The organism is Shewanella hafniensis, from assembly GCF_019655335.1.
GTDB lineage: Bacteria > Pseudomonadota > Gammaproteobacteria > Enterobacterales > Shewanellaceae > Shewanella > Shewanella hafniensis.
The window spans coordinates 1-115,343 of sequence record NZ_BPFD01000001.1; the positions used below are offsets into that span (position 1 = coordinate 1).

98 protein-coding genes and 4 pseudogenes are annotated in these 115,343 nt (G+C 46.3%); 26 read left to right on the forward strand and 76 right to left on the reverse strand.

What is annotated here, in order from left to right:
• The 3 genes and pseudogenes from K5Q99_RS00005 to K5Q99_RS00015 all read right to left on the reverse strand — a co-directional run.
• Positions 1–258: pseudogene (locus K5Q99_RS00005) on the reverse strand (cell division protein ZapE); the annotation flags it as partial.
• 258 nt (positions 259–516) lie between these two features.
• Positions 517–1,494: a transposase gene (locus tag K5Q99_RS00010; protein WP_220775695.1), complete on the reverse strand. Its 978-nt coding sequence runs from the start codon at positions 1,492–1,494 to the stop codon at positions 517–519.
• Positions 1,495–1,572: 78 nt separating this feature from the next.
• Complete coding sequence (locus K5Q99_RS00015) at positions 1,573–1,725, reverse strand: transposase (protein WP_220775696.1); 153 nt, start codon at positions 1,723–1,725, stop codon at positions 1,573–1,575.
• 330 nt (positions 1,726–2,055) lie between these two features.
• On the opposite strand from K5Q99_RS00015, the gene K5Q99_RS00020 reads away from it, so the two are divergent.
• From K5Q99_RS00020 to K5Q99_RS00030, 3 genes are all read left to right on the forward strand, one after another.
• Positions 2,056–3,180, forward strand: coding sequence for a UDP-2,3-diacylglucosamine diphosphatase (locus tag K5Q99_RS00020; RefSeq protein ID WP_220775697.1), 1,125 nt, complete (start codon positions 2,056–2,058; stop codon positions 3,178–3,180).
• Between the two features lie 127 nt (positions 3,181–3,307).
• Positions 3,308–5,074 carry a bifunctional ornithine lipid synthase OlsF gene (gene olsF / locus K5Q99_RS00025; protein WP_487250757.1) on the forward strand — a complete coding sequence of 589 codons (1,767 nt, stop codon included), beginning with the start codon at positions 3,308–3,310 and terminating at the stop codon, positions 5,072–5,074.
• 124 nt (positions 5,075–5,198) lie between these two features.
• Positions 5,199–5,630, forward strand: coding sequence for a CBS domain-containing protein (locus K5Q99_RS00030; protein ID WP_106651287.1), 432 nt, complete (start codon positions 5,199–5,201; stop codon positions 5,628–5,630).
• Between the two features lie 62 nt (positions 5,631–5,692).
• Here the strand turns inward: K5Q99_RS00030 and K5Q99_RS00035 are convergent, their stop codons facing one another.
• On the reverse strand, positions 5,693–7,045 hold the full coding sequence (locus K5Q99_RS00035; protein ID WP_220775699.1) for an NCS2 family permease: 1,353 nt from the start codon (positions 7,043–7,045) through the stop codon (positions 5,693–5,695).
• A gap of 525 nt (positions 7,046–7,570) precedes the next feature.
• Between K5Q99_RS00035 and torE the strand changes: the two genes are divergently transcribed.
• From torE to torD, 4 genes are all read left to right on the forward strand, one after another.
• Positions 7,571–7,747, forward strand: coding sequence for a trimethylamine N-oxide reductase system protein TorE (gene torE / locus K5Q99_RS00040; RefSeq protein ID WP_006082688.1), 177 nt, complete (start codon positions 7,571–7,573; stop codon positions 7,745–7,747).
• A 43-nt stretch (positions 7,748–7,790) separates the two neighbouring features.
• Entirely contained in the window at positions 7,791–8,969 is a 1,179-nt protein-coding gene (gene torC / locus K5Q99_RS00045) for a pentaheme c-type cytochrome TorC (RefSeq protein ID WP_006086919.1), read from the forward strand.
• Between the two features lie 15 nt (positions 8,970–8,984).
• Positions 8,985–11,474 (forward strand): trimethylamine-N-oxide reductase TorA, encoded by a 2,490-nt coding sequence (torA, locus tag K5Q99_RS00050; protein ID WP_220775700.1) that lies wholly within the window; start codon positions 8,985–8,987, stop codon positions 11,472–11,474.
• 90 nt (positions 11,475–11,564) lie between these two features.
• A complete protein-coding gene (torD, locus tag K5Q99_RS00055; RefSeq protein ID WP_220775701.1) occupies positions 11,565–12,194 on the forward strand; it encodes a molecular chaperone TorD in 630 nt (209 codons plus the stop codon).
• Positions 12,195–12,271: 77 nt separating this feature from the next.
• Here the strand turns inward: torD and torS are convergent, their stop codons facing one another.
• Positions 12,272–15,364, reverse strand: a complete 3,093-nt coding sequence (gene torS / locus K5Q99_RS00060; protein WP_220775702.1) for a TMAO reductase system sensor histidine kinase/response regulator TorS — start codon at positions 15,362–15,364, stop codon at positions 12,272–12,274.
• A gap of 58 nt (positions 15,365–15,422) precedes the next feature.
• On the opposite strand from torS, the gene torT reads away from it, so the two are divergent.
• A complete protein-coding gene (gene torT / locus K5Q99_RS00065; protein WP_220775703.1) occupies positions 15,423–16,529 on the forward strand; it encodes a TMAO reductase system periplasmic protein TorT in 1,107 nt (368 codons plus the stop codon).
• Here torT and torR read toward each other — a convergent pair.
• The gene (torR, locus tag K5Q99_RS00070) at positions 16,513–17,223 is read right to left on the reverse strand and encodes a two-component system response regulator TorR (RefSeq protein WP_012587046.1); all 711 of its coding nucleotides are present in this window, start codon (positions 17,221–17,223) and stop codon (positions 16,513–16,515) included. The genes torT and torR overlap by 17 nt on opposite strands.
• Positions 17,224–17,422: 199 nt before the next feature.
• On the opposite strand from torR, the gene K5Q99_RS00075 reads away from it, so the two are divergent.
• Positions 17,423–17,794, forward strand: coding sequence for a PilZ domain-containing protein (locus tag K5Q99_RS00075; RefSeq protein ID WP_006082695.1), 372 nt, complete (start codon positions 17,423–17,425; stop codon positions 17,792–17,794).
• Positions 17,795–17,875: 81 nt separating this feature from the next.
• On the opposite strand, the gene radA is transcribed toward K5Q99_RS00075, so the two are convergent.
• A complete protein-coding gene (gene radA / locus K5Q99_RS00080) occupies positions 17,876–19,240 on the reverse strand; it encodes a DNA repair protein RadA (RefSeq protein WP_006082696.1) in 1,365 nt (454 codons plus the stop codon).
• Between the two features lie 103 nt (positions 19,241–19,343).
• On the opposite strand from radA, the gene K5Q99_RS00085 reads away from it, so the two are divergent.
• A complete protein-coding gene (locus tag K5Q99_RS00085; protein WP_220775704.1) occupies positions 19,344–21,725 on the forward strand; it encodes a PilZ domain-containing protein in 2,382 nt (793 codons plus the stop codon).
• Here K5Q99_RS00085 and K5Q99_RS00090 read toward each other — a convergent pair.
• Together K5Q99_RS00090 and serB are read right to left on the reverse strand one after the other, a co-directional pair.
• Positions 21,722–22,717, reverse strand: a complete 996-nt coding sequence (locus K5Q99_RS00090; RefSeq protein ID WP_220775705.1) for an alpha/beta fold hydrolase — start codon at positions 22,715–22,717, stop codon at positions 21,722–21,724. The two genes, K5Q99_RS00085 and K5Q99_RS00090, sit on opposite strands and share 4 nt — an antisense overlap.
• A 128-nt stretch (positions 22,718–22,845) precedes the next feature.
• Positions 22,846–23,826 (reverse strand): phosphoserine phosphatase SerB, encoded by a 981-nt coding sequence (gene serB / locus K5Q99_RS00095; protein ID WP_220775706.1) that lies wholly within the window; start codon positions 23,824–23,826, stop codon positions 22,846–22,848.
• Between the two features lie 79 nt (positions 23,827–23,905).
• Here serB and K5Q99_RS00100 point away from each other — a divergent pair, with 79 nt between their 5' ends.
• Complete coding sequence (locus tag K5Q99_RS00100) at positions 23,906–24,940, forward strand: YtjB family periplasmic protein (RefSeq protein WP_220775744.1); 1,035 nt, start codon at positions 23,906–23,908, stop codon at positions 24,938–24,940.
• 95 nt (positions 24,941–25,035) lie between these two features.
• Here the strand turns inward: K5Q99_RS00100 and deoD are convergent, their stop codons facing one another.
• The 10 genes and pseudogenes from deoD to K5Q99_RS00150 form a co-directional block, all read right to left on the reverse strand.
• Positions 25,036–25,746, reverse strand: coding sequence for a purine-nucleoside phosphorylase (gene deoD, locus K5Q99_RS00105; RefSeq protein WP_006082701.1), 711 nt, complete (start codon positions 25,744–25,746; stop codon positions 25,036–25,038).
• Positions 25,747–25,837: 91 nt separating this feature from the next.
• Positions 25,838–27,052: a phosphopentomutase gene (locus tag K5Q99_RS00110; RefSeq protein WP_220775707.1), complete on the reverse strand. Its 1,215-nt coding sequence runs from the start codon at positions 27,050–27,052 to the stop codon at positions 25,838–25,840.
• 9 nt (positions 27,053–27,061) lie between these two features.
• Positions 27,062–28,393, reverse strand: a complete 1,332-nt coding sequence (gene deoA, locus K5Q99_RS00115; protein ID WP_220775708.1) for a thymidine phosphorylase — start codon at positions 28,391–28,393, stop codon at positions 27,062–27,064.
• A 184-nt stretch (positions 28,394–28,577) separates the two neighbouring features.
• Positions 28,578–29,348: a deoxyribose-phosphate aldolase gene (gene deoC / locus K5Q99_RS00120; protein WP_006086931.1), complete on the reverse strand. Its 771-nt coding sequence runs from the start codon at positions 29,346–29,348 to the stop codon at positions 28,578–28,580.
• 424 nt (positions 29,349–29,772) lie between these two features.
• A complete protein-coding gene (locus tag K5Q99_RS00125) occupies positions 29,773–30,588 on the reverse strand; it encodes a nucleoside-specific channel-forming Tsx family protein (RefSeq protein ID WP_220775709.1) in 816 nt (271 codons plus the stop codon).
• Between the two features lie 361 nt (positions 30,589–30,949).
• Positions 30,950–32,209 (reverse strand): annotated as a pseudogene (locus K5Q99_RS00130) (NupC/NupG family nucleoside CNT transporter).
• A gap of 176 nt (positions 32,210–32,385) precedes the next feature.
• A complete protein-coding gene (locus tag K5Q99_RS00135) occupies positions 32,386–33,150 on the reverse strand; it encodes a TatD family hydrolase (RefSeq protein WP_220775745.1) in 765 nt (254 codons plus the stop codon).
• Between the two features lie 10 nt (positions 33,151–33,160).
• Positions 33,161–33,352 (reverse strand): DUF5363 family protein, encoded by a 192-nt coding sequence (locus K5Q99_RS00140; protein ID WP_106651303.1) that lies wholly within the window; start codon positions 33,350–33,352, stop codon positions 33,161–33,163.
• Between the two features lie 90 nt (positions 33,353–33,442).
• Positions 33,443–35,029, reverse strand: a complete 1,587-nt coding sequence (prfC, locus tag K5Q99_RS00145; RefSeq protein WP_106651304.1) for a peptide chain release factor 3 — start codon at positions 35,027–35,029, stop codon at positions 33,443–33,445.
• Between the two features lie 256 nt (positions 35,030–35,285).
• A complete protein-coding gene (locus tag K5Q99_RS00150; RefSeq protein WP_054103860.1) occupies positions 35,286–35,933 on the reverse strand; it encodes a LexA family protein in 648 nt (215 codons plus the stop codon).
• A 117-nt stretch (positions 35,934–36,050) separates the two neighbouring features.
• Between K5Q99_RS00150 and K5Q99_RS00155 the strand changes: the two genes are divergently transcribed.
• The 7 genes from K5Q99_RS00155 to eexR are packed head-to-tail and all read left to right on the forward strand — an operon-like array spanning position 36,051 to position 39,723.
• Entirely contained in the window at positions 36,051–36,302 is a 252-nt protein-coding gene (locus K5Q99_RS00155) for a helix-turn-helix domain-containing protein (protein ID WP_000451746.1), read from the forward strand.
• Positions 36,303–36,357: 55 nt separating this feature from the next.
• Complete coding sequence (locus K5Q99_RS00160; RefSeq protein WP_054103861.1) at positions 36,358–37,227, forward strand: hypothetical protein; 870 nt, start codon at positions 36,358–36,360, stop codon at positions 37,225–37,227.
• Entirely contained in the window at positions 37,214–37,876 is a 663-nt protein-coding gene (locus K5Q99_RS00165) for a DUF6475 domain-containing protein (RefSeq protein ID WP_084998224.1), read from the forward strand. Before K5Q99_RS00160 ends, K5Q99_RS00165 begins: the two co-directional genes overlap by 14 nt.
• Positions 37,863–38,411: a lytic transglycosylase domain-containing protein gene (locus K5Q99_RS00170; RefSeq protein WP_054103863.1), complete on the forward strand. Its 549-nt coding sequence runs from the start codon at positions 37,863–37,865 to the stop codon at positions 38,409–38,411. Before K5Q99_RS00165 ends, K5Q99_RS00170 begins: the two co-directional genes overlap by 14 nt.
• Positions 38,408–38,707 (forward strand): flagellar transcriptional regulator FlhD, encoded by a 300-nt coding sequence (locus K5Q99_RS00175; protein ID WP_000210563.1) that lies wholly within the window; start codon positions 38,408–38,410, stop codon positions 38,705–38,707. Before K5Q99_RS00170 ends, K5Q99_RS00175 begins: the two co-directional genes overlap by 4 nt.
• Positions 38,704–39,237: a FlhC family transcriptional regulator gene (locus K5Q99_RS00180; RefSeq protein ID WP_000566752.1), complete on the forward strand. Its 534-nt coding sequence runs from the start codon at positions 38,704–38,706 to the stop codon at positions 39,235–39,237. The genes K5Q99_RS00175 and K5Q99_RS00180 overlap by 4 nt, the downstream gene beginning before the upstream one ends.
• A 54-nt stretch (positions 39,238–39,291) precedes the next feature.
• The gene (gene eexR, locus K5Q99_RS00185) at positions 39,292–39,723 is read left to right on the forward strand and encodes an entry exclusion protein EexR (RefSeq protein WP_106651305.1); all 432 of its coding nucleotides are present in this window, start codon (positions 39,292–39,294) and stop codon (positions 39,721–39,723) included.
• A 32-nt stretch (positions 39,724–39,755) separates the two neighbouring features.
• On the opposite strand, the gene K5Q99_RS00190 is transcribed toward eexR, so the two are convergent.
• The 4 genes from K5Q99_RS00190 to K5Q99_RS00205 all read right to left on the reverse strand — a co-directional run bounded on the left by K5Q99_RS00190 (position 39,756) and on the right by K5Q99_RS00205 (position 46,568).
• The gene (locus tag K5Q99_RS00190) at positions 39,756–43,325 is read right to left on the reverse strand and encodes a conjugal transfer protein TraG N-terminal domain-containing protein (RefSeq protein ID WP_106651306.1); all 3,570 of its coding nucleotides are present in this window, start codon (positions 43,323–43,325) and stop codon (positions 39,756–39,758) included.
• A gap of 3 nt (positions 43,326–43,328) precedes the next feature.
• Positions 43,329–44,717 (reverse strand): conjugal transfer protein TraH, encoded by a 1,389-nt coding sequence (locus K5Q99_RS00195; protein ID WP_106651307.1) that lies wholly within the window; start codon positions 44,715–44,717, stop codon positions 43,329–43,331.
• Between the two features lie 2 nt (positions 44,718–44,719).
• Positions 44,720–45,664 (reverse strand): thioredoxin family protein, encoded by a 945-nt coding sequence (locus tag K5Q99_RS00200; protein ID WP_001260106.1) that lies wholly within the window; start codon positions 45,662–45,664, stop codon positions 44,720–44,722.
• Between the two features lie 310 nt (positions 45,665–45,974).
• Complete coding sequence (locus K5Q99_RS00205) at positions 45,975–46,568, reverse strand: methyl-accepting chemotaxis protein (protein WP_198555518.1); 594 nt, start codon at positions 46,566–46,568, stop codon at positions 45,975–45,977.
• Between K5Q99_RS00205 and istA the strand changes: the two genes are divergently transcribed.
• The 4 genes from istA (at position 46,551) to K5Q99_RS22690 (ending at position 52,759) form a co-directional block, all read left to right on the forward strand.
• A complete protein-coding gene (istA, locus tag K5Q99_RS00210) occupies positions 46,551–47,954 on the forward strand; it encodes an IS21 family transposase (RefSeq protein ID WP_157825787.1) in 1,404 nt (467 codons plus the stop codon). The genes K5Q99_RS00205 and istA overlap by 18 nt on opposite strands.
• A gap of 10 nt (positions 47,955–47,964) precedes the next feature.
• The gene (gene istB / locus K5Q99_RS00215; protein WP_106651310.1) at positions 47,965–48,711 is read left to right on the forward strand and encodes an IS21-like element helper ATPase IstB; all 747 of its coding nucleotides are present in this window, start codon (positions 47,965–47,967) and stop codon (positions 48,709–48,711) included.
• A 134-nt stretch (positions 48,712–48,845) separates the two neighbouring features.
• On the forward strand, positions 48,846–51,389 hold the full coding sequence (locus tag K5Q99_RS00220; protein WP_106651311.1) for an EAL domain-containing protein: 2,544 nt from the start codon (positions 48,846–48,848) through the stop codon (positions 51,387–51,389).
• A gap of 50 nt (positions 51,390–51,439) precedes the next feature.
• Positions 51,440–52,759, forward strand: a complete 1,320-nt coding sequence (locus K5Q99_RS22690) for a methyl-accepting chemotaxis protein (protein ID WP_106651312.1) — start codon at positions 51,440–51,442, stop codon at positions 52,757–52,759.
• Positions 52,760–54,083: 1,324 nt separating this feature from the next.
• On the opposite strand, the gene K5Q99_RS00230 is transcribed toward K5Q99_RS22690, so the two are convergent.
• The 20 genes and pseudogenes from K5Q99_RS00230 to K5Q99_RS00325 form a co-directional block, all read right to left on the reverse strand.
• Positions 54,084–54,662: a biliverdin-producing heme oxygenase gene (locus K5Q99_RS00230; RefSeq protein ID WP_106651313.1), complete on the reverse strand. Its 579-nt coding sequence runs from the start codon at positions 54,660–54,662 to the stop codon at positions 54,084–54,086.
• Positions 54,655–56,103 (reverse strand): GAF domain-containing protein, encoded by a 1,449-nt coding sequence (locus K5Q99_RS00235; RefSeq protein ID WP_220775710.1) that lies wholly within the window; start codon positions 56,101–56,103, stop codon positions 54,655–54,657. Before K5Q99_RS00235 ends, K5Q99_RS00230 begins: the two co-directional genes overlap by 8 nt.
• A gap of 1 nt (position 56,104) precedes the next feature.
• Positions 56,105–60,649, reverse strand: coding sequence for an EAL domain-containing protein (locus K5Q99_RS00240; RefSeq protein ID WP_106651315.1), 4,545 nt, complete (start codon positions 60,647–60,649; stop codon positions 56,105–56,107).
• Between the two features lie 69 nt (positions 60,650–60,718).
• Positions 60,719–60,880, reverse strand: a pseudogene (locus K5Q99_RS00245) (integrase core domain-containing protein); the annotation flags it as partial.
• A gap of 75 nt (positions 60,881–60,955) precedes the next feature.
• Positions 60,956–61,113 (reverse strand): annotated as a pseudogene (locus tag K5Q99_RS23000) (HTH-like domain-containing protein); the annotation flags it as partial.
• A 99-nt stretch (positions 61,114–61,212) separates the two neighbouring features.
• Positions 61,213–62,058: an IS4 family transposase gene (locus K5Q99_RS00255; protein ID WP_106651316.1), complete on the reverse strand. Its 846-nt coding sequence runs from the start codon at positions 62,056–62,058 to the stop codon at positions 61,213–61,215.
• A gap of 153 nt (positions 62,059–62,211) precedes the next feature.
• Positions 62,212–62,919 (reverse strand): hypothetical protein, encoded by a 708-nt coding sequence (locus tag K5Q99_RS00260; protein ID WP_055647252.1) that lies wholly within the window; start codon positions 62,917–62,919, stop codon positions 62,212–62,214.
• 89 nt (positions 62,920–63,008) lie between these two features.
• On the reverse strand, positions 63,009–64,082 hold the full coding sequence (locus K5Q99_RS00265; protein ID WP_055647251.1) for a DUF7146 domain-containing protein: 1,074 nt from the start codon (positions 64,080–64,082) through the stop codon (positions 63,009–63,011).
• Between the two features lie 90 nt (positions 64,083–64,172).
• Positions 64,173–64,514 (reverse strand): hypothetical protein, encoded by a 342-nt coding sequence (locus K5Q99_RS00270; protein WP_032482365.1) that lies wholly within the window; start codon positions 64,512–64,514, stop codon positions 64,173–64,175.
• Entirely contained in the window at positions 64,514–65,011 is a 498-nt protein-coding gene (gene radC, locus K5Q99_RS00275; RefSeq protein ID WP_032482366.1) for a RadC family protein, read from the reverse strand. The genes K5Q99_RS00270 and radC overlap by 1 nt, the downstream gene beginning before the upstream one ends.
• 81 nt (positions 65,012–65,092) lie before the next feature.
• Positions 65,093–66,748, reverse strand: a complete 1,656-nt coding sequence (locus K5Q99_RS00280) for a VWA domain-containing protein (RefSeq protein WP_106651317.1) — start codon at positions 66,746–66,748, stop codon at positions 65,093–65,095.
• A 69-nt stretch (positions 66,749–66,817) separates the two neighbouring features.
• Positions 66,818–67,258 carry a hypothetical protein gene (locus K5Q99_RS00285; RefSeq protein WP_106651318.1) on the reverse strand — a complete coding sequence of 147 codons (441 nt, stop codon included), beginning with the start codon at positions 67,256–67,258 and terminating at the stop codon, positions 66,818–66,820.
• Positions 67,259–67,319: 61 nt separating this feature from the next.
• Positions 67,320–68,273 carry a DUF3150 domain-containing protein gene (locus tag K5Q99_RS00290; protein WP_011788514.1) on the reverse strand — a complete coding sequence of 318 codons (954 nt, stop codon included), beginning with the start codon at positions 68,271–68,273 and terminating at the stop codon, positions 67,320–67,322.
• 98 nt (positions 68,274–68,371) lie between these two features.
• The gene (locus tag K5Q99_RS00295) at positions 68,372–69,136 is read right to left on the reverse strand and encodes a hypothetical protein (protein ID WP_001883780.1); all 765 of its coding nucleotides are present in this window, start codon (positions 69,134–69,136) and stop codon (positions 68,372–68,374) included.
• A 2-nt stretch (positions 69,137–69,138) separates the two neighbouring features.
• Positions 69,139–70,098: an AAA family ATPase gene (locus tag K5Q99_RS00300; protein ID WP_106651319.1), complete on the reverse strand. Its 960-nt coding sequence runs from the start codon at positions 70,096–70,098 to the stop codon at positions 69,139–69,141.
• 209 nt (positions 70,099–70,307) lie between these two features.
• Entirely contained in the window at positions 70,308–71,324 is a 1,017-nt protein-coding gene (locus K5Q99_RS00305; protein ID WP_106651320.1) for a YqaJ viral recombinase family nuclease, read from the reverse strand.
• 61 nt (positions 71,325–71,385) lie between these two features.
• Positions 71,386–71,529 carry a hypothetical protein gene (locus tag K5Q99_RS00310; RefSeq protein WP_000167275.1) on the reverse strand — a complete coding sequence of 48 codons (144 nt, stop codon included), beginning with the start codon at positions 71,527–71,529 and terminating at the stop codon, positions 71,386–71,388.
• Between the two features lie 82 nt (positions 71,530–71,611).
• Complete coding sequence (bet, locus tag K5Q99_RS00315; RefSeq protein WP_000414662.1) at positions 71,612–72,430, reverse strand: phage recombination protein Bet; 819 nt, start codon at positions 72,428–72,430, stop codon at positions 71,612–71,614.
• Between the two features lie 79 nt (positions 72,431–72,509).
• On the reverse strand, positions 72,510–72,929 hold the full coding sequence (locus tag K5Q99_RS00320; RefSeq protein ID WP_040132793.1) for a single-stranded DNA-binding protein: 420 nt from the start codon (positions 72,927–72,929) through the stop codon (positions 72,510–72,512).
• Between the two features lie 15 nt (positions 72,930–72,944).
• Complete coding sequence (locus K5Q99_RS00325; protein ID WP_100267452.1) at positions 72,945–73,271, reverse strand: plasmid-related protein; 327 nt, start codon at positions 73,269–73,271, stop codon at positions 72,945–72,947.
• A 367-nt stretch (positions 73,272–73,638) separates the two neighbouring features.
• Between K5Q99_RS00325 and K5Q99_RS00330 the strand changes: the two genes are divergently transcribed.
• Positions 73,639–74,241 carry a hypothetical protein gene (locus K5Q99_RS00330; protein WP_106651321.1) on the forward strand — a complete coding sequence of 201 codons (603 nt, stop codon included), beginning with the start codon at positions 73,639–73,641 and terminating at the stop codon, positions 74,239–74,241.
• 100 nt (positions 74,242–74,341) lie between these two features.
• Here the strand turns inward: K5Q99_RS00330 and K5Q99_RS00335 are convergent, their stop codons facing one another.
• From K5Q99_RS00335 to K5Q99_RS00400, 14 genes are all read right to left on the reverse strand, one after another.
• Positions 74,342–75,952 (reverse strand): BCCT family transporter, encoded by a 1,611-nt coding sequence (locus K5Q99_RS00335; RefSeq protein WP_428848595.1) that lies wholly within the window; start codon positions 75,950–75,952, stop codon positions 74,342–74,344.
• A gap of 214 nt (positions 75,953–76,166) precedes the next feature.
• Complete coding sequence (locus K5Q99_RS00340; RefSeq protein WP_001963920.1) at positions 76,167–76,913, reverse strand: 3'-5' exonuclease; 747 nt, start codon at positions 76,911–76,913, stop codon at positions 76,167–76,169.
• Entirely contained in the window at positions 76,913–78,793 is a 1,881-nt protein-coding gene (locus K5Q99_RS00345) for a DUF294 nucleotidyltransferase-like domain-containing protein (protein ID WP_096070649.1), read from the reverse strand. The genes K5Q99_RS00340 and K5Q99_RS00345 overlap by 1 nt, the downstream gene beginning before the upstream one ends.
• 87 nt (positions 78,794–78,880) lie before the next feature.
• Positions 78,881–80,485, reverse strand: a complete 1,605-nt coding sequence (locus K5Q99_RS00350; protein ID WP_172782670.1) for a putative bifunctional diguanylate cyclase/phosphodiesterase — start codon at positions 80,483–80,485, stop codon at positions 78,881–78,883.
• A 34-nt stretch (positions 80,486–80,519) separates the two neighbouring features.
• A complete protein-coding gene (locus tag K5Q99_RS00355) occupies positions 80,520–81,428 on the reverse strand; it encodes a GGDEF domain-containing protein (protein ID WP_106651323.1) in 909 nt (302 codons plus the stop codon).
• Between the two features lie 78 nt (positions 81,429–81,506).
• Positions 81,507–82,049 carry an oxidoreductase dimerization domain-containing protein gene (locus K5Q99_RS00360; RefSeq protein WP_100267449.1) on the reverse strand — a complete coding sequence of 181 codons (543 nt, stop codon included), beginning with the start codon at positions 82,047–82,049 and terminating at the stop codon, positions 81,507–81,509.
• A complete protein-coding gene (locus K5Q99_RS00365; protein ID WP_001963909.1) occupies positions 82,007–82,345 on the reverse strand; it encodes a sll1863 family stress response protein in 339 nt (112 codons plus the stop codon). The genes K5Q99_RS00360 and K5Q99_RS00365 overlap by 43 nt, the downstream gene beginning before the upstream one ends.
• A 159-nt stretch (positions 82,346–82,504) precedes the next feature.
• A complete protein-coding gene (traN, locus tag K5Q99_RS00370) occupies positions 82,505–86,197 on the reverse strand; it encodes a conjugal transfer protein TraN (RefSeq protein ID WP_172782669.1) in 3,693 nt (1,230 codons plus the stop codon).
• A 2-nt stretch (positions 86,198–86,199) separates the two neighbouring features.
• Complete coding sequence (locus tag K5Q99_RS00375; RefSeq protein WP_428848593.1) at positions 86,200–87,180, reverse strand: TraU family protein; 981 nt, start codon at positions 87,178–87,180, stop codon at positions 86,200–86,202.
• Between the two features lie 31 nt (positions 87,181–87,211).
• Positions 87,212–88,339: a TrbC family F-type conjugative pilus assembly protein gene (locus tag K5Q99_RS00380; protein WP_428848592.1), complete on the reverse strand. Its 1,128-nt coding sequence runs from the start codon at positions 88,337–88,339 to the stop codon at positions 87,212–87,214.
• 7 nt (positions 88,340–88,346) lie between these two features.
• The gene (locus tag K5Q99_RS00385) at positions 88,347–88,859 is read right to left on the reverse strand and encodes a S26 family signal peptidase (RefSeq protein ID WP_198555520.1); all 513 of its coding nucleotides are present in this window, start codon (positions 88,857–88,859) and stop codon (positions 88,347–88,349) included.
• Positions 88,843–89,190: a hypothetical protein gene (locus K5Q99_RS00390; RefSeq protein WP_004249366.1), complete on the reverse strand. Its 348-nt coding sequence runs from the start codon at positions 89,188–89,190 to the stop codon at positions 88,843–88,845. The genes K5Q99_RS00385 and K5Q99_RS00390 overlap by 17 nt, the downstream gene beginning before the upstream one ends.
• Positions 89,183–91,582, reverse strand: a complete 2,400-nt coding sequence (gene traC / locus K5Q99_RS00395; RefSeq protein ID WP_106651326.1) for a type IV secretion system protein TraC — start codon at positions 91,580–91,582, stop codon at positions 89,183–89,185. The genes K5Q99_RS00390 and traC overlap by 8 nt, the downstream gene beginning before the upstream one ends.
• Entirely contained in the window at positions 91,582–92,274 is a 693-nt protein-coding gene (locus K5Q99_RS00400; protein ID WP_031500474.1) for a DsbC family protein, read from the reverse strand. Before K5Q99_RS00400 ends, traC begins: the two co-directional genes overlap by 1 nt.
• A 414-nt stretch (positions 92,275–92,688) precedes the next feature.
• Between K5Q99_RS00400 and K5Q99_RS00405 the strand changes: the two genes are divergently transcribed.
• Positions 92,689–92,955 (forward strand): type II toxin-antitoxin system TacA family antitoxin, encoded by a 267-nt coding sequence (locus K5Q99_RS00405; RefSeq protein ID WP_001963895.1) that lies wholly within the window; start codon positions 92,689–92,691, stop codon positions 92,953–92,955.
• Positions 92,946–93,452, forward strand: a complete 507-nt coding sequence (locus K5Q99_RS00410; RefSeq protein ID WP_001963894.1) for a GNAT family N-acetyltransferase — start codon at positions 92,946–92,948, stop codon at positions 93,450–93,452. The genes K5Q99_RS00405 and K5Q99_RS00410 overlap by 10 nt, the downstream gene beginning before the upstream one ends.
• A 40-nt stretch (positions 93,453–93,492) precedes the next feature.
• Here K5Q99_RS00410 and traA read toward each other — a convergent pair whose 3' ends face one another.
• From traA to traL, 6 genes are all read right to left on the reverse strand, one after another.
• The gene (gene traA, locus K5Q99_RS00415) at positions 93,493–93,879 is read right to left on the reverse strand and encodes a TraA family conjugative transfer protein (RefSeq protein WP_000180225.1); all 387 of its coding nucleotides are present in this window, start codon (positions 93,877–93,879) and stop codon (positions 93,493–93,495) included.
• Positions 93,876–94,448, reverse strand: a complete 573-nt coding sequence (gene traV, locus K5Q99_RS00420; RefSeq protein WP_148039504.1) for a type IV conjugative transfer system lipoprotein TraV — start codon at positions 94,446–94,448, stop codon at positions 93,876–93,878. Before traV ends, traA begins: the two co-directional genes overlap by 4 nt.
• A gap of 74 nt (positions 94,449–94,522) precedes the next feature.
• A complete protein-coding gene (locus K5Q99_RS00425; protein ID WP_008844783.1) occupies positions 94,523–95,812 on the reverse strand; it encodes a TraB/VirB10 family protein in 1,290 nt (429 codons plus the stop codon).
• A 2-nt stretch (positions 95,813–95,814) separates the two neighbouring features.
• Complete coding sequence (locus K5Q99_RS00430) at positions 95,815–96,711, reverse strand: TraK domain-containing protein (protein WP_106651876.1); 897 nt, start codon at positions 96,709–96,711, stop codon at positions 95,815–95,817.
• Positions 96,695–97,321 carry a TraE/TraK family type IV conjugative transfer system protein gene (locus tag K5Q99_RS00435; RefSeq protein WP_023266689.1) on the reverse strand — a complete coding sequence of 209 codons (627 nt, stop codon included), beginning with the start codon at positions 97,319–97,321 and terminating at the stop codon, positions 96,695–96,697. The genes K5Q99_RS00430 and K5Q99_RS00435 overlap by 17 nt, the downstream gene beginning before the upstream one ends.
• Positions 97,318–97,599 carry a type IV conjugative transfer system protein TraL gene (traL, locus tag K5Q99_RS00440; RefSeq protein ID WP_000433891.1) on the reverse strand — a complete coding sequence of 94 codons (282 nt, stop codon included), beginning with the start codon at positions 97,597–97,599 and terminating at the stop codon, positions 97,318–97,320. The genes K5Q99_RS00435 and traL overlap by 4 nt, the downstream gene beginning before the upstream one ends.
• A 288-nt stretch (positions 97,600–97,887) precedes the next feature.
• Between traL and K5Q99_RS00445 the strand changes: the two genes are divergently transcribed.
• Positions 97,888–98,475 (forward strand): hypothetical protein, encoded by a 588-nt coding sequence (locus K5Q99_RS00445; RefSeq protein WP_023266690.1) that lies wholly within the window; start codon positions 97,888–97,890, stop codon positions 98,473–98,475.
• Between the two features lie 26 nt (positions 98,476–98,501).
• Here K5Q99_RS00445 and K5Q99_RS00450 read toward each other — a convergent pair whose 3' ends face one another.
• From K5Q99_RS00450 to K5Q99_RS00510, 13 genes are all read right to left on the reverse strand, one after another.
• Entirely contained in the window at positions 98,502–99,137 is a 636-nt protein-coding gene (locus K5Q99_RS00450) for an IncC plasmid conjugative DNA transfer DtrJ family protein (RefSeq protein WP_220775711.1), read from the reverse strand.
• Positions 99,124–99,684 carry a conjugative transfer protein gene (locus tag K5Q99_RS00455; RefSeq protein ID WP_220775712.1) on the reverse strand — a complete coding sequence of 187 codons (561 nt, stop codon included), beginning with the start codon at positions 99,682–99,684 and terminating at the stop codon, positions 99,124–99,126. Before K5Q99_RS00455 ends, K5Q99_RS00450 begins: the two co-directional genes overlap by 14 nt.
• A 9-nt stretch (positions 99,685–99,693) precedes the next feature.
• Positions 99,694–101,514, reverse strand: coding sequence for a conjugative transfer system coupling protein TraD (gene traD, locus K5Q99_RS00460; RefSeq protein ID WP_106651328.1), 1,821 nt, complete (start codon positions 101,512–101,514; stop codon positions 99,694–99,696).
• Positions 101,515–101,562: 48 nt separating this feature from the next.
• Entirely contained in the window at positions 101,563–103,713 is a 2,151-nt protein-coding gene (mobH, locus tag K5Q99_RS00465; protein ID WP_220775713.1) for a MobH family relaxase, read from the reverse strand.
• 119 nt (positions 103,714–103,832) lie between these two features.
• Complete coding sequence (locus K5Q99_RS00470; protein WP_025611291.1) at positions 103,833–104,306, reverse strand: hypothetical protein; 474 nt, start codon at positions 104,304–104,306, stop codon at positions 103,833–103,835.
• Positions 104,306–104,587, reverse strand: coding sequence for an ECs_2282 family putative zinc-binding protein (locus tag K5Q99_RS22375; protein ID WP_025611290.1), 282 nt, complete (start codon positions 104,585–104,587; stop codon positions 104,306–104,308). Before K5Q99_RS22375 ends, K5Q99_RS00470 begins: the two co-directional genes overlap by 1 nt.
• 93 nt (positions 104,588–104,680) lie before the next feature.
• A complete protein-coding gene (locus tag K5Q99_RS00480) occupies positions 104,681–105,535 on the reverse strand; it encodes a restriction endonuclease (protein WP_220775714.1) in 855 nt (284 codons plus the stop codon).
• A gap of 108 nt (positions 105,536–105,643) precedes the next feature.
• The gene (locus tag K5Q99_RS00485) at positions 105,644–108,874 is read right to left on the reverse strand and encodes a DEAD/DEAH box helicase family protein (protein ID WP_220775715.1); all 3,231 of its coding nucleotides are present in this window, start codon (positions 108,872–108,874) and stop codon (positions 105,644–105,646) included.
• The gene (locus K5Q99_RS00490; RefSeq protein ID WP_220775716.1) at positions 108,871–110,217 is read right to left on the reverse strand and encodes a restriction endonuclease subunit S; all 1,347 of its coding nucleotides are present in this window, start codon (positions 110,215–110,217) and stop codon (positions 108,871–108,873) included. The genes K5Q99_RS00485 and K5Q99_RS00490 overlap by 4 nt, the downstream gene beginning before the upstream one ends.
• Positions 110,214–112,292 (reverse strand): HsdM family class I SAM-dependent methyltransferase, encoded by a 2,079-nt coding sequence (locus K5Q99_RS00495; protein ID WP_220775717.1) that lies wholly within the window; start codon positions 112,290–112,292, stop codon positions 110,214–110,216. Before K5Q99_RS00495 ends, K5Q99_RS00490 begins: the two co-directional genes overlap by 4 nt.
• Positions 112,293–112,300: 8 nt before the next feature.
• Positions 112,301–113,248, reverse strand: a complete 948-nt coding sequence (locus K5Q99_RS00500; protein ID WP_220775718.1) for a WYL domain-containing protein — start codon at positions 113,246–113,248, stop codon at positions 112,301–112,303.
• A gap of 318 nt (positions 113,249–113,566) precedes the next feature.
• On the reverse strand, positions 113,567–113,866 hold the full coding sequence (locus K5Q99_RS00505; protein ID WP_106651336.1) for a hypothetical protein: 300 nt from the start codon (positions 113,864–113,866) through the stop codon (positions 113,567–113,569).
• A 73-nt stretch (positions 113,867–113,939) separates the two neighbouring features.
• Entirely contained in the window at positions 113,940–114,848 is a 909-nt protein-coding gene (locus K5Q99_RS00510; RefSeq protein ID WP_220775719.1) for a 3'-5' exonuclease, read from the reverse strand.
• Positions 114,849–115,343 lie beyond the last annotated feature (495 nt).

Consider the following 115,343-nt stretch of genomic DNA (forward strand, 5'->3'; position numbering starts at 1 on the left):
CTTTCCACCCATTTCTACCAACCGAGACGCGGCTCGTCGAAAGGAAAAGGCGAGATCATTGGCGGCCGATAATTGTGCCAGTGACACGCCACTTCGACCCGTCGCCGACCACTCAAATTGTTCACCCGCTTTGGTGCGAATCATGGTCGTCGCAAAGGAACTCGAGTTTCCCCCCTTCTCACTGACAAACAACTCTTCATTTCCATCACTGCTTTCAACTTGCGCTTCAAACTCGACTAAAAAAATCTGGCCATCCATTTTAGATCAACAACATAATGCACTTTTGGTTTATCTAAAAATCTGGCCATCCATTTTAGATCAGCAACATAATGCACTTTTGGTTTATCTACAACTTGTACGAGCTAAAATTGCTTAAATGAGAGTCATCAAAAGTTGAAGGGCTCAAGCTAAGGCATAAAAATGAGCTAACTCATTAAAAAATGGTGTATTTATGACATACTAACCCACCCAATAAAACAAATGGGCAGTGATTGGTTTGGTTAAGCAGTATTACAGTTAGTTGCTGTGAAAGTGCTGACAGCTTGCGGCAAAGTGCCGTCGTCGCTTTTCTAGATGTTCACAGTAATCAGTGAGTGCTTGCAGCGTACCCACCGGACCATGAAATAGCTTGCCAAACTCAGTGGTAAGCTTGAGCCAATTGTCATGTGGGATATTTAATCTTGCCAGTAACTTAGCGCTATTTACACTGATAGTCCCACGTTTATCATTGCGGATGAATCGGCCTGTATCATCCACTAATTCGAGATAATCCGTTAAGGAAAACGCAATGCCTTTGGGCTGGTTCTCGCGCTCATTACCGATAAAAGGCAGTAGATTTTTAGGTTGCTCACCTTTTAATGCGGCCCGAATGCGCAGCTGAATACTGGTATGGTCGGATTGTTCTGGCGTATCCGCTATTTGGGCTCTAATCGGATTCAAATCAACGTAGGCCATACAGGTTAACACAGCGGCTTCATCGAGTAAGGCTTGGGCTTTAAAGCGTCCTTCCCAAAAACGACCAGTACAGTTATCTTCTTGATTTGCTTGTCTTGCTATCGGTTCATTAAGGCAGCGCATAAACCATGAAATATCGCATAATCGGCTGCGGTAAATTGCGATTGAATGCCTTAATCGGTTGACCTCGTGAGCTTCAACTAACTCACCTTTGGCGAATTTTTGCGTTAACTCATCACCTTTAAACAGCTTATGCCATTGCTCAAGTACTTCGCGGTCAGTCCAACAATTTGCACTGTCGATATCGACCCGCAGGACCACATGCAGATGATTCGACATCACCGCAAAGGCTGCCACATCAATGGCAAAAACGGCTTCAAGTTCAAACAGTAGTGACTCAACCCAACCACGGCGATGGTCATAGTTTTTTCCAGAATAGGTATCATCGCCACACAAAAACGCACGCCGAACAACGCGGCTACAGCAATGGTAATAGGGCGTATCTTCAAGACTAATTTGAGTTCTGCGAGGGCGCGGCATACAAACCTCCTTGTTTAATGCTTAACCCAAGCATAGTCGGAGGTTAACAACTGCGCTATTTAGGCTGGGTGTCCATTTTTATTGCAATTCTACCCAAGCGCGGCGATGGTCATAATTTTTTCCCGAATAGGCATCATCACCACACAAAAACGCACGCCGCACAACGCGACTACAGCAATGGTAATAAGGCGTGTCTTCAACACTTATCTGAGTTCTGCGAGGGCGCGGCATACAAACCTCCTTGTTTAATGCTTAACCCAAGCATAGTCGGAGGTTAACAACTGCGCTATTTAGGCTGGGTGTCCATTTTTATTTAGGGTGTCCATTTTTATTGCAGGGACGCTTGTTGTTAAATGCAAGGGCGGCGAGTCACAGGGGAAACAATGACAATTCATGCTGCAAACTAACTGTCGGTTCTAATTACATCCTGATGTGAATCTTGCAGGTTCAGTCTAGGCTAATCCACCTTGTTGTCATCTGCATGTCATCTAAACTTCATCATTCAGTCAAAGCCCCTCACTAAGCTCATATTCGTTAACAGCCTAATAGGGTGAATACGAGATGACAGGATTTAATTTCAAGGAATTTGAAACAACAGCGCAGGGACAGATAAATGACCCTAGCCTTTCACCTCCTATCTTTAACCGCTCGACGCAAACACCTACATCAGCTCCGACATCACCACCAACACCCTCAAATCGTTTCAATTCAGCTTCTTTTACCCCATCCGCATTAACTTCAAACCAGACGGCATCACCCCAGACACCAAGCATCACAGTTAACGCCCTCTGGCTATCGGATATCCATTTAGGTTGTAAAGATTGCAAGGCCGACTACCTGCTCAGTTTGCTTGAAACCGTGCGTTGCCAGCACTTGTATTTGGTCGGCGATATTGTCGATTTATGGGCGCTGAAACGTAAACTGCATTGGCCCGATAGCCACAATAAGGTGCTACAAAAATTTATAGAGCTGGCACAAAACGGCACCCAAGTGATCTATCTGCCGGGCAACCACGACGAACTGATTAAACCCTATGCCGAGCTAAGCCTGTGGAATATCAAAATTGCCCGCCAACATATTCACCACGGAATTGGCGGCCATAAATTGTTGATGCTCCACGGGGATCAGTTTGATGCCGATGTGTGTGTCGGTCGCTTCTACGCCATATTGGGCGACCATTTATATGACTTATTGCTGTTCCTTAATCGCAATCTCCACAGCTTACGGGAACGTTTAGGTTATCCCTATTGGTCACTGGCAAGTTACATCAAATCCAAAGTGGGTAAGGCTCAAGCCGCTATCGGACATTATCGCCAAGCGGTGCTCAACTATGCCCAGCATTTCGATGTTGACGGCGTGATCTGCGGCCATATCCATCAGCCGGAACTCTCAACTCACCCAAGGGCAGCACAATACTGCACGCCCCAAAGTACGCCTGAGCAACGGCAGATCATCTACGCCAACGACGGTGACTGGGTCGAAAACTGCAGCTTAATCACAGAAACCTTAAGCGGTGAATTACAGCTGTGCCGCTGGAATGAACAGATACTCAATCTCGATATTCTCAGCAGCATAGCGTTAGTGCAACAGCCGCATGAGACGCACAAAAGCCAACAACAAAAAACGGTAGCGCAGCCAATGCCAAACACAAATACCGGCGAAACTCGCCCAAGGGATGTTGCCTAATACTATGAACAAAATAAATAATATTAATCAATCAGATAACACTGTGACACACAATGAACAGTCACTAAACAGCGGCCTTAGCCATAACAATCATGCTATGCAGAGTGCTGCGATAAAGGCGAATCGTATGATTTTTACCGTTGATAATGTGGTTGAACAGAATCTGCCGTCGATCAACGACAAACCTTGGCTCGCTCAACCCGCCAAGGCCATGCTGCGTTACCTGCTCAATGAAAAACAATGCAACGATATCGCCAATCAATATGCCTATTTACAGGGCGTGGACTTTGTCGAGCAAGTGCTGGCGAGTTTCGACTTTAGCTTTACTGTGCCCGCCAACGAGATTGAAAACATTCCCTGCGAAGGCCGAGTGGTGATATTCGCCAACCATCCCATAGGTTCCCTCGATGCCTTAGCGCTGATCAAACTTATCAGCGAAATTCGCCCCGATATCAAAGTGGTCGCCAACGAACTATTAATGGCGCTGGAACCGCTGCACTCAATCTTACTGCCAGTGCGCAATATGACGGGCGGCACACCGAAACAGCATTTAGAAAAAATCCACCAGCACCTGCGTAACGAAGGTGCTGTGCTGATTTTCCCGTCGGGCGAAGTTTCGCGATTACGTCCTAACGGCGTGCGTGATACTCAGTGGCACTCTGGCTTTTTAAAGATGGCGATTTCCTGTAATGCCCCCTTACTGCCGATATTTTTAGATGCCAAAAACTCTGCCACCTTCTACGGCGCATCTATGATTTACAAGCCACTTGCTACACTGCTGCTGGTGAAGGAAATGTTCAAGCAGGCAAAACGCAATATGCCGATCCGTATCGGCGAGCTAATTCCCAATGAAGCCGTGCGCTCGATGGACTTTCCGCTCAAGACCAAGATAAAGCTGCTTAAAAATCACTTGTATCGTATCGGAAAAGATAAAGATCCACTGTTTATCACCCAGAACGCTATCGCCCATCCTGAATCGCGCCGTGAACTGCAAGCGGCGCTGCAGCAATGCGAACTGCTCGGGGAAACGCAAGATAACAAGTTGATTTATCTATACCAGCACCACGACAGTAATCCCATCATGCGGGAAATTGGCCGCCTGCGGGAAATCGCCTTTCGCGCCGTGGGTGAGGGTTCGGGCAAACGCCGCGATATCGACAAATACGACTCCTACTACCAGCACTTAGTACTGTGGGATAAAGAGCAGTTTGAAATTGTCGGCGCCTACCGTTTTGCCAGTGGCGACAAAGTCTTAGAAAAATACGGCGAAAACGCCCTCTACAGCCAATCGCTGTTTCAATACGCCGACAGCTTTATGCCCTTCGTGAAGCAAGGTTTAGAGCTTGGCCGTAGTTTTGTGCAGCCTAAATATTGGGGCAAACGCAGCTTAGATTATCTATGGTTTGGCATAGGCGCTTATCTCGCCAAACACCCTGAATATCGCTACCTATTTGGCCCAGTGTCTATCAGTAATCAACTGCCCGGCAGCGCCAGAGAAATGCTCGTGCACTTTTACTCGCGAGAATTTGCGCCAGCGCAGCAGATGGCGGTTTCCATGTCGCCCTTTGGTTTATCCAAATCCCAAAAAGCCAAGTTAGATGATTTGTATTTCTCCGAAGATTATCAGAGTAATTTCAAACAACTCAAACAAGTGCTCGCGAGTATGGGCGCTGCAGTGCCTACTCTCTATAAGCAATATGGTGAGCTGTGTAAGGCTGATGGGGTTAAGTTTCTCGCCTTTGGTATCGACGCTGACTTTGGCGATTGTATCGATGGCTTAGTGCTGGTGGACACCCACAAACTAAAAGGCAAAAAGTATCAACGCTACATAGGCGCGCACTTGCCCGAATCGGAGCGGTTGCCAATCACAGCCGATGATGAGCCAGAGGCCTAAGATCTTTGCGTTAAAACTTTGTAATGGGTGTTGGCTAAACTTGCACCACTCTGTTATAAGTAACTGTAATGCAGCGCATTAACAGAGCGCATCTTAGGATGCGCAAGCTTATCAGGGGATCATCATGCCGATCATTATCGCCGATATTATGAGTACCCGAGTCGTCACGGTTGAAATGGACGACCGATTAACTGTGGCGAAGGAAATCTTCGACCAAGCGAACTTTCATCACTTGTTGGTCGTCGATGAGTATCAACTTGAAGGCGTGTTATCGGAGCGGGATCTGCTGCGTGCCATTAGCCCGAATTTGGGCAGTAGCGCCGAAACCGCAAGAGACTTAGAAACCCTGCAAAAACGTGTGCATCAAGTGATGACTCGTAATCCGCTGACCGTTGCGCCCCACATCAATTTAGACACGGCAACCCGTATTTTGTTAGACAACGACATAGGCTGCCTGCCCGTGTTAGAGGACGGTAAATTGGTTGGGATTGTCACTTGGAAAGACTTACTGCGGGCCTATTGTGAGTACAGAACACAAAATCAAAGCGAGTGCTAATCCTAGGACTGCACTCGCTTTTGTTTACAATAACTCAGTTAAAATCACTCAGTTTGCCTAGCTTAAATCGCCCAACCACCCATATAGAACACCACTAAACCTAAGGTAATGGAGAGCACGCCTACTTTCAGTTTGCGCCATTCACCGCTACAGATACGGCCTACCACCAGTGTCACAAAACCTAGCATAATACCGGTAACGATATTACAACTTAAGATGATAAACACTGCGCAAGTTAAGCCCGACATGGCATCAACTTTATCGTCAAAGTCGAGTTTCGCCACATTACTCAGCATCAACAAACCCACATACATTAAAGCAGGCGCTGTTGCATAGGCAGGCACTAAGTAGCTTAATGGCGCTAAAAACATCATCAATAAAAACAGTACGCCAACGATAGTCGCCGTTAAACCTGTCTTACCGCCCGCCGCCGTACCCGCCGCCGACTCGATATACACTGCCGCTGGTGCGCCGCCCACTAAACCCGCCACCATACTGCTGACTGAGTCTGAAGTTAAGGCTTTACCGCCGCCGACAATATTGTCGTCTTTATCGAGTAAATTCGCTTGCCCAGCCACAGCACGGATAGTGCCAGTCGCATCGAAAATCGCCGTCATCACTAACGCTAATACGATAGGCAAGACCACAGGATTAAAGGCGCCCATAATATCGAGTTGGCCTATGAGCGAATGCTCAGAGGTGAAATCGGGGAAGGCGAATAAGCCTTGGTATTTCACGCTCGGATCGAATATTAAACCAAATACAGATAACGCGATAATCACCAACAGAATACCGCCAGGTACACCGCGGCGCTCTAAACCGATAGTTGCCGCTAAACCTATAACGGTCGCAATAACAGGCAAGCTGTTAATATCGCCCAACTTCACCGGTAAGCCTGCGCTATTGGCCACAATCAACTGCACACTGTTAGTCGCAATCAAAAGTAAAAACAAGCCGATACCTATGCCTGTACCGTGGGCTATGCCCTTAGGTAAATTAGCCAATACCCACTGACGAACACCTGTCACGCTCACAAGTGTAAACGTCACGCCCATTAGGAAAATCGCGCCTAAGGTGACCGGAATCGACATGCCCTGACCTAGCACTAAGCTAAAGGCCGTAAAGGCTGTGAGCGAAATCGCGCAGCCAATCGCCATAGGTAAGTTTGCCCATAAACCCATGAGCAAAGAACCAAATGATGCAATTAAACAGGTGGCGATAAACACGGCGCCGGGATCAAATCCCGCTTGGCCTAACATGTTAGGCACCACAATCACTGAGTAGACCATAGCGAGGAAAGTCGTTAATCCCGCAATCACTTCTTGGCGAACTGTGCTGCCACGTTGTTGAACACAAAAATAACGGTCCAGAAACGAACCAGAGGGTACGGCTGTTGAACTCAATTGCTCAGACATAATGTTGTTATACCTTGTGATCTCTTAAAATGGGGTCGGTACCAATTACCTAAAACGCAATTGGCGACGCTGGCTGCGGCAGATTAGAGCCCCAAATCCATCAGACTTGGGTGAGAGATCCACATCATTTTCCTACTGTGGGAAAAATCCATGATCTGCAAGCAGTGATGCTTCGCGATGATTAACAAGCCATTAATCATGTAGACGCAGCCGTTGTTGGCCGCGGATGATACTGGAATCTCCCAAAGATAGCTAAGACATCCCCTACACTTCGATAAAAAATTAGCGACAAAAGCCGAAATCAGTTGTTCAAAAAAACATCCTAAGCGATGACATCACGGCCTATTGAACTCACATTAATCACCGCCGAATTGTGCCAGAGCAGGGCTTAACTTACGCCCACAATAAAGTTTTCATAATCTTTCATATATTGTCAAACCCCATTCATCACAGCGAGCAAGTCCATTCACATCTCCCCTTTATAGTGCTCATATCAAAAATCGCTTTCGATCGGAGTCGACCCCAATGACAAAGCCAAACATACAAACACCTACATCAGAGAAATCCACGCGCAAAAATGAATTAAAAGCGCTCGGGTTCATCATCTTTTTACTCTTCCCCGCGCTCACTATCGCAGGGATCAGTATTTACGGCTTCATCATTTGGATGATCCAAGCCTTCGGCGGCGTTGTCGGCCACTAATTTATATCTATTTAACATATAGTTACTTTTTGAGGACGCGATTATGAAGTGGTTAACCAACCTCTGGCGCACACTGAACAAACCCACCAAAGCGCTGACCTTAGGCGCCGTCAGTATCAGCGCTTTTATCATGGGTATCATCTTCTGGGGCGGATTTAACACTGCACTCGAAGCCACCAATACCGAAGCTTTTTGTATTAGCTGCCACAGTATGGAAAGCAAACCCTACCAAGAGCTGCAGGAAACTGTGCATTGGTCGAATCACTCTGGCGTTCGCGCCACCTGCCCCGATTGCCACGTGCCCCATAATTGGAGCCGTAAAATCGCCCGTAAGATGGAAGCCTCGCACGATGTCTGGGGCTGGTTATTTAACACAGTCAACACCCCTGAAAAATTCGAAGCCAAACGCTTAGAAATGGCGAGCCGTGAATGGAAACGTTTCGACCGCGACAACTCCTTAGCCTGCAAAAACTGCCACAACTACAACTCGATGAAATGGGAAGCCATGTCACCGCTGGCACAAAAACAGATGAAACGCGCCGCAGAAATCGACCAAAGCTGTATCGATTGCCATAAAGGTATTGCTCACCATTTACCGGAAATGGGCACTGCCCGCGCACCAGAACTGATTGCAGAAGTCGGATCGGGTGTTAGCTCAGTTGAAACGAATCAAACTTACTATAGCGCCCTGACTAAACCCTTATTCTTCACTGATAAAGGCGATGTGGAAGCAGGCACGCTCAACGTAGCAACGAAAGTCAAAGTGCTCGAAACCCAAGGCAAACGCATCAAGATCGGCATCGATGGCTGGCGTAAAAAGATTGGTGCTGGCCGCGTGATCTACATGGACTTTGGTGTGAACATTCTGTCGGCACAGTTAACCAAAGACGCAGCCGAAACCGAAGGTGTTATACAAACCTTTGAAGAAAAAGAAGATCCTATGACAGGCCTTAAATGGCAGCGTATCGAAGCGCAAATCTGGACCGATAAGGATTATCTGCTGACCGAGCTGCAACCACTTTGGGGTTATGCCCGCGATACCTTCCGCTCCAGCTGCAGTGTTTGCCATACCCAACCCGATGAGGCGCACTTTGACGCCAATACTTGGCCGGGAATGTTCCAAGGCATGTTGGCCTTCGTGAATATGGACCAAGACACCCAAGCACTAGTGCAGAAATATCTGCAGGAACATTCGTCAACTTTTGTGAAAAAAGAGCACTAATTCGGGAGTAATACCATGAACAGAAGAGACTTTTTAAAGGGTATCGCCTCATCCTCTTTCGTTGTCTTAGGTGGCAGCTCTGTGTTAGCGCCCTTAAATGCCTTAGCCAAAGCGGGCATCAATGAAGACGAATGGCTAACCACAGGTTCACACTTCGGCGCCTTTAAAATGAAGCGCAAAAACGGCGTCATTGCCGAAGTGAAACCCTTCGACTTAGATAAGTATCCAACGGATATGATTAACGGCATCCGCGGCATGGTCTACAATCCATCGCGTGTACGTTACCCTATGGTGCGCTTAGATTTTTTACTCAAAGGTCATAAGAGTAATACCCATCAACGAGGTGATTTCCGCTTTGTTCGTGTAACGTGGGACAAGGCATTAACACTGTTTAAGCATTCATTGGATGAGGTCCAAACCCAATACGGTCCATCGGGTCTGCATGCGGGGCAAACCGGTTGGCGCGCCACGGGTCAACTGCATTCCAGCACGAGTCATATGCAACGCGCGGTGGGGATGCACGGCAACTATGTGAAGAAAATCGGCGACTACTCCACAGGTGCAGGCCAAACGATTCTGCCCTATGTGTTAGGTTCAACCGAAGTGTATGCCCAAGGCACTTCATGGCCGCTGATCTTAGAACACAGCGACACTATCGTGCTGTGGTCGAACGATCCGTACAAGAACCTGCAAGTGGGTTGGAATGCGGAAACCCATGAATCTTTTGCTTATCTTGCGCAGTTAAAAGAGAAAGTGAAGCAAGGCAAGATCCGCGTCATCAGTATCGACCCTGTGGTGACTAAGACCCAAGCCTATTTGGGCTGTGAGCAACTCTACGTTAACCCACAGACAGACGTGACTTTAATGCTGGCCATCGCCCACGAGATGATCAGCAAAAAGCTCTACGACGATAAATTTATCCAAGGCTACAGCTTAGGTTTTGAAGAGTTTGTGCCCTATGTGATGGGTACTAAAGATGGCGTAGCCAAAACCCCAGAATGGGCCGCGCCTATCTGTGGTGTTGAAGCCCATGTTATCCGCGATTTAGCCAAAACCTTAGTCAAGGGCCGCACTCAGTTCATGATGGGTTGGTGCATCCAGCGCCAGCAACACGGCGAACAACCCTATTGGATGGCGGCGGTACTGGCGACCATGATCGGCCAAATCGGTCTACCCGGTGGTGGCATCAGCTATGGTCATCACTACTCGAGTATCGGGGTGCCTTCATCGGGTGCCGCGGCGCCAGGTGCTTTCCCCCGTAACTTGGACGAAAATCAAAAGCCACTCTTTGATAGCTCAGACTTCAAGGGCGCGAGCAGCACGATTCCGGTTGCCCGCTGGATTGATGCGATTCTTGAACCCGGCAAAACCATTGATGCTAACGGCTCGAAAGTGGTTTACCCCGATATCAAGATGATGATTTTCTCGGGTAATAATCCTTGGAACCATCACCAAGACAGAAACCGTATGAAGCAAGCCTTCCATAAGCTTGAGTGTGTGGTCACTGTCGATGTGAACTGGACGGCAACTTGCCGCTTCTCGGATATCGTACTACCCGCTTGTACTACCTATGAGCGCAACGATATCGACGTGTACGGCGCCTATGCTAACCGCGGTATTTTAGCCATGCAAAAGATGGTTGAGCCACTGTTTGATAGCTTGTCGGATTTTGAAATCTTCACTCGCTTTGCCGCCGTACTTGGTAAAGAGAAGGAATACACCCGTAACATGGGCGAAATGGAGTGGTTAGAAACCCTCTATAACGAATGTAAAGCCGCCAACGCGGGCAAGTTTGAGATGCCTGACTTTGCGACTTTCTGGAAACAAGGTTATGTGCATTTTGGTGACGGTGAAGTCTGGACGCGCCATGCAGACTTTAGAAACGATCCTGAAATCAATCCACTAGGCACGCCTTCAGGTTTGATTGAAATCTTTAGCCGTAAGATTGATCAATTCGGTTACGATGACTGTAAAGGTCACCCAACTTGGATGGAGAAAACCGAGCGTAGCCATGGCGGCCCTGGCTCTGACAAGCATCCGATTTGGTTGCAGTCATGCCACCCAGACAAACGCTTACACTCGCAAATGTGTGAGTCGCGAGAATACCGCGAGACCTACGCAGTCAATGGCCGTGAGCCTGTGTATATCAGCCCTGTCGACGCAAAAGCGCGCGGCATAAAAGATGGCGATATAGTGCGAGTCTTTAACGACCGTGGCCAACTGTTGGCGGGTGCAGTGGTATCGGACAACTTCCCTACTGGTATTGTGCGGATTCACGAAGGCGCATGGTATGGGCCTGTGGGCAAAGATGGCAGCGTTGAAGGGGGATCTGAAGTCGGCGCCCTGTGTAGTTATGGCGATCCTAACACTCTCACTTTAGACATAGGCACCTCTAAACTTGCCCAAGCTTGCTCAGCCTATACTTGCTTAGTCGAGTTTGAAAAATACCAAGGCAAAGTACCTAAGGTCAGCTCCTTCGATGGCCCGATCGAAGTCGAAATCTAACCTTAAAACCGAAACGCTGGATGCGCCAAACGCGGCGCGTCTCAGCATCCAATCTTAGCGCCAAAACTAGGGCGTGTTGAGGAATATACTATGAGTCAAGTCGATATCAACCACGCCAGAGCCTTGGTTTATCAGCTGTTATCATCACTGTTCGCCCGCGAAGTTGACGAGCAAAGACTTAAAGAACTCACCAGCGAAGCGGCGCAGCAATTCTGGGAACAGCTTAGCCTAGAGGCTAATTTCACTCAGTCAGTGGATAAAATTCGCAGCACGCTCAATGGGATAAAAGATGATGAGACGTTACTCGAACTCGCGGCGGATTACTGCGGCTTATTTCTCGTTGGCACCAAACACAGCGCTTCACCCTACGCTAGCCTGTATTTAAGTGGTGAAGATGAACCGCTGCTATTTGGTCAGCAACATCAGCAAATGAGTGAATTTTTACACCAGAGCAAACTGCAGGTGCAGAGTCATTTCCCAGAGCCCGCCGACCATTTGGCCGTGATGCTCGCCTATATGGCGCACTTATGTTGTTACAGTGAAGACAGTGTCCAATTAAGCTTTTTGCAAACCTGCATCGACTCTTGGTTAGCAAAATTTATTAACCAACTCACTCAATGCGACAAAAACGGTTTTTATAGTGCCGTTGCCACACTCACCTTAGCGTGGGTGAAGCAAGATATCGCACAGCTTGAACCCGCTGTGGCGGTGATTAGCTAAACGTTCTAGAGCGACTTATCTTTAGACTAATGCTATCCAATAGGTTGATGAGCAGGTGGGTTTATGAGCAGGCAAGTTCAGTCGTTTTGTGCAGCTAACCATTGGCTCAAGGCGGCAATGGATGCCTGCCAGCAAGACTCAAGGCGTTGAAATTCACTAAGCTCCAACGCGTTATTTGCACTGGCTTTATCTACACTGTCTTTATTTGCACTGGCTTTTAGCGCCAGCTCTAACTCCTTACATAATTTAGCTAACGCTATCAATCCCATACTGGCACTGCTGCCCTTAAGCCCGTGCAGCAATTTGGCTACCTCTTCCTTGGGATTAGCTAGAGACAGTTTGGCAAGCTGCTCACGACTCGAATCACTAAAAAGATCGAGCATAGACATCATAGCTTCGCTGCCGAGTACGTCCTTATCCTGCGCTAACTGCTTGAGATCTAATAACGGCTCATCATCGACATCCGCTATTGTCGTTGCAATCTTAGCTTCCGTTGTGACTTGAGGCGGCGCAGACAACAGGTCATTCACGGTCGATGATGAAATGGATGCCGACAAGGGAGAAACCGCAACGCCAAGCCATTCTGTAAGGGTTTGTAGACTTAGAGGCTTAGCCAATACAGCATCAAATCCTACCTCGCGGTAATGCTGTAAATCCTCGCTCTGCATTTGGGCGGTAAAGGCGGCAAACTTCACATTAGGGTTGGCGATCAACATTTTTAACTGCGGCAATAAATCAATTCCAGAGCCATCACTGAGCTGAATATCCAGCATCACAGCATCGAAAGCCACGCCGCTAGACTCAACAAATTCAAGCGCCTGCTGGCAACTGACAGCAAGCACTGACTTGTGACCTAAGTGCGCTAAAAATCCCTGCGCCACCATAGCATTCACTTTATTGTCTTCTACCACCATCACTTGGCGAGCAGGCACTAACACCCTCTCTTTTACCGCTTGGGTATTGGTCATATCGCATTCATTAAAGGCGAGTTCAAAACCAAACTCACTGCCTTTTCCTGGCTGACTTTTAACCCAAATCCCGCGGCCGCTAGCATCCATTAACTCAACCAATTGCTTACAAATAGCGAGCCCTAAACCCGTGCCGCGACTGCGACCTTGATTAGGTAAAGCACTGTAGGGCACAAAAAGTTTATCAAGTGCCGCAGGCACAATACCAACGCCCGTGTCCTGTACGACAAAGGACAATTGGGTGCCTTGCAGACTAACAGTTAGCGTCACGCAGCCCTCTTGCGTAAATTTAATGCCATTGCCGATTAGGTTGAACAATACTTGGCGCAACTTAGGCCCATCGATATTGATGCAGTTTGGTAGCTTAGGCTTGTTCATTTTGAGGCTGAGCCCAGCTAAATTTGCACCCGCAACCATGATTGCCAGCACTTCATCGAGCAAGGTATTGATATCGGTTGGCCTTGGCTCGTGGCTGAGTTTCCCTTGTTCAAGACGCGAAAAATCCAAAATGTCGTTCAACACGGTTTGTAATAAAGTGCCGCTATATTGCGATAGCGCTAACATTTGCTGCTGCGCTGGCGGTAGTTCACTGTGACCGAGCAAAGTTAATGTACCGAGTAAACCATTGAGAGGCGTACGAATTTCGTGGCTCATGGTCGCAAGGAATTGGGATTTTGCCTGACTCGCCTCTTCAGCTATTTGCCTTGCTTTAGCATGGCCCTTGGCTTCGGCATCGAGGCGATTATTGGTATCGGCCAGCTCCTGCGTACGGGCAGCAACCGTTTGCTCCAACGCCTTTTTATGCTCGGTCAACTCATCTGCCACCTGACGTAAATCAGCCTGTAATTTAAGATTATGGGCAGTTTTACGCTTGAAGGCTTCGATAGCATTTGCCATCGCAGTCAGTTCATCATCCCCGTGGGCCTCTAAACTCACGTCCGTGTCACCTAAACTCAAGCGGGACATGGCTTCGGTCGCCTGATTTAACCTAAGGGCGATACCGCGATAAATCACTCGATAGATCACAAAGCCAATCACCACAAACATCAAGGCACCTGTGCCCCAAAGCCCAAGCCTAGCAAGGGACAATTGGTGTAGATAATCACTACGTGCTAATTCAGCCTGTTGTTGCTGTTGATTTAGAGCTCTATCCACCAGCGTATTAAGTCCATAGAGTTTTTCGGCTAACTCTTGCTGCTGACGCTGTTGCTGCTGCAGTGTTTGGCTTAATTCCCGCTGTAATTTAATGATTTGTGGTGTGTGCGCTAACACTGCTAATTCGGTTTTTAACGCCTGCAAACGCCCCGGATCGCGAATTATCTCGGGCACATTTTCGAGTGCCATCAAATCGATATTGATTTCACTCGAAGCAGGCGCTGAATCCGTCTTATGGGCAAGCGCCCTGTCCATTGCTGTGGCAGTCTCAGGATCAGGAAGCGTAAAACTCGGGGAAGGATTCGTGCTTGCAAACGTCGCCAGTAAATTCGGCACACTTAATTGTAATTCTGACTGCAATTCGGAGGATTCAAATAACTGACTTAACAAGGCAATTTGATGAACTAACTTAAGCGCACGATTGAGCTGCTCTTGAATATCAAGTTCGCCCTCAATCACATCGTCGAGCAATCGGCCGCTGCGCTTCGCCCCTGCCATATCAGGATAGGCCTGACTCAACTTCGCCAAGATGGCAGAATTCACGACGGCGAGCTCAGATTGAAGTAATTCGGAGGCATGTCCTGCGGCGATGGACAAATCATGGGCCTTAAGCTGCAGTTCATCGCCCATGGTCAAACGCCTACCCACACTTTTGCCAAGTGAGGTTAATTGGCTGATGATTTGTTCGGCCAGCTGGTTAAGATTTTGGCCTTCGTTAACATCCAATGTGGTTAAGGTTTTGATGCCATTAAACATATTGACACTTTCAAGGCTCAGTTTACGACCAATAAACTCCCGTTGACGCTCATCTTCTACCCGCCCTAACTGCTGCACACCATCGGACAAGGCATTAGAAGCTTGCACTAGCTGCCTCGCCGCTTGGGATGCGGGGAGTGACTCTTCGTACAAGTAACTATCGGCCTGTTTTAGCCAATGTAGACTCAAGCTACCTAAGCTAACAAGCAGCATCAGCAATACGCCTAACACACTGAAGGCGAGCATTAATCGACCGGTTAAACTGGTTCGCGATAAAGATAAAGGAGCCACACATCTTCCTTAAACTGTTACAATGCCATCCAAGATTATGCTTAGCGGATAATACGGGATGATGCGAAAATATTGGCAACAATTGCTCTCACTCGCCATGTTCACACTCGCCACATTTGGCCTCGTGTTTTCAGGCTATGCGACAAGTGAAACCCTCACTTGGCCATTAGAGCAGCGCACGCCATTCAATGTCAAAATCCAGCAATCCCAAACATTAAACTACTTACCGCTGACAAAAGCTCAAAAGCCTTGGCGGATCTGCGCCCTAGTTCCACACCTTAAAGATGCCTACTGGATTGGCATTGATTATGGACTGATCCAACATGCCAAAACCCTTGGCGTCTCACTCGATCTCTTCGAAGCAGGCAGTTATTACCATAAAGATAAACAACTGGCCCAGCTCCAAAGCTGTATGCAAGGCGACTATGATGCCATCTTGCTTGGCTCAGTAAGCCCAGATTTACTCGCCCAATTTACAACACAGCTCACTAAACCCGTGTTAGCTCTAGTCAATAAACTCAATAGCGACCGAGTCCAAACCCATATTGGCGTGAACTGGTATCAAATGGGGTTACTGGCGGGTAACTTCATCAAAGCCGATGCAGCATCACAACATCCGCATCAAACGGCAAATTTGGCACTCTTGGCCGGACCAGAAAACGTAGGTGGCACAGATTTAGTTGAGCAAGGTATACGTCAGGCGCTTGAAGGGAGCCAAGTCAAGATTAGTGCCATTCAGCACGCCGATAATAATCGCAATTTGTATCGTGACCAGTTGCAGATACTGCTTAAAGCTCAGCAGCCAGATTATATTCTCGGCAGCGCAGTGGCGATTGAAGCCGCCATTAGTACTTTGAAACAAAAGGGATTAAGTAACAGAGTCAAGCTAGTGAGCAGTTACTTGTCCCCCGCCATTTTGCGTGGGCTAAAACGGGAAAAAGTCATCTACAGCAATGATGATTTAGTCGTGTTACAGGGAAAACTCGCCATTGATGTAACAGTGAAACAACTCGAAGGCGCTAAGGCATTTGGCGATATAGGCCCAGCGATCATCAAGCGAACATCATCCTCTAACACTTTGTCCCAATTAGATTTCAGCCTAGCTGAAGCCGACTTTTACCCTCTGTACCAAGTGCGACCTAACTCCATTAATCGTCCACTTTAGCGGCAAATAAATAGCCTTCACCATGAATAGTGACAAACAATTCAGTGTCGAGTTTATTGCGAAGACGGCGAATGATCACATCGATCGTTCTGTCATTGACATCCAGATTACGGTGGCTGGTTTGCTGCATTAAACGCTCGCGGGATAAGACTTGCTGCGGATGCAGGGCAAATGCTGCCAGTAGCTCGAATTCCGCTTTGGTGAGTTTGATCAACGCATCGCCATGGCGTAATTTGCGACTGTTAAGTTCGAGTTGATAACCTTCGAAACTGATCACATCGTCCGGTTGAGATAATTCTTCGGCGACCGCCAACTCAGCTTGCTTCACAAGGGAAATCCGCCACAGAAGGTTTTTTACCCTAACCAGCAACTCCCTCAGTTCGAAAGGTTTAGTCACATAATCATCGGCGCCCATTTCGAGACCAACGATTTTGTCGATAGATTCATCCCGCCCAGACACCAGAATGATGCCCACATGGGAGCGACTGCGCAGCTCACGGGTCAGGCTCAAACCATCGACACCGGGCAAATTGATATCTAGCATGATCAAATCGATATGTTGGCGATTAAATTCGTACCACATTTGCTCGCCATCGGCAGCTTCAACGACGCGATAACCTTCCTTTTCAAAATATCCCTTCAATCGCGCACGAATAACCGCTTCATCATCGACAACGAGCACACTATAAGTCATTTTCAATTTCTCTTATTTTACTTACGTGAATTATTCATACTTTTTCATATTTGCATATGCGTGAAAGGTTAAATATGCGATCTCGGTAGCTTTATTGAACAAAAAATTGCTCTGCTTTTACAGTCACATCAATATGACATATGCTTAGGGACACTGATGGGACTACACTTAGCTGACTATGAAAGAAAAAGGATTGGGTATGGACGAAAGGCGCAAGTTTTCGCGGATTCTATTTGCCACGAATGCACATCTACAACAAGGTGTTGCACAGTGGGAGACGACCATTCTCGATTTGAGTCTAAATGGCGCTTTGGTCGAAGAGCCGCAAAATTTTATCCACTCGGGTGATGCAATTACCCTCAGTTTTATCTTGCCTGAATCTGACATCGAGATCCGTATGGAAACTGAGTTGGTCCATCAAAAAAATGCCCAATTAGGCTTGAAGTGTAACTTTATCGACGTCGACAGTATCAGCCACCTAAAACGTATGGTGGAGCTTAACTTAGGCGATGCTTCCTTGCTGAATCGCGAACTCATGTTGTTTATCGAAAAACACAATATCACAGATTAAAACACTCGCTCATAAACACAAACAGCGCCTAATGGCGCTGTTTTGCTTGCTGGCATTAATCTCACTCGCGAGCATTTGATGCTAAATCGCTTCTAGCGCTTCGGATAACTTAGACACACCCACGACTTCCATTCCCGCAGGAGGCTTTTTCGGCACATTGGCCTTAGGCACAATGGCGCGCTTAAAACCATGCTTAGCGGCTTCGATTAATCGCTCTTGGCCATTGGGTACAGGCCGAATTTCACCCGATAGCCCCACTTCACCAAAGGCCACTAAATCGCTCGGCAAAATATCACCGCGAAAACTCGATACCATAGCCAAGAGTAACGTTAAGTCGGCACTGGTTTCTGTCACTTTCACGCCGCCCACCACGTTCACAAACACATCCTGATCCGACATCTGTAAACCGCCGTGGCGGTGCATCACAGCAAGCAACATAGCTAAACGGTTAGCATCCATCCCCACAGCTACGCGGCGCGGGTTAGACATGGCCGAGTTATCCACCAACACTTGCAGTTCCACCAGTAGCGGCCGCGTGCCTTCCCAGACCACCATAACAAGCGAGCCAGAAGATTCCTCTTCACCACGGGAAAGGAAAATTGCCGAAGGATTGGCGACTTCTTTTAAGCCGCGCTCTGTCATGGCAAATACGCCTAACTCGTTGATCGCACCGAAACGGTTTTTGTGGGAACGCAAGGTGCGGTAGCGGCTATCGCTATCGCCTTCGAACATCACAGAGCAGTCAATACAATGCTCCAATACCTTAGGCCCTGCCAGACTACCATCTTTAGTCACATGGCCGACCATGATCACGGCAATACCATTTTCCTTCGCAAAACGCGTTAAGTAAGAGGCGGATTCACGTACTTGCGACACACTGCCTGGGCTCGATGCCACATCGCTCATGTGCATCACTTGAATCGAATCAACCACTATGACCTTTGGTAATTCTTTGAGGGCCACTTCGCAAATTTGTTCAACGCTGGTTTCAGACAACATCCGCAGTTTATTAGTTGGTAAACCAAGACGATGGGCGCGCATCGCCACTTGCTGCAAGGATTCTTCACCTGTGACATAGAGTGCAGGCATTTGCTCGGCCAGATGACACAAGGTTTGCAATAAAAGCGTACTCTTACCCGCGCCTGGATGACCGCCGATCAAAATGGCAGAACCTGGCACGATTCCGCCACCGAGCACTCGGTCTAACTCCCCGAAATGACTCAATATTCGCGGCAGAGCATTGAGATCGATTTGATCTAATGTCTTCACTTCATTGCTGCTCGCACCAGCGTAACCGACAAACTTAGTGCTGCGCCCAGGAGAAGCCGCACCAAGCCTGACCTCAGTAATCGTATTCCATTCCTGACAAGCACTACATTGACCTTGCCAACGGGGAAAGTCTTGTCCACACTCATTACATACGTACGCTGTTTTATTCTTTGCCATAACTTATTAAAATCTGTATAAAATCAATTTAAGTAACGATGAATACTGCCGACATAAGACTAACACAGCACGGCATAAAATCAGCATTAGAAAAGAACCCTACATGAGTTTAGATAACCACAGTGCACTCATCGAACAGCTCAAGCCATTGCTCATGGAACCTAACTTCCAAGAGATTTTTCAGCAGCTGACGATAGATGAAACCAATTCGACCCGTTTTCTTGTGAAAATGGAATTGAGTCGTTTGGCTTCGCCTTGCACCCGAATTATCGATCTCAGGGATAAATCAGAGCTTCCTTGTACTGAAGTCATGTTAGGTCAACAGCGACATTTTTTAGATGAGCCAGCCAAAAGCAGTATGCATGAGGCCATGTCACTGTTTCGCAACCAATATACCTTAGGTGTGTATGAATATGTGCTCAATGCCCATCAACAGCGTCGGGTAAAATTACGCCAAGGTGTGACTCAGGTTGAAGCCGCCGAGCCAGAACCTTTTATGGTGCCAGGCGTAGTATTGGGCAGTTATTTCAACCGCGCTGAGGAGCGGATGAATTACAGTATTCGCATTGCGGCATCACAATCCGGTCGAGGTGAAGTACCTGGGATCACGGCAGATTTATCTATTGGCGGTGCCCGTATTCGCCTAGCCGCCAATCATCCCTTCGATCTCGACCAACAACTCAAAGTTAAGTTACTGGAACTCAGTGAAGAGTTTTACTATCCCGATCTCCAGCTCGGCGTGGATTATCAGATTGTCGATAGCCAAACCAATGGCGAATATATTTGGCTAAGGCTCAAACGCCTTGGTGGCAGCGAAGCCTTAAGTGAAATGCTCGGTAATTTAATCCGCGGCTATAAACTGCGTTACAAGGTCGATGTCAATGATGTGATAGTGAGTGCAACAGGACTCGGATTTGAACGCCATTATTTACCCCACCTGCCCCACTTACCTTTGTATTTCAATACTCAAACCCAAGGTTTGAGTCACATGCTGCTCAGCCGTGATAACCAGCAGATAGTGCATTACTTTCAAGATGAAAATGATGTCAGCCAATTACCAGCCATGCTGACCCCAAGCCGAGTATCGGCACTGCTGAGTCATCCAGAAAATCCCGACCACGGGCTATTTTTTAGCTTTACCTATAATGCCCAAGGCTGCTTATATTTTTACTCTGCCACCTTAGCGGAGCTTAAAGCTAAGGGCATGATGCCTTTATTCCTAGGCTTTGCATCGACCAAACCTAGTTGGCGGATCTTTAAAGTTACCCAAGATAAAATTTATCATGATAAGGGCTATCGCCGCGCAACCCTGCCGGGCGATGAGGCTAAATTCAGCCCACTGGTCGAACAGCAGTTATCGCAGTTTAGTCATTTACTGCAGCTCATCGATATCAGCAATGAAGATGCCAGAGGGCATTACAAAGCCTGGCAAGACAACAGTAATGCCAATGCCCTTAAAACCTTTGGTCAACAACGATTAACCGCCAATCAAATTAAGTTAGTATCCATGCAGTTTAGCGAGCGACGCCAAGAGGCTCGTTTCGCCTTTAAAACCTTAGTCAACGTGACGCAAGACAAGCTAAAAGCCACGGGCATTACTTTAGATATCTCTAGCCGTGGCATGCAATTAACCTTAGACAATCCGACAGATTTCTCATCGAATAAACCGCTACTGTTAAGCTTCCCTAAACTACAAACCATTGCGGGTAAAACACAGTTAGATAATCTCCCTTACCGTTTAGTGCGAACCCGTAAGAATGGTGTAACACTGCATTTAACCGCAGTCATGGGCCATACACCCCATGTGGGGGTCGAGTTTTTAAATAAACTGATTGCCCATAATAAGGAAAAGTTAGAACAACTGACTGAAAACAATAGTGAAGCGAATGAACTTGCCGATGGTTTAAAAAATATTTTGATGCATGATTTGCATTCTGTGCCCTACTTTGTTGAAAAAACGACAAAATCGGCCCATGTCGCGTGTTTAGGCGTAGGTACACAACAGGATGAGATCAGCGATATTTTTGCCGCTGGCACGTCAGATACTCTGCAATATAATTTAGCACCGCTGCTAAAGGATGGATTCTTTAAGCGGGATATCCTCGAACCTATTCGCCAGATGAAACCCCTGCAAGATATGGATTTCATTGAAGTGTTTGTCCAGTTGATACGTCAATCTCGTGGCAAAATCTTTTTGAAATGCACTTCAGCCACAGAAGTCGGTGATGTGGATGCTCAGATAACCTTTATCAATCAGAGCAAAGCGTTAGGCCGATTCCTCGCCCTACGCGTTTACCGAGGTGCGACTGAGAAGCCAGACATGAGTTACCTGCGTCGCGAATTGGAATACATTAATATTCATGCAAACCATAAAGCTAAACAATTAGAAGAACAGTTATGGCGGATAATTGGTGTCGGTGAACTGTTAGATATCACCCAAGAGGTTGAACTAAGATACCCTGCAATCCATAAAAAACAGTCTTAATTGTTTAATACCGCCAGATCAAAACTTAAATACCAATCCCTAATCTTAGGAAAATGATCACTGCTAGCATCTATATGCGTCAGCATATCGGCATGACCATAATCATGTTTAAAACCATTATCTTTAGAAAGAAGCGTTGATTTCACCCGTTTAAAGCCGCACTCTGCGACCATATCAGCCACATCTTCTGGATGCCCAAACACAGTATCGCTCTGCCCTGAGATAAACCAAGCTGGTGGCCAATTAGCGAATGTTGCCGCTTTCGCATAATCAAATCCATCGTCGTGATCGAGCCAATCTCCTCGCACCCAATCGATACTTTGAACTAATGAGGCGCGGCTTTCATTGTCCATACCGATGCGCAACTTGTCGGCAGCAAGGTAACCTTGGCCCATAGCTAAACCTGGCGCTAAACGATTCCAAAAAACATCAACCATTAACCACTTTTTGAAGGATTTAACCCGAATCGTCCGCTTGCTACCGAAGGTCAGCAATGAACGAACACTTTGTTGTAACTCAGGATAACGGGCCAGACTGCTCGCCATTAACACCCCGCCCCATGAATGGGCGCACCAATGCAACTGCGAAGGCGGCACGATTTTGCAATCAAGCTTAGCCGCCTGTTCTTGGCAGGCTTTTTGATGTAACTCGAGAATCGCCTGCTGCGCTAAAGGTAATTGCTCGCGGATCACTTCACCTTGCCCTAAGGTAAAATCCCGATCGATTTTCGGCAAACTGAGCCCTCTGCCAGCGGTATCCAACACATACACCACAAATCCCGCCTTAGCCAAAAAACAACCTAGGCCACGGCCACTTTGGCTATAGAACACCCGACCGTTAGACATGGCGCCATGGAGCATGAGAATAGGCGTCTTAGAAAAATCAGGCACCGACGGTAATAACTGACGTAGATGCAGTTGGCCATCGCGGTACGGCAGAAAGATTGAAGACTGTGAAATGGGTGATGTTGAGCCTTGAGCGAGCTGAGTCAAAATGAGTCACTGGTAGTTTATCAATCTCCCTAAACTACCAGCTCATCAATAAAAGACAAGAGTCATTACTCTAACTCAGCCCTGACTTAGGCTTTCATCTCGGCTCAAATTTCAAATAAATGAATAACCTAGATTTGCAACAGATAAGGTAAAACGCGCAGGTCGAGGTGGCGAATATTGGCATCCGCCGCGGCTGCCAGCTTAGGTTTGGCATGGAAAGCAATACCAAAATCCGCCGCCATCACCATAGGGATATCATTGGCGCCATCGCCGATAGCGACGCTTTGACCTTTTGGAATGCCCCACTGCTCACTGCAACGCTCAACCACATCCGCCTTAAACTGCGCATCCACGACTTTACCCGTCACTTCACCCGCGAGTTTGTCATCAGTGATGACTAACTCATTAGCAAAGGCCGCATCTAAGCTTAGAAGCTGTTTTAAATGACCCACAAAAGGCGTAAAGCCGCCAGATGCCACCACTAAACGCCAGCCATGGGATTTAAGTTCTAACAGCATGGACTCAAGCCCAGGCATTAAAGGCAAGTTGTCGCACAAGGTCGTGATAATACTGGCATCGGCGCCCTTAAGCTGTGCTACGCGCTGACGCAGACTCTGCTCAAAATCTAGCTCGCCTTGCATAGCACGTTCAGTAATCGCCGCCACGCGCTCGCCAACACCCGCCATGGCCGCTAATTCATCAATACATTCAATCTGAATCGCCGTGGAGTCCATGTCCATCACTAATAAGCCGGGATGGTTCAAACGAGGTAAATCAAAATTGATGACATGCAGTTCAGCCAAAGACTGAGGAAACGCCGCCAGCTGCGCCTGAGAAGGCACATTCACTAATGCCAACTCAATACAATGTAAGCCGACTTGGCGTTCGATATGTGAAATACCGATAACATCAGACGAAGACAATGCCGCAATCCAGGCCGATATTGCGCCCTCTACCACGGCATCTTGATAAATAATTCGCACACGTGAAACACCAGCGGGATATGCTGACTCTTGATAACGTTCAAACACTTGCCCTTGGCGTTCAAACCTTGGGGAATGGTCAGAGACTAACCACAAAAAAAGCGCATCTTGGTTCAAGCTTTCCATCGGACTTAAATTCTCCAACTATCGGGCTCACTCAGAATCAATTATGATTAGGCAAGCGCTCTACATTTTAAGGGTCAAAGTGTTATATCTTAAAGGGCTAAAGAAAAGTCATAAAATCAGTAGACTGATCCAAATTGCCGCCGCCTTCGCCTTGATATTAGGCTTAGTGCAATTGTGGCAGACAAGCCTACTACAAGGTCAGCTGCTTCTAAAGTCCCAAACTCAAAAGATGGCCAGATTACTGGTGCAGCAAACCGCCTATGGAGCCGCGCCCGCACTACAACTGCAAAATGATGAGCAGTTGCAATGGCTCGCCAGCGCTTTAGTCGAAGATCCTAAGGTGATGTCTGCGGCTATCTTCAGCGACCAAGGCATGCGGTTATCCTTCGCCCAAAGCATCACTAAGGATGTTGTCGATCCTGACTCGGAAGAAATGAATTTGCTACTAAGCAAATATCCTCCCTATGTAGAGCCCGTGATCCAAGAAGGGAAAAATCTAGGTTATGTCGAAGTCAGGCTCGATACCAAGCTGTTTTTCAACGAAATCAAAGAGGCCCACAATTTAAACATGGAACAACAACAAATCATGCTGCTGGTTGCAGGCTTGATAGGTATGTTGCTTTCGCGCTCTTTGTCTTTCAAACGCGCCGATTTTGACCGCCGCCGCTTTAGGGTTAAGCTGCGTCAAGCGCCGAAAAAACCTAAGAAACGCTCATCAGCAGAAGATCCATCAGAAAGTGTTAATGATGGTTTGGCGCAAGAACTAACCGAAGATCAAGCGGTGTCGACCACAGATAATCCACAAGAAAAAGCGGCTAAATCCACTAAGGCACCAAAAGCAGTGACAGAGACCCGTGTTGATAAGCTCACTCAGAAAGGCGTGCAAACTAAGGTCGAAAAAACGTCAGAAAAATCGTTAACGCTAGAAACGAGCAACCAAGTTGAAAACGCGATAAATAATGCGGAACAAGCAACACCTGTAAAGGTTAAACCTAAAGTGAAAAGTGTCCGCCGAGTAAAACAGGCGACGAAAGCAACAGCCGTGGTAGCCGAACCCTCAACACCAAAAACCCCTAGTGAACCAAGCGACCTCGACACAGATTCCACAGGTTAATCGTAATTTCTAGAGAAAAGCCGCTAAAAATTGACATAAAAAAAGGTTCGCATTGCGAACCCTTTTTTCAGTAGCACACTCTTACACAATAACCGTTACAGTGTAATCGCCGCTTCTAATGTCATGATAATCATGTCATTGAATGTGGTTTGACGTTCTTCTGCAGACGTCTTTTCACCGGTGCGGATGTGATCAGATACAGTCACAACGCACAGGGCACGCGCACCAAACTCATGGGCAACGCCGTACAAACCAGCCGCTTCCATTTCTACGCCTAATACGCCCATCTTCTCCATCACGTCAAACATTTGTGGATCAGGAGTGTAGAACAGGTCCGCAGAGAAAATGTTACCTACGCGAATTTTAGTACCACGAACTTTCGCAGATTCGATAACCGCATTCATCAGCTCATAGTTAGCGATAGCAGCGAAATCTTGGCCTTTAAAACGTAAACGGTTAACCGCTGAGTCAGTACATGCACCCATACCGATGATCACGTCACGTACTTTAACGTCAGTGCTGATCGCACCACAAGTACCCACACGGATCAGGTTCTTAACGCCGTAATCACGAATTAATTCAGTTGCATAGATAGAGCATGAAGGAATACCCATGCCAGAACCCATAACTGAAATACGCTTACCTTTGTAAGTACCAGTAAAACCTAGCATGTTTCGAACATCAGTCACTTGCTCAACATTTTCTAAGAATGTTTCAGCAATATATTTTGCACGTAATGGATCGCCTGGAAACAGCATTGTCTCAGCGAATGCGCCCTCTACAGCATTAATGTGTGGTGTTGCCATCGAAATAACCCCTGTTTATTTTATTAAGACTTAAGTCTTTGTTTACTGGCGGCAAATGTCAGCCGCCAAATCGAAATAAATGCTTATTTGCCTAAAGGAACGATTCGCCATAGGCCATAGGTTCAAGCTTAAAGTGGCTCGCAATAGATTGGCCGATATCGGCAAAGCTATTACGACGCCCCAGAGAACCGGCTTTCAATCCAGCGCCAAAAGCTAATACTGGCACATATTCACGGGTATGATCTGTGCCTTGCCATGTTGGATCGCAGCCGTGATCCGCCGTTAAAATCAGCAGATCGTCTTCACCCAATAATGCGAGCATTTCAGGTAAACGGGCATCGAAATATTCCAGCCCTTTGGCGTAGCCAGCAACATCACGGCGATGACCATAGTGAGAGTCGAAATCAACGAAGTTAGTAAACACTATCGTGTTATCACCCGCAGATTTAACTTCGGTTAAGGTCGCATCGAAAAGTGCTTCTAAGCCGTTCGCCTTCACTTTTTTAGTGATACCACAGTAAGCATAAATGTCGGCAATCTTGCCCACACTCACTACTTCACCGCCAGCCTCTTTCAGCTTGTCTAATACGGTTTTTGCCGGTGGCGCGAGCGAATAATCCTTACGATTGCCGGTACGGGCAAAGTCACTTGGGCCAGTACCATCAAATGGACGGGCAATGACACGACCTATGTTGTAAGGCTCTAACTCTTCACGGGTTATCTCGCAAAGACGATAGAGATTTTCTAAACCGAAAGTTTCTTCATGACAAGCGATTTGGAACACAGAATCGGCTGAGGTATAGAAAATAGGCATGCCAGAACGCATGTGCTCTTCGCCTAACTCTTCTAAAATAGTTGTGCCAGAAGCATGACAATTACCTAAGAAACCGTCCAGACCCGCACGGGCCAAGATCTTATCCGTCAGTTCTTTAGGGAAAGAATTTTGATGTTCGCTGAAATAACCCCACTCGAAGAGTACGGGCACGCCCGCCATCTCCCAGTGACCGCTCGGCGTATCTTTACCCGAACTTAACTCTTGCGCATGACCATAAGCACCAATCAGCTCAACATTATCGCCAAAACCTGGGGCAAAGGCGCCCGTGCTTTCCATCGCCGCGTGACCCAAACCTAAGCGCGCTAAGTTAGGTAATTTCAGCGGACCTTCACGGCCAATATCGGCTTTGCCTTCGGCGCATGCTTTAGCAATATGACCAAAAGTATCGGAACCGACATCACCAAAGCTTGCTGCATCAGCAGAAGCACCGACTCCAAAGGAGTCCAACATCATAATAATGGTACGTTTCATAATTCTTCCTTAAAGATCCGCTGCACGAATATAGGCATAGATCTCAGGTGTTTTTTCTGGAGCAGTTTCACCAATGTGAATCGCTTTTTTCACCGCAAGTTCAGCTTCCGCGAAGGCAGTTTCAGACTGTGCATGGATAATGGCAATCGGAGTCGATGAATCTACTTTATCGCCTAAAGCACACACTTGAGTTAAGCCAACACTATAGTCTAGTGCATCACCGGGCTTACGGCGGCCGCCACCTAAGGTCACAACCGCTAAACCTAATTCACGGGTATCCATGCTATAGGCATAACCTTGCGTATCGGCAAAAACTGGACGAATAATTTGTGATTGCGGTAGGTATTTACTGTAGTTTTCAACAAAATCGACTGGACCACCAAGACCCGACACCATCTTGCCAAAGAGTTCTGCAGCGCGACCATTATCGAGCACACGATTCAGTTTAGCGCGAGCGTCGGCTTCATTGCTTGCAAGACCGCCCAGAAGCAGCATCTCAGCGCAAAGACCCATAGTGACTTCATATAAACGCGGATTACGGTAAGCCCCCGTTAAAAAGTCGATGGCTTCTTTCACTTCAACTGCATTACCAGCACAAGATGCAAGCACTTGATTCATATCGGTAAGCAAAGCCGTCGTTTTCGTACCCGCGCCATTTGCAACGGCGGCGATACTGCGAGCTAATTCTTCCGATGCCTCATAGGTTGGCATAAAGGCGCCGCTACCAACTTTCACGTCCATCGCCAGCGCATCTAAATTACAGGCTAATTTCTTAGACAGAATCGATGCTGTGATGAGGGAAATGGATTCAACTGTGGCGGTATTATCGCGGATAGAATAGAAGCGTTTATCGGCAGGAACAAGATCGCCCGTTTGGCCAATAATCGCCACACCGACGTCTTTAACCACTTTGCGGAACAATTCACTTGAAGGCTCAGTTTGGTAACCCGGAATGGCATCAAACTTATCGAGTGTACCGCCCGTATGACCTAGGCCGCGCCCAGAAATCATAGGCACATAACCGCCACAAGCCGCAGCCATAGGGCCAAGCATGAGACTAATCACATCGCCCACACCGCCAGTGCTGTGTTTGTCGATGACAGGACCGTTGAGTCCCAATGATTGCCAATTAAGCACAGTGCCAGAATCACGCATCGCTGTCGTTAAAGCGATTCTTTCATCCATATTCATGTCATTAAAATACACCGCCATGCCTAATGCGGCGATCTGACCTTCAGATACGGAGTTGGTAGTGATACCTTGAACAAAGAACTGTATTTCTTCGGAACTTAGCGCTAAACCATTACGTTTTTTACGAATAATCTCTTGAGCTAGAAACATGATACTGCCTCCAAGATAGGCACTAACAACTCTGTCGCTAGTGCTTATCTTTGCAATGAAACATCAAAACTGTAGCAATATTACAAGTTCATACTATCGAAGTTTTGAGTTTACCAAATAGATTTAGGTCACACTTAATTAGGCTCGCTATACGCAGATAGTATTAATCAGCGATAGTTTGCGATTAATAGCCTTGAGTCGGCTTAGGCGCATCTGCCAGTTCTAATGTGTGCAGCAAGCTGTTTAAGAGGCTTGAAGCACCAAATCTAAAGGTACGTGGTGAAACCCAGTCAGCACCTAAAATACGCTCAGCAACACCGAGGAACTCAGCTGCTTGAGCTGCATCACGCACGCCACCAGCAGGCTTGAAGCCTACTTGGGTATTCTTCTCGCTGATCACAGTTAACATGATTTCAGCCGCTTCGAGTGTGGCGTTTACAGGCACTTTACCGGTAGAAGTTTTAATAAAGTCGGCACCCGCATCGATTGAAAGTTCAGATGCACGGCGGATAAGCGCAGGATCGGCTAACACGCCAGATTCGATGATGACTTTTAACAAGACTTCACCACAAGCTTCTTTACAGGCTTTAACTAATTCAAAACCAATGGTTTCATTGCCTTCCATCAGTGCGCGGTATGGGAATACCACGTCAACTTCGTCTGCACCATAGGCAACGGCAGCACGGGTTTCTAGCACGGCAATAGCGATGTCATCGTTGCCATGGGGGAAGTTAGTCACTGTGGCGATTTGAATATCTTCAGCACCGATTTCATCGAGAGTCTTACGTGCAATCGGGATGAAACGAGGGTAAATGCAGATAGCGGCAGTATTGCCTGCAGCCGTTTTCGCTTTGTGGCACAGGTCGATCACTTTTTGATCTGTGTCGTCATCATTCAAAGTCGTTAAGTCCATTAACTCGATGGCGCGTTGTGCTGCTTTTTTTAAATCAGTCATAATAGCTCTCCAAAATAAAAATTAAATGAATAGAAATCAGTCGCATAAAAGCAACGCTTAAGAGGTGGCATTATTTTGATTATTTTTATGGCCGGGCCTTCAGGCGGTGCCGAGTAATTTGCTTGTACAAACTACCTTGTTGTAGGTATTCAATCTTGCCTAAGTCATAAAGAGCAATAGGCATCCTGACACTTAAAAAAATAACTTATAAGTGACCACGACTTGAATCCTTGAAGACCGGAAGAGAGGATACGAATAAAATCTTGCTCCTACTTTTCCGCGAAAAATCCATTTTAGCGCGAGAAAAACACAAACCTTTATATAAACCCACTTGTTAGCCTAATAGGCTTAGATAAAGACTCATGGTAAAACAAAGATGGAGCCGCATAATGCGGCTCCAACAAGCAACTAGTATTACAAGAAATTAGAACTTGTAAGTAGCTGAGAAATAGTGACTGATACCACTAGACTCAAAACCATCAGTATCTGGAATTAAATAGACTTCTTTATATGCTTTTAAACCATAACCAAGAGCATAGCGATCTGAGTGCCAATATAGGCCTAAGAATGTTGCACCGCCATTAGTTGCTTGCTCTCCACCATGGTACTCTTTATCTGCGCCAAATTGATAATCAACATAACCTTGGAAAGATAGGAAGCTCTTGTTATCGAAGAAGTAAAAAGGTTTGAACCAGTTAGCTGAGAATTGATAACCATTCCAATCTTTTTTATTCAAATCATAAAGACCGTACAGGTTCATACCTGTTTTGCCTAACCAAGGGATTTCAACATCAGCACCAACACCCCAGAAAGAAGCATTAGGATTAAAGTCACCATGTCCACCACCCCAGTTAAATAGAGTAGAGAAGTAAACTTCCTTTACAGGACCAAAAGATAAATCTTTGCCAGTCAATGCATCAATTGATACACGAGGAGCAAATTTCATGAACATTTTATCAGAGTTTGATTTATCGCTTGAGTCTCTTTCTGTTGGGTTAAATAGATCTACATAACCATAAAGATCAAAAATACCTGAACGACCGCCAAACTCCATTTCTAGGTAATCATGACCTGAATGAGCATCTGGCGAACGTGGTTTTTCCTTCAAAGCATACATATAATTGAATTGGTACCATTTATAATCGCTACCGTGAAGGTCTGTACGATCAGCGGCAAATGCGTTGCCAGAGATTGCAGCTACTGCTGTAGCAGCTAAAGCTAAAGTTTTAACGTTTTTCATCATCAACCCCATTTATCTTGTTTACTACCATCGAGGGTAGCGTTCTTTTTGTGGCGCTCGCATTCTACCTAGATTAAATAAAATCTCAATAATCTAGCGTAAAATCACAAACACAAAATTCTTAATTGTGAACAAAGTCGCGACTTCTGCATTACGATTAATTAACTTAACCGTGTTCCCGCGACATTTAAGACAGAATAACAGCTACACCTCAGTTGCATTCTGTGTCTTTCAATTGGAGATACTATTCACTACAGGAATCACTACTGGCACTACTGGAAAATGGTTGAATTAACTTAGGTCCTGCCCTGCATGGTCAGGACCCAGTTAGTGGGGTTTCCCCCTACTGCCGTTCATTGACTTAGATAGCTAAGAACAGACCAGCAAGTGTCGCACTCATTAAGTTAGCTAAAGAGCCAGCGATAACCGCACGAATACCCATAGTAGCTAAATCATGACGACGGTTAGGAGCCATTGCACCTAAACCACCAAGCAGAATCGCGATTGATGACAAGTTAGCGAAACCACACAGAGCAAACGAGATAATCGCTTTTGTTCTGTCAGTCATTGCTAAACCTGTTTCAGCCACAACCATACCGCCATCAGCGATGTCTTTCAGGTATGGAGCAAAGTTTAAGTAAGCAACGAATTCATTAACAATGATCTTTTGACCAATGAAAGAACCAGCAACTAATGCTTCATTCCAAGGTACACCGATAAGGAATGCTAAAGGCATGAACACATAACCGAGGATCAGTTCAAGTGTTAACTGAGGCATGCCCACCCAACCACCGATACCACCGATGATACCGTTGATCATAGCGATCAAACCAACGAAGGCTAACAACATAGCGCCAACGTTTAACGCTAAATGCATACCAGATGAAGCACCTGCTGCAGCTGCGTCTAACACGTTAGCTGGTTTGTCAGGATCTTCTGGCAAATCGCTCATGTCATTTTTAGCAACTTCAGTTTCAGGGTGCATCAGTTTAGCCATTAATAGACCACCTGGTGCTGCCATGAATGATGCGGCCACTAAGTACTCGATAGGTACACCCATCTGCGCGTAACCAGCCAATACTGAACCCGCGATTGACGCCAAACCACCCACCATGATCGCAAACAGTTCAGACTGCGTCATAGTTGGGATGAATGGACGAACAACCAAAGGAGCTTCAGTTTGACCCACGAAGATGTTAGCTGTTGCTGACATTGATTCAGTACGGCTTGTGCCCAATGCTTTTTGTAAACCACCACCGATGATACGGATGATCCACTGCATAACGCCTAAGTAATATAGAACCGCGATCAGAGAAGAGAAGAACACGATAACGGGTAACACGTTCACTGCGAAGATGAAGCCAAGTTTGAAGTTAGCTAAATCACCAAACAGGAAACCGATACCGTTTTATGCGTAACCAATAACGCTAGAAACCGCATCAGACATACCTTTTAGAATGTCTTTACCAACAGGAATATACAGTACAAAACCACCGAAAGCGGCCTGGATAGCTAACGCGCCACCCACTGTACGTAAATTAATTGCTTTTTTGTTATTCGATAGGAGGAAACCTATCGCAAGTAGGGTGACCACCCCTACTAAACTCATCAATATATTCATTAACCATCACCCTATTGTTAACACTTTTTAATTATGTTGTTAATCAACCTATTTCCGAGTCAGATTATACCCGAGCCTAAGTCGAAAATCGTCGTTTTGATCATATTTTTGGAGTTTAATTTCAATCGCTTAGTGGAGAATGCTAGTGCGACCTACACCTGTTTATTTAAAAACAACTAAAGGTCAAACAGTTGCATAGCATTCGACATCAAGTGTTCTGATATTAGAACACTTGATTTTTTTTGCAAAGTAGCGATTTTGTCTATAAAAAGAACAAGGTTAGCGGGTTGGTTACGTTTTTCAGTAACATTTATCGGCGTCATTGCCGGAGAATCAGTCTCAAGTATGAGGTGCTTGAGTGGGAGTTCAGTGACTGTTTTGAGTAATTTTTTGGCATTGGGATTCATAATCAAACCACCAATTCCCAACTTAAAACCTAACTTAATATATTCCTGTGCTATCTCAACACTGCCAGAAAAAGCATGTATCACACCGCCTCTAGGCAATTGATACTTTTTTAAACAGGCCAAAACCTCGGGATGTGCTTTAACACTATGAATAATCACCGGCAGATTAACGGATTTAGCTAACGTCAATTGCGCCTCAAAAAACGCTAACTGCTGCGGCCAAGTAGCGGAGTAAAGTTTATCTAAGCCACATTCACCAATAGCAACAAAACGAGGACATTCGAGCAACGCGGCAACTTTAGATGTTAATGCTAAGATCCCTGCATCAACATTCTCTGGGCAAAACCAAGGATGGATGCCAAGGGCAAAATAGGTTTGATATTGTGCGGCAACAGCGAGCTGTTTGTGCCAGTGTTGCGGGGACACGCCAGGAATAATCAGATTATTAACCCCAACACTGTGCATTCGCTGCACTACAGTATCGCGGTCAAGATCAAACTCGGCAAAATCTAGATGTGCGTGGGTATCAATCACTGCAAATACCTCACTCTGCGGTCGATTGACCGTTTGAATGCGCTGCCGTTTCATCAGCTGCTGTCGTTTTAGCGCATTTTATCGCTAATGGCGGATCTTCAAGGCGTGGCATACAACAACGACGATTTTCGGGTGTCAGCCCCATACGGTCGCACCAATCGATATAAACCTGCCATGTTTTTGTGATCCAATTCGCCATCATTCACATCCATAACCGTTTTTAGATTTCATTAGATACAAAAAAGGCGGTGAATTCACCGCCATTTCAACCACTATTTTGAACCTGACCTAATTAGTGCTCGCGGGTTTTCGCAAACTCAATATCAGGATATCTTTCCATTGCAAGATTCAGGTTAACCATAGTTGGCGCAATATAGGTTAAGTTGTCACCACCATCGAGTGCTAAGTTTTGGCTACACTTGCGGCGGAACTCTTCAAGCTTACGCTCATCCTTGCAATAAACCCAGCGAGCGGTCGAAACGCTGATACCTTCGTAAATGGCTTCAACGTTGTATTCGCTCTTAAGACGTCCAACTACCACTTCAAACTGCAGTACACCCACGGCGCCAACAATTAAATCGTTAGTATCGATTGGGCGGAATACTTGCACAGCACCTTCTTCAGACAACTGTACTAAGCCTTTTAATAGTTGCTTTTGCTTGAGTGGATCGCGCAGACGGATACGGCGGAACATTTCAGGCGCAAAGTTAGGCACGCCAGTAAAGCGGAACTTTTCACCTTGGGTAAAAGTATCACCAATACGAATAGTGCCATGGTTATGCAAACCAATGATATCGCCTGGGTAAGCTTCTTCAGCACGCTCACGATCGCCCGCCATAAAGGTCAATGCATCGCTGACGTTAACATCTTTACCAATACGCACATGGTGCATTTTCATGCCCTGCTCGTAACGGCCAGAACAAACACGCATAAAGGCGACACGGTCACGGTGTTTTGGATCCATGTTTGCTTGGATTTTAAACACAAAACCAGTGAATTTCTCTTCTTCAGGCATAACTACGCGTGCATCGCTTTCGCGCGGTAATGGCTTAGGTGCCCACTCAACGATACCGTCAAGAATATGATCCACACCAAAGTTACCTAACGCGGTACCAAAGAACACTGGCGTCAGCTCACCTTTCAAGAAAGCCGCATGATCAAATTCATTCGACGCGCCACGCACTAATTCCATTTCATCACGTAAATCAGCGGCATAACTGCCTATCGCTTTATCAAGATCAGGATTATTGATACCCTTCACCACGCGACGCTCTTGGATAGTATGCCCCATACCACTTTGATACAGCACGACTTCATCACGCAGTATGTGGTAAATACCTTTGAATTCTTTACCGCTGCCAATAGGCCAAGTAATAGGTGCGCAGGCAATATTCAGTACGTTTTCGACTTCATCCATCAGATCGATAGGATCACGGATATCACGGTCGAGTTTGTTCATAAAGGTCACGATCGGCGTATCACGCAGACGGGTCACTTCCATCAACTTAATAGTACGGTCTTCTACACCCTTTGCAGAGTCAATGACCATCAGACAGGAGTCAACAGCCGTTAGCGTACGATAGGTATCTTCAGAGAAGTCTTCGTGACCAGGCGTGTCGAGTAGGTTAACGAGGGCGCCACCATAGGGGAACTGCATAACAGACGTAGTAATCGAAATACCACGGTCCTTCTCCATTTCCATCCAGTCAGACTTAGCATGCTGACCCGATTTTTTGCCTTTAACCGTACCCGCTTTTTGCAAAGCGTTTCCGAATAACAGCACTTTTTCGGTAATGGTTGTTTTACCCGCATCGGGGTGCGAGATGATAGCAAAGGTCCTTCGCTTATTGATTTCATTAAGAAAATCTTGGTTTGCCATGTATAAATTCTTTTAGTTTGTACACGGATTTGTACACACTTTTGGAAGTACTCTCTTTTCAGTTCTTCGCTTGTCAAATCCGTCGTGTTAATCGTAATTGGCCGCTATTTTCGCTGATCTTGACTTTATAAACAATCAATGGTTATCTAATCGGTTACCATTTACTCTCAGCGTGCGCCAATGCTCAGTTGTAGCTGTTTGCAATCGTTGCTTCTTCAGCTCATGAACAACTGTGGCTAAACCACAAATTCCTTCGCTACCAAAAATCGATGATAGCTTGTCGTACTACACCAATGATGGTGCAGTTGCCGTTGATCGGTATTGCAGGGTATTGCGGGTTCAAAGGTTTTAGGTACTGCTGTTCACCATCAATAACCAACTGCTTAAAGGTTGCTTCTTTCGAATCATCCAAACGCGCAACAACCAATGAACCTGATGAATAAGGTAACTCAGGATCAACAACGATCACTGCTCCCTCAGGTATGGATTTTTTTCCGCTTGGATTTTCCATACTGTCGCCTTTTACGCGAAGTGCGAAACAACCCTCATGTGCTTTCCCAGTGACGTCACGCCACTCCTCAGCATCTTCATGGGCAAATCCCTCCGCTATTTCAGTCCAATCACCGGCCTGAACCCAGTTAATGAGAGGAATTCTTCCCTTAATGTCAGGCCCAACTTCTACATTACCGACCCCCAAGCCAATCTCGCCATCACCTGTGGCGAGCCAATGAGCATTCACGCGAAGCGCCTCCGCGATCTGCATGGTGTAACGAGACCTAGCCGATTTACCAGAGCAAATCTGGCTGATCGACTGCTGTTTGATACCAATGCGTCGAGCCAACTCAGACTGAGTCACCCCAGTAAGCTGCAAGGCATGGTTTAGTCGTTCGGATAAAGTTTTCATAAGCCCGTATTCTACAAATAAAACTGTAGCCTTTCAACAATTTTAACTGTTGACTTATCTACAGTTTAAACTGTAACATTCAATCTTGTAACAGTTATTATTGTAACAGGAGACGGTATGGAAGTGTTCAACACGACACAAAAACATCTCCGCCGTGCCATTGACTTGGTCGGCGGGCAATCAGCATTAGCACGAGCCATCAACTCAAAACAGCAAAACGTCTGGTTTTGGTTGAATAAATCAGGGCGTGTTCCCGCTGAATTCGTTTTACCCATCGAACAAGCTACGCAAGGACAGGTAACCCGATCCCAGTTAAGACCGGACATCTACCCCGAATGCCCAAGCGAGCTGAAAGCCAGTAACCAGTAGGATTAAGGGCAAGTAATGGTCAGCATTTTACGTAAACACAAAAGCGAGTACCTCCATGCGTGATTATGGCAAGGTCTATACCCGCTTTTGGCTAAAGCAAAATGTTTTGTCCTGGAGTGACTCAGCGAAGTTGCTAGGACTGTACTTGCTTACATGCCCGCATTGTAATTTGCTTGGCTGCTTTCGACTGCCGATTGGTTACGTTGCTTCTGACTTGAACTGGGATGAGCAACAGGTTGCCAAGGCGTTAAGTGAGTTAGAACAAGATCAGTTCCTGATTCGTTGCGAGGAATCTGGTTGGACTTTGATTCGAAGCTTTCTGAAGCACAACCCAATCGAAAACCCAAACCAAGGTAAGGCAGCCTTTCGGTTGCTTAAAGATGTACCTGCCGACTTCATTGGTATGGCATCGCTTTTGAAATCTCTTGCCGCTTTTCAAGCTCGGCTACCAGAAGAATTTTCATCATTGTTTATGCCTGATGGCAACCCGGTAAGGGACTCTCAACGGTCGGATGACTCTGAGAGAAGCAATAAAGCAACAGTTAAAACTGTTGACCACATACAGTTTGAAGACTTCTGGGATGTACAAATACGCAAAGAAAAAAAAGCGAAAGCCAAAGAAGAATGGCTACGCATGGGACTCAATGAAGACCATGAACTCGCCTTGGAAGTGCTAACACGCTGGAAAGAGCAACGAGACAACCGATTACAGTATCAAGATCGGACTAAGACCCCTATGCCACATAACTGGCTTTTAAACCGGCAATGGGAAGACGAGTACGTTCGCATTGATGAAGTACAGCAATCATCGACGAGCCTAAAGGGCAGCAATCACCAATTGAATATTGAAGAAAGCAATCGCCGCATTGCTGAAAGCTGGGCCGGACCAGGTATTCGGGAGGTTCGTTCAAGTGCAGGAGGTTGATAAACGCGAGTTTGCTGAAGTTTGGGGAGCAGCTTGGGCCATGTATGGCAAAAGCGTATCACCACAATTGCTATCCATCGCATTTGAAGCCCTTCGTGCTTATAGCATTGAAGAAGTGCGAATCGGTCTGACTCGGCATATTCAATCACCGGATACTGGGCAATTTTTTCCAAAGCCCGCTGACGTCATCAAGCATATCGACGGCAACTCAGGTTCAAGAGCCATGGTTGCTTGGAACAAAGTTGACAAGGCTGTTCGTCAGGTTGGCGCTTGGACATCCGTGATGTTTGACGATGCGCTTATCCACCGCGTGATTTCAGACATGGGTGGATGGGTTGAACTCTGCAAGGTTGATGACAGGGAATACCCCTTTAAGCAAAAAGAGTTTTTAACACGCTACCAGGCTTACTTGCTACGGGACGAAGTGGGTGAATACCCAAGGCTATTACAGGGTATTGCAGACCATCAGAACCAGCAAAAAGGATTTGATATGCAAGCGCCTGTTGCCGTAGGCGACTGGTCAAAAGCGGCACAAGTTTATACGAGAGGCATCGCTGACTTTAGCGCAGTGCCTTTAAAAAGAATAAGCCCGAAAGCCATTCAGGCGCTTCTCGGAAATGAATTAGAGGACAAAAATGAAAACGATTAAAGCAAAAACCATTGCCCTAGTGATAGCCATGTCCGCAAGCACTTCAGTCTATGCGTTTCCGGGCTATCAGTGGGAAAAAGCAGCACAAAGCGTTGGTATTGATCCTGTCATGCTCTACGCCGTTGCCTTGGCTGAGTCGGCCTCAAATCGAGGTCTCAACATGACCAGTCCATGGCCATACGCAATTCGCAATGGTTCAAATGCAACCTACGCCAAATCTAAGACAGAAGCGGAGCAACTGTTAAACCAAGCACTGCAAGAGAGTGAAAAATACCAGCTCGATATTGGCCTAATGCAAATCAATTTGCATTGGCATGGGCATCGGGTGAGCTCAGCAGCGGAACTGCTAGACCCCATCACCAACCTTACGGTCGGCTCAAGTATTTTGGCCGAAGCAATCAAGTCTTCACCAAATGATTTAGAGCTTGGCATAGGCCGCTATCACAGTTGGAACGAAGAGCGTGCACGCTGGTATGGGCAAAGAGTGCTTTCTATCTATCGCAATATTTTACATGAACTGGAGGTCCGTCAATGACAACCAATCAACAAGACTTCTATCAATTAAATTTGGCGTACCTACACGCAGCACGAGAATTAGCGCGCATTGATCCGCAAGAGGCCGTCTTGCGCTTTGGACTTACACGCGACGTGGTGGATGCACTGATTAATGCCGGTGTTGACGACCTGCAACGAGTGGCGACCTCATCATTCATGCTGTTTCAACCAAGGGGTAACCAAAGCCAACTGATTGAGATGGTGAAGAGCAAAGGTACAGGTATCCCAAGAATCGCTTATTTATTATCAACCCTAAACAACAAGGGGGATGCATGATTGATAACCTGTCCAAAAGTGAGCTGTTTACCCGAGCCTCGCTGCTTATTAAGTACGGATTTCGAACGACCATTATCGCGCTCGATACAGGTTTGCCAATCCACATTATCAGAAGGCTGCACAAAGAAGTGACTGGCAAGTCACCTTGTCCTGGTCAATTGCCAGAATCTGATGCCATCGTTAAAAGCAGAAGAGCCCTAGTTGAAGGCTCCCTGCTGATGGCGCTTTATGTCAATATTGGTGGTGATAATGTCTACAAGAAATTAAATATCGATGCTTTGATGAAGGCTTACGATGCGTACTTGGTTGCAAGAGAAGAGGCAGATCTTCCAGCTGAGATCCCCTGGAAAAAACTGACCATCAATGAAGGTTGGGTTCTAGCTCGTGATTTAAGATCACAGCTTGCATCCTTACACCGGTGTCGATGCGGCAGTCTGTATTTGACGGTATCTCAACAGCGCATTCAGCTTAAATGTCCTGTGTGTGAGATTATGGCCGAGCAAACCACTAGAGCACTTTTTGAGAACTAACATGCTGATGCATGATTTGATTGTGCACCGCCCGTGCACTTTGAGAGTACTAAGATGATAAAATTACTTAAATCTTTACCAGCACGCTGCTGGTTTATATCACTGGGGCTTTTTCTGGCGACTTTGGCTGCGGCTCATTTTTTTCCCTCAGAAATATTAACGGCATCTGCCAAGTTAGCGGCTTTGCCATTTCTGATTTGCACCGTCGTTTTTTTCAGCTACTTGGGATTCAAAGCGACCTGTAATCCCATCGGACTTATAGCCATCATCACTATGCTTGTAGCAATCGCATATTGGCAAGCGAGTTGGACAATTTTATGTGTCGGTTTAGCCTTCTTAGGCTTAAGCGGACTAATCCATTTATTTCAAAGACAACTGAAAGATACCGGTCGAGAACTAAGCCTGAGCGAAAAAAAATATTGGTACTGGGTAAACGAATTTGCAGACGGTCGCTCATCTATCCTCCCCAAAAGGCCAAAAAAATAGCCAGCCCATCACAAGCTGGCTACCTTCTGTTTTTAGTTCCTTCCTGAAGCCTGGTTATAGGCCCTAATATCGATCAAGTTGTTCTGAGCATAATCTCCAGCAAGGGATGCATTTGAGATCACTGCAATCTGCTTATCCACAAATGCTTTATCTTCTTCGGACACACTGTCGGGGATGTAAGCACCGCTCTCATCTTTTTGACGATACTCATTTAGCATTTGCTCCCTTAGACCAAGCATTTCAGGCGACCAACTCGATGAGTCTTCAGAGTTGAAAACGCGCCCCGCCAAACCTTCATTGAAAGCTTGAGCGAACACTTGACTTTGAATCGGGGTCAATCCCATTCTCTGCCCTTCGCTGTATGCTTCCTTTTTAAAATCATCAGCATACTGCTCTAGGAACTCACCATATCGATTGTTAACTGCCGCACCGAATGCCCCCGCCAACATGGCTTCAGACTTAGTGCCCCAGTTTACTTCGGAAGCATACTGCGAACTCGATCCACTGTATGCATCATTAAACGCCGTCAATGGGTTTTCCAAAGAGGTTCCTGCATCAACGGCGGCTTTTAAGCCATCCCAGGTTGATTTGCTGGCCACCGTAGCGTTGTGCAAGAAACCTCGTGAGCCAGGATCTTCAAGCGCTTGTTCTTTGTAACTCTCATAGTCTTCGCCAAAGTGATTCAAGGTATGCAGTGCTGCATCAGTATGCTTGCCACTGAAATCACCAATAGCACTGGCGCTGTTGAAGAACATTTCAGCACCAGAAACTCCGCTATCATCAGCCATAATGCGTGATCGCCACTGAGATCCAGCTTCACTGTTTAGTCCAGATTGATAGGTACTTGTGTCAGTAGCTACGGCCTGCTGAGCTTGCTGCTGATGCGCATTCAACTGTCCATCTATACCAGACAGATTGGTTTGGTAAGCCGATTGAGCTGCGTTGAACTGAGTTTGAACTGTTGCTGCATCCTCGTAGCCGCCCAATACACCCGATTCAACTTGGCTTTGAGTACCACCAAAAGTAGGTGCAGTTGATGACAAGCCTTCATTTGAGCGCGGCTGAATTGATCGTAAATCGGCTCCGGTAGCCATGGCCATAACAGTCATTGCTGCTTGATAATCATTGTCCCGTTCAGCGGGCGTTGAAGAATTGCTATAGGTTAAAGACTCCATAGCTGCGGCCACATACGCCTGATTATCATCAGGTAACAAGCGCTGATACATTGGAAGGTTTTCACGTAATCGGTTACCGGCTTCAACATGCTGGTTCATATAGCGACCTAAATAATCCATGACTTCAGGATTATCCGCCGCTAATCGGGTTAACGTCGCACCATCAGTATTTCTTTGTCCTGATAGACTGTAGCTGGCCTGATCAAGCTCACTAAAGCGGTTTGATGCCGTGACAACGTCTTGTGCTGAACTCTGAAGAGACTGATAGTCTTGGTTAGACAAGGACATCTCAACGCCAGAACGTCTTGAATCTGAAAGGTCCTTAACCATTGCATCGCGATACTCAGCACGTCGTGAATCACTTGATGCCAAGCTTTGCATCTCCCCAGTGAGCGTATTTGCGGTCGTAGATCGAGAACTGCCTTCTGATGACTCAACTTGGCCACTAAAGTTACCACCTAGATCCAACCCAGCTCGTAACCGTGATATTTTTGGCACTCTTGAGGATTCAGGCTTATCGACTCCAGGCAAGCTACCTTGTGGGGAGTCATTCCCCCCTGTACCAAGTAATCTTCCCAAGAACCCTTTGTCTGCTACTTCTTTATCACCGGTATTTGTAATAGTTCCATCGCCACCGACCCTTAGGCCTCCCGATAACACGCCAGATACCAAGCCACGTACAGCGTCTTTTTTATCGTCTCCGAAACCATACCGTGTTTGCAGGTCATCAGTAACCTGATTAACAACGGCGCTAGATGCGGAATTAGAAGAACCGATCTGACGTCCAACCGAAGAAAGGTTGTCGTAACTTAGCTTTTCACCAAAAGTTCGACTCATGGTATTGCCAACCTGACGACTAAAGGCTTGAGTTGCCTGAGTCATGGATTCTTTTGCAGAGCCGACCATTGAACCCACTGCGTTTCCGACAGAGAAACTGCTTAGTAAGTTTGACGCACCGGTCATTGCAGAACCAGTGAGGGCTGAATTTTGGAACATTGACTGTGATTGCATCACCGGGGCATTTTTTGAGACATCTGGACTAGCCAGCTTTTCATCAATGGCATCGCCGTTTTGAAGACGTCCAGCCAAGTGGGTTGCGGTTATTGCTGAGCCATACACGAGCATGAGCGAAATTGCCGGAACACTCGACGCCAACATGCCGCCAGTAGCTATCCAGGTTTGCAGCACTGAATCCATCTGCATCATCCCAGCAAAAGATGGCACTTCTGTACCTGCAAAGGCATCAAGAGCCGACATTTTCCCTGCAACGGTTAAATGAATATACAGGTTAATGATGGCCATGACAGGCATCCAAAGTTGAATCCAAAGCAGGATTAACAAGTACTTCCCGGCCATTCGCATCCCGATTTGGCCAAGGGCTATCACAAAGGCCATCAATGGGGTGATGGCGTAAATGAAACCCTCAAAAAACGTCATCATCGGACGAACAATGCTTTGGAACAGGGTCTGCTCCGCCGCCCATTGCGTATTGCGCTGCTCAATTGCTTGGTTAACCATAACGGCTGCGGTGAAAGCTTGATCATCCATATACTTGCCCGTCACGCTTTGTTCATAAATAGGCAAAAGCACTGACGCGGTCATGTACTCTTGGGTGTTAACCGAAGCCAAACCAAGGTTATTCAGTGCATTTCGGATCACGTCATCAGTGTCCGTTGCTGACGAAGTCCCCAATGAGGCTGACAGAACCTGTTTAAGCCTTGGAATGAAGGTTGATTCTGTCATGAGTTTCAGTTGGCTGTAGGCGTCGGTGCAGTCCAGATCGCTACTGCTACCACTGAGCATGATTCGAGTGCCATAAATGCGCGAATCAAACCTAATCGCAGTCATCGGGTTGGGGTCACTCAGCACCTGATCGAGGTTCTTTTGTCCAATGTCGATACCAATCAAGGTGCACTCTTTGATGTAGTTAAACCACGATTGCTCGATGTCCGAACCGGCGACACGATTTGCATCACCCAAACCAGAGCGATCCATCACCTGTTTTCTCACTTTAATCAGTGACTGTAAACTGGATGCAAAGCCGTATTCCGTCATGGCGGGAGTTGAGAAGGCGGTTTCAAACAATCGCGTGATTTGAAAGCCAACAGTCGAAATCGTACTGCCTGCGGCAGCAACACCGATAGGTACATTATCAACCACTCGAACTTGCCCCGTGTACGCATCCTCAATGCTCACTCGGGTACTGGGTCCAAACATGGTTGCAAAGACTAGCCATGAGACTAAAACGTGCTGAAAGTTAATCCCACGACCACCTTGCATTAAGGCCTGAACAGAGACCATCAATACCCCAATGAGCAAGCCAATCCGAACCATTGAAGTAAAATCGCCTGTACCAGTGATCATCGCGACAGCGTTCAGGACCTGCTCTAAAAAAGCCGAATCCCCGATGGAATAGATTTCCCACATGACCTATTCCCCCAGCGCCGTAGATTTAACGGTGTAATAACGCTGTTTGCGAATGGTCTGAATCACCTGGTTAAAATGTGCCAGCAACTCTTGCTCTGAGCCGTATCTTCGCTGCAACGCGGCGTACTCCTCATTGATTTGGCGACGTGCACGTTCAAGGTCTTCCGTTAATAACTTCGCATAGGCATGATCTTCCACACCGGAGGTACTTCTAGCTGCATTGAGCATGTCTTCAACCAATGCTCGCGCCATCTCAACAGCAATAAATGGTGCCGTTCGTGAAGCAAACGACCTAGCGGCACCTTCATTTAATGCAGAAAGTGTTCGAATCATGCCGCCAATGCTCGCGGGAGCCGAGGCCATAAAAGCCTTTTCGGTGGTGCTAGCTGCCCCAGTATTTCGAGCAAACTTAAAAATAATGCCGTTACTAGAACCTGTACCAAGAAGTAAATTTTCGACCTGAGTTGATAACCCGGTTAGGGTCACGTTAGTGATTGTCGGATTTAGACAGCCGTCTTGTATCACTGTGTCACATCGGTACATAGCGACGTTACCGCCATGAATTAGATGCTCAATAGTCACTTTATTGCCATTCAGTCTGGTCAGTTTTGGGGCTTTACCTTGACCATCAGCCGCATTCGCTAAATCACCAACGATGATCGAGCCAGTCACCGACATAACCGCTTCAAGAAAACGATCATCCCCCGATGCAAACCAGCTTGATGCCGAGTGACGTTTCAGTGCTCGCCAGACCAAGTTACCTTTAATCGTTTTGTTCACATCAGATGCCGCGACACTTGAAGCATTCTCATAAGGGTTCTTACCGTTGGACTCACTCCAACTGGTAAAAACGTCTCCAGCCCCTTTGAGAGAGCTCAACATGCTGGCTTCTGTTTGCCCCTTCTTACCAAAAGCAGCCAGAGTATCGTTCACGACTCCCTGAGCCATTTGACAGGAATTGCCAAAATATTCGTTCAACTGCTGGATTTTCTTTTGCAGTGTCTCCATGTGCTGGGAGCATTTCTCACACATAGCACTGAGCGCCAATTGGAATGCGTACCCCTTGGCATTTGCCGCTACAGAGCGAAGTAATTGAACAAACTGATCCGCGTTAACAAATGACAAACTTCCAGCGAACATATCAATGCCGCCACAACCAGCTTGGAATGACGGAGGCACCATAGAGACGAGGTTTTCGTTCATGATCCTGTTACGAACAACAACACTTCCACCAGATATAACGCCACGCCGCTGACTCTCGAATACACCAGGCGCAGTGGTGTTGGTCATTGAACCAAACAACTGATTCATCTCCTGTTGCAAGCTTGCTTGGCTCATAGATGAAAAACCAATCGCACAGGCGATTAGCGATACTTGGAATACTTTTTTCATCGTTATAACCCTCCTTGTGCACGCAGATAGCGAACAAGGAACTCAGGGTCCTGTAATATTTTTTCGTTAAGCTCTTGGGCTGACATCGCGAGTGAAACGCCGGGCTGAACAGGTCTGGTGGCATAGTAAGTTTGATCGTCAATCCAACCGGCTTGATGGGCTGCAAGAATGATTCGATTATTGAGCTCATCAAGGCTCATTGCGCCCTGGCCAATCGGAGTGATGACATTAGGCGGGTCAACTAAGAAAACCGCAGGAACAGTCGTAACGGACAAGGATTGAGCTTGTCCTGAATCGACTTTGTAATTTGGAAATTCTCCACTTGGTAAAGGCAAGCCATCGACAGCAATAGCAAACACCTCGAAACCGTAGTTCAAAGCCATGGATTCGATGATAGGCGCTTGAGCATGGCAATAAGGGCAATCCGAACGATAGAAGAAGAACAAGCCAGCCCGTTTTGCTACTTCACCTAAAGCAACATCCCGTTGAGCGCCAGCTTCTCGATCCATCCGATTGGCAGCATAGGTCGCCAAGGGTCTACGACTGATTTCATCCAAAACAGGATCGCCCATGACAACCTGCTGACTAACATCAGCAAACTGTGAGCCCTTATCCATCATGACTCGCTGGAGATACAGATAGGCTCTGACATTCTCATTCGTCGGCTCATCAATTGCCTTGTCCATGAACGACTGCATGTGCTCTCGGAACCAGGCAGCACTGAAAGGCTTTAGCCCGCTCTGACTCGACTCTGCCGCACCTGATTCCGGCTTTATAGGCTCTTCATCCTCCGCTGGCTCAGGAATGACCTGATACCAAAACCAGCCTTCCTGACCACGCTGATAGAATTGCCCATCACTAGCATGGGCGGGCAGGATGAATAGAAAGAAAATAATGATTGGGATGGTCACCCATAGGATGAACCAAGGGAACAAGGGGGTTCTCATTGTCAGCTCCAGAAAATTTCATAGAGCTAACATGCTAATGATCCCGGTAAGAGCGATTGGCCAGATAGATGAATGAATCGTGTGTTTTTCTGACTAGCTGTTGTGACCAGTAACAACAGCTAATTTTAACGAGCCAAATTTATGATTGGACCGCTTTGAGCGAGTTGCGGACGCTCACAACATGCGCTCACGAAAAAACGAATCTCGGCTTTGTCTTGAAACCTGACATTCAGTCAGCCTGTGCTCGGATAAGTATGCCTGCAGCTCCTGTTCCGAGCGATAAATCAGGTTTAGTTTAGGGTGCGCATGGCTAGATCCCTTGCTGTGTCGCCCAGAACTGATTGGTTAGCTGATCCAATCTTCTGGTGATATTGACCGTCTTTTCGGCAACCTTTCCGCTTAATTTAACGGCATCGAGGTTTTCCTGCGCATTACTTTTTATAATAAGCACGCTTTCACTGACCGAGTTTACCACCGACGTTTGTTCATTTACTGCCCGCGCAATTTGCTCGCTCATGCGGGAAATCGTGCTAATCGCATTCAGGATATTTTCCAGAGCCTGCGCCGTGGCATGGCTTTTTGCCACACTCTGTTCCGCTGCCGCTTCACCGGAACGCATGGCACTGACGGCTTGTCGGACACCACTTTGTAATTGCTCAATGACGCCGCGGATCTCTTTAGTGGATTCTTGGGTGCGATTGGCCAAAGAGCGCACTTCATCGGCAACAACCGCGAAGCCCCGGCCAAGCTCACCTGCTCGTGCAGCTTCAATGGCTGCGTTTAACGCCAACAAATTAGTCTGGTCGGCAATGGCGAGAATAACGTCGAGGATTTTTTCAATTTCATTGCTGCTTATGGCAACGTTATTGATGACCTGCGACGCCGAGTGAATGAGACGTTTCAATTCATTAATGGTGCTGGCATTTTCATCAACAACCTGTTTGCCGGAGTTGGCAATTGCCAGTCCGTCAGCAGAGGCGGTAGAAGTTTCGGCTGCGTTGATGGATACGCTTTGGAGTTAAAAGATCCGAAGCTAACCAAGCAGTTATTGTGGCAGGAGTACCAAGCTGAACATGGCCGCGCAGCGCTGGGATATACCCAATTCTGCGAACATTATCGCCGCTGGAAAGGCTCGCAGCGCCGTTCGATGCGCCAACAGCATTATGCAGGCGAGAAACTCTTTATCGATTTCTGTGGCCCCACGGTGCCCATTGTCGACCCGCGCACTGGCGAAATCCGCAAAGCCGCCATCTTCGTGGCCACCTTAGGTGCATCCAATTACACCTATATCGAAGCCTGTGCCGGGCAGGATCAGCAGTCCTGGCTGATGGCCAACAGCCGTTGCCTGAGCTTTTTAGGCGGTGTGCCGACCTTATTGGTGCCGGATAATCTCAAGGCTGCTGTGGCCAAAGCTGACAAGTTTGAGCCGACCATCAACAGTGATTACCAGGCACTGGCGCGACATTACCGATGCACCGTCATGCCTGCGCGTCCTTATAAACCAAAGGATAAAAGCAAAGTAGAAGGTGCTGTGCTGATTGTTGAGCGCTGGGTATTAGCGCGGCTTCGCCACCAGATCTTTTACTCGCTGGAGGCACTGAATCAGGCGATCCGATTGCTGAATCACCAGCTAAACGAGCGGCCAATGAAAGCTTATAACGGATTAAGCCGTAAAGACTTGTTCCAACAAATTGACCAGCCTGCGCTCAAAGCGCTGCCTGCATTCCCGTATGAATACACCGAATACAAAGTGGCCAAAGTGGGACCGGATTACCACCTGCAGTTCGATAAACATTACTACTCGGTACCGCATGCCTTGTGCGGTGAGCGGCTGGAAATACAGGCCACTGCCACCATGATCTGGGTGCATCACAAAGGCCAGTGTGTGGCGCAGCATGTGCGAAGTAGCAAAGCCTTCGGTCAAACCTCGGAGTTATCACACTTGCCACCAGCCCACGCCGCGCATCAGGAATGGGGGCCAGAGCGATTAAGGCAATGGGCAGAGAAAATAGGGCCGGATACGCTAGGCGTGGTGCTGGCGATAGAGAAGCGTAAAGCTCATCCGGTCTTGGCACAGCGCACCTGTCTGGCACTGCTTGGCCTGCAAAAAAGTTATGGCAGCAAACGGCTGGAACGCGCCTGCGGCATGGCACTGCAACAACAGGCGACGTTCACCGGCTTTATTAAAAACTTGCTGAAAAACGGCTTCGATCAAACTCAACCTGACACCGAAAGTAGCGCCCCAGCACTTATACACACCAACTTACGTGGTCCTCACCACTACCAATAAGGACAGAATAATGGATCTGATCATGACACAATTACGCCAGCTGAAAATGGCGGCGATGGCCAAAGCTCTGGAGCTGCAACGGCAAAATCCGCATAACTACAACGGCTTGAGCTTCGAAGAACGATTGGGCTTATTGGTGGAGCAAGAGCAGTTCTCACGCGACAACACCCGCCTGATGAGGCTGCGCAAAGATGCTGGGCTGCGACTTCGGGCCAGTCCGGAGGAGCTGAAATACCCGGCACGACGCGGCATACGACCAGAGCAACTGACCCCCCTGCTGCAAGGGCATCACCTGAACTACGGCCAAAACGTACTCATCACGGGAGCAACAGGCTGCGGCAAAACCTATTTGGCCTGTGCGTTGGGAGAACAAGCGTGCAGACAGAATAAAAAGGTGAGGTACTACCGACTGGGTCGCCTGATGGAAGCGTTGAAACTGGGGCATGCCGATGGCAGTTATTTAAAGCAATTAAGCCAGTTGCAAAAGCTGGACCTATTGATCCTGGACGACTGGGGGTTAGAAGGATTTAAGGGTAAACAAATCAGCGATCTGCTGGATGTGATTGAAGACAGATACGAGCAACGCAGCACAGTGATCGTTAGCCAATTACCGGTCAGTGAATGGTATGGACTCATGGAAAATCCGACGGTAGCAGATGCGCTGTTAGACCGATTGATCCACAACGCCCATCGACTGGAATTAACAGGAGAATCGCAACGGAAAAAAAGTCTGGCTGAACCAGCGGAAGTAAGTTAAAAAGTGAGGGGTTACGAAGAAAAGATCAGATGGCCGGACGATACCGAAACAGCTGGCCGGACAAACCGAAATACGCACATGATGGTCTTTTTGCAAAAAAAAGTTTTTAACTGATAGCTTTGTAAGGAAATAAAATGCCAATTGCACGTAATCTGTCAGACATATTTATTCAAACTCTTGAGCAGGCTATAGACAGTGTCGTCGTCATTGACTCTCAAAACTGTATAGTCCTGTTCAACGCAGCTGCTGAAAAGTTGTGGGGGTATTCCAGGGATGAAGTGATTGGGGAAAACGTAAAAATTTTGGTACCTCTGCATATCCGAACAGAACATGACAGTTACATCAATGCAAATAGAACAACCGGAATTAACAAAATTGTAGGGACTAGTCGAGATGTACCAATTCACCGTAAAGATGGCGGTTGTCGCTGGGGTGCAATGTCTATCTCGAAGGTAGAGAGCGAGGGGCAAATTCTCTATACAGCCTTTATTAAAGACGTAACTCAGCAGTATTACGAAAAAGAAAAGTTACGGCTTTTATCTCTGGTGACAGACCAAACGGACAGTGCAATTATTATCACTGACGGACAATGGAAGATTATTTATGTAAACGCTGGATTTGAAAAAGTGTTCGGCTACACGGCAAAAGAGGTTGAAGGACTTCATCCTACGGCTTTACTTACTCCGAATTTATCTCAGACCTCAATAGCCAAAGTGCATGAAAAATTGCTTAATGGGCTGCCCGCTAAGTCGGAAGAGTTGACACATGTAAAGAGTGGCGAGCGGATCTGGAGCAGCATCACTGTCAATCCCATTCTTGATGATCATAATAGCTTGACGCATACGGTGAGTATTCTTTCTGATATCACAGGCGCGAAAATGCATGAAGTTATGCAACATTGCATTCTCGATGCGATGGCCAGAGAAGAGCCTCTTGAGAACTTGATGGAAATTGCGTGTCGAGAAATTGAGCGTATAGCTCCTGAAATTATAGCAGCGGTGCTTCAGGTTGATGATGAAAATAAGTTACACCCTCTAGCAGCACCTAGCCTGGAACAGGCTTATAAAAACGTGCTCGAAGGAATGCCAATAGGCGAGTGTGTAGGAACCTCCGGCACGGCGGCGTTTCGCGGAGAAACGGTTGTAGTAAGTGATATTGAAACCGATCCGTTATGGATGGACCTTCGAGCGGACATTCTTCCTCTAGGCATCAAAAGTTGCTGGGCTACCCCCATTAAAAACAGCAAAGGGTTATGTGTTGGAACCCTGGCATTTTATTACAAAGAGAAGCGCCAACCATCAGCATTTCATCAGCGATTAGTTGAAGCCATCGTTCCATTGTGCACTTTGGCGATGGAGCGAGAAGAAAGCCGTCAGAATATACGTCAGTTAGCGTTCTATGACAGTTTAACGGAGCTTCCAAATCGCAGCTTGTTACACGCAAAGGCTGAGCATGCGCTTATTGAAGCCAAACGAAGCAAGACGACTTTAGCTGTTCTCTTTATAGATATTGATCGGTTTAAGCAGGTGAATGATTCACTTGGTCATCCCGCCGGTGATGCATTACTCCAACAATTTGCAGAGCGTTTGAGCTTTCAGCGTAGACAAACCGACATTGTTGGTCGTTTGTCCGGTGATGAGTTTGTCGTCGTCTTACCAGGATGTGAAGTGAGTAATGTCACCGAAATTATTGAGGAAATAAAGCTCAATATTTCGCAGCCTTGCAAGATCGGAGGCTCTACCTTGTCACCTTCTGCCAGCATAGGGATTAGTTTATACCCACAAGATGGCCATGACATAGGCTCACTTATCCATCGTGCAGATATGGCCATGTATCAGGCGAAGAGCACTGGTCGAGGCCGATTTAGCTTTTTTAGTCATGAACTGAATCAGTTGGCTCAAGAGCGCCAGGAGCTCGAAAATGCTTTGCGAGAAGCGATAGAAAATAACGAACTAAAACTACACTTTCAACCTCAAATAAGCATGTCTGAAGGTAGATTATATGGCGTTGAAGCGTTGGCTCGCTGGGAACATCCTAAGTTTGGAACAGTATCTCCAGCTCGCTTCATCCCACTTGCAGAAGAATGCGGGTTAATTGGAGTTCTGGGCCACTGGGCTATTAAAGAAGCCTGTCAGCAAATGGCGATCTGGAGAAGAAAAGGGATCAACATTCCTGCAATCTCCGTGAATTTGTCGCCTAGTAATTTCCATAACTTAGACTTGTGCGGAATGATAACGCAAACACTAACTCAACATAACCTGCAAGCGAGCGATTTAACATTAGAGCTGACAGAAAGTGTTTTACTCGACACAAATCCCAGCACAATGAAAGTGCTCAATGAGGTTCACGCTCAAGGGATACGCTTGGCAATGGATGATTTCGGTACCGGTTATTCGAGTTTAAGCTACTTACGCAGATTACCAATCCATGAATTAAAGTTAGACCGAAGTTTTGTACTGGATTTAGAAAATGATGCAACCAGCCGTGCTCTGAGCGATGCAGTCTTGCGGATTGGTGAAAGTTTGCAATTAAAGGTGGTCGCAGAAGGTGTTGAAGAGGAAGGTCAGTATCAGATTTTGAAGGGGCAAGGTTACCATGTTGCTCAAGGATACTTACTATCAAAACCGCTAAGCTCCATTGACTTGGAGCAATGGATCCAAAATGCAAAAACAGTCTAAATGTTCATACTATTTGCTATTGAAGTGCATTGTGTCGACGGGAGTTCGAAATGTTTTTAAATAAAAAGTTAAAGGAACAAGTTCTGCAGCTACAAGAAGAATTGTCTTCTCTGCAGCAAGTTCAAAGGAGCTTAGATAGTGAAATGTTGTCCGTAATTATGGACCCAAAAGGAAGCATAACAGCGGTTAACTCAAACTTTGAACAAGAAATGATATACAGCGGTAGTCAGTTGATGGGTAGATCGTGGCTTGAGCTTGTACCTCCTTATGCGCAAAAAACTGATCATTTCCGGCGAATGAAAGAAGCGCTCCAACAAGGTAAGCATTGGGCTGGGGCCGCTCAAGTGTACCGTGGTAATGGTGAAGAAGCCTGGTTAAGAGTGATTTTGCAACCAGTACAAGATACGAAAGGTAAAGTTCTGCATGTCTCCATCTATGCCAGTGACCTGACTAGGACAATTGAAGCATCCAAGGAGCATGAGAACCTTATTGAAGCATTACAGCGTTCTACAGCCGTGATTGAGTTTGACCTCAACGGTCATGTTATTACCGCCAATAATCGTTTTCTCAACGTTATGGGCTATGGTCTGGCACAGATCGTGGGTAAACATCACCGTCTATTTTGTACAGAGCAGGAGTATAACTCTGATCGTTATCGGTCATTCTGGGCGAAATTAAACCGAGGAGAATTTGTCGCCGAGCGCTTTCAGCGTCTGGACAGCCGTGGTGATATCGTATGGCTTGAAGCGTCTTACAATCCCATATCCGATTCACATGGAAAGCTCTATAAGATTGTGAAATTTGCGACCGTCATTACCGAACAAGTTGATCGCGAGTTAGCAGTAGCACAAGCGGCAGATGTTGCTTATGAAATTTCGCAACATACCGATGCAGCATCAGTTCGTGGCAGCGAAGTGTTAAAGGAAACGGTTACTGTGATGCAGGAGCTTTCTGAGCAAATGGAAGACGCGTCCGCCGGTATTGCCGCGTTAGATAAACAATCGCAAATTATAGGTACCATAATCAAAAGTATCAGTGGTATTGCCGACCAAACCAATTTGCTGGCATTAAATGCATCGATTGAAGCAGCAAGAGCGGGTGAGCAGGGACGCGGTTTTGCGGTGGTGGCAGATGAAGTGCGCCATCTGGCATCTCGCACGACTAAAGCGACAGTAGAGATTATTGATGTCGTACTCCAAAACCAAAAACTAGCTGAACAAGCGGTAAAGATTATCGAACAAGGAAAGGTGCAGGCTCATCATGCGCTAGAACTCTCCGCTCAATCGGGTTCGGTGATGGTTGAGATCCAGGATGGGGCTAAGAAGGTTGTTAGTGCTGTAGGGCAATTTACCAATCACTTAGATCCATAACCGCTCCATTCCTCGTGCTATCCTTTCTTTGGAGGTAGGATTACGGACAACATTTAGCCTTAAAATCTTTGAAAAAGTAACAGATAAAACAGCGTTAGTTTATAATTCAATGAATGCGTTCAGGCCGTCAGTGTTAGCCTTTTTCTTCTGGCAGGAAGGGAGAAAGTGATCACTGATGGCCACCCAATCTTTCGAGCTGCGCCGGATATAGGTTCAATAAATGTCAAAGCACATCAGAACCTGACTAAACATAAAGCAGAATTCATATTTACCTAACTATCCACCACAGTATTCCAAATAAGAGCATTATCTGTACCAGTCTTTATAGGTAGTTTATGCTTTACAAAACTGAACTAAAATTAAGTGTGTTTTTGACTGTCATGATAGTCATTATCAGCGAGGCAGTTTACCTAAATAAAACCCATGATTTTTGCTCGAATGAAATCTATGGAGAATATTTAGCTCCAGATAAGGTGCACAAAGCTGTTTGAATGGATAATTGTCTTTGTATAGGCTTTAGAGTTTCTCCAGGTATTTTCAAGCTCTTTCTTACGTGCATTTACTTTATCACACCAAGCAAAATAAAATTTCTTAGCTAAGTCCATCAGAACCTCTTTACTGCTAACAATTTCATCAAAAGGAAAAACCACGCTTTTAAGCAGGGACAACCCTTTTGAGTTTTTAAAATACTGCAACGCTAACGTAAAAATTCATCAATCTCAAACCTTTGGTAGCGAGTACCTAGCTATGGGACGAGCAAAGCGTGAATAAACACACCAAGTAATTTGAAAATACATATATAACATTTGACAAGATTGCATACTACTGACTGACAAATACAAACTGGTTAGTAGTTCAAAATAGACATGGATAGCACTTCCCATATAAACCATTTGGAATTTCGTGAATGTATCGAAATTTTCGAGAGCTCCGTTTCAGTTTTTGTCAGGAATGTCAGCTTTCAGTGAAAAGCGCAGATTTAATCGAAGCTTAGTGAATATCCGCTTCTGGCACAGAACCGATCTGCGCTTTGAGCGAATTGCAGCTGTTCAGATCTGGCGCTATTGAATAAACGAATCTCTGCTTCAAGGTAATTGCAAACATCTGTTTTGTTAAATGCATCCGGCATTTCCCATTTTCTTCAAGCCTTGTCCCTGTTTGCTCCAGTCATAAAAATGTTTCATAAGATCCGCAGAACATCTGACTACTGGCTGGGGCTTACGTTTTTCAAATCAATATGGATGGCGACTCATATCAAACTTCAATCAGTTCATCTTTATTAAAGAGACTCAAATCCCGTCAAGTTGTGACCATGGATTTCCGATTACAGACGTTTTTTGATATCACGTCGCTGCAATTTAGCTAGGTTGTACAAGAGTTCAAACGTATCACAAGCAGCCGTTGTGGCGCGGTCAATTTGTGCAGGCGTTTGTAGCTCCGCTTCTAACGTACTGACTAAGTGACTCCAAGAGGTTTCAACATCAGGCTCTAGCTGATAAAACTGTAAGCTAGAAGCAATGGCAGGTAACCGCTTTTTAAGATGTCGTGCTATGACTTTTCTACCAAGAGATGCACCTTCCAGTACATAACGAGCGCCCCAAGCAACGGCGACGTCTTTGACTTCAAAAACTCCGGGAACTTGTTGAGTTAGAGCACCCAATAGTGTCAAATCCGCTTCCAGAGCCCGCTTCTTTGAGTTATAGGGTAGCGTGGAAGTCTGAGAAAAGTATGGTTGTATAGCTGATTCAACACGCTCATAAAATGCATACAAGAGACTAAGCGTTGCAAGCAAATCTTCAACAGAAACTTCCGGATACATCAGTTTCTTAAACAATGAAAGCTCTTCAACACGTTGGTGCCATTCATGTGTCGCCTCTCGTAAAATAAGGTGCGCTTTAGCCATAAACCGTACCGCTCAACAACTCTCTTAACTTCAACAACAACAATCGGCTCCTATTGTCCCACGGACAACTATAACCCACGCGTTTTTCTATCCATTTAGCAAAAGATCGGCGTGGCGAAATACCTAGTTTTCCATCATGAAACTCCACCGGTTTCTCTGGATTACCCCCCCAGGCTATTTCTTGTATTTGTTCCTGTTGGCATAAGTAAACACGAGTCATGTTTTTTAAGTCCGAACCGATTCTGGTTGCCATAACCCCGGCAACTTCACTTAACACAAAACTTGAAAGCTGGCGTGATAAACAATCTTTAGACCATATTAACTCTGAAGAGTTGATAAATTCTTGTTCCACAATGCTCAAAGCGCTGTCTTCTAGTGTCAGTCCATGTCTTAAAATTTTATTATCGTGGATCACGACAACACCACTCACGTTAAGCTCTTGGAGGATCCACGGAGCCAACTCTTGCCAACTATCTACAAGGCTGCCATTGCGTTGCAGTAGCAATTGAATTGGTTTAAATCTGCTATTCAACCCATCGACCAAGCACATTCGTTGATAGGCAGTATATGCAGACAAGCTCATCGAGAATCGACTAACGAGACTACGGCAAGCTTCCAGCATTGCATACGGCACAATGTTACGTTTATTGTCATGGCAAGCAACCAATGCAATCAAATTGCCGTTTACCACGACCGGAAAAGAGAGTGAGGCGTGGACGCCCATATTCGCTAAATAGATTTTATGCATCGGAGAAACACTTCGCAGGTCGCAGTAGGTCAAGTCAGGTGCTGCTTGCTCGAAGGATAGGACTGCAATAGCATCCGCTGCGGCATCAGGGATCATTCGCCATGGATTCTTAATGTACAGATCTCGAGCGATTTGAGGAATGTCGCTAGCAGGAAAACGAAGTTTCAAATAACTACCATCAACTGAAGAATGGCAAAATTCAGCCACGACTTCGCCATCATTGTTTTCGACAAACTGATAGTACATGATCCGTTTAAATCCGGTCATTTTCGCAACTTCTTCCAATAGCTCATTTCGCTGCTGCGTTATTTGATACTCATGTTGTGGCATTTCACACAATTGAACTTCTTTATTGTTTTTATTATCCGATGCAAAATGCGGATAGATTTCAATGGAATAATCGCCTGAATCAGACATGTTGATGCAAAAATCTAGATAGCCATTAAACTCCCAGGCACGCTCGGTGTAGACACAGCGATTGTCTCCGTTTATTGGCATAACAACCTCTCCAAAAACAGCCTGAAGGGGCTGCCCCAATAAGGCTTTTGGCGCAACACCAACCAAGCTTTCGACATTGGCAGAGCAATGGGTGATAACACCTGCAGCATTGGCATATATCAAAACACCGTGTGGTTGAATCGCACCGGTGAGATGCAGTTGTTCATGTTCGCAAAGGCTGAGTAGTTTCTCCATGTTAACGACCTGCCATCTTCATTTCTGAGCTTGCTATGCAGCAGCTTGATGCTGTTCTTGCTAGTAAATCTTCAAATTCAGACAACGGCAAAGGCTTTGCGAGCAGATAACCTTGTGCCATGTGACAGCCTTGCTGCTCTAACCATGCTAACTGTGCTTGTGTTTCAACGCCTTCTGCAACTGTTTTAAGTCCAAGAGCCGATGCCAGAGAGATGATCGCCAGTGCAATAGCCTCATCCTCTTTATCCTGGCCAAGTCCGTTGACAAAAGACTTGTCAATTTTCAGCTCACTTAACGGTAATCGTTTTAGGTAAGATAATGACGAATATCCCGTGCCGAAGTCATCAATCGAGATAGCAATGCCATTCTCGCTAGCAACTTTTAGATTGTCGAACACGTTCGCATTATTATTCAACAATGAGCCTTCAGTGATCTCTAGCATAATCGCACCAGTACCGAGTTGGTATTGTTCGATTACTTGAATCAACTTATAAGCAAAGCCTGGCACTAATAAATCACGCGCAGAGATATTGACCGCAATACTGACGGTTTTGATACCAGACTGCTCCAATTGCGATATCTGAGTGCAAACGGAATCCAATACGTATTCAGTCACTTGCCCAATAAGGCCAGACGATTCCGCAATGGGAATAAAATCCTGTGGACTGACCACTCCTAAATCAGGGTCTTTCCAGCGAAGCAAAGCCTCGCCGCCCACCAATTGTTTACTGTGTGTGATGCTGAATTTGGGTTGATAAACCACTTCCAATAGATTCTTAGCTAAGGCGTTTCTGAGACCACTTTCAATGGCGCTCTTACGTATAAGTCTGGTATGCATTTCCTGCTTAAAGAATTCAAAACGGTTACGTCCATCTTCTTTTGCTCGATACATGGCACTATCTGCGGCTTTAATCAGATCAGTGCTGTTATTACTATCTTCAGGGTAGAATGCAATACCTATACTGGCGGAAACAAACAGTTGGTGACGCATCACATTGTATGACATGGCTAAGTCATTAATGATGCGTGAGGCAATTTGTGTTGCCGCTTCTTCGTCACAGTTTGTCAAGATGGCTGTAAATTCATCCCCGCCCATTCGTGCCACCGTGTCATGACCTCGCACTACTTCTCTGAGCCGCAATGCGGCCTCTTTTAATAGTTGGTCACCATAGTCATGTCCCAACGTATCATTGATATTCTTAAAATTATCTAAATCGATAAAAAGTACTGCAATTCGTTGGTTGTTTCTTCTGGCAAAGAGTAAAGCCTGACGCAGTCGGTCTTGGAATAAAGTTCTATTTGGCAACTTGGTCAATGCATCATGACTAGCCAAAAACTCGGCTTTGCGTTCAGTATCACGAATCGCGGTGATATCGGAAAACACGGCGACAAAATGCTCGACATGACCGTTGTTATCTTTGATTTGATTAATTGTGAGCCATGCAGGATATAAATCACCGTTTTTGCGTTTGTTGCTGATTTCACCTTGCCAAAAACCAGAATCATTGACTGATTGGCACATTGATTCACAAAAACTTTGTGGGTGCTGACCGGATTGCAGTAACTTTTCGATATGTTGACCAATTGCCTCCTCCTTGGTATAGCCAGTCACCCCGGTAAAAGCATAGTTGACGGATTGAATCTCGGCCTGGCTATCAGTCACGGCGATTGCTTCGCCGGCATGCTCAAATACTTGTGCAGTGATACGCAGTTGTTCATCAGCCGCCTTTAAAGCACTTATATCTTCGGCTTCAATAATAAACACGCTGGGGTTACCACGTGCATCTAGCAACACTTGATGATTGGTCCGCAAGTGATAAATCGTCTCGTTGATAGTCGCAACAGATTCCAACTGAACAGCCTTGCCTTCACGCAGGGCTTTCAGGTCGCCTTCCCAAAGCATAGATGCCAGTTCACGGCTCATTAAATCGAAATCACTACGCCCCAAAAAGTCGAAATCGGTAAGATGAAAGAAGTCAATAAAACGACGGTTCGCATAGACGTAGCTGCCTCTTAAATCTTTCATCGCAAAGAGGATCGATGTGTTTTCCATCAATGCATGGAGATGCTCTTGCGACTGTTTGAGTTCAGCCTGTGCCTGAGTAATGTCAGTCACATCCATCAAGATCACCACAATATTAGTGACATCACCTGCTTTATTGATACCTGGATTAATCATCAGGGTCAGGGTGCGACCGTCTATATGGACTATTTTCTCTTCTCTATCGCCATGGGCGAGTATTGCTACAAAGGATTGTTCTAAATCATGGAACATCTTGGGCAGTCGAAGACTTGATAGATGTTGGCGTAATGCGGTTGGACGCAGGTCAAATCGCCGAGCGGCGGGGCCGTTGAAACGAGTAAGCTGGAAAGATCTGTCAAAAACCATGATAGGAAATTGCAACGAATCATAAAGATGTGCGTACTCTTCTGATAAACGCGACATTTCAGTCGTTTTAACATTCATTTCTTCGTTAAGGCTAACCAACTCTTCGTTAGTCGCTTGCAGTTCCTCATTGGCGGCTTCCATTTCTTCATTGGTTGCTTGCAGCTCTTCGTTGGATGCTTGTGCCTCTTCATTGAGTGCCTGCATTTCCTCATTAGCTGTTGCCATTTCTTCAACTAAGGTTTGCAAATGCTCACGGGTTGCGACTAGTTCGTCTTCTAGCTCACGATTTGGGGTCGATGGCACTGGTTCGGCGTCAATGGTCACCTTTTTCTCGGGGGCGAAAATGACCAGCATCATCTGGTTATTCGTGTCTTTGATGGGCTCAACATACATACGGACGTGAGCAGTGTCGTGCTTTCGCAGGCGTCCGCGTTGTGCTTTGCCGGATTGGTTGAGCTTGTGCGTTAAACTTAACAGCTCCCCCCGCAAGCTGGCTGATACAATTTGGCCAATCACTAGACGTGTGTTTCCAACCGGAAATTGCAGATATTCTTCTACTTTTCCGGCGGTATGAATCACATTGCCATCGCTATCGCAAAGCGCCACTGTAAGGCCGAAATGATTGACTAGACCATCCAGAATAAAAGTTTGCTTCAGATCAGAACGAGCGACACTATTTTTGCGTGGATTGCTTGAAACAACAGGGAGTGGCGTACCTGCGCCAGTTTTCCTGAAAAGTCGTTCTGGACGATTAACAGGGATAAACATTTGCTCTGCATGCGCCACGCTTTCGGAATGCCCAAGGAATAGATACCCATCTTGCAGCAAGCCAAAATGAAAGGTTTGCAGCACTTTTGCTTGCAAAGATGCATCAAAATAAATCAACACATTACGACAGGTGATCAGGTCTTGTCGCAAGAATGGCGGATCACTTACTAAATTATGGCGGGCAAAAATAATCAGGTCACGAAGTAACTTTCCGGCTTCAAACGCCCGATTTACCGGCTGGAAATATCGTTCTATCAGCTCGGTTGGGACTTCAGCCATAGAGGCTGCCGGGTAAACGCCGCGGCGCGCTACGTTGAGAGCTTCCTCATCAATGTCTGTTGCAAATATTTGCAATTTATAGAGGGGCAATTTATCCCCAAGGGCTTCGGAAAACAGCATTGCAATAGAGTACGCTTCTTCACCAGTGGCGCAGCCCGCTGTCCAAATACGAATCTCACTCCCTGCAGGCTTACGGTTACAAATTTCCGCAATGGCACGTTTGAGGGCTTCAAATGCATCTTTGTCTCGAAAAAACGCTGTAACAGAAATCAAGATATCCCGAACCAAGAGCTCGAGCTCCTGCGGGTGGGCATCAACCCATTGGATATAAGCGGCCAAGTCTTTGCTGCCTGTGGCAACTTCACGTCGTCTGATACGTCTTATCAGCGTGCCCACCTTGTAACCGGAGAAGTCGTGTTGCAAATGACTGCGTACTTTTTCCAGAAGGACAGATAACAGATCTGCCGGTAACGTTTTTTCTAATTCCTGTTTAGAGCCTTCCAGCAGTTGTGGCAGCTTCAAGGCAATGTCTTCTGGACTTAAGATATAATCAGCCACGCCAGCTTCAATGGCCGAACGTGGCATCCCATCATATTTGGCGGTTTCAGGTTTCTGTGCAAAGGTATAACCGCCTGCAGCCTGAATAGCGCGCAGTCCAGCAACGCCGTCAGAGCCGGTACCAGAGAGCACAATCCCTATCGCAGACTCGCCCTCTTCAGCGGCAAGAGATATCAAAAACTGGTTCACGGAAGGCTTTGGCGAAATCTCTGGTTGTGCTGTCACCAAAGCAATCCGACCTTCTTTAAAGTGAGCGTTGAAATTTGCTGGGACCACATAGATATGTCCAGCTTGAGGAATGGTTCCATGCTCAGCGTCCTGAACTCTTAGTAGAGTTTCTCGGCTCAAAATCTCAACCATCATGCTACGATGTGTAGGCGATAAATGTTGTAATACTACATAGGCACAAGGCGTATCAATGCTTAAATGATTGATAAGTTGAGTAATAGCCTCCAACCCCCCAGCAGACGCGCCGACCCCAACAATATAAGTTTTTTCAGGAGCGGTCTTCTTTGCGGCTTCAAGGGGGCCAGAAATCTCTATTTCTTTCAATTTAGTGGTCCTTTTTTTCTAACGTGGGACGGTAATCACCCCATTTTTAACCGCAGTTAAAAGTAGATACTAAGCGGCCATCAATGGTGGTTTTCCGCCATTGGCTTTGTGTGGCCGTTCATGATTGTAAAACCAAAGCCATTGAGTGGCATAGTCTTGAACTTCTTCAAGCGTATCAAATAAATGTTTGCTGACCCAACTGTACCTGATTGTTCTGTTGTGGCGCTCAACAGTATCCATTCCTGCAGCTTTCAAACGCCCTACAAGATTACGCATTTTGCTGAATTCAGTCCCAAAACTACTTCTTAGACCGACACCTTCGCAAAACTCTTTGCAGTTATCGTTTTTAAATCATCGGCATATTTGTACATCTGCAAATGAAGCTCTGCAGTGTATTGGTTGCGCGGTGCTGAGGATAAAGCTTGCTTGATGCACTCATAAATTACGTATTCGTTCACGTGCACCTCTCCGGTTTATATAATTTAGCTAAAAGGCCCCCAAAAGCAAACCGAATACTAACCAATCATTTTGCCTGACGGATCCCCAGAAATAATCTAACAACATCATGCAATTGCCTTCCTGACATTTGACCAATCAAAAACACTGACCCATTCAAGCAGTTGCATGACTGCCGCTTGGATCTCCTCGCCGCTGATGCCAACTCTGGCTAATCGGAGTAGTCGTTTACCCAGATAATTGAACGATAACACCCTGCGAGTTTTAACTGAGTTCGCCTGAAACGACCGGTGTTCAGCGGCCAATTCAGCTGCCAGCCCCAGCATGTAATGCAGCCAGTTGGCGAGCGCAGCCAGTAAAAGCAAAACTTCTAACCGACCTTTCTTTTTCGTGCGATGAGCGTCGCTGCCAAGGCCATAAGTCTGGCTTTTCTGGTCGCGGAATGCTTCTTCGATTTGCATCCGCGCAGCATAGAGCTTATTGATTTTATTTGCATAATTGAAGCAATACGCCAAGTTAGACACGAGTAGCCACGGTTCTTTATACGAGTGGTGTTTGTCCTTTTTCCGTAGCTTCCAGCCTTTGCCTGCAAGTACTGCGCGACAGGCATATTCCTGCGATTTTCCAAGAGCGATTTCACCCAGAACCATCGGCTGTTGCCCATTTTGTTTGTACACCTTTGCAATGCTGATAAATTCACTTTGGCCCGGTAATCGAATGGATACTTTACCGCGCACACGACCGATAAAATGCCAGCCTAAGGCGCTGACTTCCTTAAACCACGGCACTTTGAAGCCTGCATCGGTGACTATCACAGGTCGACAGCGGTTGGGCAACATCGCTTTTAACCGAGTCAAAAAGGTTTTATCAGGGGCTTTACTTAGTTTTAACTGTGACAGTTGGTTGTTGATGAGCCTTATCGCGCAACGAAGTTGCCAGCGGGTTTTAGGCATCACAATGATGTCATCTCATCCATATAGCTACGATAAAAACGAACGCTGTTTGTATGTCTGCTATTGATTAAAAGCGAATTTGTGAGAACTGCAATGTAAATGTCTGCAATTGGCACATAAGTAATATTCATAAAGTGCGAATACTACATTAGCTTACTTTACTGCAAAAACCGTAACCAATGTCTTCATTGAGTCACCCGTAATCATAACAAAGTACATCTTGCTCTCCACGTGCTGCCAGAATTCGGCCTCTTGTGCATATTTTTTTGCTTTTTTAGTAGCGACGCTTTCTGGTAACTCGGCTTTAGTTAGCGCAGAACATAACAGCTTTGTGCACAAAGCCTTCCAAGGATGCTTAGGTACACCGTCTGAAAGCCTTTCCACAAACCGTTCCAGTGCATGACGAGTCACCACGACAGGTCCAATGTTCGGAACGTTGATGACCTCATCGATTTCTCTCACTGTAGCATTATCGACGCTGTATTCTTCGAAGGAATGTGAGAGCCAATCGTCCCGTTTCTCTACCGAGATCTGTGCTTCCTGGTATCGAGTAAGCAAAAACCTAGTCAGGATGTACAGTGAATGCTGAGTTGAGCGTTGTTTCTGTAACTTTTTGATGGCTCCTTTACTGACTCGGATTTGAAGCCCATTGCCGCTTCGGTTACTGCCCATCACCTCTTTCACTGACAAGAGGTGATGAATAGCATAGAGCTCAGCTGCAATTGGCTTTTGCTGCTCAGGTAGCTTGTCGTATTGCTCACCTAAATTGACCTTTAGCTCGCCACCTCTTCGAATGCCGGTCTTCCAGTAAACCGTAAACTCACCATCAATCTGCTTTGTTAACAGGGTTAATACCATCATGTTTGTTTCTCCTATTGGTTATCTATTTTTCATTCTCCATGTTTTTTCAAATATGCAAGGCGCAAAAAAAGGGGCCGAAGCCCCTTGGATCAGATATGAACTTTCGGAAAGCCGATGGCACCGTAAACATTCAGCACATCATTCCAATCCCAACTTTTCACGCCGAGTGACGTTGGTATCGGAGGGATCAAGACTTGTGACAGAATGCCTTTTTGCCAGGCTTTTTTCTTGAGTTCATTCGCTGCATTCAGGCCGGTCTCAGAGAGATCGTGGTCTGCCCAGATGTACAGCATTTTCACATTACTTGGTGGTTCAAACCTAGCCAGTAGCGTTGCATTCACAACCGACCAACATGTCTGTCCCGTAGCTCTGGTAACCGCTAAAGCTGTTTCGATGCCTTCAGAAACACCTAGTACTTCACCAGGCTCACCTATCGGAATGGCACCACCAGTGATTGTTCTGTCACTTGGTATCGGCATCATCTTTTTAGGCTTTTCAACCGGCGCTTTGAATCCATCTTCACTTAGGTAGATCCGATGAAACGTGGCCGAACGCCCTTGCTGCGTAACGATTTTACCTAGCAGCGCTGGGTAGCTATCGATAAACAGACCATCTTCATCATGGTAAGGCAAGTTTGGATGAAACCTCAGCACCGAATCCCATTCAGGACGAAGCCGCGTAACAATGCCACGACGATGCAAGTAGTTCCAAACTGGTTGCGCACGAGTATCTGCAAGAGATAGCGTTTCTCCCCAGGTTTGATTCAAGCGATGGATAATCGCTTTGTCCTCGTCCTGCTTTCTAGCCCTCCAATCAACTGCGTTACTCGGTATTGGCCGAATAGACGCTTGTATTTGTCCGGGTTGAATACCAAGAACCTGGCCGATTGCTTCAATAGACTGAGCAAAGTTCCATCCATTAATCCAAGACAACAGTTCAAAGCCATCATGAAAGATCCCGCAGGTGTTACAAACGCCACCTCCGGTATATTCAGCATCTTTGAACAGCCTAAAGCCATCACGACCGCCATGAACAGGACAAGCCACATGACGGCCTTTTCGAGCAATAGCGGCATCAAGTTCAGGCACCAATGCCGCCAAGACTTGAAGCCATTGGCCATTAAGATATGGCCTTACTGTTTCAATCTGTAAAGGTAACGCCATATAACCTCCTTAAGTAAAATGCTGACTCCTACCACAGGTGGTAAAAGTCAGCTTAGGTCCTGCATTAGCCGTTCGGTTAATACAGGAGCGTTAGTCAAGCTGGATACCATGTCGTCTTAATAGCCACATGATGGAGTCACGAAGCACATCAGGATCGACAACCGCAGCCATCGCGCAAACACGAAAGCAAAATGGCGCTAATTCGTCATTTTGAATCCACGACAACACATCCTTTCGCAACCGAGTACTGACACGGCCATCCAGCAATACTCGGATCGCATCCAATAGAATGCCTTCGCGTAACTGCCAGATTTCCGTGTCAGACCAAGTGACTGGGGCATCATCAAACTCAAATAGAAATTCGAGCTGTGATGATGTGTGTTGATGGGACTGCTTTTGTGATGTAGGAGAATGGGCAATGCGCCCATTCATTAAAGATAACCGCGTTCGGCAAGCGAAACGCAGCCCTCGGATGCGACCACAACATGGTCAAGCGTTCGAATATCAACAAGTGACAAGGCGTCACGGAGTCGATGAGTAATGCTTTTATCAGCTTCACTTGGCTCAGGATCACCCGATGGATGGTTATGAACCAATATCACTGCTGCTGCATTAAGTTCTAGCGCTCGCTTTGTTACTTCCCTTGGATACACGCTCGCCGCATCTAAAGTGCCTTTGAACAGCTCTTCAAATCGAATAACGCGATGCTTTGTATCAAGAAACAGTACGCCAAAGACTTCGTGCTCATACTCGTGCATCAGTGTTTGTAGGTATGAGAACGCCGACGATGGCTGTTCAATTTTTCGACCTTTACTCAATCGACCACGGGCAAGCTTGAGCGCCATATCTAAGATATCCGCTTCAGTCACTTGCTCAGGAACGATGTAAGTACCGGCTTCTTCGCCAGCTAAGAACTTTTTGTTTTTCATAGGAGTCTCCAAAAAAACGGAGACGAACCCATGCCCAGACGGGGACGGAATCGTCCCCGCAGGGTGGTAAAATGGATGTGGTTACTGAATTAACAGTTGTTGTGTTACTTCGAATAACTCACGCTTTAGATCTTTGACGTCGTTAATCACGATGCTTTGTGGAAAGAATCTCTCAACACTGCGTGTTTGAATCCCGATCCCCAGTAGCTCAAAGCCACTGCGTCTGCACCGGTCAACAATGTCATGCGTGGCAGCCCAATCATCTGGGTCACCATCGGTTAGCACTATCATTAGCTTTCGCTTCTGTTTTTGCGCTAACAAACTGTTTGCCGCAAACCACATCGCTTGTGCCATAGGCGTACAACCTCGTGGTTTTTGGTCAAAACAGGCGGCCCGATGTCGAACCGATTGCTTGGGCAACAACGCGATAGAAACTTCCTGATGAATACCAGGAAAATAACTGACCGCAGGTACAACACCCGGTATGCCTTCCAGTGCCATGGCCAAAGCCAAAGCGGCTTCATTGGCAACATGAAAGTACTTTCGATTACCTTCGCCAATGGGCTTACCCATTGAGCCCGATATATCAACAAGCAAGTGCACAGCAGCATTGGGCGCAATGCGAGGTTGCCTTTGAATAAACAATCTCGACTCACCTGCTTGTGAAGCGGCAAGACGATGGGTTGCAACTCGAAGACCTTGCCGTTTGGCATGATTCCGATTGTCCTGACTGGACTGAACCATGCCCCTAAGTCGGGCTCGAATTTGAGCGGACTCAGACGCCGACAAGGTCAAGATGGCCTCGTCACCCAACATAGCTTGCTCTGCTTGGGGCAAACTGAGTGGAGTGACGCCCTGATGTCCTTCAGCTTGTTCCGACAACACTTCTGCCACTTGTGCAAAGGTATCGGGTTCAAACTGAGCGGCACTGGCCTCTAAGGCTTGTCGCAAGTTGTCAGCTTGATCAGAGTTATCAGAATCACCCGTTTCAGCAGCATCCCCTGTTGCAGACGAACCTGTTTCCGGGGTTTGACTGTCACTACTGCTATTGCTGTCATTACTCGAATCTTGTCCAATGTCATTACCGCTATCAGCATCCGACTCATCCTGTGGTGGACGAGATTCTTCTTCCAACATGGCAACGATGGCATCGACAAGTTTCAGCACTTCACCTGTAGATGCCAGGCTAGGCACTGCTGTCAGCATGGCGCTTAACCGGCTCATCGCTGCGGCAGGAAAGAGTTGTCTCACTCTTTCATCAACTGCTTGATACAAAGGCGTCAGCGCTTTCTGGCCCAGAAAATGGCATCTCAAGCGGCACAACAACCAGGCTTGCAAGTTAGATGCAGGCTCAAGCTGTTCAGGTACACACATTTGCTGTGTGTCCACCATGTACTCAATCACTAGCGAAATACTGCGCCGGGTTCCGGGGTAATCCCTTGCCAATTCGTTTTCAATGCGCACATCCTCAATAATATTGAGAAGTGCCTTACGGATCGGCTTAGACGACGCCTTCTTCACCATGTCAAAATTGGTATGCCGAATATGCGCCGCTTCATGAGCCAGATAACCCCAAGCTATCTGTTGATAGTGTGGGTCGTCTGGGTTTGCTGTTGGGATCACAATCCGCTCACCATCGGTAAACGCATCTTGTCCTTGAATAAGCACCTTCACACCAAACTTTTCGCCATAAGCTGCGGCAACGATTGGCAGTGCATTTTTTAATGGATGATTCATGGGAGTCTCCTAATCATTAGGGGGAATACTCCCTCAGCGGGAGCGTTTCCCCGCTGGGAATATGGATGTTTAAACCTGTGCTTTTAGCTTATCCAGGTCGTATTTTTGACCTAACCAAGCCACCAATTGAGCTGGACTCTCGTGCTGCTCAAATGACGTTTTAAGCTGGTCTAAACTCAGGATGTCATCCAATGTCAGACCGTACTGATCTTGTAACTGAGTAGACACCTCGTGTTGATATTGCAGCCAGGCCCGCTCAAAAGCGGTTTGCTGCAATGCCATGTTTGGAACAAATACCATGGCCGTTACCCAAGCTCCTTGTGCGTCCGCATCTGCGATCAAAACAGGATTCTTGGGGATCACGACACTATGTGTTGAGTACAACCGTTGTACTAACGTTCGACAACACGCCACTTCTGGTATCGATTCACTTTCAACCGCATCAGTCACACCACGAAAATGTGCTTCAAACTGGTTCAGTTGGCTGGGGTTATGGATGCTTGATTGCATAATTTCCTCTTACATAGTTCAGAGGACATGCGCCCTTAAGGGCAACATGCCCTCAAGGACGTTAGAAATAAAATGAGTTTGGTACAGTCGAACCAATGTTTGGTCTGACGGTTGGTTGTGGTATTGCACGTAAGTTATCAGCCTGAGCAGAAACTGGCTGCGCGGGTTTAGGTTCAGGTTTGGGCATCAGTTGTCTGATATCCAATTGACCTTCACCGTGCATTCTCATCTTGTCTGGATCAGACAAAATTAAAATGGTCGCCATCAGTTCGTGATAGAGATTGTCTGTCACAGGGCCGGTCTTCGGCAGACGAACAAATAAATTGTCCATCGCTTCAACCATCGGCTGAACTCGATGATCCAGGAATGACAAACCATCCAACTTGTCTCTTAACCGCTTCAGAGGATTAAGGGCTCGCTGACTGATTTGATTCTTACCTGCAACGGAACGCTCAAACAGTTCATTGGCATCACGAGCCACTTCCCTAAAGAGGGTGTGTCCCATACCATTGACCTTGTCATCTAAGCCACCAGCTTGTTCAGCTGGTTGCATTCGATAGATGGCATAATCGAACTGAAGTCGTTGTTCCACGTCTTCGATGGGTGACAGCGCACGCCGGATTGCATCTGCAAATTCCGGGTGTTTTGCAACCCAGTCAAACGTCACCTGATCATAGTTGTCCAAGAACAACTGCTTGCACTGCGCAAACTCCTGACCGATCCGGTCAAGCTCTGGAACAATCTGATCAATTCGGTCTTCAGGGACGGCATAGCCACCTAAAAACCGCACACCGACTTGCTCACACAAGCGCTGCGCTTCTTTCTTAAGCCTTTCAAAGTTCGCCAATGCCTCTGGGTCGCAAATTTTTTTACTCCCTAAGCTGGCAACATCCTTCGGTGGAAGTTGACTACCATTGGCTAATCTGAAATCTTCAGGCCTTAGTTTTTTTCTACCGCTCCAGATGGAACAGTCGATGTGACAAATCAAAAGTTTGTCGAGGGTTTGAATACTCATAGTGCATCCTCATGCGAGATGGGGACGCACCACTCCCAGCAGGAGCAATGGCCCCCGTTTGGGTGGTAGTAGTTGACGCGCTAATGGCAACATCACTATCAGAAATAGTAATTTTGCGAATCAGGCGACGATTGGTTGAGATCGATTTTCGCAGGCATTAAGTCCAGTGCTTCAGCAATCGGGCGAACCCGCTCTAAATCACTGCCTAGCAACCGCAATACATCTTTTTCCAACTTCAGTTGGTCGGATACTTCTATCCCTTCAGGACTCGCTACTGTGAGCGAACACAGTGGTGGTAATTGACGCTTAAAGGCCAGTAACAGCAACAATGGCCACGGGCCATCATCCGTGTTAACAATGCCAGCGCCTTCACCTGACACCATGCTGATTTGATTGGTACTAGGTAATCCGCTTTTGCAAAACCCTAATGACCATTCTCCAATCCTGACCTGGTTATCATCAATAACAGCCAAGCCATAGGCTTCAAGCAGCTTTGCCATATCGAACAACGCTTTTTGCGCCAGCGAGATTTGGCCATTGACGTCCTTGCGAGTACGAAACTCCCAACTGACGTTATTGGCGCACGCGACACTATCTAGCGCATTTGAGAGTTCAAATGACCGCCCTTGATGATCAATGCCGACTTGTCCAACAAATCGATAACCCTTGTTGATTTTCTCATTGATTCTTCGGTCTGCTTCTGCGTTAGGATCAGTCGAGTCAATCAATCGCTGCTGCGACAATTGACCTGCTTTTCCAAACCGGACTTCAATCTCCTGGGTATCTGATCCAACGTAAATCGCCCATTCTTTGGCTGTCCCATCAGAATGACTGTAACGGTAAAGAGCAAAGCACTTTTCCATCATCAATCCTCCCAGTGGTCACCGAAGACATCAGCGGCAATACGGTGAATGGCTTCACGTTGCTCCAACTCAGCACGAGCCGTCAAAGACCGAACCAGTGCATACTCCACTGCGTTAGGAGCGCCTTTAAAAGCAAGTGTTAACTTTGCCCAGCGCACCAAGGTCCGAGTGGACATGGTGATACTAAGCTCAGCGCCGCCATCCGCGCCCCCAATAAATAGACGGCGAATGTCACCAGCCACTTTCACCATTTTTTGGCGAAAGACTTCTGGCAAGCCCGGCGCAACGTTCTCCAGAATGGCTTCCTCTACAGAAGGCTCTGCATAGGTCGCTTCGATGATTCTAAAGCGATCAAGAAAAGCCAAATTCTGTTGAAGCACACCTTGATACAAGCCCGTCTGGTCACCGCTGCCCGCACTGTTGCCGGTAGCGATAAAACGAAACTTGTTGTGTGGCATGATGATCTCTCCGCCATTTTGTGCGATGACCAAAGGGGCACCTTCCAAAATGTCATTGAGTCCAGCCAGTTCAGCAGGCTCAGCAAGATCCATTTCATTAATGATCAGCAAATGGCCATGCTTTACAGCCAGTGCCAGCGGTCCATACACAAAGGTCATGTTGCCATTAACCAGTGTGTGGTGACCGATAAGATCGGACAATTCCAATCGACCGTGCGCAGTAATTTGCTGAACAGGCCAATTCAATCGAGAAGCAACTTGGCAAATTAGCGAGGTCTTCCCGCATCCAGTGGGGCCTGTAATATACAAACCGTCACCGTCGGGGTTAGACAAGAACGCCAATACGTCACGTAAGTCTTCTTTTCTAAAAACATACTCGTCCTTGCGAACGGGAATGTTTGGATGGGTAGTGTCGGCACTAAATCCTTCCAGAACGAAAGCATCAGGAGCCGAGACATTAAACGCTTGATTCACTTGAACCAAAAATGGGGATTGTTCAGTCATGGTAAACCTCATCTGTTTTGACGAGGCCCCATGCCCCAACAGGGACTGAAGTCCCCGTCGGGTGGTGTGTTGATTGTGGTATGGCTGTGTATGTAAGAGTTCAGCTCGCTCTATCATTCGTACCCAGCATTGGCTACGAGTGAAACTGCTTTCTGATGCACTCGATGTAAGTGCATGAGAAAGGAGCCGAAATCGGCTCCAAGTGAACGTTAAAAGTAAAATGAGCTCGGCGAGTCACCTGGCAGAACCAGGTTCTCTTGCTCAAGGCTGATTTTGATTGGTGTTTCAACGGGCTGCTCTGGCTTATTGGTGCTGATACGCAACCGCTCTTGTGGCGCTTTTCGGTAAGCAGCTAAAACTTGTTCGTCCAGCTCGCCTAATTTATCGGTGGCCAATTGCTTATAGTCCACCGTACCCGCCATCATGTAGCGGCTGAGTTTGACCCCAGCATAGTCGGCATGAGCGTAGTTACCCATCATGGCGACCAATTTTGACTGAGCGTCTCGCATTTCCTCTTTCAAAGATTTAATGTGATTTTCCAGTCGAACCACTTCGGCATGTGCTGAGCAATACTGGCGGGACAGCGATGTCCAGCGGTATTGGGCTTCACCCTTGGGAACAAAACAATCTTGCTCAGGGCATTTTGACGGTTCTTTTTTAGTTTGAACTAACTCCCAAAACTGAAGCGCCGTTTCTTGCAATTCAGTTAAGAACGCCGCGTCTCGTTGTATTTCAAACTCAATCAGTTGATCCTCAAAATAGAAAACCAACCAACCTCGCGTGCTATTGGCGACCAGTATTTGATGCTGTACTTGCACCCAATACAACTGGTACGCCTCGCTTTGTTCTCGGTGAGCTTGCACATCCTCAAAAACTGACCGGCAAGGACATTTCAGTTCAACGGGTTCGCCCGCATCGTTGATGCCATCAAAGCTGGCTCGAAAGATTGCGTTATGATCGGCTTCTGCACACAATGGCAGAAGAAAGTCATTATGCGCATTCTCAAATGCTCGCCTTGCTTGAGGCTCCAACCGTATACCGCGAAGCACATTTGGATTATTCGACAGGTCTTCCGGTAATACGAATCCAGTTTTTTCTGCCCATAATCGCCAAGGTGTTTTGTAGGGTGAACGCCCCATAATAATTGGGGCTTCAGATGCCGTAACCCCTGCAATGCGCCACTGGTGCCATGCAGGAGTACGTTGTGATAGGTCGATAACCTTCATATTGTCTCCTTTGAGGGGGAGACTCCCCCGAAGGAGAGAACTCCCCTTCAGGGTTAAGTGGTTACTTTGCAGCTTGTGCTAACGCTGTTTGGTGCTGAACAACACTTGCTTGAACCGAATCAATTGCCGCTTTACCGGCTTGAATCGAACCTACGACAAGGGCAACAACCAATACCAAGCGAAAAAGTGAGGCTGATTTAGTCATGGAAGATCTCCAAAAAAAAGACGAGACCTTCCCCCTGACGGGAGAATAATCCCGCCAGGGTTAGTAAAATGAATGCGTGGCGCTAAGAAGCTAAAGGCTGTGTGAGCGCTTTGGCTGCTTGTTGTTGTGCATTAAATATTTCTTGTTTCGCAAACGTCAGTTCAACACCCTGAAAATGTTCATTGGCATATTCCAATGCACTATTCCAAGCGTTTGAAGCTTCCGCCCGCTCGATAAGCTTGTAAACAAGCCCTCGGGTTCGATCATCAACTTGCTCGGGTGGAATCACTGATGGCTCAACAACGTGTGTTGCTTGGCCTTCGATAATTCGCTCCGCTTCGTCTTGATCGAAAATTCCCACAAAGCCAAACGCAATGCGGGAACACTGGATCATGGATTTATGTCTTAGCATTCGCTTAGTGTGCGTCTGCCATGGACCATCTACACGGTAAGGGCCATTTTTGCCGTTACCTTCAAAAGGCGGTCGATAGACTTCATCCAGATACTCAGTGATTTTGACTGGGTGCGAACGGTCGCGCCGGTAGATGATGCATTCCATCCATTCCGGGCATTCTTTCGCACCATCCAGGGAGACTTTGTTTTCTGAAGTCTTAAACTCCATGCCATCAAACTGGTCGTGTTGATTGATGATGCGAGACCATCCATCGACACCTACCACTGGAATAATTCCAGCTTGTTTATCAGGGAACGCAAAAATCTCTTTGGTGAAAGGGTTCAAGCCGTACTGATCTGCAACCACCAAGAGCGCCATCATCTGCTCATTGGTCGGTGCACTACCGTCACGTTGCTTGAATGCTGTTGCTTTTAGGGTATCGAACAGTTTGTTTGGATCGACACTAAAGCGCTCAGCAAAGCGTTGGATTAGCTTTGGTTTTTCCATTGTGGACTCCGACAATCAAAGTGGGAGTCTGACCCTGACGGGAAAGTACTCCCGGCTGGGTTAAAGCGTTTTCGCTCGGTTAAAAATCTGGTTCAGGATATGTTTGTGCCCAATTACCTTGGGAGCCCGCATCATCTGCCGGTGATGGCTCGGATGCTTTGTTCACACTATCAAGAAGCAGAAACTCGTCCGCGTCCACTTCGGTCAATCGATGCTTAATCCCATCTTTCTCCCATGAGCGCGTGCGCTGAGGCCCTTGAACAAAAAGCTTCGCTCCTTTTTGGATCAAATCTTTTGCCCTTAGCCCTAACTTAAATCCACCACGATCTCGAAAAACGACCCGATGCCATTCTGTATGCTCTTTGAGCTCATTGGATTGACGGTCGCGCCATTTTTCAGAAGTGGCCAGTGAAATACTGGTCACTAAATCACCTGATGGATAGGCTCGCGTCTCTGGCTCAGAGCCAACGTAGCCTATGAGTGTTACTTGGTTTTTCATGATGTTCTCCTTGTCTTAGTTGAACTCTGTGCACACAGTCGCTTCTGCCCGGCTGGGCAAAGAAGACTGACGACGCAGATAGGTTGGTATTTCGAGTAAAGCCATGTCGTACGGATGTGGCTCTTTGTAAAACGCAGGTGTCAAACGGGGCATACCAGGAGCTTTAGGCACCGCCATTGGACGACGTTTTGGTGTTGGTGTGAGCAATCGCTTGATTTGAGTAAGTACAAATCGAAACGGGCGCAAGCATTGACCAGCAAGCAATCGCAAAAGCGACCAGCTCAGTTTTGCAAGCAACATAATGCCTGCGATTTGGATAATAAATCCGAAGATATATTCCATTGGTGACTCCTTATGTTGGTTTTGAAGGAGTCACCCCCAACTGGGGAAAACTCCCCCAGTTGGGTGGTGAAAAGGCGAACCGTAAGGAACGCATGGTTGAGCATGTAAAAACATGCAGGCTATTTGTTTAAGGAGGCTAGCTACCTCTTATTACCACTGATAATACTCAGCGGCGGGCTTCCTTTGAGCTCATGCTCTCAGGCGTAGATATCACTGAAACAGATCAGCAATATTTGATAGTCAGTGTAACCGTCTTATCCAGACAGGATAGTTAGAAAGATGCTCAATTCTTCCACCTAGCTGAAAGGCCATTACCTCACAGAGGATTAGGCTAGGGACTGATTATTGTCATATCAGGAGCAAACTTATGGCCCAAGCAAAAACCAATTACTCAAAACCCATCTTTGAACAATCATTCACAATTAATAGCTTACAGGCGCAACGTGTCGTTGACCGTGTTTTTAGACGGACGGTCAGTGCGCTTTACGGAATCGATGTCATCCTGCGCATCATTGGCGATGAGAACGAAATTGATGAAGTGGAACAGATCATTAGCCAGTTGATCGAGGATTGCGCTAAAGCGGTAGACAACGAACAAGCTCGTTTGGACAAACTGATGGAGTCCAACGGCATCGATGAAGTACCTGACTACACCGACCCGATTACCTTCAACGCCAAAATCAGCTCGCCTCAGGTTGGCCAGTTTGTCGGCTTAGTTCGCAAACTCGATGCGTTGATGATCTCAATGGACACACTCTGGTTGTCTAGCGTGCTTAGCAACAAACAACGTGTTGATGGCAACTACGCATGGCAACAGCGAATTATCAAACTTGCACGACGCATTATTGATATCGAAATTCGAGCACGAAAATCAGCCCAAGCTAAGGGTAAAGAAGCAGAAGTTGAGCAAGCGGTGCCTTCAACCGATGACGATATCACTGAAGAGGAAACAGATAACCCCGCCAACTAGGAAAATAGCCCCTAATGAAGGGGCTTTAATTATACAGTAGGTTTTAGCACTTTTTTTGTCGAAGAATTTTATAAGCTATAAATTCTCTTAGTTGCTGCGCTTATAGCCTCGGTTCATCTATCAAGCCTTTTACTAAGGAAACAGTTGCAACAAGCAGAACAATGGTAAAAGGTAGGCCTGTGGTCACGGCCATTGCTTGAGCTGCTGCTAAACCACCACCAAGCATTAACGCAATCGCAACTAAGCCTTCAAACGTACACCAGAATACGCGTTGAGGCGTTGGCGCATCGACCTTACCGCCCGCGGCAATAGTATCAATAACCAGTGAACCAGAGTCGGAAGAGGTAATGAAGAATACCACCACCAAAATAATGCCGACAAAAGATGTAATTTCAGCTAGCGGCATCACATCTAACATGGCAAATAGTTTTAATGGTAATTCTGCCTTGAACACAGCTTCATAACCATCGCTCACGTATTGGCTTATAGCGTTACCACCAAAAGCGGTCATCCATAACACACAAACAGAGGAAGGGATAAGGGTAACGCAAATAATGAACTCACGAACTGAACGACCACGAGATACACGCGCAATGAACATACCGACAAATGGTGACCAAGAAATCCACCACGCCCAGTAGAATGCTGTCCAACCTTGAGAATAGTTTACGTCTTCTCGTCCAAATGGCATTGATAGGGCAGGAATATTAGCCACATATGACACTATATTTTCGAAGAAGCCAGTTAAAATCGCGATCGTCGGGCCGACAATAATAACGAAAAGCAGTAAAAGCGCAGCGAGCCCCATGTTGATCTCAGATAAGATTTTCACACCTTTGTCTAGTCCCGCAACAACTGAGATTAAAGCAAGTGCGGTGATGCCAATAATCAATAGTACCTGCGTAGTATTCGTCATTGGAACATCAAACAGGAAGTTCAAACCCGTTGCGGCTTGAGACGCACCGTAACCTAGAGACGTTGCCAGACCAAAAACTGTCGCTACAACGGCAAGAATGTCGATAATGTGACCAGTCCAACCCCATACACGCTCACCAAACAGTGGGTAAAAAATGGATCGCATGGTAAGTGGTAAGCCTTTGTTAAACGAGAAAATCGCCAAACCAAGAGCCAATAGAGCATAGATTGACCACGGATGAAGCGCCCAGTGGTAAATCGTCGCCGCCATGCCTAGTGCAGATGCGGCACTTGCATCGCCTTCTGCACCACCTAGAGGGGCCCAGTCAGTACGAACACCGTTCTCAACGTTCACGCCACCAATAGCAGAACTAAAATGAGACATAGGTTCTGATACACCAAAGAACACCAGACCGATACCCATACCTGCTGCAAAGAGCATTGCCAGCCAACCCGCATAGGAATAATCTGGCGTCGCTTCAGTACCACCGATTCGCACGCGACCTAGCGGTGTAAAAATCAACCCAACACAGACAATGACAAAAATATTGCCAGATGCAAGAAAGAACCAATCCAAATGGTGTAACAAACCCGCTCTTAGATCTGCGAAAAACGGCTCTACCTGTTCTCGAAATAATAGTGTTACTACAACAAACAGGATGATTGCTAAACCAGAAATTGCAAAAACACGGTTATGAATATCAAGGCCAAACGGGCCTACTTTTAACGCGACGTTATCCTGACCAATTTGATAGTCAGTGTCTATCGCGTTTACCTTTCCATCGGGGCGTTGAATGCCACCGTTATTATCGGTGCTCACGGATAATCTCCTTAAAAATACGTGACCAAATTTAAATTACTTTCTTCGGAGTCTGAGTGATGAAACCTCCCATCACTACCAAACACATGTTCAAAAAACATAGTTCTTATAAGCGGTTACTCAGTCCGCCATCATAATCGCAAAGCCCCTACCTTTCATTGCATTTTATTGCCTTCATCATAAACAACGCTTATTGCCAAATCGAAGAGATTGGCATGTTTCGATTAAAATGATGTTGCAACTGTGCTTGAAACAGTTCAGCAGTTGCCAGCGCATCGGTCAAAGCATGATGAGGTTGATAAGCAGGAAGGCGATACCTTTCACGAGCATGTCCCAGCCTGACAGAGCCTGGCTTCTTACCTTTTAACTTATTGAATAGGCCACTGCATTCACGGCGCTGTATCGCATGTTCAATGTCTAGCGTATCGACAACGGGAAACTGTATCCCCTCCCCAATACTATTTAGCAACGCGTTATTAAAAAACAGCCTTTCGATATTTTTATAATGAACAAGCACAACTTTGCCTGACAGCGCATCCAATATTTCCCCTAAAATGTGGGTTAATTGGGGCGCGTTTTTGACTTCAGAATCAGTGATGCCATGAATCACGACTGACTCTTCGTTTAACTCACGATTAGGATTAACAACCCAATGCGCAGAGCCACTACATTGAACACGATCAATAGTAAACGGCACAAGTCCAATCGTGAGAATTGCATCCTCTTCCGCATTCAAACCTGTCGTTTCAAAATCTACCGAGACAAACGGCACTTCCTCAATTGGTGTTTCCCCATTAACCATCGGTGTCGAGTAATAACGTTTGAGCCTCTCGTCTCTTACTTCTTTCGCGAGCTGTTTGAATAACGTTGACCACTCTGGCGTCCGAGACGTATCCAACAACGGCTGATCTTTTGCTGCCTTTTTTGAGAACCACATTATTTGCTACTTCTCTGGTATCGGAACTTGATGAAGCTCTGTGCATCACTAAGGATTTGGAAAGCAGCTTTTAAGTTTCGGCGCTCAAACTCTGACATGTTCTCTGGCTCAATGTTATTATCTGGTTCATCTCCATTTTCGATATCGAGTGCTTGATGACGAATTCGAACCATGTAGATCAATTCCATTGCATCCCTCAAGTCCATTCCTCGCCCTTTAGGTAAGATGCCCGCATCATTGATATCGTCTAAACGGTCGAACGAGTTTTGCGAACGGGAACCAATTGCCAATGAATGTACTCGAATCAAATCTGCCAATGGCGCAGTACCTCTTCTTTTCAAGTTAATAGAATTGCGGTGACGACCATCTTTTTCCATAACAAAATCTTTGAAGAAGCCCAATGGCGGTGTACGACGTATCGCGTTGTAAGCCATACATGCAAGGAAGCGGTTATTTCTTTTCGCTCTTCTCGCAATAAAGCTGCTTAATTGCTCCGCCCATTTCACTCGCCCATGAACACCGAGGAGATCAAAAAAGATATTACTATTTAACAACCTCTCAGGGGTTGGATTGTCTATCCAGTTTCCAAAGCATTCTTCCCATTCTGCACGAGTTTTTCGCCATTCTGGGTTGGTAGCCATAATATCTCCAGTACAGTAAGCATAGCCGCATGCTGCTAAACCATCACAAACAAATTTGGCAAACTTTTCAAAGTACTCCCCGTGCATCTCAACATCATAACTGTTGTCGAGAATAAGGGCGTTGTCTTGGTCCGTTACAATTAACTGTTCATCCCTGGCCATCGATCCCATCGCGACCAAACAATACGGAATTGGCGCAGGGCCAAGCTCTTGCTCTGCTAATTCAGCCAAACGCTGTTTAAAGCTACTACCAATGACCGACATGGCTCGACCAATCATATGAGCGTTGGCATCTTCATTCACCATTCGTACAAAGCAGTCTTTCACTTGTTCAGAAACTTGTTTGAGATCTTCAACGCTGGTTTGTTGGAAGATAGAGCTAACGAGCAGCAAGCTGTTTTGAGATTCATAACGGACAATATCCGTCATGCCAATAATTCCTATCGGCTTTTTATCTTTTAAAATTGGGAGATGGTGCACGTTGTAGCGCAACATGGTTAACATGGCTTCAAAGACATAAGCGTTGTAATCCAGAGACACCACGTCATAACTCATGACCTCACTCACTGGGATATTGGTATCAATACCCTGAGCTAATACGCGAATGCATAGATCGCGATCAGTCAATATTCCAAGTAGTTGTTCATCATCTTCTTCTGTGAGTTCTTCTGCTGGGCGAACAATAAGCAAAGAGGTGACATTTTCCTCCGCCATCAGTATCGCGGCTTCTTGAATCGATGCCGTCGCCTCCAACGTTACCGGATCTCTCGCTAAGATCTTACGTGCCTTGGCAGTGGTAAAGTCATTTCTTTCTGAGCGGCTGGATATTGCGCTTCGCAAACGCGCGCTGTCTTCCAGTTCCATATAGTCAGCAAAGTTTTCAAACTCATCACAAAGCTCGTTGAAAATATCCTCCGGAATACAGTAAACCAAGGTGTCTTCTATCGCTTTGGCAGGCATACGCACACGGTTGTTCATTAACAACCCCATCTGTCCAAACAGTCCACCAGCGTCAATCCTGTTATAGAGTTCGCCTTTACGTCGGTAGATCTCCACAGCGCCGCTTCTCACCATATATAAGTCGCGGATCATGTCTCCAAAATTGAGTATTTCTGTGCCTTGCCGAAAGTATGCAACCTCTGCATTTAGAGCGATCTTTTTTAACTGCTCTTCGGGTAGATCATCGAAAGGTGGATACTGGCTAATGAATTTTAACACTTCTAACTGTTCAGATTGCATTAAATATCCCTTGGGTTAAACAGCCCGTCAATACATGCTATAAATGTAAACTGTAGTGAATTATTGTTTTGCGTAACAAAGCCAAACTCACAGCACTTTCCAACACAGCGCCTCACTTTCTGGCATGGCGGCTGAAAATAAATAACCTTGCCCAATATCACAATCCAATTCTTGAAGTATTTTCCTCTGGTTTTCGGTTTCAACCCCTTCAGCTATCACTTTCATGCCAAGTGCATGCCCTAAATCAATTGCAGCCGTTACAATAGCTTTTACATTTTTGTCATTGTCTAGCTGGCTGATAAAAGCGCGGTCAATTTTTAGAGCCGTTGCGGGAAGACGATTGAGATAGGCCAATGAGGAATAGCCAGTACCAAAATCATCAATAGATATCACCACAGGAATATCAGCTAACTCTTGCAGAACCTTTATCGCTTTTTCTGGATTTTTCATAATTTCAGATTCTGTGATTTCTAACTCTAATACTGATGAGGCTAGTGTATATTTTTTAAGGAGTGATTTTACTTTGTCAGCAAAGCCATCATCGGATAAGTTATGACTGGAAACATTGACAGCAATAAAGCAATCAGGCTTATCAGAAGACCATTTCTTTAATGTTTTTAATGCAAAGTCGATGGCCCAATAGGTGAAATCATGAATTATTTCTGTATTTTCAATCAGCGGGATAAATTCCGCTGGAGATAAAACACCAAGCTTAGTATCACGCCAACGAGCGAGGGCTTCAAATCCCACTACTTTATTGTTTTTAAGATCGATTTTTGGCTGGTAATGTAAGGTTAACTCACCCGATGCCATTGCCGTTCGCACACTCCCCAAAATAGCTAATGCCGTTCGCTTTTCACAGCGCATCTCTGCACTAAACTCAACTAGCTGTCTGTCATTCTCAATGGCATAAAGCAAAGCGGACTCTGCTTCATTAATAATTGTTCGCTTACCACGAAGATTGGAGTCGATTGGCACATAGCCCACATGAGCTGAAAAGTGAATAGGAATGCCATTATATTTAACCGATTCAGCCAAAACACTTGCTAATTTGCGCTGTAAAACGTCAGTATTAGATTCAGGGTTGTGAAATAACACCGCTAACCGCTCACGATGATAATGATAGGCTTTTGCGCCAGGATAAAAAACATCTACAATGCGTTGCCACATAGTGACCAGCAATTCATCGGCTACATCATGATCAAATGTAATTGATATATCATGTAAGTTATCAATTGCTATCACAGCAAGCCCGTTTGGACTCTGCGCCATGTTTTTAGCATTGAGCTGATTATCTATCGCCTGCCAAAGGGCAAGCCTACTTGGTAATTTGGTGCCAGGATCATGGTTTAACAGGTAATTTATACGGCGCTCATAATGTGCTTGCACTTGCACAAAAAAGGCAACGAATCCACTAATAGCAATAAATATTATAAAGCGAAACCAGTAGCTTACTGTGACATCCTGCCCATAAGATAGCCCATAGAAAACTAAAAAAACCAATACACTGCTGATTATCATCCCGATTAGACCATATAGTAAGCTACCGATAACCAGAGGTACTAACAGCAGAGTTATCAAGGTACTATTATTCGACGGGTAACCATTAAGCCACAAATAAAGCGCTGTAAAGGCTAAACATAGCAGCGACAGCAGAACCAGTTGACGGCGATAATTTTGTAAAATTTTCATGTTTGGCACCCTAATATAATCCGTAAATGCCATGCTATTTATCCTGCCATAATATGACTTTGTTCCGACCGGTGTCTTTTGCCTTATATAAGGCCTCATCAGCCCTTTCAATCGCTTCGTCAGGATCTTCATCACATTCCAAGCTGGCAATCCCTATCGATACAGTTTGCGCAACAGAAATACCATCGTTGCTTAGAGGTAGCTTTGCTACCTCCTCACGTAATCTGTTCATAACACGCTCAGCTTGCTCTGTATCAGTGTTGGGTAATAAAACCAAAAACTCTTCGCCACCATAACGATAAACACTATCAAGAGGGCGAATATGTTTTTCAAAACAATCCGCTAATTCTTCTAGTACATAATCGCCAAAGTTATGGCCATAAGTATCATTTACTTCTTTAAAGTGATCAGCATCAATTATAGCAAGACTCAACATTTCTCCACTTCGTGAAGATTGAGCTTGCAGTTTTTTTACAGTACGCTCAAAAGCGGCTCGATTTAATAAACCGGTTAACTCATCTACATCAGTTAAGGATGCCGTTAAACCTAGATCCAAACGATTTAACAAAACATCAAATTGTTTCATGATGACAATTAATTTGTGTATTGAATCCGTCTGAATGCGATCTGCTTTAAGTATTTCAATGACCATCTCACCTTGCTCAACAAGTTTCTTCTGCTGCTTCTCAATTTCTATAAATAAGCTATGAGTACTCACTTCATCGACAGCATTGGATTTCAATGTCGAAATTATCTCTAATGCACTGAGTAAATTCTTTATATCAGTTGTCGAAACATCGCCGGTACTATGAGAAAAACAAAATAACTTATAAAAAAAATCAAGCCTGCAAGCATGATATTTCGCTACTGTCTTTTTGTAAGCATAATGAAAGTTTTGCAACTTATCTACGTCTTCTTCTCGGAATAGCGCTTTTTCGGGCATTCGTCATCCTCACTTTTAATCAAAAGTAATCGTTAATCGCTTTACCGCGAATTCAATTGACCAACATAGTTACCAGGCTTAATCAAGCGCAGCAGAACCAAAGGCACTACAGTGACTTAAATCTGCTTGACTAACTGCTGATTGAACCGAGATATCGCGAAGCGCAGTCCTCAGCCCTTCTTCCAAAACAGGATGGTAGAACGACATAGCCAACATGTCATGTACTGTAAGCTCCCGGTAAATAGCTAATGCCAGTAAGTGAGCAAGGTGCTCTGCTGCCGGCGCGCACATTTCAGCCCCTAGAATGCGATAATTATCGCAATCAGCATAGATGCGCATCACACCCTGATTTATCTGCGCGGTAAGCGCACGGCCTTGTTTGCTAAAATCCACACAACCTACTAAACAGGATGCTGCCAGTTGGTTAAAACGCAGGCCAACAGCGGCTATACCCGGCTCAGAAAAAACAATCGCCAGCGGCGTGCGCCGCTTAAAACAGGTAAGACTGTCCGATACGGCATTAACGCCTGCAATATAACCTTCATCGGCTGCTTCATGCAGCAGACTGAGGTCAGCATTCACATCACCTGCAATAAACAGTGGCAGATCACCCAGTTGCATTGTATTGCGATCAAACTCAGGTATGCATCAGAAAAGCCAGATTTCATCTGTTCCCATGCACTCTCAGAACTGTTTTTAAAGCTTCCATACCACTCAGCAAGTTCATTTCGTTGCTTACGTAGCATTTTTAGGTTTACTCTGGCTTGCTCACGAGCTGCTTCAGACATGCTGTCCCAGTTCCTGTCAACACGACTTTCTAGGTCATCGATACGTCCATTCAGCTTTTCAAGCGCCACTTCTGCGTCTTTGATTGCTTGCTCACGTTGACTTGAGCTGTATTGCTTAAGCGTAGCCACAAGCTCTTTGGTAATGTACTAAAATCGTATATTAGAATCCCCCCCTTGAAACAAACAAATTATTTATCCTTTTTGATACCAAGAAGAAACCGTTGTTGATAATCATAGTAAACAAATACCTTACTTTCTATAAGAGTTAACAATTTTTAGATATGAGTATCAATTTTTCCTTGTTACCTCTTCCGTCGCCTCCTTGCGAAGTTTCTGAGCATCCATTCCGTTTAGCCGTTCAATGGCTCTGTCTGCGGCACTCTGACGATTTCCATCTACGTTTAGCGTACTTCCTGAGCCAGTGAGTCGTTCCAGATCCAGTGACGGTATTTCTGGTAGGTTGCCTGTTATCGATAAGATTCCAATCCATTCATCGAGATTGACTTGGCTCCAATCGACCTGGTTTAACTGACTCGCGGTCAAACCTTCACAGTTTGGTGACTTGGCACTGCCCCAGCCAAGGCCCAATTGAGGACGCACTTGTTCTTGAATGATCCGTGAAAGTGGCGAAGTAAAGCAGCAATATGATTGCCGTTTCTCAACACATGCACCTAAGAACTTAGACTTGCAGTAAGAACCTACATAGTGGCAACTCTTCAATACCCGCTTGGCGTTCATTTCAAACTCGCTCTGCTCACATTTCCAGATAAGCTGAATGAGGATCATGGTGACTGAATAAATCATGTAGGCCGTCATAACCGTACTTAGAACCGCGCCAGCAGCACCACCCAGCGCGAAGTTACCACCCGAAACAACCCCATCGGCTCCAACAGCGCCACCAACGTTACTAAACAGTGCCGATTGCGCCCCCGAACCAAAAGTCGTACCTACCCATTCAGCCGTTTTGTTGGTCAACACCTGCATGAAGCCAGTCGCAGCTTGCTCCGCTCCCGCGCCAGCAGCCGTTGATGGTCCAGCCCCCATGAGAGAGTCCCATGCAGACACAAAAGGCTCTTTAACCGCACTCCAGGTACTCGTGATTGGCTCCCTAAGCGTATTCCACGAACCATAGATAGCTGACGACGGATTCATGGCCATGACTGCCGTATCAAGCTTGTTAACCGCCACTATCATCGTGATGTAATCCGATAACGACACGCCACTTGGCTTTTCACAGCAATCCACTATGCCACCAACGGCTTTTTTGCACTGGCCAGCATTACCTTTAAAGACCGTACACTCGACGTTATCTTGGCCATCAGCTCCCGTGCATGACATATCATTGGCCATAAACTGCGCCGCATTAAGCATCGCAGCAGCTTCTGCAAAGTTAGCCTGCTTGATTGACTCTGGCTCTAAACAATCTGTGCCCATGCAGCGAACTGGCCCCTCACAGTTGTATTGAGTTTCCATTCGTGCATTTTGCACTTCAACGCTTTGTCCACAGTCATACACCAAACTTTGGATATAGCAGAAGCCTTCATGACCAGCCCCGCCTTCAGTGCATTCGGTTCTGACGTACTGGCAGGCTGGGTTTTGCTCTAGCGCGGAACACGTATTGGTGGTCGTGTTTTGTCCGTTATTGACGATGGTTTGTGTATTACCATTGGCATCTACCCAGCTGTCTGAGCTGCCCATGTTAAACTCTGGATGAGCAGTCGAAGCATTGTAGGTCGCTCTTGCCCTCCAGCATGAGAGCCCTAGTCCATCAGAACTGCCGCGACTGGTTAAATGAGCAGGAGACGAAACAACCGCCGGATAAAGACTTCCAAGATTCGCCAACTCGCCACTACCAACCGTTAACCCTTCGATTCGTTTTGTGCCCGTATCCAAACACTGCCACTGCACCGCAGTAAACTGATCCGTTTGCATCAAGCATTGGTCTATGCCCGGATCACTTGATTGATGAACAACGTCTTGCTCTAAGTATTTGCCAGAGAAGGTCAAGGAAGCACTCAGTTTCGCAGGAGCCAAACACTTCTGAACTTCTCGGCTGCAAGTATCGAAATCGACTTTGTTCCAGCCGGACTCACATCTGGAACGCGTGACTTCCTGCGGTTCATGCCACGAAATAATCGACCCATTAACGACCTTGCACAATGAGCCAACCAAGGTTCCTTTTGGACACGTCATTTCAGGGTATTTAATCGACGGTTTCGTCTCAGTCACTGTTTCCTTATTGCCCGTCAGTGAGAGTGTCGTTTTCCAACCATTTGCCTTGGATGGCGACTCGGTGATTTTTATCTCAGTATTTTGATTATCAAAAATCCTCAGCGTCGCGTTTCCAGTTTGCATAGTACTGCTGTGCTGTGGAACAAAACTGAGCGTTTCAGAGCTAAAGCAACCGCGTTTGATGGACCAACTTTGTTGATGGGTTTCAGCGGATACACGTCGCTCTAACTGACACTGAGTAAGCGTGCTGATCTTTTCGCACACCTGGTAATCCGGTACATGCTTGGTTTCAGTGAATGGCGTAATCGTCTGAGTAGGCTCACAGGCCTCAAAACTACTTGGCATAAGGTTGGATACCACACACTTTGGATCGCTGGTTTGCAATCCACAGTCATAGGTATCGGTAAAACGAATGCATTCGCCTTTATCATTGGTTTCGGCACATTCTGACGACATGAATCCACAGGAAGGATTCGCTTCAAGCACTTGGCAGGCCTGATTTTCAATCCCCTTATAGCTTTCATCATCCACACTGACTTGTACACGCCGACACAAAGGCGATATGCCAGCCACTGGGCTTGGGGCAAAGTAGGATTCACAAACTGAAACACCATTGACCACCGTACATCCGTTGGTTGAAGACGGCTGATCCGTGCATTGAATGCTGTAGTCTGAAAACTTAGCCGGGATATCCGCTGCTTGTTCGATACAGGATTGTGGCGACCAACTATCATTCATCACCACCTTGGTTGGATCAAAGCGCACCTTGATGCGTGCATACCCCTCACCACTACCCGTAACCGATACGCGAATTTTTACCGGCACTTCTAAACCGGGCTCTACCGCTTTTAGCTTGGCAGTGAGATCGGTATTTGGATTGCGCGCCCAACTGGTACTGAGCTCGCAGCGGCCAGCCGTTTCTGGTGGAAAGTTATTGTTCGGCCCAGACCAGACTTTCTGATCGCCAAGCCACACTTGCATGTAGTCATCCCATTTGGCGTACTCAAGAACGGCTGAGGTAATCGCATCGGGGTTCACGACTTTGAGTGTGATGGCCTGTTCAAACACTTTACAACGGCCACTCCAGTAGTTGTCGCCAATACGTCCTATCCAAACTTCAAGACACCCTTCACCACAAGAGCGAAGGTTCATCGGCCCTGAAACATGCTCAATGATGCCTGCCGTGTAATCGTGAGTAATCGTGCAGCTGTTAACCGCTGTATTGAGCCTGTCACATTGCTGGTAATTGGGGCTGCCTTCACCTTGAGACTCACAGCCGGGGAAGCTTTGCGTTAATAGATTGGGGTCAGTTTGAACCGCATCAGTTAATGCCCAAAGCGGATCATTGACCATATCTGGCCGAGACCTGTCTTTGATTTGCTGTAGCGAGCGAAACGCCTCACCCGTAGCGCCACTTTCGGATGCAATGCTCTCTTGGCGCTGTGTCCCCAATTGATTCATACTGGCATCAGAGCCATAAACGCCCGTTAAGACATCCAATGAGCCCTGATCCATACCAGGGAAAAGCTCTTGCAAGTTAATCGTCTCATTACCACTGCCACTCGGCACCAACAATGTATTGCCGTTAAGTGCGGGCATCGTCCAATTTTGCAGTAATTGCTTACCTTCTTGTTGTCCGCTTAGGCCGGATTGGCGCTGCACATCAGCGGCCACACCATGTAAGGGCAAGCACGCCATAGTGATTGATAAAACACCCGCTAACACTCGGGTAAAAAGTGTTGGTTTCATGGTTAACCTCCCGAGTTACAGCAGTCTTGCCAGCGCCACAAAATGTAGAGCGCATCTTCACCGGCACCGGGGATCGTTCGCCACTCTCCCCATTTCATGGTGCTTTCACCGATGACATGCGCACTTTCAGTTTCTGGTACAGGGAAGAACATACTCATCTTGTATTGGGATTTCGGCAGCATGGGTTCGATAACAGGTCGGCATAGCGCACTGTTCCCCATTGTTCGTCTAGCAAGACCACGCCTGTGTTGAGCCGCGATTGCACGCGCCGCTAAATGGCTGGTGTTTTCTGCTAATGAGCCAAACGCTAAGGTGTGGCCAGATAACGGGTAGAGATGGCCCCAACTGCCAGCACACCAAAACAACTGGTCGATGGGTTTACCAAGCGTTGATGAAGCAGCGTCAGCGGTACAAGCAGATATAGCCAATGGATTGGCAACGGCAGCCGCTTCAGGCTGAGTAAAAAAGGCCAGTTCATCGTTCAGCCATGTTGGGTCCAATTCCGACAAATACATCAAGTCAAAGTCCATGTAACCATCGGCATTGCAATTGCCATCCATGAACAAATCGAGCATGACCAAAAGCGGAAAGGCGTAATAATGGTAATGGTAGAAAGCAAGATCACCGGTGTCGTATTCACCCTCGCCATGACCACCTTGCAGTCGTCTATCACCTAACGGTAAACGAATCCCTCCCAGGGAAGGCGAACAACCCGGCGTTCTGACCAGTTCAATCAGACGCGCTGGCTCCCACATGCTGGTAACAATACCTGGCCTTGGCACACCTAAGTTGTCTTCACATAAGCAAAACGACTTGTTTGATGCGCCGCTTGGGACATTGCCAGAGCCAAGAGGAAGACCGGCAACCCGGATAGGAAAAATGCATGACCAGCAAACATCCGTCAGCAACTTACCCGACAATAAACCCGCGTCTGGGCAGGTCAGTTCGGCTTTTGCAGGAATAGATGCGCCAAGGACAAACATGACAACGAGAGTCCGCAACAGACGATACGTATTATTGAGCTTTTTCATGAACAAGCTCCTTTGCTGGAATTTCTTCTATTTCAAACGCGAGCCCCTTTGCTTGAACAAACGATGGGGTGACTTGCAGATCAAAGCGCTGCTTTAGCGAGGCATTGAGAAGGTAAACCGGACTGTCCAATGTCTTTTCTATCGCATTGAGGCGATTCCAACCTTGAGTACGGTCGAGCTGCGTGGTGATAAGCGTAATGCGGCGCAGTGTCCTATCTTGCGTCTCAAGCCAATGCGCAACTGCGTCCACTTCTTCAGCGTTCGACGCATTAAACACCACAAGCTGCTGAGTAAACGGCAAGGCTTTTAGCGGGTTAATACGCGTTCCTGCTGGGATCAATGTTCGGCCATTGGCATCCAATAGTGGCCGCTGCATGACGATGGTTGGATCAACCATTCTTATCCGATACTGCGTGGCTTTGGGTAACTCAGTAAATGTTTGGCGAGACCAGAAACGCTCAATGGCTTTTTTCTTTAATGCGCCCAGGTCAATCGACTGTAAACGCTGCATCGCTACTTGCATCAAATCCGGTTCTAAAATGGAATGAATAGGACCGCGTTGACCCAATGAACCGGTATTGCCTGTTTCAATTTGACGCTGCAACCAGTCCTTGCTGTAAACCCCTAGTGCACTTGCAGTCACCTTGTCATCTTCTATGCGGAAAATGGCAGGCACGCTAGTCACCCGCCAGTGCACAAAGGCTTTCGGATCGATTCGAACCTGAGGAACAGGATCAAGCCCCGTCATCAGGGTAAGCCAATCACGGATAGCCGCCCCCAAGGTCTTTCCTTCAGGAATTCCCCGAAACAACACAATAGCGCCGGTAGCACTGGCCTCTTTAAATAGCTGCTTTAGTGAGGAATCCCCCAGTGAGGACGACGCAAATATCAACCATTCATCGTTGTGTTTGAGCGACGCAGGTTGTTCAACCGGTGCAAAAGGCTCTATAAATTCAGATGAACCATCCACAGCACTTTGTAAAATGCTGCGGCTCATTTCGACGATCTTTTTGTCCTCGTCAGACAACGGATAAGGCTCTTGTGCCCAGGACACTTGCACCCAAGCCAATGGAGCAACCAACAAAAATAAGAGGCATAGTCTTCTCATCATCCACCTCCTACCAAAGCGGCCAAGCGCGACCGACAATCTGCTCGCGCTTAACGGCATTCCAATAACGGGAGTCGAAACTCGTTGCGGCCTCACCGGAAAACCAATACTCGTTTTCTTGCAGCGTCAATGAGCGGCTAAATTCTGTTTCAGCCACACCAAGACGCTGGGCTAATGCCATGCCGGTAGAGACTTCAGCACCATTCACCAGCACATGCTCAGGCGTCACCTTGACTTCATCCCCAGGCATCCCTGTTAGGCGTTTAAGCATCCGAGTACCGTCGTTATATAACGGAGCGAGTCCTTTTGAGAGGAAGGCATACAAACCATCCTTAACGAGCTCTTTATTCCATAGGTCAATCAGGTACACCGTGGTATCAGGCAAGCAGCGCTCTTGCTGGGTATCAATACCTATTCGGTAGCGCATCATGGCATAGGTGCCTACCAAGGCCATGATTAACGCGAGAGCGGTCAACCGGATGAGATATGGCCGCCAAGGCATTCTTTTACGGAGTATCTGCATGAGACACCTCCTTTGAGCCTACTGGCACAAATACAGAATCATCAGCACCCACCACCGCTTGGGCATCCAGCACGATAAAACCGGCTGCTTTTAGCTTTTCAATTTGCTGATTGGTCTGAAGCAATCTGGATTCGATGTCTTGTTCGCTTGCATTGGGGCCCAGTGACAACACCGCCTCCCCAAAATCCACGACTGCAATGGGCGTACTTAACGCCAACTGGCTGTGGATGGGTTCGAGTGTTTTCATTAAGAGCCAGCTGGTCATTAAACCGCTGCCTGCAATAGACAAAGTAATAGAAGCCATAAATGGCCAAAGCGTGGACTTATTCATAGCCTCGCTCCTTTAACAACTGGGAGATGGCATCGGCAACAGAAAGGCCTTTGCGCGTTAACTGCTTAATCGCGTTTACATCTTCTGCACGGGACGAGTACAACAGCTTGTGAAACGGATCGACGATGAGGCGGCCAATCCCGGTGCCCATTTCGGTAATAAAGAAAATTTCGGAATAGACACCCGTGACGGTATGAACCGTTTTCAGGTATTCATAACCGCCTTCACCTAGTGGCAAGCGGCCTTCTTTTTTGAGCGCGTTGATGGTTTCAGCTTTTTGGCCAAGCAGGTACATATTGGCTGAGTTTTCAGCGATGGCTTTACCTGTAGGGCTGTCATACAAATCGTTGACCGATTGCGTTACCGTTACAGCACTGCCGCCATATTTTCGAAATCGACGGTAACCTGTTTCGATGAACTTACCGACATCACCTTGAGTCAGCAGATCCCAAGCTTCGTCAATGAACACAATCTTGCGACGATCACGCTCACCTAAGTACATCTCTTGTTGGATTTGGTAGATAAGCTGAAGCAACACCACTTGTTGCAGGTGCTTGCGCCCCTTGAGCTCTTCTAACTCCAGAACGGTGAAACGGTTTTTGAAGCGAATATTGTTGTGGCCATTAAAGAAGCGGCCATATTCGCCCTGTGTCGTAAACGGATAGAGCTGCTCACCCACGTCCTGCACACGTCGGTCTTCATGATTTTTTAAAGCCGCTGCCACATCATCAACCAACATGGCACGACCTTTTTTCTCCCACAGTTCACGGGTCTGACGCTTTAGGTTGGCCATCTGAAAATCGGTTAATGACTGCGTTGGTGCGGCCATTGCGGCCAATAACCCAACCAACACATCCGCTTCTTCGTCATAGTCCTCAACGATTTCAAACGGATTTAAGCAAATGCCACTGTCCCGCCCGAACTGTAAGAACTCACCGTCATAGACTTCACACAGCTTTTCATAAGAGCGGCCAACATCAATCACCCAGCATTGCCCGCCTTCAGATAAGTAGGAAGAGATGATTTCGTTTACCAGGAATGACTTACCCGATCCCGATTGCGCCGCGATGCAACAGTTGTAATTACTGCCCGAGTCATAAAGGGACACACTCATGATCTGGCCATTACGGGAAACAAAGTTAATCACTGGCGTGCCTGTACCTTTCCAATCCGCAAACAAAGGCAGCAAAGGGATCACATGCCGTGTCGCCATAGTCTTGAATCGAAACAAGTCGTTCATCGCCTGGCGATCAGCACCAAATGGCAAGGCATTCAGGAAAATAGGCAAACAGAAGTACTTGTCTTCCATCAGCTCAAATCCGAGTTCTTTGAAATAGGTTCGAGCATTTGAAACAGAGCTGATGGACGCATCTTCCGTTGGTGAAAACAGCGTTAAGGTCATATTTGCCCGAATAGGACGATCACCTTCTTGCAAGGCTTCAAAAAGAACATCAAATCCCTTTTTCTTGGCTGCAAGCACCGGCACAAACTTGAGCATCGGGCCGTAGGCCTGATTGACCGCCCATTGACGCTTCGTCTCTAAACGAGATCGCATCGCCTCAGCTGAGGGAAAGTGAATGCTGACATTCAGCAAAAAGCTTCCGCGTAAACCGCGACTGCCCGTCATCATATCGCCCGCAAAACTTGCGGCATGACCAAACCAGATCCGCTCAGGCAAGCGCTTAAACGATAAGGTTTTAATTCGGTAATCGCCCAGCATCAGACCTTGGCTATCCACCTTGATAGCTCGGTCATAATCCAACACTTGCTCTCGAAGTGGTTTATCTGCCTCACTGCGGATTGGTAATGGATTGCGCCAGGAAGCATCTTTTCCCCAGTTAAGCTGAGCACTTAATGCTGCGAGCCAATTTCGGTCGGTCATCTCAGTAACACGAAAACCAACCGTTGCCAGCGCTTGCGAGAAAGAAGCCCGAAGCGCGGATGCCCGACTCAACTCACGCTCCGTCGGTATAGGACTTTCCAAAGGCAATTTGCAGGTGACGATCAGTTGAAAGTTGCGTACCTGAGTTTGGGTTGATTCTTCTATCGGTCGAACCGTGCCCCCATCGAGGAAGTCCGCACGTTTGCGTATCGACGCCCTGAGCAATGGATCGGATTGACGATGGCGTAAGCCCATCATGCGCTGAAGGTCGGTTTGAATATCAGGCGAGGCGTACAGGCCAAATTGCAGCAAAGTGTCTTTTGGCCAGTCGTTGTTGAGTAGAACATTAACCCTGTCTGCAACAGACTCATCACCACCCGGCAATGGGTCACATAGAAAACCAAAGCCAACACTTTGGTCTTCCATGAAAAACAGTTGCTCATCGTCTGAATAGGCCAATACTGGCAATAGCTCTGAAGCGCGTTGCCCTGAATACAGAGAGGCTTTCATTAACGCCCCTCCAACCAAGCAGAAAGATCATAAGGACGGCCTCGGCTGATGCGACCATCATTGGCGACGATGAAAGGCACACCTTGAATGCCCAGGATTTGAGCCGTCACCAAGGTACGCTGCATTGGCTCTAAGTTGCAGGCATCATCCTGCTCTAAGTTACTAATTCGACCATTGAGCAATGCATCGGTGGCCGCTTTTTTGTCACGCGCACAGCCAAGCTGGCGAACCTGACGCTCTGAATCAGGACCAAGCACTGGCACAGGAAGTATTTGGAAGGTGTATTCTTTGGTTAGCGGTAAAGCTTGTTTCAAAAGCTCATGGCAGTGCGGGCATCGTGGATCAACAAAGACCACCACTTTCTTTTTGCCTTCGCCCAGCGTCAGTGGGTTCAAATCATCCATTTTTAAGCCAAGACGACTTAAGTCCAGCGTGTTTCCCGCTTCTCGAATTTCTTCAAGGCTGGTAAGCGGCTTTTTGGACCAGGCATCATAGAGCGTGCCATCAATGACAAACCGGCCACTGTCTGACATGAAAACAATACGGCCATTGCTTTCGACCGCTTTCATACCCGTGACAGGTAAAGAAACCATGCCGTCAATTTTGCCAACGGGCGACACTTCAGACACAGGTTCAGCTTGAACCAATGGAGACAGCGCAAGCGCCAGAATAATTGGAGATAGTTTTCGCATGAGGAGTCCTCGTTAATGTAAATCGAGGCTCCAGTCTATGCAGTTGTCCTATGTGGACTCGGTTAGATAGATTGAAGAATTGGATGCCTTGCTAGGGTGCCACGTGTTGTTACGCACTATTTGTAAAGGTATAGCTTTCATCTAAATCCCGCGAGAAACCCCGTCCTTTAGGGAGGGGAGCAGTCAATCTGCCAGTCTTACAGACTTCCCCTCTAGTCATCTGGTTTAGCTGATTCCTTTTTTTCATACCTTAGGTGTTAATTTTTGCAATGTTTTAAACCAGAAAGAGTGACATCCCCTCGAAATCAAACTGACCTACTCTCAAAGTTTCACGCCCAATAATTCGTATATCTATTGACTACACGGAAAAGTCATTTAAACTGTGTATTAAATAGATATACAGAGGATGGTGTCATGGCTACAAAGACAGCGCCAATCAACATGCGAGTACTGCCATCGGTAAGAGACATTATCGATGCCGCAGCAAGTTTAAAAAAAGTTGATAGAACCGTATTCATTCAGCAAGCCGCGCTCAATGAAGCGCATAACGTACTGGCCGAACAGCGGGATTTTGTTCTTGAAGCAAAAGCTTTTGAAGCGTTTGATAACGAACTTCGTGCTGAGCCACAGACTCTTGAAGGCATGAAAGATCTGTTTAAAAGGAAAGCGCCTTGGGAATAAGTGCACCAACCCTACTCACTGATGAGCACGAGATTAACGCCTTTCACTGTGGCATTGAAGAACTCGATACTTGGTTAAGAAAACAGGCGTTAAAGAGTCAAAAGCGGGGAACCGCGAGAGTGTATGTGGTCAATGACACTGACGCCCATCAAGTGGCTGGGTACTATGCCATTGCCATGGGATCAGTTTCCAGAGAGCAAGCTTTCAGTTCATTAAGAAGAAATAGCCCAGATCCCATTCCCATGGTGATTCTAGCCAGGCTTGGAGTAGATAACGCCTATCAAGGTCAAGGCATTGCGGCAGGTCTTTTAAAAGATTGTATCATTCGCTCAGTACAAGCAATGAACGCTGTCGGTGGCGCAGGTATCTTAGTCCATGCTATTGATGGTAGTGCGCAAACGTTCTACAAGAAATTTGGCTTCAAAGAATCGACGTTTGATCCTTTAGTACTCATGGCAAGGATCTGCGATATCGAAAAATCATTGTCGATAGACTGAGATGACGGCTCCCCTTGCACAAGAGAAGCCGTCAATATTATTAGGTGCCCAGTAAAACGGCGCTGATTGCTGGAACTGTTGTGCCAATGACTTCTTGAGTGCTGGCAACGACAGGTAAAGTTGCAGACATAACACTTTCAACGACGGTTGGCGTATTGTAGAGACCCATACCGCCACCAATGCCCAAGGCAAAGGCCATCAAGCTTTGGCGAGCGATACCGCCCACAATACCCACCAGTACCATGGCTCCCGCTACGATCCGTCCCAAAGTACCTTGGGTCCAATCTTTTAGGGTATCCCACACATCAGTGAAAGCATCACCACCGGTGCCCGCAAATGAGGGCTCCGAAATCATTAACGCCATCAAACCAAGCGCACCAATGGTCATTAGGCGCTGAGTTTGAATAGTGCGAACTGCATTTGTCATTCGTTAGTTTCTCCGTAGATACTCAAGTTATCGCGCTTACCATCAGCTCCCGCTGAGGCTGAATCGCTTTGAGTCTGAAGTGGACGTAGCACTGGCGAAACCGTTCGAGGTGCTGACACCCCAATATCCCACCGGCGCGGTTCAATTTCGGTAAACACGTAGCTGGATAAATTCAGATCTCCACGGTCATCCTCCCAAGGCGCAATCCAAATTCGCATCACTCTTGAAGGAATGCGAAGAGGTGCAGATTGCTGCGTCTCAGGTAATGCTGGATGGCTCAGCAGTCCTGTCTCTAAATCAGATTGTGAATACCCAGAGGGAGAACCAATTCGAGTCGCCACAGCATCAATCGTCTTGGGTGCAGCCCCATTACTTGTAAGCTCATAGACTTCACGAGCGGATAAACAGCGCACACCGTCAGGCATACCTGGACATCCATATTCACTACTCCCAAGACCCAATGAACTACAGCCAGACAATAAGGTTGAGCCGACTGCCAATAAAAGTAATCCAGCTTTAGACCACTGTTTTGAATGGTGCTTTGGGTTGTTCTGCATTGATGTCGTCATGGTTAACTCTCCTCTGGATACACATCTTATTGTCTGAAACGGACTTCGATCGGTTAGCAACATGCAGGATTTTTTCATCTTCTTGCACCTCCCCCTTGCGAAGTGGCCAACGACAACGAGGCACCACGAGTGACTATGACTTCAATTTTCCTGGCAGCGTCTACCTCTATGACTGGGAACATATTTTCAGCCATGTCCAAATAGAACTTGGCCACTCGATCCAATGCTTTACCGGTGCCTTTAATCGCAGCACCTTGTAATGCTTCTTGGCTCATGACTTGCTGGTACAGCTGAGTATCACCGGCATTACCCGTCTGAATCGTCGGAACAGGATTCACATCAAATGCGCCTGCCAAGCCCTGAAGGAATCCGGCCATCATCGATTTGGCCACCAGCTGGCCTTGTTTCGACACTAATCGGCCACGAATACCGGCTTTGCCGTCTTCACCCACGGCATAAGAATCCAGTCGCGTTTCAATGACGCCACCATCTTCTCTCACACATGAAATGGTCTCGCCTCGCAAATAAGCACGCTCAGAGCTCAAATCACCGTAACCTGCGGCGATCAAGAAACACTCTTTGATATCCGCTCTAAATCGGTTGGGTAAAATGGCTTCCTTTTGAATCCTCAGCAATGCAGGAAAAGGCTCGCGTCTTGCGGACTCGTGAGTAGGGGCATCCAAACCTGTGATCAAAGTACCTGAGATGATGCTGCCCGCCGGTAGATACAAAGGCGGCGCTTCTTGCACAACAACCTCTGGTTCCGCAACCACTTCAGGCTCAATCATACGAATCGTGATTGGCGGCAATGGAACATCTCGTGCTCGTGTACCTTGGCCATTGGCTGGCTGCTGATAGAGCGGATCAGGCAGCGGCGCATTGGCAAAATAGTCGTCTGGGTTAGACGGCAGTGGCTTTTCGTCTTTGGGTAATTCCATGGCAGATAAAGGCACTTCAAAACGGCTATTTTTGCCTTCAACTGCTGCATCACCTCCTGCGCGAACATCATCAAGTTCCGCTCTAAGGCGGGCCAGCTCCGCATTGACCTCACTTGGTATAGAAGGCGAACCTGGGCTTAGCCGTCCTGAATCGACGTCGCGACGCAAGCGCTCAACTTCACGACGTAACTGTTCATTGCGCTCACTGAGTAGTTTTACGTTCGCAGCCAAACTATCGACCCCAACATCACGAGTATTGGTATCCGTAAGAATGTGCCGGATCGTTTCCTTCCGGTTCCGACTGCTTGCGCCATCGTCAGGATTAGGTGAAAACACCATAACCATAAGAATGAGACCGCCAGCAATACCACCAACCGATAGACCCCGCTTCATGTTCGGGCTCATTTGTTCCCATTGTGCTTTCATCGTTATTCACCTCCTACAAGAAGCGAAGGTCGCTGACTTTCCACCGCTTCTTCACGATGATTGCGAACAACCACATACAACTCAGTCTTTTCACCCGGCAACAAGATATTGCGAGGCCAGTAGGCGCTTGCCACTATATCTGGTGTATGGCAGGCTAATTCACTGGCTTCTATCGGCTCATCGGCAAAGCTTTCAACCAGTCCTACATATACGGTGAAGTAATGTCCCGACACAATTTGCCCCTGCTTAAAACCAAACTTTAAGCCCGGCTGAAAACATTTCGGGCTTGTGTCAGTTTGGCCAGCTAAACGGATGTCATAGCCTTGTGGTAACTCATTTAGTGCAAGGCGTCTAAGTAAGTCACGTAGGTTATCGACGTAAGGTTGAGCTGTTTCCCAAGTGGCGGCTTTGCGGTTCACGACGCCCTTAATAGGCCACTGCTGACCATCAATAGCTAAGGTGATTTCACGCGGTGGAATACGACGAGGTACTAAGGTGACAGATAACGCGGGTGCTTCCAGACCAGGCGGAGTGATGTAAAGTGAAACCGGTGATTCTTTGTCCGTGGCCACATATACAACATTCCCCTTGATTTGCGTCTGAGCATCACTGGTTGTTCTCACCTGAGGCGATTCAAACGGCGTCACAATTCGATTCAGATGACCAAGTGCTACAGGGATCAGTTCATTAACCCCCGGTGTCATCAGTAGCGTTGTTGGCGTATCCGCTGCAACCGAATTGCTTTGAACCGGTGGATTTGCAGTAGCAGACTGCTTCATCACACTGGCTGGCACAATCGGCAATTCCACGTCTGCATACGACGCTTGAGATAACAGGACGCCACTCAAGCTCATTGCGATTAAGCTTGGTGTTATCCATCGACTAATTTTGGTTCGCATCATTCACCCTCCGGTTTTGCTCTTGGGTCAACTTTTCACGAACTCCCTTCGTTCTAGCTTGCCCCTCATACGTATCCATCCAACTGAGCTTTGGACGGTATTGCTCAATATCGATGTCAAACTCATAGGTGCGAGTTTGGCGCTGTTCATCTCCAGATGGCCCAGAGACCAAGGAATAACCGGTCACAAAGACATGGCCGGTTTCATACTCATACTCCACTTGTCTGGGTTGGAATTTGAGCGTGACTCGGTCTTCGCGGATTTGCCTTGCCTGAATCTCCAGTGCATCGACCACTTGCTGGTACACCGCTGGAGAAAGCAGCGGCTCGATAGCAACTCGGATGAAAGACACATTACCCGGCGTCACGTTGCCCATAAGCTCAGCCAGGTAGAGTCCCCAGGATTCAAGGTAAGGCTGAGTGGCCTGGTTTCGTGACACTTCAGCCGTTTCAGACAAAGTTGGTGGTTGAATGGCTACCACGGTATTGCGAGAAAATGCCGCAACCGCAAGCAGCAAGTTAGATAGCACCAGCACTGCAATCAGAAACCGTTGCCATCGGTTCTCTAATTGCGTGCCTTGCCATGATTTTAAAAACACGTCGAACTTCACGGCAGATAGCTCCTGATAAATGGGTTAGGGATCGTCTTGGCTTTGGTTGGCAACAGCCCAGCCCAGTAGATGGCGTGAAGAATAAAACCATCAGGGCGACCATCACGAAAACGCCGATAGAGCTTGGTTGTCACCAACCCCAACAGGCATAAAACCAAGGCATTACCGGTAAAAATGCCGATCACTAGCCCCAACAGAATGGGAGCCATCTCATCGGCACTCCAAAGCAGGAAGTGCGGCGGGTCATCGATATAGGATGGAATACTCACAGGTTCCATAGTCACTCCTCGTTGTTTGAATTGAGAAGTGAAGAATGCCTTGGGATTGGCAGGTTCAGTGGTCAGCTAGATGCCGAATTCTTGAATGTTTTGAGGGTTCTATTCAGACAATACTAACAATTGATCTTTTTGATGCGGTTGATATGATGAGGATATTGGTCGTGTCGAGACCAGCTGCCCACTTTAGCAAACCCGGACGGGACGACATGCAAATCAAATTTATTTTTTGCTTAGGTTTTTTCTGCGACCTCGGCAGTGGGCACCGTATTCGCTAATAGGAGAAACTCAATGCAAATTACTAAAATCATTTCCTCTGACACGGTTGAACGTTTAAAGCAAAAAGCACGAAAGCTTAAACGTGAAAAATCCATTACACACACTCAAGCACTCGATGAAATTGCAATCTCTGTTGGCTTTAATCATTGGCATCAGGTTGTACAAGCCAATGACGTACTGAAGCCATCAGAGGTGGCGTTATCTTCTGGATGTGTCATGGCTTTTGATGTCAAAGATGGTATGGATGTCGATACCAGTGATGGGGTTTTAATTGAAGACCATTTCTTGGAGATGCTCACTGAAAAGCAGCTATTTGAAATTTATGCCAACTCCCATGATGAGGACGACGAACAAAACAGGCCGCTAAAAGAAACGCTATCAGATTCAGAGCTTCAGGAGTACTTTCGAGATGATTGCTCATTCATGTACTTTCGCCTTGCCGAGCCTCATGCAAACAAACCGCTGAAAGAAGTATTGGCTCTTATACGACAGTACTCGTTTTGGATGCCGCAATATATTTGGCTTCAAGGTCATCTTATTGATACTTATCATTTGCCAGCGGAAGACGAGAATGGCAATACCGTTGGCGTAAGGTTTTAGCTCTACAAGATGAGGCCTAACTGGCCTCATATCTTCTTCTGCAAGTGACTTAACGCCAACCCCGCCATTAATGCTAAACCGATGATCAGCGACGGTAGCACTACAGGAGGAATAGCCAGCGGGGCGAACAATCCCATAAACAGCAAAATGACACCTGAGCCCAGGATAATCATGCTGTAGCGGTGAATGATAGGGCTCGAAAAATCAAAGGTTGTCTTCTTAATCTTCCAGGTCATCAAGCCGTCCCACAGCGCCGGTAACATGAGAATAAGCGCAAAGGGCAACCAGACCATCAGCAACGCAAATCGCGTGAACACTTGGCACAACACATCAAAAAATGCCTGAATGCGGTCTTCTACCCACACAAACCAAAAGCCTCCCATGTTCTCCATCCCTTTAGAACGAAGTCGCTGCTCTTCAGTGGGGATTAGAAAATCACGCACAGATTGCTCCATCTGCGTATCCACAACCCATGATTGATACCAGCCATGGCTAGTTTGACCAATCCAATAGCTTGTTTGAGCGCCCAATTGATTTTGGATCATCTGCTTTTCTTTACTAATGACCCGGCCAGTCCAATCACCGGGCACTAACACGCCAATAGCAATAATCTCCAGCATCAGTGCCAGACACAGTAGCCAAACCGACTTATGCTTGCTCATGCCAAACTTCCTCTTCTACTCGCGCCAGCATGGCTGCAACGGTTGGCGTCATAATCCGGGCTTTAATCACTTGTTTAAGCCGCTTTGTCGTCGTATGGCCACTGACATAACGCACATCAATACGTCCTTCAGCCAAATACGCCATCCGATTTGGACGATTACGAATCCAGGAGTAGAAATACACACCATCCACGGCGGCCCACTCGAAATGATCAGGATCACGCAGGCGAATCCCCGTTAAAGCACTGGCGGCAGTCCAGGTCAGCGCCTCAATGAAATGCCAAAGGCGTACACTGTCATCATCACAACTGACTTCTTCATAACTACCCAAGCCATTGCACAGACACAAATCAAAGATGGAATGGCCATCTAACGTGAGCGCATCCGTTAAATAGTCCGCCAAACAGTGTACTGAAGCCAAAGCATGAGGCCAGTCGGTTTCAAGCAGTCTTAAAGCTTCCTTGAACTGAGGGTTATGTTGCTGCCACTGAGCGAGCATTTCTTTACTGGTAAGTGTTGTCATTTTCAGACAAACAGAATGATGCATACAGACTCCTTAAGCTGCCTGTGTAGAGCTGGTTAAAATAGGAATGCGGCCTTTGATCACGCGGCCACCTGAAAGCTTGGCGATGTACTCCAGGTTGGGAAGCTGGCCTAATAACTGCGGTGGAAACATATCGCCTTCTTCCTCCATCAAGCGTTCGCCATGATTGCCGGTAAACAACGCGGGGCTGTCCGAGTTGGACGACATACCTTGAGTTTGCATGATGTACTGCAACCGAGTCTTAGGCAGATTGTCGGTAATGTACTGCTGCGTTTCGGCGTCCATCACCCGAAGAGCTATCAGGTTGTTGATGTTACCTAACACCTGACGGGCCTTAGCTTCGCTGCCTGTACGAGCTGAAAAATCAGCAAAGGTCTGAGTAGCAATCACACAACGCATTTTTGCGCCACGGCCTTTGTTGAGCAGTTGAATGAAGGGATCGTTGACGACTTCAGCCGCCTCATCGATGAAGATATTTACGGGACGATTTTCAACACCATAGTTATAGCGGTCACCGGCCACGGCGGTGAGATCGGATAAAAGCAACGAACCAATGGCGCTGCCAACCATGGCGTCGGTCAATGAATCCAACCCGATATAGGCCACTTGGGCATTGTTGATAATACGGCCAGAATCCGTAATTAACCGGCTGTCATCCACGTCGTTTGCAATCGGTGATAACAGTGGACCAAGTTCACTTGATGTGAGCATATTGAGCACCGGCATCAGTGAAGCCACCATCTTGGAATAGTGGGTTCTGTCATGCTCAAACATACTCAATAGCCCCTCTAAATCAGTATTGGCGGCAACGGGCTGAATTCGTTCGTAGTAAAAAAGCAGCATCGCCATGGCTTGTTTAGCCAAGGTATTGGCCTTTTCAGTAAAGCGTTTAATCTCCACACTAAAGTTCGGATACACCTGCTCCCCCCAGGCTGTGACGGCTTTTACTACCAAGCCTTCTGGGCCACCTTCCAAGAATCGTCTCAGTGTTTTCAGATCAGGACGCTGTGAAGTAAGCAACAAACCTTGCACGATGTTATTCAGTGCCATTTGGCCAAAGGCTTTAAATGGATCAGCACCGGTTTCGGATGGGATTAAGGCCGCAATTCGGCTAGCAATTTCAGTGCCCCGGTTAAAGTTTCTCAGGGGATTAAGACGTACTGAATGCTCCGGAAAACCCGGATGAAAATACACAAAGCGCTCAGGACTACCGGCGGCAATACAGGCTCGCTGCGCATTATCCTTAAGTTCCTTGTCTCCCTTAGGGTCAATAATAATCACGGCTTCATTACGCAAAATGGCCTGGGTGATCATCGCATCAAAGCATCGGGTTTTTCCGGCACCGGTCGTGCCGACAATTAAGGTATGCCCCTCGGTGTGACCAACTGGCTGGTACACATCTTCTTCTTTGGGCTCGACACCATGAATCCAGGTCGAACCCATTTGTTTGCCGTGACCTTGGTTAAGCAAGGTTTGCTTATCCCGCTTTAGAATTTCATAAGCGCGTTGAGCATGACGCTGGTCCCACTCAAAGCCATACCCCAACCACAATTCATCAGGATGTTTTGCCATCACCTTTTGTAAATGCGACAGCTCCATAAAAGCCAAAGGTTTGCCTTTTAGTCCCTTCTGTAACTTATGAAGACGGTAGGCCTCAGGCAGGCGATACAACGCCATGCCCGAGGAAATCCCTGTCATCCACCAAAATGGCTCAGGTGGTAGCTCAGTCAGCATTTCTGCGGCAATTGCCCCAGTTGCACCAACCAGCCAACCTGCTGCTGCCATGGCTTCATAGTTCGTGCGCCAGGGCATCTCATATGCGTTTTCTTTCATTCATGCTCCGCAAAATAACCGTTTACAATCCGCTTAACTTCAAATGGATTAACGTTTAGCGTGAGCGGTAAACAGAACCGTTTCCCCCTCATCAAACTGGCATTGGTCACTGGCCGAGATCCCCCGCAGCAGCTGTCCGGCTGGAATGCCATGCTGATTGGCGACTTGGCGTAAGGTTTGAATCGTGACGCGAATACCATCGGCACTATGATCCACGTCTGGGTAATCGCCATCGGTCAGTAAGATGGGCAAATCTTTCACAAAATTAACCATCTTTTGCCGCTGTTCGTGTTTGGGGTCTGTAATTGAGTTCGCATTGGGCGCAATCGGCTTTTGCTTACGCTCCGCTCTTTTGGCGGGCTCTTTTGCTTGGGCATTGGTTGTCTCAGTTCGACTCGGTCGCGGTGAAACCTCTTCGTTCTGAATTGCTGCCGCCGGTTCTGCGTCTTGTTTGGGAAGGTCAATCAGTGCAGTAAGCCCTTTAGAAATCGATACTTTCAGCAGTAACCCTTGCTCCTGAACGCCATCATTCGTAGTCGCAGTTCTGGCCTTACGTGTCGGGTTTGCTGGATCTAGTTCAAGCCAATCTAATCGACTGAGTTCAGCAAGCAGTTTTCGGGGAGCGCACCAAGGCCTTACGGCATCGGGATAGCGGATCAGTATCTGTTCACCAACCATAACCAACGCACTGCTGGCCTCTGGGACCCACGCCAAAAACTCAGGCAGATTCAATGCTTCTTCATCGTGCTGGTTTACGTTATTTGAGATAGCGCCATCATATGAATTGTTAGGCTTTTCACATTCATCACCTGGAGCATTTTCAGTTGCCTGGGGGTTATTAACGTCGCTTGCACGACTGAGTCCATCATCTTGTTCGGACGATTTTGACGATGGCGACTCAGCCGAATTACTGAGTTCGATTGATGATGACGCTTCAGGCAAGTCTGAATGCTCACTGGAGCGACTCTGCGGCTCTGCTTGTGTTTGCTGTGTTGCTTCCCACTCAGATTTGCTAAACAGTCTCACGCTACTTGGTAAATTCGAGCTGAACAATAAATCGGCCTCAGATATATGCAGCATGGGTAACCAGATTGGCTTTTCGTCTTTGATCAGTACTTCAGGGGCAAGGCTTTCATATCGCTCATTTGAGGCGGATTTAATGGCCAATCCTCGCTCAATGAGGATGTCTGCAAGGGTATCGGGATCTCTTGGGATGCCAGGTATCTTGTCTTTGGCCAATAGCTCAATGATGTCCTTAGCCGCGCTTTTCCAGACCAGGTAAAGATTGGTTGATTGATTTGATTTTCGTACCCAGACTCTTGCGTCTCGCTGATTGACTAACCATTGGGAACTGGCAAGTAATCGCCTCATGGCATCAAGTAGATAGCGTTCGACTGGGACACCAAGGGCATTGTCGTCAACGGAAATTCGTTGAGCTTTCAGGTCTCGCTGTACACTGGTTTGGTCAGCTTCAATGACCAGTTTAGACAGGACATGCTCTGGATCGGTATTGCCAATTGCTTCCAGCATGGCTTGCAAAATTTCAGGGCCAGGTTGTGTTAACCAGGCGAGCAACTCAGGCGTCATCACCCGGTTTAAAACCAGAATTGAGAATTGCTCGTGCCGTTTGCACCGTCCGTCGCGCCAGCGAATGAAATAACGTTCAATGCTGTTATTTGTGGTCCACTGGGATAAGGTTTCTAAAAAAGGGTTCCACTGATAGCGTCCATCTTCGTCAGTGATGGACAAGTCTGAAACGGGCTTACCAATATCATGGAACAAACCGCCTAATGCCGCCGCAACACGCCACCTTGGCTCTAGCTCTTTTTTCTCAACCGGTGTGCCACTGGCAACAAAGATGATCCCTTCCGCTGCTTGTGCTGCCCAGAAAGCAACTTCCAACGAATGACGTAATAAACCACCTGCGCCACTGTGATGATGATACTCAGAAGCTGGCAGTAAGTGGACATAAGCAGCCAGATGATCAATGCAGGGCTGAATCAGACGTTGAAAATCACGCTGGTTGAAGCCAAGTACCTGGCGCAGTTTGGCAATTAGCTCGTCTTGTGTGGACTGCAAATCTTCAGGTGACGCTGCTGGCAACCCCTTCAAGAATGGCGGGTAGCGTGGGATTTCTGCATCGAGTTGAGATGACAGCTCTGGTAGTGCTTTGGTTTGAAAAAATAGGTTTTTGAACATAGTGAACCTCCGACACGATAGTGTGAAGGTTCTTTAGCAACTGAAGATGTTAGATAGCCGAAAGAAATATGCATTTATCTGTAGTTGTTTTCGTTCTAGTGAAAAAACCGACAGTTACATTACAGTGTGGGGTAAGACAGCTTTTCATTGTAAGACTGGGCATCATCTTCCCAAACTAGCCGAACAACATGCTTTCGTTTCGTTTGCATATGAACAGCGGCTATTAGCTCAACGGCTTGATACTTTTCGAGGCTTTCCATTGGAAATTTGTCAGTCACTTCTGATTCAATAACTAAATCGTTACCTTCGGGGAACTCAATTCTGACGTTTCTTGCAGTAGCAGAACCTTTATTCCAAACCTTAAGCCGATACTTACTGCTGCCAAGTTTTATAATTGATGCACCAAGGTCAGCTTGCTTTCCTTTCAGAGCATCTTCATTTTCTTTTTCCAAGAGAATGGTGTTTAGCTTTTCCTGGCTTTCGACAAGTGACTTCTGCCTCTTATTAAAGCTGACCGTTTGCCATGTTGCGTAGCTAGATAAAAGGAAAGCTAATCCAGCTATCACATCACCTACATCAATAGTTACCGGCATTACCTAATCCTTATATTCTTGCTACCAGAAAAAGCCTTTTTCAAAGATTTACGTAGTTCGTCTTGAACGTCTTTTAAAACTTCTTCCTTGATTTCAGAAAGGTGCTCATCAATATTTTCGCTATTCTCTTGAATAAGCTCATCTTTATTGAACTCTCGGTCACAAGATGCACAAGTCATTACTTGTATTGTTTCATCGCAACCGTCTTCGTATGAAAAGTCTGAACAGCCACAAGTCGGGCAAAGCAAGCTTATACTTCTATTGTATTTTTCAGGATTCATTCTAACTTCCCGTTATGTTAGTGGCCGTATTTAATCGCATATATTCAAGAACTTGAAAATGTATTTTGGAGTTCTCTTGGTGCTTATTAACAGTTAAAGGCCTAAAAACCAGCTAGGATCAACTGTTACTTTTTCAACCAACTCTGTTTTAACGCCTAAACTAAGTTCCTTAAGTTTATCGGCTAACTGATCACCATCGACCAAGTCAATCGGAGCAACGCCATCACGGTTGGCTTCTTCAATGGCAGCTTTTGTAAAGCTACCTGTAGTGATAAACATCCCACGATCAGCTCTACCAACGGTTGCGCCCCTAAAATCACGGATCTCGGGAGCCCCAACGGAACCTTTGTACTTTTTACACTGAAAAGCGATATGAAAGCTCATCAAACCGTTGATTCGGGCAATTCCTTTGCCATCGATACCACCATCACCCGTGCGGCCAGTCACTTCAACATGGATAAAACCTGATTCTCTCAATAACCTCTGTGTTAGTCGCTCAAACGCATCCGGGCTCATTTCTTCAATTAGCACATGATGCAGTTTTTCACGCCAAAGCATAGCCTCTTCTGGGGAGTCATCGGACGACAGTTCTGGAGTAGATGACGTAGCATTAGTCTGTTCAGGCTGGCGGTCCAGAGCCCTAACAAAGTTGACAATTTCTCTGCTATCAATTGCCGGTTCCTGTCTGGCTTTATCTGTAAGTGCCCACACGCCACGAGATGAATTTTCAAGGTATCCAGCTTTCTTCAGGTAGGTTCTAGCCCAAGCTAATCGATACCCAACTTCAGTTTGGCTACTTTTTTCGGGGTTGTGCAGAACAGCCAAAGTACCCTCATCAAACTTCTCAAGCTCGACAACTTCTTCGTATATCTCGTCGATACTGCCTGAGCCCCCAAGGTTCATAAGCGCCTTTAGTAGAGGTATCATTAATTGATCAAATGTGACCACTTATTATCTCCTTAGTAGTTTATATGCTAGAAAAAGAGCACTGTCCTTTTTATAGTCGCCCAATCACCAAATTTGATATTGGCAAGCTCAACTAATTGAAGTCATAAATTAGTCTTGCTCTCTGAGCATCAGCTCAAAATCATCACAAAGTTTATCAACTAAATCTTCAGTCTCTTTAAAGAAATAGTCACCGACTTTGGAACGATAGAGCGCACGATACTTACGGTAAATTTTTGAAAAATCATCATAGATTTCATTTTCTGAAACATGCGACTTAATCTTAACGATTAATCGCTCACCTTCAGTAGAGCTGTTTACATAGCTGAAGAAGTCAGAAATTTTTGATTCGAACTCCAGAATGAGTGAGCCGATTTTCTCTTCCTGATCGTTGCGTGCAGCAATAATTGCTAAAATGTCATATTGCCCACCAGGCCCAGGAGGTGCTCCGGTTGCGACTTCTGTTGGTTTCTTTTTCTTCTTTTTAGGTTCTTCTGCAATTACTTCAACCATGCCTATTTGGCTGTCAAAATACACTTCAATAGGGTCTTTGACGTCATCGCTTCGATGAAGCATGTTATATAGGGTGTTGAATTTACGCCAAAAAAACAGAAAGCTTGGTTCGCTATACTTGGCATCCAAGGCTATTACAAATTCAATGCGATTTAATATCGTAAAATATTGTGCTGCTTTAGCCTTGGTATCTGCTGTGCGCTGAGGGTTCGCTTCAATGTATTTTTTAAGACTGCTTTCAAAATCAAGATAGGATTCAGGCTGATCTCGTTTGACAGGGTCCCTATAAATCCCCATAAACACATTGAAGAATTTATCATAGGTGTCAGACTTGTTGAGCTCACTAAGGAGAATATCGAGAACCTTTTTATCTCCGAAAGGATCAAAGTCGCTGACAACAACATCTGAGAAATGCTCAAACGCATCTTTGATGTTCTGTACATTTACATTGTTATAAGAGAAATCAACAATTTTACAGTCGTTTTTATACTTGGCTGTTCTGTTAACACGTGAAATCGTTTGTATGGCGCTAATACCACGAATTTCTTTATCCAAAAACAATGTATGCAGTTTTTTCTCGTCAAACCCTGTCTGAAGCTTGGCGACAACGATGATTAAGCCATTTTTCTTTAAGGCAAAGTTCTCCAATACTTTTTCTTCAGATAGGCCTTCATTCAAGCCCGTAGCACTTTGCTCGTCCTGATTGCTCGAATAAACAATATGAATTGGAGCCTCTGCATACTTCTCATATTTAGGAAGCTTAACCAACTCGTTAAAATATTTAGTGACGGCTTCCTTGTAAGCGATGGCCGATTTAATGGAATACACGGCAAGCATGGCTTTACCTGTACCACGTATTTGACGGTAAACATCTTTTACCAGAAGATCGGCAACATACTTGGATATTGCGTCAATACGTTCTCGGTTCTCATACACCTGCTTTTTCTGAGCATCTTTAAACTCCTTCTCTGTGAAACCTTCGAGTGGATTTGAAGGTAAATCAAATAGCATTTTAGATGCCACAGGGACAATGTTTTTAAGCGGGTTGAGGATGAAGCCATCTTCTATCGCTTCTTTCATGGTGAAGCTATCAAATGGCCGCCACAACTTTTCGCTTTCTGCATAGCCGCTAAATTCACCAAAGCGTGCCAGCGTGTGATCATCCGGTGTAGCGGTGAAACCGACAATTAAGTTCTTCTTCGTCGCCTTTCCAGCATAGGCTTCGCCATCAAAAGGGCTTTGGAGCTCATCAAAAATACTAACCATCTCTTCATGTTGATCACCACTATTAGAGCGATGAATCTCATCGATGAGAAAAACAATACGCATTTTGGCAAGCTTTGCTAAAACACTCGCATCCATCATCTCTTTAACTGCGCCAAACTTCTGTAAGTTAACAATCACAATTCGGCTGTCAGAGGCTAAAGCATTTTGGAAGGTTTTCTTGTTCGTAGCTTCAACCACCAAACGCTTATCAATGTTCATGTTAAGCATTAGTGAATCTATCTGGCTACGCAGCTGCAATCGGTCAACGACTATCATGACCTTGTCGTACACGTACTGCATATTGCCATTTTCATCTGGACGGCGAAGGTCTTTTAGTTGTAGTGCCGACCAACCGATAATATTTGACTTACCAAAGCCTGCTGCATATTGCATTAATAACGAATAAACGTTTTTGTTATTCGAATAGGCTTTACGCTTTTGAAGGAGCTCAGCTTTTTTAGCCTCACTAACACCAACTAGCTGCTTCTCAAGGAGACTGTCAAAATAATAGGGGTCTTGCTCATGGTCTAAAAATTCATCAATCTTAGCCATGATTTTATCTGTACCAAACTTCTGTTTTGGCCTCGGCGAAATTAAGAATCCCGGCTCATTCTTAACCTCTTTAATGCCTTTTTTGACGTGCACGTCGCGTTCAATAAAGTTGTAGTATAGGATTTCTTTCTCAACCATGAACTTACTATAAAGAGCATTGAATAACTCTTTTAGCTTGGACTTTTTATCAGCATCAGGTTTAAGTAGAGGATATAGCTTAAATACGCTATGCGCCTTTTTTTCTATCTCTTCTCTGTCAAACTTGCCTTCACGACAAGTTGTGAGTATTTCATCGAAATAGTCTGCAATGGTGCGAATAACATAGGTTTCACCAATATCTGTTGTGGTGATATGTATAGCCTTTTCGAATATCTTTAAAAAGTCTTTGCGCAACGCAAGCTTTTCATTTTCACTCAACATATCATTACTATCGATATGTTGGTGATAGGCTTTAACCGCTTCAAAGTAGTCTTTTATTACCTTGCCGCGCCCGTTTTTACTAGCGTTTTGGCTGGTATAGTTACTTTTCAGTTCGCTATAACCCAGATAGATACCATTTACAAAAAGCACGATATCAGGGCGGAATGAGAATATCTGCTCGCCCTGAAACTTAAACTTATAAGGCAGCTCCTGTATAACAGAAAATATATTCTGCTCAAATAACTTGTTGCCGTGAATGACACTATCACTTGGGTAGAACAGGTGCAGCTTTACGCCTTGCAGGGTAATCGACTTATTTGCATTAATAAACAAAGCCATATTACGGCTACTGCCAATACGCTCTTGAATCAGCTCAATAAGCTCTTTAAGTAATAGGTTTTTGTCACCCTTATACTTTTTTAGCAGCGTATCATAAGCCTTTTTATTGAGATCAGTTTCGCTGATAAAAAATTCTAGGTCTTCTTCAATTATCAAAGAGTTTGTTACGGTGTTGGCTTTGACTTCATTGTAACCAAGGTCATTGCAGAAAAAAGGGAGCAAAAACTTATCTTGCAGGTGCAGTTCATTCATGCTGCGCTTCCTCTTTTTGTAGTATTTTTTAATCGAATCTTCCCTGTAATAGCATCATTAACTACTGCTATGCGAAGCTCTTTTAATTTTTCAATTTGCCTTGATAAATTCCCAATAGCCTTGTCGGTTAATTCAGTAGAACATCTAATCTTATTGATAATTTCCAGTTGCTCTTCTAATGGTGGGATAGGTGTTAGAGCATCTGCTATTGCAGATTGGCCAAGCCCAACTCGCGTAATCCCCTTGGCAAAAACAGTGAATCGTTTACCAAATCGTTGGCTCTGAAATAATCTAAAAAGGTATTCACCCAAAATAATTTTATTATTGCATCTGATTTGTGCTAGATGATAACCACACAATACACCTTCCAGAGTTTCTGCAGCCAAAGCAGGTACAGCAATATCCTCACAAGTCTCCGAGTCTTTTGTAATTAAAACATCCCCTTTTAATATCTGAAACTTAGCTATTTCACTATCATTAGCAGTTGCTTGCATAAATTCTAAAGACGAATTTATGAAATCATTTTTGTATACATCCACATAGTTGCATAGCTTTACTGTCTTTTCATGATCATGGGACTTTTTGTCTACATTACTGTTCTGTATATTTGCAACTTCTTTTAGTCGAAGCACCTTCCAGTGACTAGGAATTTTCCCAATAGCGTCATCATCACTAGGTTTTAATGGTGTATCTTTTACCAACCCAGAAAAAGCAATCTCATCAATATTCGTTGCTCTCAATTTTTTATATAGAATGACCTTCTTGCTTAGGGTATTAATTTTCTTATCAATTAGTGTTACTTTGTTATCGATATAGTCTGCGATATTTTTTTGTTCGGTCGATGAAGGGTATGGCACTGTTAATGCGCCTAATTTATCGAAATAAAGACGCAACCTCATATCCATAATTCCACGCGAGTTCTTGCGAAATATTTTTTTTGCCGTTTCAGTCCTGAATAGATAAGCAAAGTACCTTGGGTCAACCTCTGGTTTTACCTGTCTCAAAACATCATAGGCAGGACTGGTAACACCTTCATATTCAGACAAACCCACGGCCCCCATCCATGCCAAAAGCTTGTTCACGACAATATCGTTCTTTCTGACAATCCAATATCCATCGGTCGAGCTGGCTTTGTTACCTCTGGCTTCCAAGTCTTTGCGTGGCTTTACGCCTATTCCTGTATATAAAGAAAGTAGTTCGTAATCATTGTTTGCTGGTGCAGCGTCGGTTACTAACCTAAAAAGATCTTTTACGCGCTTTTCTTGCCACTCACTAGGGATTGTGACAGACCATTCGCCTTCGGCGTTTTTATACGAATCATAGGTTTCTGAATGTAGCTTCATAGTGCGATAGCCTCATCCAGTTGTTTTAACTCTTCCTCCAGTGCTGCGATTTCTTTTAAAACATCTTCAACACTGTGTTGAGCCTCTGGCTTGTAGAAAATTTTGTTAAAGTTAATTTCTACACCCACAACATTTTCAAGATATTCAAACGGTTTACTGATGTATTTCGCCATAAAGGCTTCAATAGCTTGCTGATTAAGCACAGAATCTTTATTAAATGGAATAACTTCGTAGTCTTTTTGATAATCCGGAGTCAACTCAACAGTAATTTCAATTCGTTCCGGTAGTTTTTTTGTGGCTTTCTTGAGTACAGCCTTAATGTCAATCTTCCCACAGCCTAATGCTTGAGTAGTCCCTGTTTTACGATCTTCTTTGATTAGGGTTTCTTGCTCGTCATTGTAATAGTAGGTGCTTGAATTGGTCGTAACTTTAAGCGGCTGTTCTTTATAATTAAGGCCTGAAACAAATGGTTTGATATCTTGTTCAAAATACTCGAATAAAGAACTATAAGATTCTCTACTATATTCTGTAATAGAAAATTCTGTAAGCTCTCTCTCTCCGTCAGTTAAAGACGTAACCGCTAGCGGCTTGGAGGCAGCTCTCTTCATTTCGCCAGTTTTTTTATCTTCTTTCATTGGCAGCTGCGATTCAAAACTTAACCCGTTTTGATCTACATTGGTTAGCATGATCGCTTGTTTGTTGAAGTAGAAGTGTTCCTTTTCAAAGACCTTGGTAAATTCATTATCTTGATATTCAAGCAGTGCTTGTACTATCTCTGCTCTTTGCTCTTCGGCTACTTCGCGCTTCTTCGAACCTTTACTTTTCTTGAGTTCTGTCCACTTTTCACTGGCATTAATCAGCAATACTTTATCTTCAGATTTTGGATCTCTATTTTTGTTTAGCACCCAAAGGTAGGTGTGAATACCGGTGTTGAAAAACTCATCTGTTGGAAGCTGAATAACGGCCTCGACTAGTTTGCTCTCCAACATCCACTTTCGGATGTTACTTTCAGCCGAACCAGCATCGCCACTAAATAATGTAGAACCATTATGAACAACAACACCCACACCATTAGCATCCAATTTCGAGATTAAATGTTGCATAAAGAGCAACTGACCATCAGAGATGGACGGTAGGAATTTGAAACGTTCTGTTTTGTCGTTTTGAATGTCTTTGGCGTAGCCAGACCAACTTACACCATAAGGTGGATTAGCAATGACCACGTCAAACTCTTCGTTGTCGAATTTATCGTCAACCAAAGTGTTACCGTGTTCGATTTTTGAATCAGGGCGAAAACGACTTTCGATCTTTGCTAGTGCATAAAGCGCGTCGTTCCAATCTTGCCCATATGTTTGAGTTAGACGCTTAAACTTTTTGTTTATGCGGTCTTCAACACCAAATAGCATGTTGCCGCCACCGCAGGTACAGTCATAGATTTTTAGCAGCTTGTCGGATTCTTCTATTTTCGAAGCGACAATATCACTGATGAGTGCAATTACATCATCAGGGGTGTACTGCTCCCCGGCGGTTTCTGCTGAGATGTCAGCCCATTTACGTTTGATATGCTCTTCTAGTGTGGTGATCTCAGAGTTATTAAAAGGCTTGAGGTCAATTTCAGCCCAAAGTTTGGTATAGCCAAGCAATACCTTTTTTGCTTTGAGTTTGGCTATTACACCTCGTATATCGAGAAACTTTTCGCCTTCAACGGCATCTACGCCAAGCAGGTCTTTCGTTTCACCATCAAAGCCATGAAGGTAGGCATCGAAGTCGATATCAAAAGATTTGTCGTTTTTACAAATATCGGATAACGATTGGTTTTTCTCAAAAATGAAGATGTTGTAGCCTTGGCCTTTATCTTTGATGAGATCATAGAGATCTTCTTGTTGAATCTCTTTAAATGCTTCTTCGCCTATTTCTGCCTTTAGTTCATCAAACATCCGTATAAGCCGGCTTTCAATCATCACAAGAGCAAAGAAAGGCATCATGAACGAAGGCCATTCTGATTCTTTAATACCACTACCACGTAGAAGGTCAGCAGTTGCCCAAATTTTTGATTCGTATTGTAAAATATTCATGTTCTTCCCTATGCTGTGACGCTATCGAAACCAGGCGCAATCGCAAGGTTACCGACACCGTATAAAGTTTGATAATTTTTTAGCCATAAATGGAATTCGGGTGTTTTTAGCAGAGCCTCTTTAGAGCAATCAACATTCCAAAGCCGAAGCAAATACCCAGCGGTTGCAGCTCTAATCTCAACCTTTAGAACGCCACCCGTCATGCCATAATCCAGCTCTATCGCTTCGCTGTGCTCTATGCGTGGATGCGGCACTAACTCAAGCTCTACAAAGCGATTCCATTGCCGGTCTTGGGTTTCGAGCTCACTTTCTTTGATAACAGAAGGCGACAAAGTGGAATCTTCAAGCACAACCGCTGCTTTAATTCGGGTCAGCACAAAGTCACGGAACTCAGCATGCTTGCGGTCAAAACCACGAACATGCCAACGCAGGCCATTGTCCACCAGCGTATGCGGCACGATTTCACGGGTTGTTTCACCACTCGATAACGATACATAGGTGATACGCAAGGCTTTGCCTTTGTGTATGGCTTCGGTGACTTTCGCCACTATCGATAGATTCGGTTTGTTAAGGTGATAAGGCGCTTCACACGCCAGTGGTGGTTTTACCTTGCCAGTGAAGCCATCTCCGTAACCTTGGCTAATAGTTGCCAATGTTCTCACAACGTCATAGTCGAACAAGGGCTCAAATGCTTCACCGCGCTTATGCAACTTGAGCTTTTGGTCATACTCAATGTTGCCTGGCGCAAGCTCTCGGTACATGGTGAAGTCTTTCGTTGCTTGTGCAGCGGCTATGCTGAAGCGATCGACTAAATCCGCTCGCACCGCTTCGCCCTTAAACAATAAGGTGAAATCGATGTGGGCAATGCGATCCCTGGTTGCTTGTGGCAACTGCGCTATCTGCGAAAGCCTATCTGGCTTCGCCACTACCGTTTGTTTCAGACCATCATTTGTCATGCGTCTTGTTTATCCAATTCAACCAGTTTCTTAAAAATTCTGTTTATAAAGTAAGGACCGATATCGCGTAATCACATTGAAAAGCATCACTCAATGCTGCTCTTCATCCGCAATGACTTAACAATCTCTACTGGTTGAAGCTGGACAGATGGCCATAAAACACTGAATAGGCTTCAACCTAATTAATTTTATTAGGTATCATCCTATCACAAATTATTTTGTAGGGAAGACTAAGCGGCAACTTTTTGATCTGGATTGCATTTGCCGCTCAGATGTGGGCGTAAAGACATTGTTTTATGGCATTGCTGATAGTCATGATCAATGCGCTACCCGAACCAGTGACACCACGATGTTACTGCTTTGAGACTTTTCTTTTTCCGAGTCTGTGGACATCAGGGCTCGTTGCTCACTTTCCCGAATGCGCCTAGCAACTTCTGCCTGGGCTGGTAGCAATGGCAGCATCCCTTCAGCAATTGCGTCTGGGGCAGACTCTTGGCCACAGGACATCAAATGCTTCCATGGATCTTTAAGAAAGCGCTCGAACGTGATGCCAAATTCAATGATGCGGGCAGAGACGAAGATTTCGCCCCAGTATTCAATGTAGGTGTCTTGGTACATGGAAAGATTCCTCTTGTTGGTTAAACCATGAGTTCACTTTCCATTTTCCAGAGGTTTTCAAATATGCAAGGGGCTATGACAAAGCTTTAAATCGATTGCGGGCATCTTTGTAGTCATAGTGGGCATGTTCTGAGCCACGATGATACAAATCATCCAAGTAAGTTTGTTCCTGCGGCAACTCGTCTTCGCTGATTTCGCGCCACCAATGTTTGTTGGCACCTTTAACGCCGTCATGCCAACGGTAACCACGTTCTTTTAAATAGTCCTTTACGTCAAACGGCGCACCAAACGCACGAACTAACACAGTTCGCCTGTCTGCTTCAGACAACAAGTTTGCAACGGACTCGGGCAACAAATGAAACAACCAGGCCATCGCCAAACAATCGGTTGCAGCTCGGTGTCCTTCATAGAACCAACCTAAGCGAAGCAGCAGGTACTCAAGCTTTCGACTTTCAAAGCCCAGTGCTTTCCAATCTATGCCGCTAGCTGAACAGGCCCAAGATAGATGGCCTAATGCGGCAAACCGCTTTTCAAAGAAAGGACGATCAAACTGTGCATTGTGCGCAACCACCAGCGGATCATCGGATAACCAACTCGCAACCATTGCATCATCAATGTGCTGGCCTTGCACCATCTCATCGGTGATGCCGGTTAACTCGGTAATCAGCTCGGGGATTGGCTTGCCGGGATCTTCATACAAGCTGATCACATCAACAATCGACACAATCCGCTTAGCTGATGGGCTGTAAAGCACCTTAACCATACCAAGCTCAATAATGGACTCATCATCGGCAGACAGTCCGGTTGTCTCTGTATCGAGCAGCACCATTGGCTGTTCATCACCGACCATAGGAGAAAGTTCAAGTGGCCAGGACTGCGGCTCACGCGTTAATGGAATACGCTCCAGCAATCTAAAATCTTCTGGTCTTTCTGGGATATCCGCGAGGCGCTCTAGCGGAAATGGCGCAGGGGCTCTTGTCATTGATGGTTCCTCTTCAATTCTATTGTTCGCTTTGGGTTATTTCACTGTGCCACAGGTTGTACAAAATGCACCTTGGATACCTCAGCGTTTTTTTAATCTTTCTACTGGGTGAACCCATGTATGAAGGCTTTGACTAAGCCTTTCAGAAAGCCTTAGCTAAACCGTTTAGGTAACCCTTACCGATACCCTTTACGTATGGCTTAGCCAACCCCTTTTCAAACGGTTGCAAAAGGCTTGAACTGAGTTCGACTGAGCATTTTAATGATGCTCCTGACTTCGCTTTAAGCAAGTAAATTCAATACGAAGCAGAATTTTACTAACTGTTTTTAAACCCTTTGCAAAGGGTTCATCAAGCCTTGTCTGACGGTTACTTGACCCATGCGTTAACCAGTAGCAGTAACAGGATCAGTAACAGAAACAAGATCAGTAGGCAGAAGCAGTATTGTCCAAGCCTTGTAGGCTTTGACGAGGGCGAGCGATCCCCCACATCTAGTT

Excerpts from the sequence above, each read along its gene's own strand:
- K5Q99_RS00255 (WP_106651316.1), bottom strand. The coding sequence starts at position 62,058 with ATGCCTAAAACCCGCTGGCAACTTCGTTGCGCGATAAGGCTCATCAAC.
- K5Q99_RS00260 (WP_055647252.1), bottom strand. The coding sequence starts at position 62,919 with ATGATGGTATTAACCCTGTTAACAAAGCAGATTGATGGTGAGTTTACG.
- K5Q99_RS00390 (WP_004249366.1), bottom strand. The coding sequence starts at position 89,190 with ATGAATAAGTCCACGCTTTGGCCATTTATGGCTTCTATTACTTTGTCT.
- K5Q99_RS00455 (WP_220775712.1), bottom strand. The coding sequence starts at position 99,684 with ATGCATCATTCTGTTTGTCTGAAAATGACAACACTTACCAGTAAAGAA.
- K5Q99_RS00150 (WP_054103860.1), bottom strand. The coding sequence starts at position 35,933 with ATGAAAACTTTATCCGAACGACTAAACCATGCCTTGCAGCTTACTGGG.
- prfC (WP_106651304.1), bottom strand. The coding sequence starts at position 35,029 with ATGGCAAACCAAGATTTTCTTAATGAAATCAATAAGCGAAGGACCTTT.
- K5Q99_RS00360 (WP_100267449.1), bottom strand. The coding sequence starts at position 82,049 with ATGCAACTGGGTGATCTGCCACTGTTTATTGCAGGTGATGTGAATGCT.
- deoA (WP_220775708.1), bottom strand. The coding sequence starts at position 28,393 with ATGTTTCTAGCTCAAGAGATTATTCGTAAAAAACGTAATGGTTTAGCG.
- K5Q99_RS00280 (WP_106651317.1), bottom strand. The coding sequence starts at position 66,748 with ATGAATCATCCATTAAAAAATGCACTGCCAATCGTTGCCGCAGCTTAT.
- K5Q99_RS00035 (WP_220775699.1), bottom strand. The coding sequence starts at position 7,045 with ATGTCTGAGCAATTGAGTTCAACAGCCGTACCCTCTGGTTCGTTTCTG.
- K5Q99_RS00405 (WP_001963895.1), top strand. The coding sequence starts at position 92,689 with ATGGCTACAAAGACAGCGCCAATCAACATGCGAGTACTGCCATCGGTA.
- K5Q99_RS00270 (WP_032482365.1), bottom strand. The coding sequence starts at position 64,514 with ATGAATGGGCGCATTGCCCATTCTCCTACATCACAAAAGCAGTCCCAT.
- K5Q99_RS00015 (WP_220775696.1), bottom strand. The coding sequence starts at position 1,725 with ATGCCGCGCCCTCGCAGAACTCAGATAAGTGTTGAAGACACGCCTTAT.
- deoC (WP_006086931.1), bottom strand. The coding sequence starts at position 29,348 with ATGACTGATTTAAAAAAAGCAGCACAACGCGCCATCGAGTTAATGGAC.
- K5Q99_RS00500 (WP_220775718.1), bottom strand. The coding sequence starts at position 113,248 with ATGACAAATGATGGTCTGAAACAAACGGTAGTGGCGAAGCCAGATAGG.
- K5Q99_RS00220 (WP_106651311.1), top strand. The coding sequence starts at position 48,846 with ATGCCAATTGCACGTAATCTGTCAGACATATTTATTCAAACTCTTGAG.
- K5Q99_RS00190 (WP_106651306.1), bottom strand. The coding sequence starts at position 43,325 with ATGTGGGAAATCTATTCCATCGGGGATTCGGCTTTTTTAGAGCAGGTC.
- deoD (WP_006082701.1), bottom strand. The coding sequence starts at position 25,746 with ATGGCAACACCACACATTAATGCTGTAGAGGGCGCATTCGCTGAGACA.
- K5Q99_RS00400 (WP_031500474.1), bottom strand. The coding sequence starts at position 92,274 with ATGCGAAAACTATCTCCAATTATTCTGGCGCTTGCGCTGTCTCCATTG.
- K5Q99_RS00175 (WP_000210563.1), top strand. The coding sequence starts at position 38,408 with ATGACAACCAATCAACAAGACTTCTATCAATTAAATTTGGCGTACCTA.
- K5Q99_RS00450 (WP_220775711.1), bottom strand. The coding sequence starts at position 99,137 with ATGAGCAAGCATAAGTCGGTTTGGCTACTGTGTCTGGCACTGATGCTG.
- K5Q99_RS00350 (WP_172782670.1), bottom strand. The coding sequence starts at position 80,485 with ATGAAAATTTTACAAAATTATCGCCGTCAACTGGTTCTGCTGTCGCTG.
- K5Q99_RS00180 (WP_000566752.1), top strand. The coding sequence starts at position 38,704 with ATGATTGATAACCTGTCCAAAAGTGAGCTGTTTACCCGAGCCTCGCTG.
- torC (WP_006086919.1), top strand. The coding sequence starts at position 7,791 with ATGAAGTGGTTAACCAACCTCTGGCGCACACTGAACAAACCCACCAAA.
- eexR (WP_106651305.1), top strand. The coding sequence starts at position 39,292 with ATGATAAAATTACTTAAATCTTTACCAGCACGCTGCTGGTTTATATCA.
- K5Q99_RS00230 (WP_106651313.1), bottom strand. The coding sequence starts at position 54,662 with ATGGCTAAAGCGCACCTTATTTTACGAGAGGCGACACATGAATGGCAC.
- istB (WP_106651310.1), top strand. The coding sequence starts at position 47,965 with ATGGATCTGATCATGACACAATTACGCCAGCTGAAAATGGCGGCGATG.
- K5Q99_RS00170 (WP_054103863.1), top strand. The coding sequence starts at position 37,863 with ATGAAAACGATTAAAGCAAAAACCATTGCCCTAGTGATAGCCATGTCC.
- K5Q99_RS00470 (WP_025611291.1), bottom strand. The coding sequence starts at position 104,306 with ATGCCGGTAACTATTGATGTAGGTGATGTGATAGCTGGATTAGCTTTC.
- mobH (WP_220775713.1), bottom strand. The coding sequence starts at position 103,713 with ATGTTCAAAAACCTATTTTTTCAAACCAAAGCACTACCAGAGCTGTCA.
- traD (WP_106651328.1), bottom strand. The coding sequence starts at position 101,514 with ATGAAAGAAAACGCATATGAGATGCCCTGGCGCACGAACTATGAAGCC.
- K5Q99_RS00425 (WP_008844783.1), bottom strand. The coding sequence starts at position 95,812 with ATGAAAGCACAATGGGAACAAATGAGCCCGAACATGAAGCGGGGTCTA.
- K5Q99_RS00445 (WP_023266690.1), top strand. The coding sequence starts at position 97,888 with ATGCAAATTACTAAAATCATTTCCTCTGACACGGTTGAACGTTTAAAG.
- K5Q99_RS00290 (WP_011788514.1), bottom strand. The coding sequence starts at position 68,273 with ATGAGTATTCAAACCCTCGACAAACTTTTGATTTGTCACATCGACTGT.
- traC (WP_106651326.1), bottom strand. The coding sequence starts at position 91,582 with ATGAAAGCCTCTCTGTATTCAGGGCAACGCGCTTCAGAGCTATTGCCA.
- K5Q99_RS00340 (WP_001963920.1), bottom strand. The coding sequence starts at position 76,913 with ATGTGGTTCTCAAAAAAGGCAGCAAAAGATCAGCCGTTGTTGGATACG.
- K5Q99_RS00200 (WP_001260106.1), bottom strand. The coding sequence starts at position 45,664 with ATGAGAACCCCCTTGTTCCCTTGGTTCATCCTATGGGTGACCATCCCA.
- K5Q99_RS22375 (WP_025611290.1), bottom strand. The coding sequence starts at position 104,587 with ATGAATCCTGAAAAATACAATAGAAGTATAAGCTTGCTTTGCCCGACT.
- K5Q99_RS00020 (WP_220775697.1), top strand. The coding sequence starts at position 2,056 with ATGACAGGATTTAATTTCAAGGAATTTGAAACAACAGCGCAGGGACAG.
- K5Q99_RS00160 (WP_054103861.1), top strand. The coding sequence starts at position 36,358 with ATGCGTGATTATGGCAAGGTCTATACCCGCTTTTGGCTAAAGCAAAAT.
- K5Q99_RS00325 (WP_100267452.1), bottom strand. The coding sequence starts at position 73,271 with ATGGAATATATCTTCGGATTTATTATCCAAATCGCAGGCATTATGTTG.
- K5Q99_RS00010 (WP_220775695.1), bottom strand. The coding sequence starts at position 1,494 with ATGCCGCGCCCTCGCAGAACTCAAATTAGTCTTGAAGATACGCCCTAT.
- K5Q99_RS00125 (WP_220775709.1), bottom strand. The coding sequence starts at position 30,588 with ATGAAAAACGTTAAAACTTTAGCTTTAGCTGCTACAGCAGTAGCTGCA.
- K5Q99_RS00295 (WP_001883780.1), bottom strand. The coding sequence starts at position 69,136 with ATGGAAAAGTGCTTTGCTCTTTACCGTTACAGTCATTCTGATGGGACA.
- K5Q99_RS22690 (WP_106651312.1), top strand. The coding sequence starts at position 51,440 with ATGTTTTTAAATAAAAAGTTAAAGGAACAAGTTCTGCAGCTACAAGAA.
- K5Q99_RS00155 (WP_000451746.1), top strand. The coding sequence starts at position 36,051 with ATGGAAGTGTTCAACACGACACAAAAACATCTCCGCCGTGCCATTGAC.
- K5Q99_RS00330 (WP_106651321.1), top strand. The coding sequence starts at position 73,639 with ATGGCCCAAGCAAAAACCAATTACTCAAAACCCATCTTTGAACAATCA.
- K5Q99_RS00195 (WP_106651307.1), bottom strand. The coding sequence starts at position 44,717 with ATGAAAAAAGTATTCCAAGTATCGCTAATCGCCTGTGCGATTGGTTTT.
- traN (WP_172782669.1), bottom strand. The coding sequence starts at position 86,197 with ATGAAACCAACACTTTTTACCCGAGTGTTAGCGGGTGTTTTATCAATC.
- torD (WP_220775701.1), top strand. The coding sequence starts at position 11,565 with ATGAGTCAAGTCGATATCAACCACGCCAGAGCCTTGGTTTATCAGCTG.
- bet (WP_000414662.1), bottom strand. The coding sequence starts at position 72,430 with ATGGAAAAACCAAAGCTAATCCAACGCTTTGCTGAGCGCTTTAGTGTC.
- K5Q99_RS00485 (WP_220775715.1), bottom strand. The coding sequence starts at position 108,874 with ATGAATGAACTGCACCTGCAAGATAAGTTTTTGCTCCCTTTTTTCTGC.
- K5Q99_RS00320 (WP_040132793.1), bottom strand. The coding sequence starts at position 72,929 with ATGAAAAACCAAGTAACACTCATAGGCTACGTTGGCTCTGAGCCAGAG.
- K5Q99_RS00375 (WP_428848593.1), bottom strand. The coding sequence starts at position 87,180 with ATGTTTGTCCTTGGCGCATCTATTCCTGCAAAAGCCGAACTGACCTGC.
- K5Q99_RS00490 (WP_220775716.1), bottom strand. The coding sequence starts at position 110,217 with ATGAAGCTACATTCAGAAACCTATGATTCGTATAAAAACGCCGAAGGC.
- olsF (WP_487250757.1), top strand. The coding sequence starts at position 3,308 with ATGATTTTTACCGTTGATAATGTGGTTGAACAGAATCTGCCGTCGATC.
- K5Q99_RS00085 (WP_220775704.1), top strand. The coding sequence starts at position 19,344 with ATGAGTTTAGATAACCACAGTGCACTCATCGAACAGCTCAAGCCATTG.
- K5Q99_RS00385 (WP_198555520.1), bottom strand. The coding sequence starts at position 88,859 with ATGCAGATACTCCGTAAAAGAATGCCTTGGCGGCCATATCTCATCCGG.
- K5Q99_RS00300 (WP_106651319.1), bottom strand. The coding sequence starts at position 70,098 with ATGACTGAACAATCCCCATTTTTGGTTCAAGTGAATCAAGCGTTTAAT.
- K5Q99_RS00355 (WP_106651323.1), bottom strand. The coding sequence starts at position 81,428 with ATGCCCGAAAAAGCGCTATTCCGAGAAGAAGACGTAGATAAGTTGCAA.
- torA (WP_220775700.1), top strand. The coding sequence starts at position 8,985 with ATGAACAGAAGAGACTTTTTAAAGGGTATCGCCTCATCCTCTTTCGTT.
- K5Q99_RS00285 (WP_106651318.1), bottom strand. The coding sequence starts at position 67,258 with ATGCAATCAAGCATCCATAACCCCAGCCAACTGAACCAGTTTGAAGCA.
- K5Q99_RS00030 (WP_106651287.1), top strand. The coding sequence starts at position 5,199 with ATGCCGATCATTATCGCCGATATTATGAGTACCCGAGTCGTCACGGTT.
- torT (WP_220775703.1), top strand. The coding sequence starts at position 15,423 with ATGATGCGAAAATATTGGCAACAATTGCTCTCACTCGCCATGTTCACA.
- radA (WP_006082696.1), bottom strand. The coding sequence starts at position 19,240 with ATGGCAAAGAATAAAACAGCGTACGTATGTAATGAGTGTGGACAAGAC.
- K5Q99_RS00430 (WP_106651876.1), bottom strand. The coding sequence starts at position 96,711 with ATGCGAACCAAAATTAGTCGATGGATAACACCAAGCTTAATCGCAATG.
- serB (WP_220775706.1), bottom strand. The coding sequence starts at position 23,826 with ATGGAAAGCTTGAACCAAGATGCGCTTTTTTTGTGGTTAGTCTCTGAC.
- K5Q99_RS00495 (WP_220775717.1), bottom strand. The coding sequence starts at position 112,292 with ATGAATATTTTACAATACGAATCAAAAATTTGGGCAACTGCTGACCTT.
- traV (WP_148039504.1), bottom strand. The coding sequence starts at position 94,448 with ATGACGACATCAATGCAGAACAACCCAAAGCACCATTCAAAACAGTGG.
- traA (WP_000180225.1), bottom strand. The coding sequence starts at position 93,879 with ATGACAAATGCAGTTCGCACTATTCAAACTCAGCGCCTAATGACCATT.
- traL (WP_000433891.1), bottom strand. The coding sequence starts at position 97,599 with ATGGAACCTGTGAGTATTCCATCCTATATCGATGACCCGCCGCACTTC.
- K5Q99_RS00505 (WP_106651336.1), bottom strand. The coding sequence starts at position 113,866 with ATGTACCAAGACACCTACATTGAATACTGGGGCGAAATCTTCGTCTCT.
- K5Q99_RS00140 (WP_106651303.1), bottom strand. The coding sequence starts at position 33,352 with ATGATGGCGAATTGGATCACAAAAACATGGCAGGTTTATATCGATTGG.
- K5Q99_RS00110 (WP_220775707.1), bottom strand. The coding sequence starts at position 27,052 with ATGAAACGTACCATTATTATGATGTTGGACTCCTTTGGAGTCGGTGCT.
- radC (WP_032482366.1), bottom strand. The coding sequence starts at position 65,011 with ATGAAAAACAAAAAGTTCTTAGCTGGCGAAGAAGCCGGTACTTACATC.
- K5Q99_RS00510 (WP_220775719.1), bottom strand. The coding sequence starts at position 114,848 with ATGACAAGAGCCCCTGCGCCATTTCCGCTAGAGCGCCTCGCGGATATC.
- torR (WP_012587046.1), bottom strand. The coding sequence starts at position 17,223 with ATGACTTATAGTGTGCTCGTTGTCGATGATGAAGCGGTTATTCGTGCG.
- K5Q99_RS00265 (WP_055647251.1), bottom strand. The coding sequence starts at position 64,082 with ATGGCGTTACCTTTACAGATTGAAACAGTAAGGCCATATCTTAATGGC.
- K5Q99_RS00345 (WP_096070649.1), bottom strand. The coding sequence starts at position 78,793 with ATGCAATCTGAACAGTTAGAAGTGTTAAAATTCATTAGCCAGTATCCA.
- K5Q99_RS00075 (WP_006082695.1), top strand. The coding sequence starts at position 17,423 with ATGGACGAAAGGCGCAAGTTTTCGCGGATTCTATTTGCCACGAATGCA.
- torE (WP_006082688.1), top strand. The coding sequence starts at position 7,571 with ATGACAAAGCCAAACATACAAACACCTACATCAGAGAAATCCACGCGC.
- K5Q99_RS00305 (WP_106651320.1), bottom strand. The coding sequence starts at position 71,324 with ATGAAGGTTATCGACCTATCACAACGTACTCCTGCATGGCACCAGTGG.
- K5Q99_RS00235 (WP_220775710.1), bottom strand. The coding sequence starts at position 56,103 with ATGGAGAAACTACTCAGCCTTTGCGAACATGAACAACTGCATCTCACC.
- K5Q99_RS00310 (WP_000167275.1), bottom strand. The coding sequence starts at position 71,529 with ATGACTAAATCAGCCTCACTTTTTCGCTTGGTATTGGTTGTTGCCCTT.
- K5Q99_RS00380 (WP_428848592.1), bottom strand. The coding sequence starts at position 88,339 with ATGATGAGAAGACTATGCCTCTTATTTTTGTTGGTTGCTCCATTGGCT.